Below are 110,987 nucleotides of genomic sequence, written 5' to 3'. Positions count from 1 at the left end.
CGCGTCGCAAAGCCCGGTGCGCTGTTTGCCTGTGGCGTCATCCCGCCGGTCTTTGATGGTGCCGGTTTCGGTTCGCGCCTCGCGCTGATGGTGGCACATGGGCTCATCACCCCGGTCCGCTTTCACGACATTCCGATCTACGAGAACGCCGATCACGACCACGCGCAGGATCGCGGGCTTGTCATGGTGTTCCGCACGCTCTGAGGCTTTTCTTTCTCGACCAATCGCCTAGGTCTGAGCGTAAGGAGGCTTTCTCATGCGTTTGATTCTCGCCCTCGTTCTGACCTTTTGCTCCACGCTTGCACAGGCCGCGATGTCCAATTTCACCTTTCCGTCCATCGACGGGGGCGAAATAGACCTTTCAGACTGGCGCGGCCAGCCGGTTCTGGTGGTCAACACCGCGTCGCGTTGTGGATACACGCCGCAATATGACGGGCTTCAAACGCTCTATGACACGTACCGTGATCGGGGATTGGTCGTGCTTGCCGTGCCCTCCAACGATTTCCGGCAGGAACTGGCGTCCGACGAAGAGGTGAAGGATTTCTGCGAGGTGAATTTCGGTCTCGACTTCCCGATGACCACGATCACGTCGGTCCGCGGGGACACCGCACACCCGTTCTACCAGTGGCTTGCCGCCGACACCGGTTTCAGCCCCAGCTGGAATTTCAACAAGGTTCTGATTGCGCCCGATGGCAGCGTGGCCGCGACGTTCGGATCGAACGCGCGGCCGATGTCGAAACCCGTGATCGACGCGATCACGGCGCTTCTTGACTGATCACTTCTGCAGATAGCTCCAGATCTGGTCCTTCAGCGCGCCGCGCTGCTTGCGAAGCTCGGTTTCGGCCAGGGCGTCCATCGGCTCCACATTGGTTTCAGCGCGGTGAACGCTGCGATTGATCTCGTGATAGCTGTCGAACAGCTTGGCGAAATGCGCATCCGATTGCTTGAGCGCGCTCATCTTTTCAACGTGATCCGGGAATTCCTCGGCCAATTCATGCGGTGTGTGTGACATGGAACCACTCCTCTCCTGATGTCGTTGGAGTGAAATTGTCAGAGATATGCATCTTTCACTTTGACCCGGATCAAACCACCGTCAGTTTCGCGCTTTTCTCCATCCGGCGGCACGGGCTTCGGCCTCGGAGCAGAACCGGCGTTCGCCCTTGGTGGGTGAAATGCGCGTCTTGTCGTAATACTCCTGTCCCGGCACGTGATAGATTTTTTCCCGACCGCCCTGGCTGATATTGCCTTTGATCCTGCAGTTCGGGTTGATCACGTTCGGCAGCCAGCTTTTCCCGGAGGGACTGCCCTTGGTGACGGTGACTGTCTTGGCGCCTGTCGCGCGTGACGGCTCGGGCCGCGCCTGCGCGCGCTGTGCCGAGCGGAACGCCGCAGGCGACATCACACCGGTGGCATGCAGGCCCCGCCCATTCACGGCGGCCCCCTTCTCGGCCAAGTCATAATCCAGTCCGTACTGGCGATAGGCAAAGGCCAGACCGTCACTGACCAGCCGTTCGCCCACATCCCGACCGTCGACAGCGCATTTGGCGACCGTGCGCCCATACTGGTCGGTATCAAGCGCGGTACACCGGGCGGTGCGCCCTTCATACAGAGCGCGGGTTTGCGCACGCACCCACTCTCCACAGGCCCAGGCGGGGCTCGCGGCATCGCCACACATCTGGTCGGTTTCAGGCGCGTCGATGGCGTGCAAACGCACGCGCGTGCCGTCGATGTCGAATGTATCCCCGTCAATCACGCGGATCACGCCATTTGGCTCTGCGGTCACAACGGTCGCCGCGACAATCGCGGTTGCGAAAATGAGAGTTCTGAACATGCCGTTAATTCTGAAGACCAATTATGGCCAGATAACGGTCGATGTTCAGAAAGTTTTAGTTATTCCCCGCGCGGAAAGCGCTGGCTGTCCTCGAGCACGTTCAGATCCATGTGGTTGCGCATGAACCGCTCTGACGCATCGCGCAGCGGCTGGTAGTCCCACGGGTAGTATCCGCCCTGCCGCAGCGCCTCGTAGACCACCCAGCGTTTGGCCTGAGAGGCACGCACCTCCGCATCGAACCGCGCCAGGTCCCACCGTGCCTCGGACTTTGCCCGCAGGGTCTGCACCGTGCCCTGATGGTCGGGGTGATCTGCGAGGTTGGTCAATTCGTGCGGATCGGCTTCAAGATCAAACAGCTGATCGGGGTCGAGCGCACAACGGTTGTATTTCCACTTGCCATAGCGCAGCGACACCAGCGGCGCATAAGACGCCTCGGCCGCGTATTCCATCGCCACGGGGCTGGTCCGTTCGCCGCCCTGCCCCAGAGGCACCAGCGATTCCCCCGTGGTCCAGGGCATCACCTCGTCCATGCTCACACCAGCCAAGGCACAGAGCGTCGGGCAGACATCGATGGTCGAAACCGGATCGGTCACCAGACCCGCCGCTATGTCAGGCGCCGAAATCATCAGCGGCACCCGCGACGATCCTTCGTAGAAGCACATCTTGAACCACAGCCCCCGCTCGCCCAGCATGTCGCCATGGTCCGACACGAACAGGATGATCGCCTCCTGCCGCGTGTCTTCAAGCACCTGCAGGATCTCGCCGATCTTGTCGTCCAGATACGAAATATTCGCGAAATAGGCGCGGCGCGACCGGCGGATGTCGTCCTCGGTGATGTCGAAATTGCGCCAGTCATTGGCATCGAAAATGCGCTTTGCGTGCGGGTCATGATCCTCATAGGCCATCGCGGGGATTTCGGGCAGCAGGTGGTCGCAGTCCTCATAGAGGTCCCAGTACTTGCGCCTTGCGACATAAGGGTCATGCGGATGGGTGAAGCTGACGGTCAGGCACCACGGCCGGTCGTCCTTGCCGCGCGACAGGTCATAAAGCGCAAGCTTGGCCTGATAGGCCACCTCGTCATCATATTCGAGCTGGTTGGTGATCTCGGCCACGCCCGCGCCCGTGACCGAACCCATGTTGTGATACCACCAATCGATGCGTTCGCCCGGTTTGCGGTAATCCGGCGTCCAGCCGAAATCGGCGGGGTAGATGTCCGTGGTCAGACGCGCCTCGAACCCGTGGAGCTGGTCGGGACCGACGAAGTGCATCTTGCCCGACAGCGCCGTGTAATATCCCGCCCGCCGCAGGTGATGCGCGTAGGTCGGGATCGAAGACGGAAATTCGGCCGCGTTGTCATAGACCCCGGTGGCGGAGGGCAACTGCCCGGACATGAACGCCGCCCGCCCCGGCGCGCAGAGCGGGCTGGCGGTGTAGGCGTTCCGAAACCGGGTGGACCGTGCGGCCAGTTTCTTGAGGTTGGGGGCGTGCAACCAGTCGGCGGGACCATCCGGGAAAAGCGTCCCGTTCAGCTGGTCCACCATCAGAATCAGAATGTTCGGCTGCATGATCGCCCCCCCTCGCGCTGGTTTTGGCGCGACATTGGTGGGATCAGGGGATGGCGTCAATCCGGTCCGGGCGAAGATGCGTCGACGCATCTTCCGTTTCCGTTGACGGAAACGATTGAGGGGCCAGCCCCTCAAACTCCCCGGGATATTTTCAGCAAGAAGAAGGGCAGAGGCGTGCCTTCATTCCCATTCCATTTCTTCGAACACCCGGCCCGCATTCTTGGTCGCCAACTCCTCGAACGTATCAAGATGCGCCCAGTTGGACTGGTCCACATAGAAGGCACCTGCGAGATCACCGCCCTCGTCGATATGCGCCCCGATCTTGGCGCGCAGATCCTTGATGTAATCGCTGGTATAGCGCGTCACCTGCGCCATGTTCGTCGGATGGCCATGGCCGGGAATCACATAGGTCGCTCCCAGAGCGGTGAACGGCCCGTCGAAGGTTTCGATCCAGGCATCCGTGTCGGTTTCGGCAAAGATCGGCGGCATGCGCTCGTGGAACGCGATGTCGCCCGCGATGACGATGCCCCATTGCGGGATCCAGACCTGCACATCGCCCGGATCATGCGCCGGACCCAAGTGCAACACTTCCAGCGTTACCTCTCCCATCTCGACCACATGTCTGTCCGAAAAGCTGAGGTTCGGCACGGCGATCGTGGTGCCTTCGGCCTTGTCCTGATTGTAGCGCTGCATGCCCTGCAGGATGAAATCGCCATCCGCCTCGACCACCGCGATGGCATCTTCATGGGCCAGGATGTCGACACCCAACCCGGCCCAGTAGGAATTGCCGAGGATCGCATGACCCTGCCCGTTCTCGTTGATCACCAGCTTCACCGGCTGGTCGGTGATTGCCTTGATCTCGTCATGCAGCGCCTTGGCCAGCCGGGCCGAGGCCCCGCCATTGATCACCACCACGCCATCGCCGGTGATGACGAAACTCAGGTTGTTGTTGTGGCCGGAATTCTCGTAGGTCGGCGGAGCTGTCGCCCCGATGGCGGAAAACACATGCGGGATCACCTCGACCGGTTTGTCGTAAAGCTCGGACTGCGGATACTTGTCCGCAATGTCTTCGCTGGCGGCGGCCGTCTGGGCCAGACAGCCGATGACAAGAATGGGTGTGATACGCATGACGCTCCTCCTGTGGTCACGCACACATTCATGAACGTGAATGAGAAAAGCAAGCCCCCGCAGGTGGGCCATCTTGCCACTGGCGACCAGACCTATACGGTCACGCACAAAGGACATGGGAGGCCACATGACACTCGAAAGCAAACACGCGCTGGTCACGGGCGGCGGTACGGGAATCGGCCTTGCCATCGCCAAGGCCCTGCGCGGCGCAGGCGCAGAGGTGACGATCACAGGCCGCCGCGCCGATGTGCTGGACGCCGCCGCCAGCGCGCATGATCTGCACGCCCTCGTCATGGATGTGCAGGATGAGGCGTCGGTGGTCGACGGCATCGCGAGTGCCGTGGCCCACCGGGGGCCGATCCAGATCTGCGTGCCCAATGCCGGGATCGCAGAAGGCCGCGCGCTGCACAAGATGGACATGGCGTTCTGGCGTAACATGATGGCAACCAATCTTGACGGCACGTTCCTCGCGATCCGCGAAAGCCTCAAGTCGATGCACCAAACCGACTGGGGCCGCGTGATCGCCATCAGCTCCATCGCCGGGTTGCGGGGCCTAAAGGGCGCGCCCTGCTACACCGCGTCGAAACACGCCATGATCGGCCTGATCCGGGGGCTGGCCGCCGACTACCTTGGCAAACCCTACACGTTCAACGCCATCTGCCCGGCCTATGTCGACACCGACATCGTCCCGCAGAACATCGACCGGATCATGGCCCGCACCGGCATGACCGAGGACGAAGCGCGCGCGGTGATGGTCGGCGCAAACCCGCATGGACGTCTGATTGCGCCCGAAGAAGTGGCCGAGGCCGCGCTCTGGCTTTGCGCGCCCAACTCGGGCAGCGTCAACGGCCAGGCGATACAGATCGCCGGAGGTGAGTTTTGAGCGACCCATACGATCCCGCCCGCGACGGCGCGCAGATGTCCTTTGACGGGCGCATGTCCTATACCGACTATCTGGGCCTCGACGCGGTGCTGACCGCCCAGCATCCGCTCAGCAGCGCCCATGACGAATTGCTGTTCATCGTCCAGCACCAGACGTCGGAGTTGTGGATGCGGCTCGCGCTGCACGAATTGCACGCCGCCCGCGCGACGCTGTCCGCCGCCGAGATTCGCCCTGCCTTCAAGATGCTCGCCCGCGTCTCGCGCATCTTCGAACAGCTCAATTCCGCATGGGACGTGCTGCGCACCATGACGCCCAGCGATTACACCACCTTCCGCGAGACCCTTGGTCAAAGCTCGGGCTTTCAGTCGGCGCAATATCGCGAGATCGAATTCCTGCTGGGCAACCGCAATCCGGCGATGCTCAAGCCCCACGCCCACCGGCCCGACCTGACCGCGCGCCTGACCGCCGAAATGGACAAGCCCTCGCTCTATGACTGTGCGCTGATGCGGCTGGCGCAGGTGGTGGCGGTGCCGGACGAGGTTCTGAACCGCGACCGCCATAAACCGCACCAGCCGAACGAGGCGGTACAGGCCGCCTGGGCCGAGGTCTATCGCGATCCAAGCCGGTATTGGGATCTTTATGAACTGGCGGAAAAGCTGGTCGATCTCGAGGACTATTTCCGCCGCTGGCGCTTCAACCATGTCACCACGGTGGAGCGGGTGATCGGGCTCAAGCGCGGCACCGGAGGGACGGGCGGCGTGTCCTATCTCAAGCGCATGCTCGAGGTTGAGCTTTTCCCCGATCTCTGGCACCTGCGGACCAAGCTATGAAAGACCCCATCATGACCGATTTCACCGCCACCCGCGCCGCGTTTCACCTGCCCGAAGGCATGATCTATCTCGACGGCAACTCTTTGGGACCCTTGCCGAAATCCGCCGCTGCCCGCGTGGCGCAGACCGTGACAGACGAATGGGGCGATCACCTGATCACCGGCTGGAACGCCTGCGGCTGGATGGACATGCCCGCGCGTCTGGGGGACCGGATCGGGCGTCTGATCGGGGCCGAGCCGGGGCATGTTGTTGTGGGCGACACGCTGTCGATCAAGGTGTTTCAGGCGCTGGCAGCCGCACTGAAGCTGAACCCGGGCCGGCGCGTGATCCTGTCGGACACCGGCAACTTCCCGTCCGACCTCTACATGGCCGAAGGGCTGATCTCGCTCCTTGGTCCGGACTATGAACTGCGCCTCGTCGCGCCCGAGGAGGTCGAAGCCGCCATCACAGATGAGATCGCCGTGTCGATGATCACCGAGGTGGATTACCGCACCGGGCGCAAACACGATATGGCGACACTCACGGCCAAGGCGCATGAACACGGCGTCGTCACCGTCTGGGATCTGGCCCATTCCGCAGGCGCGATCCCCGTGGACCTTGCCGGTGCCAAGGCCGATTTCGCGGTCGGCTGCACCTATAAATACCTCAACGGCGGCCCCGGTGCGCCTGCCTTCATCTATGTCTCGCCCCGCCATGCCGACATGGCGCTGCCCGCGCTGTCGGGCTGGCTGGGGCATGACAGTCCCTTCGCGTTCGACCTTGGCTACAAACCGGGCGCCGGCATTTCCCGGATGCGCGTCGGCACGCCCCCTATCGTGCAGATGGCGGCCTTGGACGCCGCGCTCGACGTGTGGGACGACGTTAACCTCCAGGACCTGCGCGCGCGGTCCATAGACCTCTCGGAACGGTTCATCGCCGGGGTCGAGGCCTCCTGCCCCGATCTGACCCTCGCCAGCCCGCGAAACGCCCACGAACGCGGATCGCAGGTCAGCTTCAGATTCGACGAAGGCTATGCCGCAATGCAGGCGCTGATCGCGCACAAGGTGATCGGCGATTTCCGCGCGCCAGACATCATGCGCTTCGGCTTCACACCGCTTTATCTGAGCCTTGAGGACGTGGACCAAGCGGTCGAGATCTTTTCGACCATCATGCGCGACCGGCTTTGGGACACACCTGAATTCAAGCAGCGCAAAGCCGTGACCTGAAGCGCGAGAGTCTCCGTCGACGGAGACTTACACCGCGTCGACGCGGTGTCCGCCCACCACGTCTCCCTGTGCCCAGGCCCGCACCGCGTCGCCAAAGGCCTGGAACAGCGGCCGCGACACCGGGTCATTGGCCGCGTCCCATTCCGGGTGCCATTGCACCGACAGGGTAAAACCCGGCGCGTCCTTCACATAGGTCGCCTCGGGCGTGCCATCGGGCGCGTGGCCTTCGATCACGATCCGCGCGCCCGGCGTCTTGATCCCCTGCCCGTGCAGCGTATTCGTCATCACCTCGGTCGATCCGAACAGGCGATGGAACACACCGCCCTCCTGCAGCGTCACCACATGGCGCAGGGCGAACTTTTCCTCCAGCGTACCATCCGGCGGCATCCGGTGGTTCATCCGCCCCGGCAAATCCCGGATCTCGGGGTGCAAGGTGCCACCCATGGCGACGTTCACTTCCTGAAAGCCCCGACAGATGCCCAGAAACGGCTGACCCCGCTCCACGCAGGCCCGCACCAGCGGCAGCGTGATCGCATCGCGCGCCCGGTCGAACGCGCCATGCGCCTCGGTGGCGGTCTCGCCATATTCCTCGGGATGCACATTGGGCCGCCCGCCGGTCAGCAGGAACCCGTCGCACACCTCGAGCAGTTCCTCGACCGACAGAAAGCGCGGATCGGCGGGCACCAGAAGCGGCAGGCACTCGGCCACCTTGGCCACCGCTTCCGAGTTCATCGACCCGCCCGCATGCGCGGGATACTGATCGTTGATCAGATGCTGGTTGCCGATGATGCCGACGACGGGCCGCGCCATGATGCTGTTCCTTATATTTCGGCGGTCAGACCCACCGCTTCGATCCCGGCCTTGGCGGCAGCTGCATCGTTGTCCGAGGTGTCGCCTGTCACGCCCACGGCGGCAAGGATCGCGCCTTTTGCGTCCCGCACCAGAACTCCCCCCGGCACCGGCACCATATGCCCGCCAAGGGCCGCACCGGCAGCGGTGATGAAATAGGACTGTTCCTCCGCGCGTTTTTTCTGCGCGCCGCCCGCCATGCCCAGCATGACCGACCCATAGGCCTTGGCATGGGCGATCTGGAAGCGACCCGGGCTTGCGCCGTCTTCGCGCTCGAACGCCTGCACATTGCCGCCCGCGTCCAGCACGATGACCGACAGCGGTTTCATGTCCGCTGCACGCCCCGCTTCAAGCGTCTTCCGGATGATGGTGCGCGCGCGGCGCAGCGATAGGTTTGCCATTCTCTCCCCCCAGTTCAGGCAAATAGATCATGCGCCAGTTCGAGCGCATCCACCAATATGTCCACTTCTTCTTCCGTGTTGTACATCCCGAACGAGGCGCGGCAGGTGGCGGTCAGGCCCAGATGTTCCATCAGCGGCCCGGTGCAATGCTGCCCCGCCCGCACCGCGACCCCTTTCTTGTCCAGAATGGTCGAGATGTCATGCGCATGCGCGGCGCCATCCAACGTGAAACTGAAGATTGCCGCCTTGTCAGGCGTTGTACCCTGCACTTGCAGCCAATTCAGGCCGTCCAGACGCGCGCGAGCATAGTCGCGCAGCTTTTTCTCGTGGGCCGCGATGTTCTCCATCCCGATCCCCATCATGTAGTCGAGCGCGACACCAAGCCCGATCTGCTGCACGATGCCGGGAGTGCCCGCCTCGAACATCATCGGCGCGTCGTTCCAGGTGATCTCGTCCTTGTGGACCTCGCGGATCATGTCCCCACCGCCAAGGAAAGGCTGCATCTCGGCCATCCGCGCCTTGCGCATGTAAATTGCACCAGACCCCGAAGGACCGTACAGCTTGTGCCCCGTGATGGCGTAGAAATCGCAGCCGATCTCCTCGACATTGACGGGCATGTGCACCGCCGCCTGAGATCCATCGACCAGCGTGGCAATCCCACGCTCCCGCGCGGCCTCGCAGATGGTTTTCACATCGACAACCGTGCCCAGCACGTTGGACAGATGCGTGACCGCGACCAGCTTGGTCTTTGGCCCCATCGCGTCGATCACCGCCTGCGGGTCCAGATAGCCGGTGCTGTCCACATCGACCCACTTGATCACCACACCCTGACGTTCGCGCAGGAAATGCCAGGGCACGATATTGGCGTGATGCTCCATCACCGACAGGATGATCTCGTCCCCCGCCTGCAGGTTCGGCATCCCCCAGCCATAAGCCACGGTGTTGATCCCCATCGTGGTGCCGGTGTTCATGACGATCTCGTCTTCGTCCTTCACACCAAGGAACTTGGCGATCACCCCCCGCGTGCTCTCGTACTTTTCGGTCGCGAGATTCGACAGGTAATGCAGCCCGCGATGGACGTTGGCGTATTCCTCGGCATAGGCGCGGGTGATCGCGTCGATCACCACCTGAGGCTTCTGCGCGCTGGCCCCGTTGTCGAGATAGACCAGCGGCTTGCCATTCACCTCGCGCGACAGGATCGGGAAATCGCGGCGGATCTCGGTGACGTCATACATATCCAGGTATTCCTCCGGTCTGGACGCCAAGAAGGCTGAAGATCAGACTCAGCCCCAGCATCATGCCGACAACGGCCAGCAACAAGACCAAACCTGCGCGCAGCAGGCTGCCGGTCTCATGGGCCACATCAATGAAATTGACGAAGATCCAGATGCCCAGCACCGACGCGGCACTGATCACGACCCCCGACAGGAACAGGCTCACCGGCCCCAGCACGGCCACCACGCCCTGCATCAGGACCCGCAACGCCTGCAGCCAGATCACCAGAATGGCGATCTGCGCAAAGCTTGCCGTACCGCCCAGCGGACGACCGCACAGGGTCACCGCCACGATCAAAGCGCCGACCGAGAGGCCCAACATGGTGCCGAACACGGTCGGGCTGGCGAGCACCGGGCCGAACATATCATCCGCCGGAACCAGCAACAGCGAGACCGAGAACATCAGCGTGTTGAGCACGATCACCAGCGCAAAGGCCAGCCAGAGCGCCTGCGACGGCAGGTTCATCGCCAGAAGCAGCCGGGCGACATCGCGCGGGGCGACAACGGTGTTCACCGCCAGCCGGAAGAACCCCGCAATCGTCACGCAGCGCCTCCGCGATACACGGACAGCATGCCCGCGATCCAGAACCACATGAACACGCAGAACCAGATCAGACCCACGATGGTCAACTGAATGCCCGCGCCGATATAGCCAGCCACCAGCCCGTTCAGCAGGATCAGCGGGGACGAGGCCAAGAGACTCCAGAACAGGGCAATCCGTGCATTGAAGGACGGACCTTTGCCGCCAACCGCCCGCGCGATCAGATGCGCCACAAAGGCCAGCGCGTAGAACAGCAACGGGGCCAGGAACAGCGTCGCCATGAGCGTGCCGCCCAACAGCATGTTCAGTTCAAGCCCTTCCAGATGCGCCTGACGCGCCAAGGCAGGCCATCGGGCAATGAACAGGATCGCACAGGCCCCCATCAGGATGGCCAAGGCCCGGTCCTCGCGCTGTCCGGCATTCACCAGACGGCGCACAACCTTGCCCGGCCCGCGATACGTGGCCGCGATATCCTGCGTGAAGGGCATCTCCGCTCAGCCGCGCCGCCGTGACAGCCACGCCTCGACACGGCCGTTGATCTCGTCCTGCAGGGCTTCGTCCTCGATCTCCATGACGGCTTCGGCAAGGAAGGCGATGGTGAGCAGGTCCGTCGCCGGCCCCTCTTCGATCCCGCGCGAGCGCAGGTAGAAAAGGCCCTCCTCGTCGATCGCACCGGATGTCGAGCCGTGCGAACAGGCCACGTCGTCCGCGTAGATTTCAAGCTCCGGCTTGGCGAGGAACTGGCTGTCCTCGTCCAGCAGCAGCGACTGGCTGATCTGGTAGCCGTCGGTCTTCTGCGCGCCTTCCTTCACAAGGATTTTCCCCTGGAATACGCCCGTTGCACCGTTGCGCAGCACTTTCTTGAACACCTGACGGCTTTCGCAGTTCAGCGCGTCATGGGTGATGAACACCGTGTCGTCATGGTGGAAGTCGCCGTCACCCACACAGGCCCCGGCCACGTGCGCGGTCGCATTGTCGCCGGTCAGCTCGATCACGCATTCGTTCCGCGTCAGCACACCGTTGGCCGTCAGGGTGAAGGACTTGAACACCGATTCCTCACCCAACCGGGTGAAAATGGCCGTCACGGCACGACGTTCATGGTCACGCCCCTGTGCACGGACATGGTGGAACGTACCGCCATCCGCGATCTCGACCTCCATGCACTTGTTGAAGCGCGCCGCAGCCGGGCCGTTCTCCAGCAGCGTCAGTTCGGCACCTGCGTCGATCTTCACGACATGGTGGAGGATCGCATCAGAAACCTCTGATTCATGGCGATAAATCAGGCTGATCGGCTTGGGCGCGGTGCCCGTGACATGGATCAGCAGCCCATCGGTGGCGAACGCCGTGTTCAGCGCCGCCAAGGGGCGCTGCACCGGAGATTGCCCGCGGGCTTCAAGCACGCCATAGACGTCCTTGGCCCAGTGAATGTCCCGCGCATCGGCCAGACGGTCGATGCTGACATGCTCCATCGCGAGATCATCCGACTCCTCGGCGCTGAACACACCGTCGATGAACACGATCTTGAGCCGGTCCACCTCGCCGAAGATCGGCGCTTCGTCGGTTTCGAGAAGGGCTGCCTTGGGGGCCTCGGGCTGCACCAGAGTGTCCGGGCGCGTGTATTTCCAATACTCGTCCCGACCGCTTGGCAGACCCATGCTGCGCACCCGCGCAATCGCGTCTTCGCGCGCCGCCTGCGCCCAGCCGCCCTGGGGCATCTCAAGCGCGGCCAACCGCGCGTCCGTGGCGTCCTGTTTGATCTGCGGCAACGCCATCACACTGCCTCCGCCAGAAGGTCCGCGTAACCGTTGTTTTCCACCTCAAGCGCAAGCTCGGGGCCACCCGTCTTGATGATCCGGCCATCCGCCATGATATGCACCACATCCGGTTTGATGTGATCCAGCAGACGCTGGTAGTGCGTGATGACAAGGAACCCGCGCCCCTCGTCGCGCAGTGCGTTCACGCCATCGGCCACCAGCTTCATCGCGTCCACATCAAGACCCGAGTCGGTCTCGTCAAGGATGCACATCTTCGGCTCGAGCATCGCCATCTGCAGGATCTCGTTGCGCTTCTTCTCACCGCCCGAGAAACCCACATTGACCGGACGCTTCAGCATTTCGGCGTCGATTTTCAGTTCCTTGGCCTTCTCACGCACGACCTTGAGGAATTCGCTCGCCGACATCTCTTCTTCGCCCCGCGCCTTGCGCTGCGCGTTCACCGCCGTCCGCAGGAAGGTCATGTTGCCGACACCGGGGATTTCCACCGGATACTGGAACGCAAGGAACACACCCGCCGCCGCGCGCTCTTCCGGCTCCATGTCGAGGATGTCTTCCCCGTTCAGCGTCGCCGAGCCCTCGGTCACCTCGTAGCCATCCTTGCCGGACAGGACATAAGACAGTGTCGACTTGCCCGAGCCGTTCGGCCCCATGATCGCATGCACCTTGCCGGCCTCGACCGTCAGGTTCACACCTTTGAGGATCTGCTTGTTCTCTTCCTCAAGCTGCACGTGCAGGTTCTTGATTTCCAACATGTTCTTGCCCTTTTCCAGTCACTTGCCCACCCCGGCGGGCTGTATCTCTTCTGTAAACCCGGTCTAGCCGCGATCGGTCAGCACGGCGGTGCCGCTTGCCGACACCATCAGCATCGAATTGCCGACCACTTCGTAATCCAGATCGACGCCCACAACCGCATTGGCCCCAAGCGCCAGCGCCCGCTGTTCCAACTCGCGCATCGCCACATCGCGCGCGTCCTGCAGCTTGGCCTCATAAGCGCCCGACCGGCCTCCGACGATGTCGGTGATCGACGCGAAAACGTCCCGGACCACATTGGCCCCCATGATCGCCTCACCCACCACGATCCCCTTGTATTCAAGGATCTTCTGGCCTTCGATGCTGTTGGTCGTCGTGATGATCATGTCTTCCTCTTCAATACAAGCTGCGCAAACAGCGACCCCAGAAATCCGGACGCAAAAGCCAGTGCAATCGCCATCCACATGGCCAGCGCGTCGGTCACCGCATCCACCACCACTGCAAACACCGCGCAGAACACACCGGTCACAACTGACGTGATCAGGATCGAGGAGATCGGCATGGCATGTCTTGCGGCGCGGACCAGTGTGGTCCGCCCCGGCTCTCCTTAACCCACGGACCCTTCAAGCGAGATCGCCACAAGCTGTTGCGCCTCCATGGCAAACTCCATCGGCAGCGCCTGCAGCACATCGCGGCAGAACCCGTTGACGACAAGCGCCACGGCCTCTTCCTCGTCCATGCCGCGCTGGCGGCAGTAGAACAGCTGATCGTCATCCACCTTGGATGTGGTCGCCTCGTGTTCGACTCGGCTCGAGTTGTTCTTCACCTCGATATAGGGAACCGTATGTGCCCCGCACTTGTCACCGATCAGCAGGCTGTCGCACTGGGTATAGTTCCGGCTGTTCTTGGCCTTCGGGTGCATCGACACCAGACCCCGATAGGTGTTCTGCGCCTTGCCCGCGCTGATGCCTTTCGACACGATCCGGCTCTTGGTGTTCTTGCCCAGATGGATCATCTTCGTGCCGGTATCGGCCTGCTGCATGTTGTTGGCGATGGCGATCGAATAAAACTCGCCCTGGCTGTCATCACCGCGCAGGATGCAGGACGGGTATTTCCACGTCACGGCAGAGCCGGTTTCGACCTGTGTCCACATCACCTTCGCCCGGTCGCCCCGGCAGTCTGCGCGCTTGGTCACGAAATTGTAGATGCCACCCTTGCCGTTCTCGTCACCCGGATACCAGTTCTGGACGGTGGAATATTTCACCTCGGCGTCTTCCTCGACGATGATCTCGACCACCGCCGCATGAAGCTGCGCGGTGTCGCGCTGCGGCGCTGTGCACCCTTCAAGGTAGGACACGTAGGATCCCTTGTCCGCAATGATCAGCGTGCGTTCGAACTGCCCGGTGTTTTCCGCGTTGATCCGGAAATAAGTCGACAGCTCCATCGGGCAGCGCACCCCCGGCGGGACGTAGACGAACGAGCCGTCCGAGAAAACCGCGCTGTTCAGTGTCGCATAGAAGTTGTCCGACACCGGCACCACGGACCCCAGGTACTTCTTGACCAGCTCCGGATGCTCCTTGATCGCCTCCGAGATCGAACAGAAGATCACGCCCGCCTCTTTCAGTTCCTTCTGGAAGGTCGTGCCGACGGAGACGGAGTCGAATACCGCATCGACCGCCACCTTGCGGCCCTCGGCCGGCGCATCCTCGGCCCCCTCGACCCCAGCAAGGATCATCTGCTCCTTGAGCGGAATACCCAGCTTTTCATAGGTCGCCAGCAGCTTGGGATCGACCTCGTCCAGCGACTTGGGCTTGGTCTCCATGCTTTTGGGTCGCGCATAGTAATACTGGTCCTGAAAGTCGATCTCGGGGTATTCAACCATCGCCCACGTCGGCTCTTCCTTCTGGAGCCAGCGCTCATAGGCCTGCAGACGCCACTCGGTCATCCATTCCGGCTCGTCGTTCTTTTCAGAGATCAGACGTACGATGTCCGGGGTCAGCCCCTTCGGCGCGTACTCCATCTCGATATCGGTGTCCCAGCCGTACTTGTACTTGCCACCGACCTGGCGCACCGCTTCGACGGTTTCCTGATCCACGCCTTCCTTGACGGTCACATTATCCAAAGCAGCCATGTTCGTGCCCCCTGATCCTGTTTCTCACGCGGCCCGCGCGCGGTGTTTCTGTCGTTTGGCCTGCCAGGTTTCGGCAAACCGCATCACGTCGTCTTCGGTTGTCTGCGGCCCCAGCGACACGCGGATCGCGCTGCTGGCGGTGGCCGTATCGAACCCCAGCGCCGTCAACACCGCGCTGGCCTTCACCTTGCCGCTCGAACAGGCGGACCCGGCGCTGATCGCAAAACCGGCGAGGTCCATCTGCATCACCTGAGTCTCCCCCTTCCAGCCGGGGGTTGCAAAACAGGTCGTGTTCGGCAGGCGCCTCGCATCTTTCCCGACAAAAATAGTCTCTTTAGCGTCAGCCTCAATAGCCGAATCTAGAATGTTTCTAAGTTTTTCCACCTCATCCCAGATCCCGTGATCCAGATCGCGCGCCGCCGCCTCGGCCGCAGCCCCGAATCCGGCAATCCCGATCACGTTCTCCGTCCCGGACCGGCGGCCCATCTCCTGCCCACCGCCCCGGATCTGCGCCGCAAGATCGGTCCCGCGCTTCATCACCAACGCGCCGACACCCTTGGGTCCCCCAAGCTTGTGCGCCGAAATCAGGGCCATCTCGCAGCCCAGCCAGTTGAAGGCCACGGGCAGCTTGCCAAAGGCCTGCGTCGCATCCACCACGGCCAATCCCGGCGGCAGGTCCTGCACGATCCCGGTCTCGGAATTGGCCAGTTGCAGCGCCGTGTTCTCCGGCGCGGTCACGGACACCTGCCCCGCGGCATCCACCGCCAGCACCGGATCGATCCAGGCCCGCACCGCATCATGCTCGATCTCGGCCCCGACCAGCCCGCGCCCGGCACAGGCCAGCGCCGCCGCCTCGGTGGCCCCCGAGACAAAGACCACATCCGCCCCATCCGCGCCGAACGCCTGCGCCACCTGCGCCCGCGCACGCTCCAAAAGCGCCTTTGCCGCGCGCCCCTCGGCATGGACCGAGGACGGATTGCCCACCACATCCATCGCCGCGATCATTGCCGCACGCGCCTCGGGACGCAGCGGCGTGGTCGCGTTGTGATCCAGATACACCCGCCCCACTCAGACCGCCCCCGGCTTCTCTGGTTCAAAAATACTTCGGGGGTGAATTGGCCGCAGGCCAAGAGGGGGCAGCGCCCCCTGACCATCGTATTGGTGCAGCCAATGCGATCCCATCACTCGTCCACCACGGCAAAGAGGTTCGGCACCGCCGGACAGGGTGCCAGCGAATTGCCCACCACATCCGACAGGCGCGTCTGGTGCAGGAACACATAGACATGCGCCGACAGACCTTCCCACAACCGGTTGGTCATGGATTGCGCCCGGCTGCCCGACAGACCACCCGAGGCCCCCGCCCCCTTGTGCATCGCGTCCACCGTCTCGTCGACAGCGCCCAGAACATCGACCACGCGAATATCGCTGGCCGCCTTGGCCAGCCGGTACCCGCCACCGGGGCCGCGTACCGACGTCACCAATCCGGCGCGCCGCAGCTTGACGAACAACTGCTCGAGATAGGGCAGTGAAATATCCTGCCGCTGGGCAATATCGCCCAGTGTCACCAACGTGCCTTCGGGCTGCAGCGCGATATCGGCGAGAGCGACCATCGCATAGCGTCCTTTGGTACTCAGTTTCATGGCCGTCTCCCAAACGCCCCTGCGACACAATTGACCTTGCATGGCCAATTGCCTATGTGCGGATAACCAATTCGGGGGCAGACCCCCGATTTAGAACCATTCTAAGAAGCCTGAGTGAAGCTGTCAAGATTTACGGACCGCTGCACCCGCGCCCAAGCAGGAGCCACCACCGCCTATGCCCGAGGTGATTTTTCCCGGACCCGAAGGCCGCCTCGAAGGCCGCTATCATCCCCAAAAGGAAAGCGACGCGCCGATTGCCATCATCCTGCACCCGCACCCGCAATTCGGCGGGACGATGAACAACAAGGTGGTCTACAACCTGCATTACGCCTTCTACAACATGGGCTTCACCGTGCTGCGCTTCAACTTCCGCGGCGTCGGGCGCAGCCAGGGCGAATATGACCAGGGGATCGGCGAACTCAGCGATGCGGCCTCCGCGCTCGACTACCTGCAGTCGATGAACAACAATTCCAAACATTGCTGGGTCGCAGGTTTCAGCTTTGGCGCGTGGATCGGCATGCAGCTTCTGATGCGCCGCCCCGAGATCACCGGCTTCATCTCGGTCTCCCCGCCCGCCAACATGTACGATTTCTCGTTCCTCGCGCCCTGCCCGTCCTCCGGCCTGATCATCAACGGCACCGGCGACCGCGTGGCCCCGCCCGCCGACACGAAGTCTCTGGTGAGCAAGCTTTCGGAACAGAAAGGCATCACCGTCACCCATACCGAGATCGAAGGTGCGGACCATTTCTTCAAGGAACCGCATATGGACACGATGATCGACCATGTGTCCGGCTATGTGAAACGCCGCCTGACCGAGAACAGCCGCTGAGGACCCAATCCAATGTCGATGGTCAACGAGATCGCCGAAAAGCTTGCGGATGACACGCTCAAGGCGATGAAGCATCTCGACGATGACCGCTTCTTCATGGAGGTCGCGGCGGAACTGGGCGCGGCCTCGACCACGCTGGAAGAGGCGTTTCTCACGGCGATCCGCGTGCGCCTTGCCGAACGCAAGGCCCGCGCCTTCATCCGTGCCCGGATCGAGGGCCAGAAGAAAGACGCCAATTTCGGGAACTGAGCCTTCGGGTCCCCTAACGAAAGAGGTCCGATGTCCCGGCTCGATCAACAGATGGCGTTCCTGACCGAAGTCGACCGCCTGAAATCCGTGCTGCGCGCCACCACGCTCTGTGATGGCAGCCGCTACGAGAACAGCGCCGAGCATTCCTGGCGCATCGCGCTCTACGCGCTTGTGCTGGCGGAACATTCCGAAACATCGCTCGACATCAACAAGGTGATCCGGATGCTCCTTCTGCATGACCTCGTCGAAATCGACGCGGGCGACGCACCGGTCTTCGGCGACCATGACGCGGACGCAATGGCCCTGCGCGAAGCGGCAGCCGCCGATCGGATTTTCGGCCTTCTGCCTGCCGATCAGGCATCGGCGTTCCGGGCGCTCTGGGACGAATTCGAAGCCAATGAAAGCCCCGAGGCGCAATTCGCGAAATCCATCGACCGAATGCAGCCACCGATGCAGAATCTGGCGTCCGGCGGCGGATCGTGGATCGACTACTCGGTGACCCACGACATGTTCGAAGCCCGGATCGGCCCCAAGATCGCCACAGGCGCGCCGAAGATCTGGGCGTGGCTTCAGCCAAAGGTCGCCGCGTTCTTCGCCGGCCGATCCTGACACGCTTTGCCCCTCGCGCCGAGTGACGACTCGGCCTAGGGTGCCTTCATGTCAGACACCGATCACCCCCGCACCCTTCTGCTCACCGGCGCAAGCCGGGGCATCGGCCACGCCACGGTCAAGAAATTCGCCGCCGAAGGCTGGCGCGTGATCAGCTGTTCGCGGCAGGCGTTTTCGCCCAACTGCCCCTGGCCCGGCGGCGAGCGCAACCACATCCAGGTTGATCTGAGCGATCCGCAGCAGACGATGGAGGCGGTCCGTATCGTCAAGGAACGGCTGGACGGCGGGCGGCTCGATGCGCTGGTGAACAATGCAGGGATCTCGCCAAAGGGGCCTGCGGGAGAACGGCTCAGCACGCTCGACACCGATCTGCGCGACTGGGGCAAGGTGTTTCACGTCAATTTCTTCGCGTCGGTGGTTCTGGGACGCGGGCTGAAAGAGGAGCTCGCAAAGGCGCAGGGTGCCATCGTCAATGTCACGTCGATTGCAGGGTCCCGCGTTCACCCGTTTGCCGGGGCGGCCTATGCGACGTCCAAGGCGGCCCTTGCCGCGCTCACACGGGAAATGGCCCATGATTTCGGGCCTTTGGGGGTGCGCGTGAATGCCATTGCGCCGGGTGAGGTCGAAACCAGCATCCTGAGCGAAGGCACCGACAAGATCGTCGAGAAACTGCCGATGCGGCGGCTTGGTCAGCCGTCGGAGGTGGCGGATGTGATCTATTTCCTGTGCTCGGGTCAGAGCGGCTATGTCACCGGCACCGAGATCGAGGTGAATGGCGGACAGCACGTCTGACCCCTGCCTGCCCACGCCGAGCCAAGCCAAACCGAGCCCCCAGAATTTTATGGGGCGGGCTGAGATTTTTCGTACGAAAAATCTCAAAACACTCCAGAAAATACTTAGGAAGATTCGGTTAACGCCGGATTAAAAGTGAATGGCCCGGCCCCAGGCATCCAGCACCGCTTCGTGCATCATCTCCGACAGGGTTGGATGCGGGAAGACCGTCTGCATCAGGTCTTCCTCGGTGGTCTCAAGCTGCCGCCCGACCACATAGCCCTGGATCAACTCGGTCACTTCGGCACCCACCATATGCGCCCCCAAGAGCGCGCCGGTTTTCGCATCGAACACCGTCTTGATCATGCCCTCGGGTTCCCCCAGCGCGATCGCCTTGCCATTGCCGATGAAGGGGAAGCGCCCGACTTTGACGTCATAGCCCATGTCCTTGGCCTGCGCCTCGGTCAGGCCGACGCTGGCCACCTGCGGTTGGCAATAGGTGCAGCCCGCGATGCTGTCCGGCTCCACCGCATGCGGATGCCCACCGGCGATCAGTTCGGCCACCATCACGCCTTCGTGGCTCGCCTTGTGGGCAAGCCACGGCGCACCGGCGATGTCACCGATGGCATAGACGCCCTCGACCCCGGTGCGGCACATCGGGTCGGTCACCACATGGGTGCGGTCGACCTTCACGCCCAGCGCCTCGAGCCCCAGCCCTTCGGTGTTGCCGACAATGCCAACGGCCGAGATAACGGTGTCGAACACCTCTTTCGTCACCTTTCCGCCCTGTTCGATATGGGCAGTGACCGTGCCCTTGCCGCGATCCAGTTGCTTGACCATCGCCTTTTCGCGGATTTTCATGCCCTGCTTTTCGAACTGTTTCTTTGCGAAACCGCTAATTTCGGCATCCTCGACCGGCAGGATGCGGTCCATCACTTCGACCACCGTCGTGTCGGCACCCAGCGTGTTGTAGAAGCTCGCGAATTCGATGCCGATGGCGCCCGATCCAATCACCAGCAGCTTTTTCGGCATCCGGTTCGGCACCAGCGCGTGTTTGTAGGTCCAGACCAGATCGCCATCCGCCTCAAGCCCCGGCAGTTCCCGCGCACGGGCGCCGGTGGCGATGACCATGTTCTTCGCACTCAGGTCTTCGACGCCCTTGTCCGTCTTGATCTGCACTTTGCCCTTGGCGGGGATCGTGGCCTCGCCCATCACCACGGTGACCTTGTTCTTCTTCAGAAGATGCCCCACCCCGAAATTCAACTGTTTCGCAATCCCGCGCGAGCGTTTGACGACGGCGTCGAGATCATAACCGATGCCCTCGGCCTTCAGCCCGAATTCCTTGGCGCGGTGCATGAGGTGGAACACCTCGGAGGTGCGCAGCATGGCCTTCGTGGGGATACAGCCCCAGTTGAGACAGATGCCGCCGAGATGTTCGCGTTCGACAATGGCCACGCTCAGCCCAAGCTGTGCGCCGCGGATGGCGGCGACATAGCCGCCGGGGCCTGCGCCGATCACGATCATGTCGAAGCTCTTGCTCATCGCCTGCTCTCCTCTCTCAAGGTCAGGTTTGAGGCAAAGCGTAGGCCAAAGCGTCAGGGCTCACAATGGGGCTTGGCGGTTAGGTCCGGAACGGACCCAATGTTTCGCGTGCGAAACAATGGGTCACACCTCCTGACCGTTTAACCTTCTGTTAACGCGTGTGAAATCAGGCTTCCGCCTTCTTTTCCCAGCGCCCGGACTCCTCGGACCAGTATTGCGCCGAACATCCCGAACCGGTCAGGCTGCGCCACTGGCCGCGTGCGACCTCAACGGCTGCGGGGTCATTGCCGTCGAAAAGGATACAGACCCGTTCCAATCGGTTCACTTCGTCCGGGGCCACTTCGGCCCCGTCGACACTCATAAGGCATTGCGGATCGTTTGCCGCCTCATGCGCCACGGTCAGCAGAACCGGCTGCGCCGCGTCATGCGGCCCGCCCGCCAGCCCGTGTGGCAGGAACCCCTCTTCCGGTCCCAGCCACAGTCTCTGATCCAGCCAGTCCATCCGCGCGGCATCGGTTCCCCGCACCGCAACGCGCCATCCCGCACCAAGCGCCTTGCCCAGAAGCATGGGCAAGGTCGCCTCAAGCGGCTTTTGCGTCAGGTGGTAGAAATAGGCCGCGCCCATGAGGTCAGTCCTTGGCCTCGAACCGGTCCGAAATCAGCCGGTCGAGCGCCCGCACCCCCCAGCCCGTGGCCCCTTTGGGCGACAGCTCCTGATCGCTCTTCACATGGGCAACCCCCGCGATGTCGAGGTGAATCCATGGCATGTCGTCCTTGACGAACCGTTTGAGGAACTGCGCCGCCGTGATCGACCCGGCGGGACGGCCGCCGATGTTCTTCATGTCTGCCACCGGAGATTTCAGCATGTCGTCATAGGCCTGCCCAAGTGGCATCCGCCACGCGCCCTCGCGCTCGGTTTCGGCAGCCTTGAGGAATGTGCCGGCAAAGCTGTCGTCATTGGAATAGACGGCGGCGTTCTCGTGACCCAGCGCGATGATGCAGGCCCCCGTCAGGGTGGCGAGGTCGATCATCGCGGCGGGTTTTTCGGTCTCCTGCGCGTGCCACATGACATCACACAGCACCAGACGGCCTTCGGCGTCGGTGTTCACGACTTCGATCGTGTCACCCTTCATCGACGTCACCACGTCACCCGGACGCACGGCGCTGCCCGAGGGCATGTTCTCGACCAGCCCCACAAGTCCCACGACATTGGCCTTGGCCTTGCGTTTGGCGACGGCGTGCATGACACCGGCGACCACACCCGCGCCGCCCATGTCCATGGTCATGTCCTCCATACCAGCCGCGGGTTTGAGCGAGATGCCCCCGGTGTCGAACACCACCCCCTTACCGATCAGCGCCAAAGGCGCGTCGCCCTTGGCCCCGCCCTTCCAGCGCATGATGACCACTTTGGACGGGCTTTCAGACCCTTGCCCCACACAGAGCAAGGCGCGCATGCCCAGCTTTGCCAGCGCCTTTTCCTCGAGCACCTCGACCTCGACCCCAAGATCGCGCAGGCCTTCCAGACGCTTGGCGAATTCGGTGGTGGTCAGGATGTTGGCCGGCTCGTTCACAAGGTTCCGCGTGAAATGGACCCCTTCCGCCACAGCCAGCCGTGGCGCGGCGGCGGCCTCGGCCTCGTCGGGTTTGGTGCACATCAGGGTGGCCGTCCCGAACGGATCGCCTTTTTTCGTTTTGTGATCGTCGAACCCGTAGCCGCGCAGCGCAAGCCCCAGTGCGATTTCCTCGGGGCGCCCGGTGCCCTCCACAAGCACCGTGACTGCGGATGACCCGGCAGACAGCGCCAGCGCCGCCCCGGCCTTGCGCGCGAGATCCGGTGCCGGGCGACGCGGAAGCTTGACCAGATCCACCGCCTGCGCCTGCAGCCCGGCAGGCCAGTTGAGCGACATCGCCTTGCCTTCACCCAGCTTGTCCCATGCCTCCGAGCCGGTTGCCCGGGCTAGCGCGCCCTTGGTCAACCGGTTCAGCCGACGCGCCCCGGCGCTGAGTTTGAGATCGGGCGTGATGAAGACGGCAATCCGTCCCTCCGCCGTGGCCAGAGACTCCAGATCGACCGGCACGAAGGTGAGTGCGCGAAGTTCCGCCATGTTCTGCTCCTCATGTTGGTTTGGATATAGGCCTAGCGCCCGTGCGCCCGGTTGACCAGAGGCGGCTTTTCCCGCAAACCCTAGGGTGTGGGCCATCCCGGCCCACCTCATGTCGTGTGAAGGGGTCCGTAGTGCCAAGATTCGACAGATACATGCTGTCGCAACTCATGGTCCTCTTTGGGTTCTTTTCGCTTGTTCTGGTGGCCGTCTACTGGGTGAACCGCGCGGTGGTGCTGTTTGACCGGCTGATCGCCGACGGTCATTCGGCGGGCGTGTTCCTTGAGTTCACGGCCCTTAGCCTGCCCGGCGTGATCGCATTGGTGCTGCCGATGGCGTCTTTTGCCGCCGCCGTCTATGTCACCAACCGGCTGATGGGGGATTCTGAACTGACCGTGGTGCAGGCCACCGGCTACAGCCCGTGGCGATTGGCGCGACCTGTGGTGATGTTCGGCCTGATCGTGGCACTGATGATGTCGGTCTTGACCCATTTCCTTGTTCCGGCCTCTGTTGCGCAGCTCAAGCAGCGCGAGGTCGAGATCTCGGGGTCGGTGAGCGCACGGCTTCTGCGCGAAGGCACGTTCCTGCATCCGGGGCCCGGGGTGACCTTCTTTATCCGTGAAATCACCCCCGAAGGTGAATTGCGGGACGTCTACCTGTCGGATCGGAGGCAGGCGGACCGTGAAGTGACCTACACGGCCGAGCGCGCCTATGTGGTGCAGGCCGAAGAAGGCCCGCGTCTTGTCATGGTGAGTGGCCTCGCGCAGACGCTCCGGCCCGATACGCGGACATTGTCCACCACGATTTTCCAGGATTTCACGTACGACATCAGCACATTGATCGTGCAGAACCAGAACATGAGCCTGCGGCCCCGGCACCTGGCCACCTGGGACATGCTGACCCGGCCCGAGGAGATGGCGGCGCTAACCGACGTGCCTCTTGCCCGGATCAACGAGGAACTGCACGGGCGTTTCCAGCAGGCGCTGCTGGGGCTGGTGGCAGCGCTGATCGGGTTCGCCACGCTTCTGACCGGAAGCTTCAGCCGCTTTGGTGTGGGCCGCCAGATCGTGATCGCGATTTTCCTGCTGGTGGTCATCAAGCTGGTGGAAAGCGCTGTGACCGATCCGACGCGCAGCAGTGCCGCCCTGTGGCCGCTGATCTATCTTCCCTCCATCGTGGGGCTCGCGATGGCGGGGATCGTGCTGCATCTGGCGGCGCGTCCCTTCCGACAGCCGCGCGGCGCAGCGGCGGAGGTGTCGGCATGACGCTGCATTTTTACTTTGCGCGCCGATTTCTGTGGACCTTTCTGGCGATCTTTGGAATTTTCTTTCTGTTTCAAGTGCTTCTCGACTTGGTCGAGCAGATACGGCGGCTTGATAATTCGGTCAGCTTTGCCGAGGTGATGCGGCTGACGCTGCTCAATACGCCGGAAGGTCTGTACCAGATCCTGCCGCTGGTGATGATCCTGTCCTCCATCGCTCTCTTTGTCGCGCTGGCGCGGTCGTCGGAACTGGTTGTGGCGCGCGCCGCCGGGCGATCCGGGCTCACGGCACTGGTGGGGCCGATCGTCGTGGCGGCGGTGATCGGCGGGCTGACGGTGGCCATGGGCAATCCGATCGTGGCGGCCACGTCGAAAGCCTATTCCGATCTGCGCGAGACCTATCGCAATGGCGGCACCTCGGCCCTGTCCATCGGCGCGGAGGGGCTATGGCTGCGCCAGTCCGACCCGCGCGGTCAGACGGTGATCCGCGCGGCGCGGGCCAATGCCAATGGCACCGTGCTCTATGACGTGATGTTCGTGGCCTATGCCGAAGGGGGCGGTCCGGTGCGCCGGATCGAGGCAGCGGAGGCAGAGCTCGAGGATGGCGCATGGACGTTGCGCGAGGCCAAGGTCTGGCCCCTGGTCGCGGGCGTGAACCCCGAAACGAATTCTGTGCGCCACGAGGTGTTGCGCGTGGCGTCGACCCTGACCGAGGACAGCATCAAGGATCGGTTCGGGCGGCCATCGGCCATTTCCGTGTGGGAGTTGCAGGGCTTCATCACCGATCTCGAAGAGGCGGGCTTTTCGGCGCGGCGGCATGCGGTTTGGTTGCAGATGGAACTGGCGCGGCCGGTGTTCCTGATCTCGATGGTGCTGATCGGGGCGGCCTTTACCATGCGGCACAGCCGGATGGGTGGTACGGGTATTGCTGTACTGTCGGCGGTTCTGCTTGGCTTTTCATTGTATTACGTGCGGAACTTCGCACAGATTCTGGGTGAGAACGGGCAGTTGAATCCGCTGGTGGCTGCCTGGGTCCCACCGCTTGCATCGGTCCTGCTCGCGCTCGGTCTGATCCTGCACCGGGAGGACGGGTGATGCGGCGGGCGCTTCTTGGCATGATGCTGGCCGCACTTCTCGGGTCGGCCCCGGCGCAGGCGCAGACCAGCGACGTGATGCTGCTGGCGGATCAGGTTCTGGTCGAGCGCGGCGGAGAGACGCTTGTCGCGACCGGCAATGTCGAGGCGCTCTACGACGGAACGCGACTGACCGCCTCGACGATCATCTACGATCGCGCGACCGACAGGGTGCGGATTGAGGGCCCGATCCGCATCACCCAGCCGAATGGCGATGTCCTGACAGCCACGGAGGCCGAGCTGGACCAGGGTTTCAGGAATGGATTGCTGGAAAGCGCGCGGTTCGTTCTGGATGACCAGTTGCAGATCGCCTCGGCCCGCGCGGTCAGGGTCGAGGGGCGCTACACGACGATGAGCCAGGTGGCGGCCACGTCCTGCCAGGTCTGTGGCAGCGACCGTCCCCCACTTTGGGCGATCCGGGCCACCCGGGTCGTGCATGATGCCGAAGAACGCCAGATCTATTTCGACAATGCGCAACTGCGTGTTCTGGGTGTGCCCGTCTTCTACATTCCCCGCATGCGCCTTCCCGATCCGACGCTCAAACGGGCGCGCGGGTTTCTGATTCCCGAACTCAAGACTTCGACGCTGCTGGGGTTCGGGATCAAGCTGCCCTACTTCATTCCCATCGGCGATCACGCGGATCTGACGCTTACACCCTACGTGTCGCCCATCACCCGCACGCTTGAGCTAAGATACCGACAGGCGTTTCGGACAGGCAACATCACGGTCAACGGCGCTCTCAGCCAGGACAGCCTGCAAAGCGGCGAGGCGCGCGGGCTGCTCTTTGCCGAAGGGGCGTTCGCCCTGCCCCGCAATTTCCGCCTGTCCTTCGACATCGAGGCGGTCAGCGACGAAGCCTATCTCAACGACTACAACAGCGCGTTCAAGAAGGACCGGCTGGACAGCGCCATCACTCTGTCCCGCACCGACCGGGACCAGTTCTTTTCCCTGGGGCTCATCCATTACGAAAGCCTGACCGACGGCGAAAACAATGCCACCCAGCCGACCATCATCGGTGATCTGCGTTACAACCGCCGCTATTTCCCGCAACGCGTGGGCGGCGAGGTCCGTCTGGGGTTCCAGCTGCACGGGCATTACCGCTATTCGGATCGGGATATCGACGGCAGCGATGCCGACAGCATTGTCGATGGGCGCGACGTGGCGCGGGCCAATCTGGACCTGAGCTGGCGCGACCGCTGGACCCTGCCCGGCGGGCTGCGCGCCGGGGCGGTAACGCAGGTCTGGGTTGACCATTTCATCGTCGAGCAGGATGCCGTGGCCGAGGGCGATTACACCGAGGTCACTCCGGCCGGATCGCTCGAACTGCGCTGGCCGCTCGTCAAGCAGACAACCAATGGCGGCCGGGTTCTTCTTGAACCCATCGCACAGGTGGGATGGATCGGCGGAGACCGGTCGGGCGTACCGAATGATGAAAGCACCCGCGCCGAATTCGACGAGGGCAACCTTCTGTCGCTCTCGCGCTTTCCGGCACCGGATCGGCGGGAACGGGGTCTTGTGGGCGCGGCAGGCTTGCGCTGGATGCGCGAGGACTCCGAAGGCTGGCGCGCATCGCTGGTGTTGGGCCGGGTCTGGCGCGACGAGGAAGACACCGCTTTCTCGCGCTCGTCCGGGCAGGACGACACCGCGTCGGACTGGCTGATCGCGGGCCAGTTTGCGCACAAGAACGGGTTGCAACTGCTCGCCCGCGGCCTGTACGACACGGGGGAAACCCGCTTCAGCAAGGCCGAGATGCGCGCCAACGTCACCCGCGACCGCTATGTCCTTGGCGCGTCCTACATTCTTCTGACCACCGATCCGCTGGAAGAGCGCGACGCCGCGCAATCGCAATGGCGCGTCAACGGGCGCTACAATATCGACCGCAACTGGACCGCGACCGGAAACACCCGATACGACATTGTCGAAGGACAGTTTCTGGAGGCAGGAATTGGTGCGGAATACCGCAACGAATGTGTCGCGGTGGACTTTTCGGTCTCGCGCAGCTTTGCCTCTTCCACTAACCTCGAACCATCTACCGATTTCGGCCTGACCGTCGCGCTGACTGGCTTCAGCACCGGCGGCAGCGGCAAGGAGTACCGCCGTTCATGCAGCTACTGAGCACATCCCTTCGCAACCTGAGTGCCCTGGCCCTTGGGGTGGCGCTGGCATTCGGCCCGGTGACAGCCGGGGCCCAGAACCTTTTTGCGCCAGTCATCAAGATCAATGACAGCGTCGTCACAGCCTACGAATTGGAGCAGCGCGCGCGCATGCTGACCGTGCTGCGGGCGCCGGGCGACACCAACGAGCTGGCCCGGGAGCAGCTGATCAACGACCGGCTGCGCCTGCAGGCCGCCGAAGCCGCCGGGATCGTGCCCTCGACCGAAGAGGTGCTGGACGGGATGGAGGAGTTTGCGCAGCGCGCCAATCTCAGCCGGGATGAGTTTATCCAGGCGCTTGAGGGAGCCGGTGTTTCGGCGCAGACCTTCCGCGATTTCGTGCGCGCCGGTCTGAGCTGGCGGTTGCTGGTGCAGGCCCGTTTTGCCGGTCGGGTGACGCTCTCCGAAGCCGAAGTGGACCGTGCGCTTGGCGCGTCCGGCGGATCGTCGGTTCGGGTCTTGCTGTCGGAGATCATCATGCCGGCACCGCCGCCGCAGGCCGAAGCCGTTCAGGCGCGCGCCCAGCGGATCAGCCAGATCACCTCGGAAGCCGAGTTCTCGGCGCAGGCCCGTCAGTATTCCGCCACCGCCTCACGCGGTGCTGGCGGACGTCTGCCGTGGCAGAACCTCGAAGACCTGCCGCCGGTGCTGCGTCCCCTCGTGCTTGCGCTGGCACCGGGTGAAGTGACCGATCCGATCCCGATCCCGAACGCCGTGGCGCTGTTCCAGCTGCGCGCGGTCGAAGAGACCGGTTTCACCGCACCGACCTATTCCGCCATCGAATATGCCGCGTATTACCTCCCAGGAGGCCGCTCTGAAGCGACCCTGGCCCAGGCGCGCGTGCTGGCCAGCCGGGTGGACCGCTGTGATGACCTCTACGGTGTCGCCAAGGGCCAGCCTGCGGAGGTGCTGGACCGCCAGGCTTTGCCCCCGGCCGAGATCCCGACGGACATCGCGTTCGAACTGGCAAAGCTCGATCCCGGCGAGGTTTCCACGGCGTTGACGCGCTCGAACGGGCAGACGCTGGTGTTCCTGATGCTGTGCGGTCGGACCGCCGAGGTGAATGACGACGTGGATCGGGACCAGTTCGCGATCGGACTGCGCAACCAGCGGCTTCAGTCCTTGTCGGAAAGCTATCTCGCCCAGTTGCGCGCAGACGCCCGCATCGTCACGCAATGACCCCAGCGCCGATTGCCCTGACCATCGGGGAGCCGGCCGGGATCGGACCCGAGCTGGCTGGTATGGCTTGGGCAGCGTTGCGCGGAGAGGTGCCGTTCTTCCTGATCGGAGACCCGGACCATCTGCCCGAGGGCACGGACTGGGTCGAGATTGCGGCACCGGACGAGGTGTCGGCCCTGGGATCCGCCCTGCCCGTTCTGCCGCACCGCTTTGACGGCCCACGCACCCCGGGTGTCGCGCAACCGGCGCAGGCAAAGGGCGTCGTGGCGGTGATCGAACGCGCGGTGGCGCTGGCGGCGTCCGGCAAGGCGGGTGGTATCTGCACGCTGCCGATCCACAAACAGGCGCTGCAGGACGGTGCCGGGTTCGGCTTTCCCGGCCATACGGAATTTCTTGCGCATCTCTGCGACAGGACCGACGTGGTGATGATGCTGGCAGGGCCACAGTTGCGGGTCGTGCCGGTGACGATCCATATCCCGCTGTCTGATGTGCCGCGCAGCCTGACCCGCGATTTGCTGGAGACCCGCATCCGCATCACCCATGACGCGCTGGTGACGCAGTTCGGCATCCCAAAGCCCCGTCTTGCAGTGGCCGGGCTGAACCCCCATGCCGGGGAAGGCGGGAAGATGGGCACCGAGGAACAGACGCTGATCGCGCCCGTGCTGGCCGCGCTGCGCAAGGAGGGCCTGAGCCTCGAAGGCCCGATGAGCGCAGACACGATGTTTCACGCCGCAGCCCGTCAGCGCTATGACGCGGCGATTTGCATGTATCACGATCAGGCGCTGATCCCGATCAAGACGCTCGATTTCGACCGGGGTGTAAACGTGACGCTGGGCCTGCCGATCATCCGCACTTCGCCCGACCATGGCACAGCCTTTGACATTGCGGGCACCGGCACAGCCAACCCAAGCTCGACCATCGAGGCGCTGCGCATGGCGTGGCAGATGGCCTGCGCACGGGTTTGAGTGCTGCGCGAACGAATGGGGCGGACTTTGCATATCTTTGAAAAAACGACGCAGGGATGGTGCTCTGTAAGCGGAGGCTGTCATGGCCGCACTTGACGGATTGCCACCCCTGCGCGAGGTGATCGCGACCCATGGGCTGAGCGCGAAGAAAGCGCTGGGGCAGAACTTTCTTCTCGACCTGAACCTGACCGCCAAGATCGCGAGGCAGGCGGGCGACCTGAGCGGCACGGATGTGCTCGAGGTTGGCCCCGGCCCCGGCGGGCTGACGCGCGGGCTTCTGGCCGAAGGGGCGCGTAAGGTGCTGGCGGTCGAGAAGGATTCGCGCTGCCTGCCTGCCCTGGCCGAGATCGCGGCGGCCTATCCGGGCAGGCTCGAGGTGATCGAGGGGGATGCGCTCGAGGTGGATGCGTTGGCGCATCTGACGCCGCCCATCGCGATCTGTGCCAACCTGCCCTACAATGTCGGCACAGAATTGCTGGTGCGATGGCTGACTCCTGCGGTCTGGCCGCCGGTCTGGTCGAGCCTCACCCTGATGTTCCAGAAAGAGGTGGCACAGCGCATTGTCGCCAAGCCGGGTGACAAGGCGTATGGCCGTCTGGCCGTGCTGGCGCAATGGCGCTGCGATGCGCATATCGCGATGCACCTGCCGCCAGAGGCCTTCAGCCCGCCCCCCAAGGTGAGTTCCGCAGTCGTGCATCTGCGCGCCCTGCCCGCGCCGCGCTTCGAAGCGGATGCCAAAGTGCTGGAGCGGGTTGTGGCCGCTGGCTTCAACCAGCGGCGCAAGATGCTGCGGGCGTCGCTGAAAGGGCTGTCACCGGAGATCGAGGATCATCTGAACGCGGTGGGTATTCCCCCGACCGAGCGGGCTGAACGCGTGTCGCTGGAAGCGTTCTGCGCCCTCGCGCGGCAACTGGCCTGATCCAGACAGCAAAAAGCCGGGGCTGATCCCCGGCTTTCTTGTTATTCCGCTGCGTCCGGTGTGGCCGTTTCTGCCGGGGCGTCTTCGGCCTTGGGTTCCGGCTTCTTGCGCGGCTTGCGGGGCGCGCGCGGTTTCTTGGGTTTTTCCTCGGCCTTGGCTTCGGGCGTTTCGACCAGACCGCTGTCGTTGCTGTCATCGCTGGTGTCGATGACATCGGGCTGGGGCGAGTCCGCCGGATCGTTCGTCGCCTGCGCGCCGTCGTCCTGATCGCCACGTGCGGCGCGATCGGCGTCGCGCTGTGCCTGACGGTCGCGGTTTTCGCGTTCCTGCTGTTCGCGGCGCGCGTCCTGTTCGCGCTGAGCTTCGCTGAGCAGGCGCATGTAATGTTCGGCGTGCTGCTGGAAGTTCTCTGCATTCACCCGATCGTTGCTGAGCTGCGCATCGCGGGCAAGCTGGTTGTACTTGTCAATGATCTGTTGCGGCGTGCCGCGCACCTTGCCCTCGGGGCCGGAGCTGTCGAAGACACGGTTGACGACATTGCCGACGGAATTCGGACGGTTGCGGTTGTTCTTGTTCCGCGAACGTTTGTTTGAAGAACGCATGTGTTACTTATCAGCCTTCTGTCAGCTGTGTTTGCGATTGCTGTGTGCGCTTTGTGCGCGGGTCCTGTGCAATGGCATCCATGTTTGGGCTTACAATCGCGCGAGAGGGGTGCAAACCAGCCTCGACCGCTGCAATATATCCGAGTAACCACGTCCGACCCAAGCTTACAAGTAGAATTTGCGTCGAACTGTTCGGATTTTCGCCGTCAAGGGTCGGTTCGTGGCAGGTTTACGCCGGAAACGACCCGGTCCCTGTAATCTAGGTCGGTATGGACCATGACGGAATCAAGACCCGCGGCGCGAAAGAGGTCGGCCACTGCCGGGCCCTGCGTGGGGCCGATCTCGACGATCAGACGTCCCTGTGGGGTCAGATGCGGCACGGCCTCAGCGGCGATGGCGCGGTAGGCGTCAAGACCATCTGCCCCATCCGTCAGCGCCATGCGCGGCTCGAAGGCGAGCTCGGGTGCGAGATCGGGCATTTCATTCAGCGCGATATACGGGGGATTCGACACGACAAGATCGAATGTCGCATCGCTCGGCACAGCATTGAACCACGCCCCCTGCCGCCATGTCGCGCGGGTGTCGAGGCCCAGTCGGGCCGCATTGTCCTGCGCGACAGCCAGCGCATCGGGGCTGAGATCGGTGCCGGTGCCCTGCGCATCGGGGCGTTCCGCAAGCAGGGTCAGTAGGATGCAGCCCGATCCCGTTCCAAGGTCGAGAATGGATGAGAAATCCGCTGCAAGTGCCTGCTCTATCAGTGTTTCCGTCTCCGGCCGGGGATCGAGAACGGCCGCAGAGACCCGAAAATCGCGACCATAGAAGCTGCGGATGCCCGTCAGGTGCGACACCGGCTCGCGCGCGGCGCGGCGCGCGATCAGGGCATCGAAGCGCTCGGCCTCTACGTCGTTGATCAGGTCCGGCAGCACCAGCGTCAGCCGTCCCGCCGCGACCCCCAGAACATGCGCCAGAAGGCGGCGGGCGTCGCGGGCGGGGTCGTCGATCCCAGCCCCGCGCAATGTGGCGACAGCGCGGACCAAAGCCTCGGTGCCGGTCATGCCCCCATCTCGGCCAGCATCGTGGCCTGGGCATCGGCGGTCAGCGCGTCGATGATTTCGTCCAGATCACCCGCCATCACCGCATCCAGCTTGTAAAGCGTGAGGCCGATGCGATGATCCGTCAGACGGCCCTGCGGGAAGTTGTAGGTGCGGATACGTTCCGACCGGTCCCCGGAGCCCACCTGCGATTTGCGATTGGCCGAGCGTTCGGCATCGACCTTTTGCCGCTCCATATCGAAGAGGCGTGTGCGCAACACCTGCATCGCGATCTCGCGGTTGCGGTGCTGGGATTTCTCGGAACTGGTGACGACGATGCCACTGGGGATGTGGGTGATCCGCACCGCCGAATCGGTGGTGTTGACGTGCTGGCCGCCCGCGCCGGAGCTGCGCATGGTGTCGATGCGCAGATCGTTGGCGTTGATCTGAATGTCCACATCCTCGGCCTCGGGCAGGACGGCGACGGTCGCGGCGGAGGTGTGGATGCGGCCGCCGCTTTCGGTTTCGGGCACGCGCTGGACGCGGTGGACCCCGGATTCGAACTTGAGGCGGGCAAAGACATTGTCGCCCGTGATGTTGGCAACGACTTCCTTGATGCCGCCCAACTCGGTCGCCTGTTCCTCGATGATTTCGAACCGCCAGCCACGTGCTTCGGCATAGCGTTGATACATGCGCAGCAGGTCTCCGGCGAACAGGGCCGCCTCTTCGCCCCCGGTGCCGGGGCGGATCTCCAGCATGGCGGGGCGCGCATCGGCCTTGTCTTTCGGCAAAAGCGCCAGTTGCAGGGCGTGTTCCACCTCGGGCAGGCGCGCCTTGAGCGCGGGAAGTTCCTCCTGCGCCAGTTCCCGCATTTCGGGATCGGACAGCATCGCCTCGGCCTCGGCGATATCGGCCCGGACCTGTTTCCATTCGCTGATCTGGTCGACGACAGGGCGCAGATCGGAATATTCCCGACCAATGGCCGCGATGTCGCCCGACCCCTCGGCCATCTGGGCCTCAAGGTATTCGAAACGCGACAGGATCTGGTGCAGGCGGTCTTCGGGGATCATGCGGTTCTGTCGGGCATCCACGCGGTGTGGTCAAGGTCTATTGACCCAGCCGCTCCAACCAGCCGTCCACACGCGCCTTGTTCACCCCCATGTCGGACTGACCGAAGCGCAGGCGGGCGAAAAGCTCGAGCACGTCTTCGTTCTGCATCACAGTGGTGTAGTCGGGAAAGCCCATCCATTGCGACCGGGTGATGTAGGTGACCTTGCCCTCTTCCACGCTGCCCGCCAGCACTTCGGTGCGGGGGGTCGCGAGGATGATGCGGTCGAGTTGGGCAAAGGTGCCGTCCTCGGCCGGGATACGCCTGCGGACACCTCCGGCCAGATCCTGATCGGCCGTCACCTTGGGGTCGACATGCCAGACCGCCGGATCGGACGGAGCGAGCCGAATCCAGGCCAGTCCTCCCAAAACGATCAAGACCAGCGTCCAGAAAAACACTTTCACGACGTCCTTATCCTTGCCTCGATGGGACACATGCCCCTTGATCACCTGTACTGACATTCAGGCGCGGCGGGTCCACCCCCACAAAGACAGAATCTCTGTCGCGACATGGGCTCCCGCAATCGCCGTGGCCCCCGTAGTATCGAAAGGCGGGCTGACTTCAACCACATCCCCGCCCATCAGTTCGATCCCGGCGATATTTCGCAGGATGACCGCGATGTCCGCGCTGGACGGGCCACCCCAGACAGGCGTGCCGGTGCCGGGAGCGAAGGCCGGGTCGAGACAGTCGATGTCGAAGGTGAGGTATGTCGGATAATCCTTGAGAATCTCGCAGATTTGTTCTGCCACGGCCTCGGGTCCGATGCGGTGCATCTCGCGCGCGTCGATGATGTTGAAGCCGAGCGTGTCGGGTTTGTCGGTGCGGATGCCCACCTGAACCGAGCGCGTCGGGTCCACCAGACCCAGCTTGACCGCCTTGTAGAGGAACGTGCCGTGGTCGATCCGCTCCATGTCGTCATCGGCCCAGGTGTCGGTATGGGCATCGAACTGCAGCAAGCTCAGGGGCCCGTATTTCTCGGCATAGGCCTCGAGGATTGGCAGGGTGATGGAGTGATCGCCCCCCAGCGTGACCGTCGCCGTATCCTGCGCGAGAATGCCGGCGATGTGGTTTTTCAGCGTTTCGGGGAATTCGGACACTTTGGCATAGTCGAAGGCCAGATCGCCGTAATCGGCAATCGCGAAGTCTTCGAGCACGTTGTAATCCCAGCCATAGGGCTTGTCGTAAGGCTGCAGGCTCGACGCCTCGCGGATGGCGCGGGGGCCGAAGCGGGTGCCGGTGCGGTGGGTCACCGCCTGATCGAAGGGCACGCCGGTGATGGCGACGTCCACATCGGTCAGGTCCTTGGTGTAGCGGCGGCGCAGAAAGGACGTGGCCCCGGCGAAAGCGTTCTCGAAACTGGCGCCTTTCAGGTCGTCGCGGGTGAAGGCGTGGTCGATCTGGGTTTTCGCATCTTCAAGCGCCATGGCTCACACTCCGTGCCGGGTTTCGATCAGACGGGCAAAAAAGGACGCGCCGATGGTCGCCACCTCGTCGTTGAAATCGAAGGCCGGGTGGTGGCAGGACGGGCCAATCCCCTGCCCCAGAAACAGGAACGCGCCGGGTCGTGCTTCGAGCATGTAGGAAAAGTCCTCGGCGCCCATTTCCGCGCGCAGGTCGGTGATCGTCTTCGATGCGCCAACGACCTCTTCTGCGATGCGCCCGGCGAATTCAGCCTGCGCCGCGTGATTGACCGTCGCGGGGTAGTTGCGGACATAGTCCACCTCGACCGCAACACCGTAGCTGGCGGCCTGCCCTTCGGCGATCTCGGTGATGCGCCGTTTCACCATGTCGCGCAGATTGGGGTCAAAGCTGCGGACGGTGCCGGACATGCTTATGGTTTCGGGAATGATGTTGGTCGCGGTCCCGCCCGAAATCATCGTCAACGACACCACAAGCGGCAAGAGCGGGTCGGCATTGCGCGACACGATGGTCTGCAAGGCCTGCCCGATGGCCAAGGCGCAGGGCATGGGGTCCTTGCAGGAGGACGGATAGGCCCCGTGCCCCCCGACCCCGCGCACGGTGATGTGGAAGTCATCCACCGCCGCCATGATCGGGCCGGGCGTTGTGCGCAACTGGCCTTCCTCGGCAAAAGGGTCGGTGTGCAGAGCATAGACCTCTTCGATGCCGAACCGGTCCATGATGCCTTCCTCGACCATGATGCGGGCACCACCCACGGTTTCCTCGGCCGGCTGGAAGATCAGCGCGACGGTGCCTTTGAACCGGCGGGTCTCGGCCAGATACCGGGCCGCACCCAGCAGCATCGTCGTATGCCCGTCATGGCCGCAGGCGTGCATCTTGCCGGGGATGGTCGACGTCCAGTCCGCACCGGTCGTTTCCTCGATGGGCAGCGCGTCCATGTCCGCGCGCAGACCGGTGACGGGGCCCTCGCCCTGCCCGTGGATCAGCGCCACGACACCGGATTGCGCGATGCCGTCGTGGATTTCGTCCACCCCGAACTCCCGCAGCCGGTCGACCACGAAGGCTGCCGTCTGATGGCAATCGAGGCTCAGTTCGGGATGCATGTGCAGGTGCCGCCGCCATGTCTTCATGTCCTCGGCGTAATCGCCGATCCGGTTGATGATGGGCATGGGTGGACTCCCTCGCGCTGATGCCGCATCCCTGCATCAGAGCAGCATTTCACGGGGGCCGCAATGAGTGACGATCTGATCCATGACCCAAAGGGCGGGATGCCCCGGTTGCTCGAGATCATGCGCCGTCTGCGCGACCCCGAAACCGGTTGCCCCTGGGACATCGAACAGGATTTCGCGTCAATCGCCCCCTACACGATCGAAGAGGCGTACGAGGTTGCGGACGCCATCGAGCGCGCGGCGTGGGACGAATTGAAGGGTGAATTGGGCGATCTGCTGCTCCAGTCCGTCTATCACACGCAGATGGCCGAAGAGGCCGGGATGTTCAGCTTTGACGACGTGGCCAACGCGATTTCCGACAAGATGGTGGCGCGGCATCCGCATGTGTTCGGTGACGAGAGCCGAGACAAATCCGCCGAGCAGCAAGTGCAGGACTGGGAAAAGATCAAGGCGGCGGAACGCGCGGGCAAGAAGGAGACCGGCGTACTGGACGGGGTGGCCAAGGGGTTGCCCGCCTTGACGCGGGCTTTGAAACTGCAGAACCGCGCGGCGCGGGTCGGGTTCGACTGGCCGTCCACGGACGAGGTCCTCGACAAAATCGTCGAGGAAGCGCAGGAATTGCGCGAGGTGCAGGACGCGGATGAACAGTTCGAGGAGTTCGGCGATCTGCTGTTCGTGATGGTCAATCTAGGGCGCCACATGGGGCTTGATCCCGAGGCGGCCCTGCGCGCCGCCAATGCCAAGTTCACCCGCCGGTTCGAGAGCATCGAGGCGGCGTTGGCGGCAGAGGGGCGCACGCCGAAGGATAGCACCTTGGCCGAGATGGACGCGCTGTGGGATGCGGCCAAGGCGTTGGAGAAGGCGGAAAAGAAAAACGCGCCCTGATCGTAGAGCGCGTTCTTCGAAAATCAGAAAGGTCAGACGGTTACTGCGCGTCTTTGATGAACTTCACCGCATCGCCGAAGGTCTGGATGGTTTCGGCTGCGTCGTCCGGAATCTCGATGCCGAACTCTTCCTCGAAAGCCATGACCAGCTCGACGGTGTCGAGGCTGTCAGCGCCGAGATCGTCGATGAACGACGCGTTCTCAACCACTTTGTCCTCTTCGACACCAAGGTGCTCGACAACAATTTTCTTAACGCGATCTGCGACGTCGCTCATGTTTTCTTCCTCACAGTTTCGTCGGCGCGGAGGCCGGATTAGCCCGCGCCCGGGCGGAATTGATCTTGCCCTTGCGGGCGGCGGTTTGCGTCCCGGTCGAACGCCGAAGACCGTACTGGCCCGCGCGGTGCGGGACTGGTCCGGAACCAGCGCCGCTATAGCACATGGAATCGGGATGGCAAACGCTTTCAACACAAACGCGTGTGGGGAAAAACACATGGGATTTCAGGCATTTCTGCACCTGCACAATCCCCGTTTCCCCTGTGAAATCAGAGCATTGCCATGCCGCCATTCACATGCAGCGTGGTTCCGGTGACATAGGCCGCCTCGGGGCTGGCCAGATAAAGAACCGCTGCGGCGATCTCTGCGGGGGTGCCCATGCGACCCGAGGGAATCTGTCCGAGGATGGCGGATTTCTGATCGTCGGTCAGCTTGTCGGTCATGGCGGTTTCGATGAAACCGGGGGCGACGGCGTTGACGGTGATGCCGCGGCTGGCCACCTCGTAGGCCAATGACTTGGACATGCCGACCATGCCTGCCTTGGCGGCGGCATAGTTGCCCTGCCCCGGATTGCCGGTGGCGCCCACGACGGACGAGATGTTCACGATGCGGCCCCAGCGCGCTTTCATCATGCCGCGCAGCACGCCTTTGCAGAGCTTGAACGTGGCGGTCAGGTTCACGTCGATCACCGACTGCCATTCGTCATCTGACATGCGCATGAAGAGGTTGTCGCGGGTGATGCCGGCGTTGTTCACCAGGATGTCGACACCGCCCATCGCGTCCGCAGCCAGTTTCGGCAAAGCTGCGACCGCCTCGGGATCGCTCAGATTGCAGGGCAGGACATGGGCGCGGTCGCCCAGCTCCGCCGCCAGCGCCTCGAGCGGTTCGGTGCGGGTGCCGGACAAGCCGACGGTGGCCCCGGCGGCGTGCAGCGCGCGGGCAATCTCGCCGCCGATGCCGCCCGATGCGCCGGTGATCAGCGCGGTTTTGCCTGTCAGATCGAACATGTCGTGGTCCTTTTCATCTTGTCTTAACCTCGGGTGGTCAGAATCTTCGTACGAAGATTCTGGGCCCCGCCCATAAAATTCTGGAGGCTGTCAGGCGGGTTGCGTGGCTGCCTGCACATCGCCAGCCGTACCCACCGCGCGGGTGGCCACCGATTTCTCGATCCGCCGCACCATCCCGATCAGGGCCTTGCCCGCACCGATTTCCCAGAAATCGTCCACGCCCTGCGCGACCATCCAGCTCACGGACTCGCGCCAGCGCACCGCGCCGGTGATCTGGTCCACCAGAAGCGCGCGAATGGTTTCCGGATCGCTCACCGCCTCCGCGCGCACATTTGCCACAACCGGCACCACCGGCGTGTTGATCGTCACACGGCCCAGCGCGTCGGCCATCGCCTCGGCCGCCGGAGCCATCAGCGCACAGTGGAACGGGGCGCTGACGGGCAGCAGGACCGCGCGTTTTGCCCCGGCCTCTTTCGCCAAATCCACCGCGCGTTCCACGGCGGCCTTGTGGCCCGAGACCACAACCTGCCCCGGATCGTTGTCATTGGCCGCCGCACAGACCTCACCTTGTGCGGCCGCCTCGGCTACCCGGCGCACATCTTCGAGGCCGAGCCCAAGCACCGCTGCCATTGCGCCAACACCCACCGGAACCGCGTCCTGCATCGCGGTGCCGCGTGCGCGCAACAGCCGCGCCGCGTCGCTGACCGAAAGGGCACCTGCCGCTGTAAGTGCCGAATACTCGCCCAACGAATGCCCGGCGACATAGGCGCCAGAGGTGATTGCCACACCTTCGGCATCCAGCGCCCGAACAGCGGCAAGAGAGGTCGCCATCAAGGCGGGCTGCGCATTGGCGGTCAGGGTCAGGGTCTCGATGTCTCCCTCCCAGATCAGCGCGCTCAGCTTTTCGCCAAGGGCGTCGTCCACTTCTTCGAAAACCGCCCGCGCGCTTGGATACGCCTCGGCGAGATCCTTGCCCATGCCAATGGTTTGCGCCCCCTGTCCGGGAAAAAGAAAAGCTCGGCTCACGGCACCCCTCCTTTTGTGTTGTCCCTGCCCTTACAATCCCGGCCGCAGCGACGCAACGCTGCTGCACTCTTTGTGTGCATTGGCGAAGATTGCACAGCGCGCCCGGTGCAGTAGCTGTGATGCATCGCAGACCGCCGGAGACATCCCATGCCCGCTTCGAACACCCCCGCCCAATACGGTGCCGTTGCCAAGACCTTCCACTGGCTGACCGCCCTCGGGATTCTCGCGGTGATCCCGCTGGGGATCATTGCCAACGACATGCCCTACGACACGGCCGCGCAGCTGGCCGACAAGGCGTGGTTCTTTTCGCTGCACAAGACCGTGGGGGTCACGCTCTTCTTCGTGGCGATTGCGCGCATCCTGTGGGCGATCAGCCAGCCGAAACCGGCGCCGCTTCATCCCGACCGCAAGACCGAAACCCTGCTGGCCGAGATCGTGCACTGGCTTCTTTATGGCTCGCTCGTACTGGTGCCGCTGTCGGGATGGGTGCATCACGCCGCCACCGAGGGTTTTGCCCCGATCTGGTGGCCGTTCGGACAGAACCTGCCTCTGGTGCCCGAAAACCTGGCCCTGTCCGAGACTGCAGCAGGCCTGCATCTCGTGTTCGAGCGAGTGTTGGTGATCTCGCTGGTCCTGCATGTCGCAGGGGCGATGAAACACGCGATCCTTGATAAGGATGGCACGCTGGCGCGGATGTGGCCGGGGGGCGGCACTCCGACCCAGGCGACCCCAAGAGACCGGGCCACCCTCCTGCCCCCCGTGCTGGCGACATTGGTCTGGGCAAGCGCGATCGGGCTGGGTGGCGCGCTGGGGCTCTATCACACCGACAGCGCCGAGGCGGCGCAGGCGCCTGCGCTGGCCGAGGTCGAAAGCGACTGGGATGTGCGCGAGGGCACTTTGGGCCTGTCCATTCGCCAGATGGGCGCCGAGGTTTCGGGCACGTTCGCCGACTGGACCGCGGACATCACTTTCGACGAGAGCGTGACAGAGGGCAATGCAGGCTCGGTCACGGTTGAGATCGGCATCGCCTCCCTGACGCTCGGGTCCGTCACGCAGCAGGCCCTGACCGACGATTTCCTCGCGGCAAACGCTTTTCCGACCGCACGGTTTACAGCGGATATCCGTGCCACGGACGCGGGATATGTCGCGGATGGCACGCTCAGCCTGCGTGGGTTCGAACAGCCAGTCAGCCTGCCCTTCGATCTGACCCTCGACGGTGACACGGCGCAGATGTCCGGCTCAACCACTCTGGACCGCCGCGCCTTCGAGATTGGACAGGGCATGACCGATGAAAGCCAGCTTGGCTTCGAGGTCCGCGTCACGGTTGCCCTGACGGCAGAACGGCAGGCCACAGCAAACACGAACTGAACCGTCGTCACCGTAGCGCAACAAAAAACCCCGGACACATCGTCCGGGGTTTTTCGGTTTCAAGAGACAGCCAACCGATCAGGAGTCGGTGTCAGTCGCCTGCATTGCTTCGATGGAGATGTGCACCTTGACCTCGTCACTGACGAAGGGCGCGAACATGCCCAGTTCGAACTCGCTGCGCACCAGAGTTGTCGTGGCGTCGAACCCGGCCCAGGGCTTGCCCTCCATCGGGTGATCGCCCGCCTGGTTCAGCGTTGCCGCCAATGTCACCGGTTTGGTGATGCCGTTCAGGGTCAGGTCACCGGTGATGTTCGCGGTGGTCTCACCGGTCACTTCGATCGCGGTCGATGTGAAGGTGACCATCTCATCCTCACCCGCTCCGAAAAAATCAGCGGACATGAAGTGCTCGAACCGGCCTTCCCATCCCGTGAACATGGAGCGCACCGGGAACGACACGCTGACCGAGGAATTCGCCGGGTCTTCCTGATCGAACTGGATGTCGCCACCGAAGCCCGAGAACATGCCCCAGGTCGTGGAATAGCCAAGATGGTTGTAGGAGAAGAGGATCTGGCTGTGGCTGTTGTCCAGCGTATAGGCCACCGGTTCGGCCTGCGCGGCCAGCGGCAGGGCGACGAGCGCTGCAGCAAGAAGGGTCTGTTTCATGTGTCTGTCCTGTAAGGCGTTTCGATGCCTCACAAGTTGCCGTTGACGCGGGCAGCGGCAATTCTTCGAAACTCAACAGATCCTGTGTCCGGATGAACAGTCAACGCCCGAGAAAGCAGAGACCCGCCAAGCCCATCACGATCACCGAGAGCCCCAACCCCATGATCCGGGCTTCGGGAAGTGCCCCCTGAACCGCGACCCAAATCCCCGGAACGGCGATCACGCAGGCAAATCCGCAGATCCGTTTCACCAGCTTTCCGACCGAGCCGTTGCCGCGCACGTAGTTTTCGTCGTAGTGGACCATGATGTTTCTCCCCGGCCGCAGGTCGTTCGGCCGACTTACCGTTTACACTCAGGAAACACTGTGTTGCCCAAATGGGTCGAATTCACGGCAAGGGTCGGACGCTCCTTGGGCATCTTGCTGGCGCGCGTGTGACGCCCGGGCGCAGGGGATCGGCGCGGCTTGATCTTGGCACCGATCCGTGTATACGAAGCGCTCCTTTCGCAAGACGATCATGACCGCGCAGACTCTCGTGGACAGGGGCGGAAGGGTGAAACGCCTGTCCTATGAAATGCGCCAGAACAGAAACGGAGTGCACATGCCGCTTTACGAGCATGTTTTTATCTCGCGTCAGGACTTGTCCAACGCGCAGGCTGAAGGCCTCATCGAACATTTCGGCACAGTTCTTTCGGACAACGGCGGCAAGCTCGTTGATCACGAATACTGGGGCGTCAAGACGATGGCCTACAAGATCAACAAGAACCGCAAGGGCCATTATGCCTTTCTGCGCACCGACGCGCCGTCGGAAGCCGTGCAGGAAATGGAGCGCCTGATGCGTCTGCATGACGACGTGATGCGCGTCCTGACCATCAAGGTCGACGCCCACGAAGACGGCCCCTCGGTCCAGATGCAGAAGCGTGACGACCGCGGTGATCGTGGTGACCGCGGCGACCGTGGCGAACGCCGCGAACGTCGCAATTGATCGCCTGAAGAAAGGACGCTAATCCATGGCTACGAAACCATTTTTCCGCCGTCGCAAGGTGTGCCCCTTCTCGGGCGACAACGCACCCAAGATCGACTACAAAGACACCAAGCTGCTGCAGCGCTACATCTCTGAGCGTGGCAAGATCGTGCCGTCGCGCATCACAGCCGTGTCCGCCAAGAAACAGCGCGAGCTGGCCCGTGCGATCAAGCGCGCCCGCTTCCTCGCCCTCCTGCCCTACGCAGTGAAGTAAGGAGAGACTGACATGCAAGTTATCCTTCTGGAACGCGTCGCCAAGCTTGGCCAGATGGGCGATGTCGTCGACGTCAAGCCCGGCTTCGCACGCAACTACCTGCTGCTGCAGGGCAAGGCGCTGACCGCCTCGAAAGAGAACATCGCGTCGTTCGAAAACCAGAAAGCCCAGCTCGAAGCACAGAACCTGGAAACCAAGAAAGAGGCCGAAGCGATGGCCGACCGTCTTGGTGGTCAGCAGTTCGTGGTGATTCGTCAGGCGTCGGACGGCGGCAACCTCTACGGCTCCGTCACCACCCGTGACGCCGCAGATGTGGCAACCGCCGAAGGCTTCACCCTTGACCGCAAGCAGATCATCATCCGCAAGCCGATCAAGGTACTGGGTCTGCACGAGGTCGAAGTGCACCTGCACCCCGAGGTGATGGTCACCATCAGCCTCAACGTCGCGCGTTCGCCCGAAGAGGCCGAACTGCAGGCGTCCGGCAAGTCCATTCAGGAACTGGCAGCCGAAGAAGAAGCACAGGCCGAATTCGAGATTTCGGAACTCTTCGACGACATCGGCGGCGCAGCCTCGGATGACGACGACGCACCGGCGGCCCCTGCGGCCGAGGAAAAGTCGGAAGACTGATCCATCCGATCAACGATCCCGGAAAGGCCCCGCCCCCTCGGCGGGGCTTTTTTCGTTCTGTACCACCCCCGGATCACGACCCGCCTTTCGGATCATCACAGAGAGACCTCGGTCATGGCTTGCCAATGTGCCAATGACCTGCTGTCCTGCCAAGATGTCGATCACCCTCGCCCGCATCCATGTCTCGGCCTATCGCGTGCCGATAGCGTCACCGGTCGCCACGTCCTTTGGCGTCATGCAGAACCGCCCTGCTGTCTTTGTGCGACTGGAAGACAGCGACGGTGCCTTCGGCTGGGGCGAGATTTTCGCCAACTGGCCCGCCGCCGGGGCGGAACACCGCGCCCGGCTGCTGGTCGAGGACATGGCAGATCTGCTGCTGGGACAGCGTTTCGACAGCGCACAAGACCTCTTCACCCAACTCACCGACAAGACCCATATCCGCGCCCTGCAATGTGACGAATGGGGGCCGTTCCGGCAGGTGATCGCGGGCCTCGACACCGCCATGACCGATCTCGAAGCGCGCCGCGCCGGGCTGCCCGTGGCGCGGTTTCTCAACCCGAACGCCGTGCAGACCGTGCCGTGCTACGCCAGCGGCATCGCGATTGCGCAGGCCACGGACCAAGTGGCTGAAAGCCGTTCGCTCGGGTTTTCGGCCTTCAAGGTCAAGGTCGGCTTCGATCACGACCGGGACAGGACGCTGTTGCGCGCCTTGGGCCAAAGCCTTGGCACCGGCGAAACCCTCTGCGCTGACGCCAATCAGGCGTGGACCCTGCCCGAGGCCGAACGCTTTGTCGCTGCCTGCCGTGGTCTGCCCCTCGGCTGGCTCGAGGAACCCCTGCCCGCCGACGCACCGCTGACCCATTGGCAGGCCCTTGCCGCGCAATGCCCGATCCCGCTGGCCGGAGGCGAAAACATCACCGGAACCGGCGGTTTTGCCGATGCCATCGCGACGGGCGTTTTCGGCGTGCTGCAACCCGACATCGCCAAATGGGGCGGCTTCAGCGGCTGCTGGCCCGTGGCACAGGCGATCGGAAGCGCCGGGTTGCGCTACTGCCCTCACTTCCTTGGCGGCGGTATCGGCCTTGTCGCCTCGGCACATCTTCTGGCGGCGGCCGGGGGCGACGGACTTCTGGAAGTCGACGTGAACCCCAATCCGCTGCGCGATGCGTTCGACCCATGGCAGGGGGCCGCGACACGCGGCACGCTGACCCTCCCCGACGCGCCCGGCCTGAACATCACCGACCTGCCCGACGAGATCGCACATTTCGTCAGCTATTCCCGCGATCTGCACATCTGATGCACAGCCCGCCCCGCGCGTCCCTGGCAGGTTCATGCCACTGCCACGAAACCGCTACCCGGTTGTGAGGTTTCCGGCCTAACCTGCTCCCAGACGCACAGATCAGGGGGACACGATCATGGCTCTTCATCTCAACCGACGTGGATTTCTGGCCGGCACCGCCGGCTTTCTGGCACTGCATCCGTTCTCGGTGCGCGCCATGTCCAACCAGGCGCATCTGCGCATCATGGAAACGACCGACCTGCATGTGCATGTCTACCCGTATGATTACTACGGCGACCGCCCGACCGACACCGTCGGCCTGAGCCGCGTTGCCACGATCATCCAGAACATCCGCAGCGAGGCGATGAATTCGATCCTGCTCGACAATGGCGACTTCCTGCAGGGCAACCCGATGGGCGACTACATCGCCTATGAGCGCGGCATGAAAGAGGGCGACATGCACCCGATCATCACCGCGATGAACACGCTGGGCTTTGACGGCTCCACCTTGGGCAATCACGAATTCAACTACGGCCTCGATTTCCTGATGAAGGCGCTGGCGGGCGCGGACTTCCCTGTCGTCTCGGCCAACGTGGTCAAGACAGCCGGCGCCACCCCGCGCGAGGACACGACGCTGGTGCCGCCTTACGTCATCCTCGACCGCGAGATCACGGATGGCGCGGGCAAGACACATCCGATCCGCATCGGCCTGATCGGCTTTGTGCCGCCGCAGATCATGACATGGGATCGCCGTCACCTCGAAGGAAACGTCACCGCCCGCGACATTCTCGAAGCGGCGCGCGCCTATGTGCCCCAGATCCGCGAACAGGGGGCGGACATCGTGATCGCGCTCTCGCATTCCGGCATCGGCGCGCCCGAGGCCGAGGACATGATGGAAAACGCCTCCATTCCGCTGGCCGGGGTCGAGGGCATCGACGTGATCCTCACCGGCCACTCGCACCTCGTCTTCCCCTCGTCCACCTATGAGGGTCTACCGGGTCTCGACAGCGCCAAAGGCACGATCATGGGCAAGCCGGGCGTGATGGCGGGTTTCTGGGGCAGCCATATGGGGCTGGTCGATCTGATGCTCGAACGCGATGGCGATGGCTGGCGCGTGCTCAGCCACCAGTCCGAGGCGCGGCCCATTTCACAGCGCAACGAAGACCGGTCGATTACTGCTCTGGTCGAAGATTATCAGCCAGTGCTGGATGCCACGATGGCGGATCACGAGGAAACACTGGCCTATGTCCGCCGCGCCGTGGGCAAGACAGCCGCCCCTCTGCACAGCTATTTCGCACTGGTGGCCGATGATCCCTCGGTCCAGATCGTGTCCAACGCGCAGACCTGGTACATCGCACAGATGATGCAGGGCACGCCGCATGAGGGCCTGCCGATCCTGTCAGCCGCGGCCCCGTTCAAGGCCGGCGGTCGTGGCGGGCCGGAATACTACACCGATGTCCCGGTGGGCGATGTGGCGATCAAGAACGTGGCCGACCTTTACCTCTACCCCAACACGGTGCGCGCGGTGCGGGTGACGGGCGCGCAGGTCAAGGACTGGCTCGAACGGTCTGCGGGCATGTTCAATCAGGTGGCGCCGGGATCAACGGATGCGCCGCTGCTGAACCCCGACTTCCCCAGCTACAATTTCGACGTGATCGACGGGGTCAGCTACCAGATCGACCTCAGCCAGCCGTCGAAATTCGACCGCGACGGAGCGGTGATCAACCCGGACGCCAACCGCATCGTGAACCTGACCCATGACGGCGCGCCCATCGACCCGGCGGCGGAATTCATCATCGCCACCAACAATTACCGCGCAGGCGGCGGTGGCAGCTTCCCCGGTACCGGCGACACCATCGTCTTCGAAGGCCCCGACACCAACCGCGACGTGATCGTGCGCTATATCGTGGACCAGGGGACCATCGACCCCAAGGCCGATTTCAACTGGCGGTTCGCGCCAATGGAAAACACCAGCGTGATCTTCGAGACCGGCCCCGCCGGTGCGAAATACGCAGGCACTCTCGAAGGCATCTCGCTCGAAGAGGCAGGCACAAACGCCGATGGTTTTGCGCTCTTCCGCATGACGCTCTGAGACGTCCAGGCTTCTCTGGTTCACAAATACTTCGGGGGAGTCCGCCGCAGGCGGACGGGGGCAGCGCCCCCACCCCGGTCGGAGCGGCGCAGCCGATCCGATCCTGAAAAAGAAAAGGCCGCCCCGAAAGGCGGCCTTTGCACGTCTGACCCCGAAAGGTCTTATTCGTCGTCAAGCGCCTCGACGGCCTTTTCCAGCTCGTCCTTGGAGATCTCTTTCTCGGTCACGGTTGCCTGCTCGGCCACGTGATCGACAACCTTGTCTTCAAAGATCGGCGCGCGCAGTTGCTGCTGCATCTGCTGGTTCTGGCGCACGAAATCAAAGAACGCACGTTCCTGACCCGGATACTGACGCGCCTGGTTCATGATCGCCTGCGTCATCTCGGCATCGGTGACGCTGACCTCTGCCTTCTGGCCCAGTTCGGCCAGCAGGAGACCCAGCTTCACGCGGCGCTCGGCCAGCTTGGTGTGCTCTTCGGTCGGCGTGATCTCGGGGTGATCATGGCCATGCACGTCCGGGTTCTCCTCGTGCCAGAGCTGATGCGCGATCTGCTTGGCCTCGGCATCGACAAGCGACGGCGGCAGATCGACCTTCACCTTCTCGTCGAGCTGATCCAGCAGCGCGCGCTTCATCACCTGACGGGCCGCGCCGGCATATTCGACTTCCAGACGCTCGGCGATCTGCGCCTTCAGCGCGGCAAGGTCTTCGGCTCCGAATTTCTTGGCCAGCTCGTCGTCGATCTCGGCCGCAACCGGTTCCTTGACGGCCTTGACGGTGCATTCGAAGACCGCCGCCTTGCCGGCCAGGTTCTCTGCGCCGTATTCCTCGGGGAAGTTCACTTCGACATTCTTCTCGTCACCGGCCTTCACACCGACCAGCTGCTCTTCGAAGCCGGGGATGAACGAACCGGAGCCCAGCACAAGCGGGTAATCCTCGGCCGAGCCGCCGTCGAAGGCTTCGCCATCGATCTTGCCGACGAAGTCGATCACGACCTGATCGCCATCCTTGGATTTGCTGCCCTTCTTGCGATCCTTGAAGTCCTGCGCGGTCTCGGCGAGATTCTTGAGAGCCTCGTCCACCTCGGCGTCGCCCGCCTTGACCACCAGCTTTTCGAGCGTGAGGGACGAGAGGTCGACCTCGGGCATCTCGGGCAGCTTTTCATAGGACATGGAGACTTCGATATCGTCGCCTTCCTTCCAGTCCTCGTTGGTCATCTTGACCTCGGGCTGAAGCGCCGGGCGATCGCCGGACTCCTCGAAATGCTTGGCCATCGCGCCGTCGATGGTTTCCTGCATCGCTTCGCCCAACAGGCGCTGACCGAACTGCTTTTTGAGAAGCGGCATCGGCACTTTGCCTTTGCGGAAGCCCTTCATTTCGATCTCGGGCTGCGCTTCTTTCAGCTTTTCGTTGACTTTTGCGTCCAGTTCGTCCGCCGAAACGGTGATCGAATAGCCGCGCTTGAGGCCCTCGTTGAGGGTTTCTGTGACCTGCATGTCGTCCTTATCCATTGCATAGGGGCCGCGGAGGCGTCCGCGGCGGTCAAAATCCACCGCCTCTTAGAGGCGCCATTGCTGTGGCGCAAGCGGGAAATGTGGCTCTGTCTCGGGCCGAAACGGCGCACCGTCGCTGACAGGAACCTTGCCCGAACCACCAACCCGCCGTAAGCTCTGTGGTGTTGTTTGAAATATTATTGGCAGGCCATGCAGTCCGCCGCAGTCCGTTTGACCGCAAGGATGTCGCGAGGCTCCGTGACTTGCCAGCCCTATTGGAAAGGCTGTGAGCATGTCCAGAATGGCTGCCGGCACGTATGACCATACGAAACCCGTGCAAGGTCAGATGATTGCACCGACCCTGCGCACCCATGCCCCCGATGCCGACCGCGTGATGCGACGCCAGGACCAGCTGGCCTTCGCGTACACCGCGTGGTGGTTTCATGTCTTCATCCTGGTGCGACGGTCCAATCCAGCCTCGATTCGCTTTATCGGACGAACGGGTTTCATTCCCAAAGGTCCGGACACCAAGGCAAAGACGGCACAGAATAATGTCGCGATCGAAGGGACACGCTGGGTGTCGAAGGTGGCGGGTCTGGTCTGCAATCCCACGGCGGCGGCCATGCGCCTCGCCTATGCGACCCCCAAGAAATACGCCTCCGCCATGAAGGAATGGACGAAATTCGTGGCCTCGGGACGTCATTGCGACGATCTCGAATGGGAGGACGCTTCGACCCCTTCCCGGTTCTATCTGCCCATGGGACAACCGTTCTTCACCGACACCCGCCCGGGATCAAAACGGTACGGCGCCCTGATGAAAGACACAGGTCGCGGCGTACTGCACGCCTCCTACATTCACGGGGATTATGACCTCTTCGCAGTGGTGCCCGCCGACAATCCAGGCGTCAACATCGTTGTGTCGGAACAGCACGCCAGCAGCCCGTGGTCGCATCTGCATCGGGCCGGCAAGTCACCGGCCGCCACAAACGACGCCGACAAGACCGACGCTCAGAAAAGAGAGGAAATCCCGAATTTCCGAGGTCAGAAGTTCATCGACGTTCAAAACATGCTCAACCGCCGCATGGGGGTCAACATGGTTCTGCATGGAAGTCAGGAGAAAGCGGTGAATTCCTTCGATGAAGAGGTCGACGTGTTCATGCCCAATGGCATGGACAGCTTTTCCCTTCTGACCGAGGCAGCGCTCCGGTCGTTCTACGACACCGTGCTGCGCGGGCGGAAGCTGCACAATTTCATGGCCGGAGACGCGTCCGAAGCACGACAGGAACATTTCGGTCTGTGGCAGAGCGTCGGTGCCGCCAACGGGCCCGGACTGATCCATATCAGCCCGCGTGACATCGTGGGAGCCAACTTCGCGCACATCGCGCGCTAGGGCACAGTAGTAGGACCGGAGCCGCACCCCAGTCCCAAATGTCTAATCCACGACCTCGACCTGCGTCTCGCCGTCGTCAAGACGCCGGCCGGTCGCAATCGCCGCCTGCGCGACAACGCACAACCCGCGGACATCTTCGCCGCGATCCTTGCGCAAGACGACATCGCGTATGTCGATGGGCGCAAATCCGGCGGTCTGCAGCAACTCGCCGACATAGTCACGCCCATGGGCAAAACGCCGGGTCTCGCGCAGCGTGACGTCGCAGTCCTGACCCTGCTCCACCGTGAACACAAGCGTGCCCCCCGGAGCAAGGCTGGCGGCACACCAGCCGATGATGCGCTCAAGCGCACCCAGATAGTTGAACACATCCGAGGCGACGATCAGTCCAAAGGGCTGTTCCGGAAAGTTGAGCCCCTGAATGTCGCCCTTGTCGAGCCGGTCATAGACTCCCTTTTCCTGAGCCTCGTCCAACATGGCCTGCGAAAGATCGACCCCCTCGAGATAGGCGCAATGCGGGCGCAGCACCGGCCCGATCAAGCCGGTCCCGCAGCCGAGGTCGAGCGCGCGCGCCACCGGCAGGCCCGCCACGGTCGCAAGCGCGTCCGCGATCAAGGCCGGACCCTGATAGTCGAGATGGTCGAGCAGCGAAGACTCGAACCGCGGCGCGTACTGGTCAAAGAGCATCTCGACAAAGGCCGGGGGCATGCTGTCGCTCAGCGGTTGGTCGCGCAGCAGGTCCCGCCGCAGGCCGGCCCCGAAAGGGTCGTCCGGCTGAACCGCAACGCACCGGGCCCAGGCCTCGGCCGCGCCGGTCGGATCGCCCGCGCGCTCCAGGTATTCGCCCAGACGGAACCACCCAGCGCCCCAGTCCGGAACGATGTCGAGCGCACCGCGCAACACGTCCACCGCACCGTCAAGATCGCCCAGATGCGCCAGCGTTTCGGCAAACTCCGCCCGCCTGTCGGCATGCGGATCACCGGACGCAAAAAGCCTTGCCACCATCTTCGTCTGTCCAAAGGGCCCGCTCATTTGTCTGGGGTGACAGACCACGCGACGGGCGACACGCCGCACCGGACACCCGGTGCCAGATCGCGCGTTAGAGCCATTCAGGCCAGTCTGTCAACGGGATTTGCATCGCAGCGGTGTCGCTTGCGCATTTTCAAAGGGTATGGTGCGGGTGAAGGGACTCGAACCCCCACGCCAAAGGCGCCAGAACCTAAATCTGGTGCGTCTACCAATTCCGCCACACCCGCATTGCGCTGGTGAGTAGCAAAGCTCTTGGGCTGATGCGAGCAGAATTTTCGCACGAAAATTTTGCGGCCCGCGTCTGGGGCCAAGTCCTGCGGCCAGTTCTTGTTGTCAATTCGTGCAGCCCGAGAAACTTCGTACGAAGTTTCTCAGGCACCCAAGGTTGAGAAGACGCCAGGAAGTATGTCAGGCAGGTCTTCCGCAATCAGGCCCGGCCCGAAAAGGCGCGCCGCTTCGCAGTGCAGCCAGACCGCGGCTTCGGTGACGCAGAAGAGCTCCGGAGCGGTCTCGGGTGCGGCAAGGCCTGCGATCAGCCCGGCCAACACGTCGCCGGCGCCTGCTGTTGCAAGCCATGGTACAGCGCGGTTCCCGGTGGCGCTGTGCACGCTTGCGCCGCCGCCCGGCTGGGCGATCACCGTGTCTTCCCCCTTGAGCAGCACCACGCAGCCCGCCCGATCCGCCGCAGCCCGCACCACGTCGATCTTGGAGCGGTTTCCCCGTTCGGACTGGGCCAGGTCCGGGAAAAGCCGCGCAAACTCACCCTCATGCGGGGTCAGCACGGTGCGGGGATGGGTCAGCGCAAACAGGCTCTTGGGGTCTTGCGCAAACGAGGTCAGCGCATCCGCATCCAGCACGACGGCCGGGTCGCGCCAGCCGCGGTCACCGCGACGATGGTTCAATGCCTCCGCAACAAGGGCGCGGGTCGCATCGCTGACGCCAAGGCCGGGCCCAAGACAGAGAGCTGTGACGCGATCGTCAACATTCTGTGCAAACGCGTCCGCGTCCCCACAGGCGCGCAGCATCACCGCATCGAGGTGGCAGGCATTCTCTGTCAGCGCCTCTGGCGGACAAAGCACCGTCACCAGTCCGGCCCCGGCGCGCAGGGCGGATCGGGCCGCCATACGTGCGGCTCCGCCTTTGCCCGGCCCTCCGGCGCAGACCATGACATGGCCGTAATCGTATTTGTGCCCCTGCCCGCGCAACTTGGCGATCATGGCGCCCGGCCAGATACGCGGCGGCAGCGCGCTCTGAAGGAAATCGGGCGCGACAAGCCGGGCGCGCTCTGCATCGGGTGTGGTGCCGACCATCGCGCGCTCAGAGGCATCGACGCCGGACAGGCCGATATCGACAACACGCAGCTCTCCGCAGAGGGTTGGCCCAAGTCCAAGCTTGTGCCCCACCTTCAGGCTGTGAAAGGACACTGTCAGATGGGCCGAGGTCATTTTGGGCGGGCTGTCCTCGGACTGCGCAGGGATCAAGCCCGTGTCGAGGTTCAGCCCCGACGGGCAGTCGATGGCCAGCCGACGGATCGCGTGGCCGTCCTTCCAGGTGCTCATCATCCTCGGTTCCAGCGCCTGGGCCAGGTCTTCGGGCAAGGGGCGTGTCAGTCCCGTTCCGAACACGGCATCCACAAAAAGGTCCGGCTGCGCGCCGTTCTGGAGTCGATCAAGGTCAAAGGGCGTCACAGTGCCGATTTCGGACCAAAGGTCGTGGTTGGCCTTTGCGTCGGGTGGCAGCTTGCCCGGATCACCATAGAGAAACACGTCGACAGACCAGCCGCGATCCGCCAGCCGCCGGGCGATGACAAACCCGTCGCCGCCATTGTTGCCGGGTCCGCACAGGATCAGCGCGCGATGTCGCCCCACGGACAGGTCCGGCCAGTGGTCCAGCGCCGCGTCGACCGCACCGCGTCCGGCGCGCTCCATCAGCTGCAGTCCGGTGACGGCACCCGACTCGATTTCTGCCTGTTCGAGAGCCCGCATCTGCGCGGAGGTGAGCAATTCGGTCATGACCGATCCTTGATGCGATTCAATTCTGCACGCTTTTTGTGCAACTTGCATAATTTTTGAGCGGCATATTTCAATCATGCCCATCTCTTCAGCAACAATTAGCCTAGCTGATTGTGGCTCTCAAACAGAAGTGGTCTGACGACCCCAACGCAGGAGCGAGGGACCCGCCATGAAAAAGATTGAAGCCATCATCAAACCCTTCAAACTCGACGAGGTGAAAGAAGCCCTTCAGGACGCCGGCATTCAAGGTCTCAGCGTCGTGGAAGTCAAAGGGTTCGGCCGCCAGAAAGGCCACACCGAGCTTTACCGCGGGGCGGAATATGTCGTCGATTTCCTGCCGAAGGTGAAGATCGAGGTTGTCCTTGATGATGACCAGGTGGACGGCGCCATCGCCGCCATCGTGGAAGCGGCCAAAACCGACAAGATCGGCGATGGCAAGATTTTCGTATCGCCTGTCGAGCAGGCCATCCGTATCCGCACAGGTGAATCCGGATCCGACGCGATCTGATTCTGCGCCCTGTTTTTCGAATAACGACCCAAACTCAGTGAAAGGGAAGAGAGAATGAGCACTGAAGCGCTTCTCAAGATGATCAAGGACGAAGATGTCGCCTATGTCGACATCCGGTTTACCGACCCGCGCGGTAAGCTGCAGCACGTGACCGTGATGTCCGACCAGGTGGACGAAGATTTCCTCGAAGAAGGCTTCATGTTCGACGGCTCCTCGATTGCAGGCTGGAAGTCCATCGAAGCGTCCGACATGAAACTGATGCCGGACACCGAAAGCGCCTATATCGATCCGTTCTACGCCGAGAAAACCGTCTGCGTGCACTGCTCGGTTGTGGAGCCCGATACCGGCGAAGCCTATAACCGCGACCCGCGCGGCACCGCGGCCAAGGCCGAAGCGTTCCTCAAGTCCTCGGGCATCGGCGATGTCGCCTATTTCGGCCCGGAAGCGGAATTCTTCCTGTTCGACGACGTGCGCTATTCGGTCATGCCGAACAAGGTGTCCTACGAAGTCGATGCGGACCACGCCGCGTGGAACACCGACACCGAGTTCGAGATGGGCAACCTTGGCCACCGTCCGACCTACAAGGGCGGCTACTTCCCAGTGAACCCGTCCGATGACGGCCAGGACATCCGTTCCGAGATGCTTTCGACCATGAAGCGCATCGGCATGAAGGTCGACAAGCACCACCACGAAGTGGCGACCAGCCAGCACGAGCTGGGTCTGATCTTCAGCTCGCTGGTCAAGCAGGCGGACGAGCTTCAGAAGTACAAGTACATCATCCACAACGTCGCGCAGTCCTATGGCCGCTCGGCCACCTTCATGCCGAAGCCGCTCAAGGGCGACAACGGTTCGGGCATGCACGTCAACATGTCGATCTGGAAAGACGGCAAGCCGCTCTTTGCCGGCGACAAGTATGCCGACCTCAGCCAGGAAGCGCTTTACTTCATCGGCGGCATCCTCAAGCACGCCAAGGCGCTCAACGCCTTCACCAACCCGTCGACCAACAGCTACAAGCGTCTGGTTCCGGGCTACGAAGCCCCCGTTCTGCGCGCCTATTCCGCACGCAACCGCTCGGGCTGCGTCCGTATTCCGTGGACCGAAAGCCCGAAGGCTAAGCGCGTCGAGGCCCGTTTCCCCGATCCCACCGCAAACCCGTACCTCTGCTTTGCGGCGCTGCTGATGGCCGGTCTTGACGGCATCCTGAACAAGATCGATCCGGGCGAAGCCATGGACAAGAACCTCTATGATCTTCCGGCAGAAGAGCTGGCAGGCATCCCGACCGTCTGCGGCAGCCTCCGCGAAGCGATCACCGAGCTTCAGGCCGACCATGACTTCCTGCTGGCCGGTGACGTGTTCACCAAGGATCAGATCGACGGTTACATCGACCTGAAGATGGAAGAGCTGGAAGCCTACGAAATGACACCGCACCCGGTGGAATTCGCGCTCTACTACAGCAGCTGATCCCTGCGATCAGGCGTGTATTGCGGAAAGGCGTCCTTCGGGGCGCCTTTTTGCTGTCACGTTTCATGACACCTACCGCGACGGCGGATTGCCCAGAAATGGCCCTTCTTCCGTCGCAGGTTGGCCTAACGCAAATGTGATTGACTGGTACGTTCCGGCCGCAAGGCCCAACCCTTGTCACGAGTCCACACGAGGATTGCCCGATGAGTACCGATTTCAATGACCGGATCGCGCGGCTCAATGCCAAGAACGGTGTGCAGCCCACCGAGGCGCCGCCGCCAGACCCCGGCAGGGAAGGTAATGGCCAGGACGCTCCCTGGGACAAGAGCTCAAAAGGCTCATTGGTCAAATACATTGCGATCGGCATTCTGATCCTCGTTGTGATGCCGGTCGGAGCTGCGATGGCCACACTTTTCCTTGGGCAGCACAAACAACAGCTTGCGAATGTCAGCACCGTCGTGAAGGACACGACCGTTGGTCTGTCCCTGTTGAAGACCATGTATATCGACGGAGATGAAGAGGTCCGCGACGCCCGGAAGGGCTTGATGTCAATGGGTTGGCGGGCGGCTGCGGGAAAAATGTCTCAGGAAGAGCGGGAATTTTACGGCACGCTTGAGGGCGAAATGGCGCTGGGTCTTCAGATTCGCAAGGCCTACAATTTCGACGAACTCGAAGAAAAGGCCGCTAAACACTTTGGCAAGTGACCGGCCATACTGACCCATCTTGGCGGAAAACCCTCAGAAAAACCCGAAATCGGCCAAATTTCCAATTTGCGCCGGATTCGCTGCGCATTTCGGACACATTCCGAGACTTAAATCCTTGGCAGGGGAACGCTCTATCAGACCTTGGGAGGTCAAGAATGACAAAAACGGACATAACCGTAATCAGCCTAGTCACTGACACATCACGCGACGCGGTCTGCCAATCCGTCGTGCCCGCCATCAATCACGCCTTGTCACAACAGAAGGTGGCGTACCAACGCCAGCCCATCACCCGCGACTATATCGACTGGACCATCGGCGACAGTGACACACTCACGCTGGCCATCGACCAAGCCGGTGACAGCTCGGTGATGATGGTCGCCGGCCGCGGCAGCGACGCCCGGACAAGTGCCGCGCGACTGGCCAATGTGGCGGCGGACCTGTGCCGCGCATTCGACGCCCACACCGTCTTCTGGAACGGATCGAAAGAACCGATTGCAGCGGCGGATTTCCTTGCGGCGGACAATTACGCGGTTGACCACGCCACAGCGCGGACGCGCATCGTGCCCCGCAAGGTCAGGGCAACCGGCAAGCAGCGCATGGTGCATCGTCGTATGTCCGTGCAGATGGACAATTGGATGATGACAGCCGTGCGCGCCCAGATGAACGCGGTCACTCTCGAAGATGTGGAGCGGATGGAGCTGGAGGAACGGCGCGCCAAAACGGTGCCGACACGGCTTGCAGCTTGGGCGGTGTCCTTCACCACGGCGATCATCGCCGCACCGCTTGCGATCCCGATCATCGTCCACAACCTCGTGCGGGGCGAAGACCTGCGCGCGGGCGCAATGGCGCTCGGTGTGGCGGGGCTGTATGCCGTCTTGGCCCAGTCGGGTATGGCACCGGGATTGCCCCAGGTCCTCTGATCCGAACACGTGGACGTGCGATAAGACCCCTCTTGCCGCGCGTTCCATCTTGCCCATCACGCAGCATTTGTTAACGTCCCAACAACTGTAGAGTGTTGGAGTTAACCAAAATGCGTCGTTTCCTTGCTGCGGCCTGCCTGTCCTTGTGTGCAGCCCTTCCTGCCTATTCGGCCGAATGCATCACCAGCAAAGGCGCGTTCGACCAATACAAGCAGACACTGGCGCGCCAGGCGGCGGCAGCAGGTGTCGGACAGCGCGGGCTGGCCGCACTGCAGAACGCGCGCCTGTCGGACATCACCTGGCGGTTTGAATCGAACCCCGGCAACCAGACCGGAACGCTGCAGGGGGACCCGGCCAGGTTCCTGGCCAAACGCTCGGGCAGCACGGCGGACAGTTTCATCAGCCAGACCCGCAACCGGATCGCCCGCAATCCCAACACCTTCACCTCGATCGAGCGGAATTACGGCGTGCCTGCGGGTATCCTCGCAACGATCTGGGGGCTCGAGACAAGCTGGGGTGGCTATCTGGGCGGCACGTCGGTGGTCGATGGGGCCGTCACGCTGTCCTCCTATTGCCGCCGCCACCCCCGGTTCGAGCCGCATGCGATTGCCGCGCTCGATATGGTGGACAGCGGCATCCTGTCCCCCAGTACAAAGGGAGGTCCGTCCGGTGAACTGGGCCACATGCAGTTTCTGGCTGGAAACTGGCTGAAATATCGGGTTGATGGCAACGGCGATGGCCGCGCCGACCCCTATGATGCGGTGGATGCCTTGGCGACAGCCGCCAACATGCTGCGTCGCAACGGCTGGCGGCCGGGCGAGCCTTTTGGCGAAGGCACACATAATTTCAACGTGCTTTCGGTCTGGAACGACAGCGGCAACTACCTGCGCGCCATCGTCTATTCCGCCCAACGCGCGGGAAGCTAAGCCTGTTCGGCTGCGCTCGGAACGTCGTTCCGGGCCAGAACGAATGTGTGGATTGTGAAGAGCACCGCCTCACTGTCCGGCAACCGCCACAAGACCTGACGTTCGCTGCGCAGGTAAGGCGTCTTGCCTGCTTCGGTCAGCGGGCGCGGCTCGGCTTCGGCCCGTGGCTGGTACAGGCTGGGGTCTTCATACCAGAGCGCGTTGAACCGCCAGATCGGCATCCCGTGGCGCACCCCGTCGAACAGACGCTGCACCCGGCGCGCGATGTCGTCGGTATAGCTTTTGACCGGGGTGTGGATATGGGTCAGCGGATGGCCGATCTTTTCGCGCAGGCGCCAGCTTGCCGGAAAGCAGAGAACCGCGCCGGTGAGCACGTGCTCATCGCCTCGCTTTTCCATCAGGCAGATGTCGTTCTGGAGGATCTGTCCCAAAGTCCCGAACGGATCTGATCTGTCGATCTCGACACTCCGGCCATCGGGACATGTGACCTGATCTCCGGACCGCGTGACCCCCTGCGGCAGGTGATCCAGCACCGCGTCCATCATCTTTGATAGGTTGACGGGATCGGGATCATCGGTGGCGATCACATTGTCCCGCCGCGACGCCATCAAACGCTGCCGTTCGGCCATCTGCGGGGCATAGGCCTCGTCCACCAGAAACCACGGCGCATCGCCCAAGGGAGCGATCCCCGGAAGCGGGCGCGGTGGCATCACGTCGTAAGGCAGGGCGCGTTGCAGGATCATGCCGCAGGACTAGCGCAGCGGCGCGACAGAGAAAAGTCGTGACCGCCCGCCAAGTGCAGGTGCAGCAGGGCGAAAAGCGTCACGCCCCCCGCCGAACAAGGTCGCAAATCGGCGCGTTTGCAGGTCAGCACCGCTTCAGCATCGCGGGCAGGAGGCGCTGCCATGAACACCCATTTCCGCGATACCCGTAAGATCGACCCGACCCGTGGCGCCACCACGGGCGACAACACACCCAACGACCAAAACCGGGTCGAGATCGGCCCGACACAACTGGCCTATGCCGAATGGGCTGCGGCGGGGCTGGAACTGCCCGACCTGCAGGAGATGCGCCGCTACCGCTGGGCGCGGCTGACCCAGCACATCGTGGACCGCGACTATGCTGGTCTGTTGATGTTCGACCCGCTCAACATCCGCTACGCCACCGACAGCACCAACATGCAGCTTTGGAACACGCACAACCCGTTCCGCGCGGTCCTGCTCTGTGCCGATGGCTACATGGTGATCTGGGACTACAAGAACTCGCCCTTCCTGTCGGAATTCAACCCGCTGGTGCGCGAGGCGCGGTCGGGGGCGGACCTCTTCTATTTCGACCGGGGCGACAAGGTGGACGTGGCAGCCGATGTGTTCGCCAACGATGTCCGCGCCCTGCTGGCCGAACACGCCCCCGGCAACAAGCGATTGGCAGTCGACAAGATCATGCTGCACGGCCTGCGCGCGCTCGAGGCGCAGGGATTACAGATCATGGAGGGCGAAGAGGTCACCGAAAAAGCCCGCGCCATCAAGGGACCGGACGAGATCAGGGCGATGCGCTGTTCCGTACATGCCTGCGAGGTGGCGATGGCCGAGATGGAACGCTTTGCCCGCACCCATGTGCCGGGGGGCCGAGTGTCCGAGGATGACATCTGGGCGGTGCTGCATGCCGAGAACATCCGGCGCGGGGGCGAATGGATCGAAACCCGGCTGCTCACCTCCGGCCCGCGCACGAACCCATGGTTTCAGGAATGCGGCGGGCGGATCGTGCAGACCAACGAGATCGTCGCCTTCGATACCGACCTGATCGGCAGCTACGGCATCTGCACCGACATGAGCCGCACCTGGTGGATCGGAGACCGTGCGCCCCGTCCCGACATGATCGAGGCGATGAAACACGCGCATGAGCATATCATGGCCAATATGGAGTTGCTCAAACCTGGCGTCATGATCCCCGAACTGACCGCGCGGACCCACAGATTGCACGACAAGTACCAGACACAGAAATACGGCTGCCTGATGCATGGCGTGGGTCTGTGTGACGAGTGGCCGCTCGTGTCCTACCCCGACCACGCCGTTCCCGGCGCGTTCGATTATCCGCTGGAGCCGGGCATGACGCTCTGCGTCGAGGCGCTGGTCAGCGAGGTTGGTGCCGATTTCTCGATCAAGCTGGAGGATCAGGTGCTGATCACCGAGACGGGCTACGAGAACCTGTCGAAATACCCGTTCGATCCGGCACTGATGGGACTGACCGGTTAGGGCGCGAAGACGAACACCTTGGCCAGAACGCCGCTGTGATCCGACCCCAGCAAGGGGCGCGGCGTGGCCTGCCCGCCCCCCGGTGCATAGACATGGTCGATGGGCAGCGGCGCGCCCATCTTGGTCAGCGTCGGGAACAGAGGGCCGGCCCGTGTCGCGCCGATGCTGCGTTGAATGGACTGCACGGCATAGGACCACGGCACCATGTTGAAATCGCCTGCGATGACCACCGGCTCTTCGAGATCGTCCAGTACGGGCAGAAGCGTGCCGAACTGCTCGGCCTGACCATGCGGCCAGGGCCAGAATGCATGCAGGCTGAACGCCCAGAACGGACCATCCGGCGACATCACCTGAAGACCGACAAGCCCCTGCCCTTCGAGGCAGATTTCACCCTCGACCGGCCAGCGCGAGAGAATCGCGACCCGCGCCCATTCCACCAGCGCGCAGCTGGCCTGATAGGGAAAGTCCGTCCGAAGGTCGCGGACAAGCGCGGCATTGCGTGAGGTCAGTTCCTGCAGCGTCACGATGTCAGGCTGTGTAGAGCGGATATCGGCGGCCAGAGCTTCGACCTGGTCATTCTCGAAGAGCAGGTTTTTCTGGTAGATCGTGATCGGCCCGTCCGGGTGCGAGACATATTTCTGCGCCACGATCTGCGCCATTGCGGCCAGACAGATCATGGACAGGCTCAAGCGCAGCCACGCGAGCCAGGGCGACCAGATCACCCAAAGCGCGAAGGCCACGGCCAGCGGGATGCGAAACACCGCCAGACTGTCGCCCAGCGGATGCAAGGCCCCGGCAAAGCTGCCGAAAAAGGCCGCGCCCAATACACCTGCAACACTGTTCACCAACACCTGTCTGGCTCTCACCATGCTGTGACGCTCCCGACACAATGCTTGCGCATGGGGGACACACCCCACACTCTTGGTTCATACGAAATGCCAAAGGGCTGCCCTGCCCCGGCCCCAAGGACAAAAACCATGACCACCGAACGCATCACCTTTCCCGGCCATTCCGGCGACACCCTGTCAGCGCGGCTTGACCTGCCGGACGGCCCCCATCTGGCCACCGCCCTTTTTGCGCATTGCTTCACCTGTTCCAAGGACATTCCGGCCGCCCGGCGGATCGCCGCGCGCCTCGCCTCGATGGGCATCGCGGTTCTGCGATTCGACTTCACCGGTCTGGGCCATTCCAAGGGCGAATTCGCCAACACGACCTTCACCTCGAATGTCGGTGATCTGCATGCCGCCGCAGCCTATCTGGCCGGGCGCGGCACGGCACCGACTCTGCTGATCGGGCATTCGCTGGGCGGTGCGGCCGTTCTCAAGGCGGCGGGCGACATGGCAGGCATCAAGGCGGTCGTCACCATCGGCGCGCCCTATGACCCCGAGCATGTGACGCATAATTTCTCGGATGCCCTGAAGGACATCGAGTCCGTGGGACGGGCGACGGTCGATCTGGGTGGGCGTCCCTTCACCATCGGCAAAGGCTTTGTCGAGGATGTGAAGGCGCAGGCGCTTGGTCCGGTGATCAAGGGGCTGAAGGCCGCGCTGCTGGTCATGCACGCCCCGCGCGACGCTGTCGTCGGGATCGAGAACGCCACCAACATCTTTGCCGCCGCCCGCCATCCCAAAAGCTTTGTCACGCTGGACGATGCCGACCATCTGATCACCGAGGCGCGGGATGCGGAATATGCAGCCGATGTCATCGCGGCCTGGGCGGGACGGTATATGGCCCTGACACCCCCGGCCCCGCCGATCGGCGCGCCCGAGGGCATCGTGCGCGTCTCCGAGGCCGATTCCGCCGGGTTCCTGCAGGACGTGCAGGCCGGACCCCATCATCTGCTGGCGGACGAACCCCTGGCCTATGGCGGAACCAATCGCGGTCCATCGCCCTACGGCCTGCTGGCCGCCGGTCTGGGCGCATGCACGTCGATGACGCTGCGCATGTATGCGCGCCGCAAGGGTTGGCCGCTGCACCACGTGTCGGTCGATGTGAGCCATGACAAGGTGCATGCGCAGGATGCGGGCACGCCGACAGCGGCGAATATCGACCTCTTCCGCCGCCGGATCACCGTCACCGGCGATCTGAGTGCCGATCAGCGCCAGAAGCTTCTGGAAATTGCGGACAAATGCCCGGTTCACAAGACGCTGGAGGCATCGAGCCGGGTCGAAACGGAACTGGTCTGAGTGCCCGGGAAACGCGTCGACGCGTTTCCCGCGATCCGTCGACGGATCGCAGCGCGCCCCGCTCATAATGGTCTTGAGAATTATGAATTTGTCTCTAGAGCGCAAATGTGACAGGCAGGATCAACCTTACTGACCGATTGGCCTGTCATGACAAACCCGCTGCACGATCTTCTGTCCACCCGCGACTGGCTTCTGGCCGATGGCGCGACCGGAACCAACCTCTTCAACATGGGGCTGGAAAGCGGCGATCCACCCGAGTTCTGGAACGACACCAAACCCGACAACATCCGCGCGCTTTATCGCGGTGCGGTCGAGGCGGGCAGCGATCTGTTTCTGACCAACACCTTCGGGTCGAACGCCTCGCGTCTGAAGCTGCACAATGCCGGGCACCGCGCCCGCGAACTGTCCCGCATCGGGGCCGAACTGGCCCGCGAAGTGGCGGATGCAGCGGGTCGCCCGGTGATCGTGGCCGGGTCCGTTGGCCCGACCGGTGAGATCATGGAACCCGTCGGAACCCTGTCCCACGCCAGTGCCGTGGAGATGTTCCACGAACAGGCCGAGGGCCTCAAGGAAGGCGGCGCCGACGTGATGTGGGTCGAGACCATCAGCGCCCCCGAAGAATTCCGCGCAGCCGCCGAAGCCTTTTCCCTGGCGGATGTGCCGTGGTGCGGCACGATGAGTTTCGACACTGCCGGGCGCACGATGATGGGCATGACCTCCGAAGGCATGGCCGCGATGATCGAGACATTGCCCAACCCGCCGCTGGCTTTCGGGGCCAATTGCGGCACCGGGGCGTCGGACCTGCTGCGCACGGTTCTGGGCTTCACCGCCGCCGGGACCGAGCGTGCGATCATTGCCAAGGGCAATGCGGGCATCCCGAAATATGTCGATGGGCATATCCATTACGACGGTACACCCGACTTGATGGCGCGTTACGCGATCCTGGCCCGCAATGCCGGGGCCAAAATCATCGGCGGCTGCTGCGGCACGATGCCGGTCCACCTGCGCGCCATGCGCGAGGCTTTGGAGACCACGCCCAAAGGGGACGCACCGACGCTGGAGCAGATCGTGGCCGAGATCGGCCCCTTCAGTTCCGACAGCGACGGCACCGGCGACCAGAGTGGCGCACCGAAGCGCGAGCGGCGGGGACGTCGCCGCGCCTGACCGGTTTGCCCTTTACGTCAAATTAACCGCCATTCGAGCAGAAAGGGGGTATGCGTGACATCTTTGCCCCCACCCCGCCCCGTCGACCACCTCCGGCCCTGTCTCCGGATCAGTGGATTGCCCATGTCTTTTCCGCTCAGGCCGCAGCCAAGGGCGGCGTCGTGCGCCGACAGGCCCGCGATATCGAACGGATCCTGGGGTGGGATCGCTTCAGACGCGAATTGCAGCGCCGGGGCTATCGCGCGGTGGTCAATGGCGGGCAGGTCGTCATCTTCTGCAATGTCGAGCCGGTGCATCTTTTCGAATGAGGCGGACCCGTCTTTTCGAAAAGACGGGGCAAAGCCTTCGCAGGCTTTGGCGCGGACCACCGGCGATCTGCGGGGCCCAGTCCTTCGAAGGACTGGGCGAAACCCTTCGAAGGGTTTCCGCAATTGCTCAGAACAGGCTCAACTGTTCCCCGGCCCGGGGCGGCGCACGGAACAGCGTGCCGTCAAGCGGCGGCAGCGCAGCATCGAGGCCCAGCCGTTTGCGGGCCTTCGTGAACCGCTGCGCGATCAGAGAGGCATAGGCCCCCTCCCCCCGCACCCGTTTGAAGAACTGCGCGTCATAGACCTTCCCGCCATGCATCTCGCGCAGCTTGGACATCACCCGGGATTTGCGCGCGGGGTAATGTTCGTCCATCCACGCCTCCCAGAGCGGGGCCACTTCGAGCGGCAGGCGCAGCATCGCCCATGTGGCGGCTTTGGCTCCGGCATCGCGGGCGGCGGTCAGAATCGGTTCGATCTCGGAATCGGTGAGCCCCGGCACAATCGGAGATACCATGACGCGCACAGGGACGCCTGCCTCGGACAGGCGGCGGATCGTGGCCAGCCGCCGCGCCGGGCTGGGCACGCGCGGCTCCATCCGGCGGTTGAGATCCGCATCAAGCGTCGTGATCGTGATCCCGACGCGCACAAGGTTCTGCGCCGCCATGTCGGACAGGATATCGATGTCCCGCTCGATCAAGGCGCCCTTCGTGGCGATCATCACCGGATGGCGAAACGCCTGCAGCACCTCGAGACAGGCGCGCATGATGCCGCGATCCCGTTCGATGGGCTGATAGGGATCGGTGTTGGTGCCGATGGCAATCGGTGCCACGGCGTAGCGTTTGGCCCGCAATTCCCGCGCCAGCACCTCTGCCGCATCCGGTCGTGCCACCAGTCTTGTCTCGAAATCAAGACCGGGCGACAGGCCGAGCCAGGCATGGGTCGGACGGGCAAAGCAGTAGATGCAGCCATGCTCGCACCCCCGGTACGGATTGATCGTGCGATCGAAGGACAGATCGGGCGAGGACACGTAATTGATCAGGCTGCGGGGGCGTTCCTCGGACACCTCGGTCCTCAAGGGCGCGGGGTCCTCCGCGATGTCCCAGCCATCCGACTCGTCGACAAGACGCAGCGCTTCATAACGGCCACTGTCCCGGCTCGGGGCCCCGCGTCCGCGCCGCAGATCGGGCGCGACATATCTGTCGGATTGGGTCATGCTGCGAAAATAGAACGAAAGAAGAACATCCGCAAGCCTGAGGGCAAAACCGGAATCCGGGCTTTCCCGTGCGTCGGTTGCGTTCGCGCGCATGTCGGATTTCACCAAGTGGCTGCGTCGGAAAACGACGATTAGTCGGCAAAGCAATCACTGGCGGGTCCACCGCCAGCGTCTGGAGTGACATACATGGCTGATGAAGACGACGAAATCATCCTCGCGGATCTGAACGACGAGGAACTGGTCGAGCAGATGTTCGACGACCTCTATGACGGTCTCAAGGAAGAGATCGAAGAGGCGGTTCATATCCTGCTCGACCGCGGCTGGGAGCCGTATGACATCCTGACCAAGGCGCTGGTCGGTGGCATGACCGTCGTCGGCAACGACTTCCGTGACGGCATCCTCTTCGTGCCCGAAGTGCTTCTGGCCGCCAACGCGATGAAGGGCGGCATGGCCATCCTCAAGCCGCTGCTGGCGGAAACCGGCGCACCGCGCGTCGGCAAGATGGTGATCGGCACCGTAAAGGGCGACATCCACGACATCGGCAAGAACCTCGTGTCGATGATGATGGAAGGCGCCGGGTTCGAAGTGGTCGATCTTGGCATCAACAACCCGGTCGAAGCCTATCTCGACGCCATCGAGGCCGAACAGCCCGACATCCTGGGCATGTCCGCCCTGCTGACCACAACGATGCCCTATATGAAGGTCGTGATCGACACGATGGTCGAAAAGGGCATCCGCGACGATTACATCGTGCTGGTGGGCGGAGCGCCGCTCAACGAGGAATTCGGCAAGGCCATCGGCGCCGACGCCTATTGCCGCGATGCGGCCGTAGCTGTGGAAACGGCAAAAACCTTCGTCGGCCGCAAGCACAATCAGCTTGCCGCTGGGTAAGATGAGCCAAATCGTCACTTTTTGGGCCTCGCCATGCGGCGGGGCCTTTTCATATGGATCAATCTGTCCCATATTTTCAGGACAAGGAGATCGACATGCCAGTGACCACATTCGCTTCGATGATCTTGGCCGTTCTTGCGGCATCCGGGCTGACCGTCTGGGCCATGGCCCAATTCGGCATCCTCAAGGTTCTTCCCGCCCTGATCGCCGTCGCGCTGCTGGCCCGTTGGGGTCTGGCCCATGTGCCCGGCGATGACGAGCCCGCCTGACGATAGAACACTCAGAGACACGGGACTGGCGGCGCGCGGCACCGGACGTGTGCTGATGATCGGCTGTGGTGCCCTCGCCCGCGAAATCCTTGATCTGCGCGATGCCAATGGATGGACCCATCTGGACCTGACCTGTCTTCCCGCGATCTATCACAACCACCCCGAAAAGATCGTGGACGCGGTCCGCGCTGCGGTCGCCGAGCATCGGGACAGCTATTCCGAGATCTTCATCGCCTATGCCGATTGCGGCACCGGTGGCTTGCTGCAAGCCGCCTGTCGCGAGCTTGGGGTGGAGATGATCGCCGGGCCGCATTGCTACAGCTTTTTCGAAGGCAACGACACCTTTGCCGCCCGCGACGAGATCACCGCTTTCTACCTGACGGATTTTCTGGTCCGCCAATTCGACGCCTTTGTCTGGAAGCCACTCGGGCTCGACCGTCATCCGGAGTTGCGGGACATGTATTTCGGCAATTACGACACGTTGGTGTATCAGGCTCAGACGGACGATCCGGCCCTGACCGCGCTGGCGGAAACATGTGCCGCAAAGCTGGGCCTTCGGTTCGAGCGACGGTTGACCGGTTATGGCGATCTGGCCACCCATCTGCGGGACTGGGCCCGAACCTGACCGTCTGCGCCGGTTTCCGTCGACGGAAACCGCGGACGCGTCGACGCGTCCGCCCGCACCCCAACCCTACTGGTCGAGCAAGAGGGTCGAGACCGGCACCATTGCCACGCTCGACGCGCGGTCCTGCAGGCTCCAGAGGACCAGTGCGGACAGCGTGTCCGGCGTCAACCGCCCCAGCATCGCAACCGCCCCATCCTGCCGCGCCCTGAACGCGGCACCATCCAGGAAGCGGCGCTTGGTTCGGGCGTCCTGTCCGTCGCCATCGAAATCGCGCAGAATGCTGAGGGCAGGCACTGCCTCGCGCTGTGCAATCGCTTGCGCGGTGTTGAGCCCGTTGGGCAGGAACACAAGCCCGTGCCCGCTTTCGGCAACGAACTCCGCCGCCTGTTCCGTGATGGTGCGATCCGACTGGAGCGCGCTGCCCGGTGCCTCGATCAGCGCCACGGCCTCGGGCACGGCCGCCAAGGCACCGGCAAGGATCTGCTCGACATCGCTGGGCTGGGCGGCCTGCGGCAGGGAGACCAGAACAGCCACTTCATACCCCAGAGTACGATAGGCGGCCATGCGGTCCGCAGCGCCCTCCTGCGCGGGGTCGAGTGCGAATGTGACAGGGAACGGGAAGCCGTCAAGCGTATCGGGGCCAAGCGGACCTGCCCCGTCGTCGATCATCACGATCGACATCTTGGGCAGCGACGGGTCGCTGCTGACCTCTGCCGCAAAACGCTGCAGGGGAGGCAGGCTGCTGTCGGCTTCAGGCGCGGCGGCCGGCGTGTCAGACGCGTCATCTGCGGCGCCACCGATGGAGGGCAGCCGTGCGGAGTTGCCCGGATTGCGGTCCGTCAGCGACGCTGCAGGCGTCCCGATGGAGGGGCGCAAAGCGGCGGTGGTGCTTTGCCCGGCATCCCCTTCGGCATCTGCGCCCTCCGAAGGCACAAGCCGCCGGACGGTTGGACGCTCGGACTGTTCCGGCGCCGCTGCGGGATCAGGTGTGTCGGTCGCGGCGGTCGTGGCGTCGTCTGTGCCCGGTTCGGACTCCGTCTCCGGCGCGGGCGCGGTGTCTGGTTCGGGCTCCGGATCGGGGACAAGCGGGGTCTCCACCACCGGGACGTCTGGCTGTGGCGGCTGCGCGGGTTCTGTCGACACCGAAAGCCCCGCCTCGCTCTGCGGGGCATTCAGGGACGGGGCGGCCTGCAAACCCGGCGCAGTGTCGGTGCCCGGTACGGCTTGCGGTGCAGGACCGTCACCCGGTGTCGGCGCGTCGAGCGCGGCAATCTCATCGCCGGTATCGGGCGTCGGCACAGGAGCCGCCATCGTGTCGGTCTCGGCCGGAGGCACACCTTCCGCGACCTCGGGCGTTTCCAGCACAGGCGCATCGTCCGGCGGCGCGACCGGGGCCACATCGGCGGGCCGACGCGCGGGGTCCTCGACCGCGTCAACCAAGGATGCGCTGCCGTCAGACGCGACGCTTTCGGTGGCCCGATCCTCGGGCGCGGTCGTCGCGATGTCCATCGGCGTCTCGGAGGGCTCTTCGGAGACCGCCGGCGCAGATGGCGCGTCCGCTTCGGGCATCTCTGTCGCTGTTGCGCTCTCTGTCTCGGCCACCGGCGCAGTCGGTTCCGTCTCGGTGTCCGCCGTGGCAACGGGTTCGCCGACCGGCGCAGGATCAGCCGCTTCCATCACCGGCCGAGGTGCGGGGGTCTGCGTCGGCAACAGCACAGAGGCGACGCCCAAACCACCGACAGACAGCACCGTGCCCCAGATGGCCCCTGACAAAAACCCTCGTGCCATGTTCCTCGCCCTCGTCTTGCCTCACACCTGCGTCCCCGGCATCTCATCCGCGCCGGTGGACCCACCCGCGCCCTTGACGCGCCTTGGTCTGCCTGCGCATGTATACCGCGATTGGCCCCCACCCCGCCAGCCCTGACGACGAAGAAAGACCCATGCTGCTGCTCATCGACAATTACGACAGTTTTACCTACAACCTCGTGCATTATCTGGGCGAGCTGGGCACCGAGGTGAAGGTGGTGCGCAATGACGCGCTGACTGTGCAGGACGCGATGGGCATGAACCCGGCGGGAATCCTGCTGTCGCCCGGGCCCTGCGATCCCGATCAGGCGGGCATCTGCCTGCCGCTCACGCTGGCGGCAGCGGAAACCGGCACGCCGCTGATGGGGGTCTGCCTCGGGCATCAGACGCTGGGACAGGCCTTTGGCGGGTCGGTGGTGCGCCATTCCGAGATCGTGCATGGCAAGATGGGGGTGATGCACCACGCAGGCAAAGGGGTGTTTGCCGGACTGCCCTCGCCTTTCGAGGCCACGCGCTATCACTCTCTGGTGGTGGACAAGGACACGATCCCGGACTGCCTCGAGGTGACCGCATGGCTGGAGGACGGCACGGTCATGGGCCTCAGCCACCGCGAATTGCCAATGCATGGCGTGCAGTTCCATCCCGAAAGCATCGCGTCGGAACATGGTCACGCGCTTTTGCAGAATTTCGTCAACGACTTGAAGGTGCCCGCATGAGCGACGCGATGAAGCCCCTGATCTATGCCGCCTCTGAAGGCCCGCTGAGCCGGTCGCAGGCCGAACAGGCGTTCGAACTGTTGTTCGACGGCGAAGCGACCCCAGCCCAGATGGGCGGATTGCTGATGGCGTTGCGGGCGCGTGGCGAGGCGGTGTCGGAATACGCGGCCGCCGCAGGGGTGATGCGCGCCAAATGTACAGCCGTCAAAGCGCCCGAAGGTGCCATGGACATCGTCGGCACCGGCGGGGACGGCATGGGCACGCTCAACATCTCGACCGCGACCGCCTTTGTGGTGGCGGGCGCTGGCGTGCCGGTGGCCAAACACGGCAACCGCAACCTGTCGTCCAAGTCCGGATCCGCGGACGCGCTGACCGAGATGGGGATCAACGTGATGGTGTCGCCCGAGGTGGTGGAACGCGCCATTGCCGAGGCCGGGATCGGCTTCATGATGGCCCCGATGCACCACCCGGCAATGAAACATGTCATGCCGGTGCGGCAGGAACTGGGGTCGAAAACCATCTTCAACATCCTTGGCCCGCTCACCAATCCGGCGGGGGTGAAGCGACAATTGACCGGTGCCTTTGCCATCGACCTGATTTTCCCGATGGCGGAAACGCTGAAGGAACTGGGGTCGGAAAAGGCCTGGCTGGTGCATGGTGGCGACGGAACGGACGAGATTTCTATCTCGGCCCCCACGCAGGTGGCGGTGCTCGAGGATGGCAAGATCCGCGGCCGCGAGGTGCATCCCGAGGATGCGGGCCTTCCGGTGCATCCCTTCCGCGACATTCTGGGTGGGACACCTGCCGAAAACGCACAGGCCTTCCGCGATCTGCTGGACGGGGCGAAAAGCGCCTATCGCGATGCGGTTCTGCTGAACGCGGCGGCGGCGCTGGTGGTGGCGGACAAGGTGGCCGACCTCAAGGCTGGCGTGGAGATGGCTGCCGAGAGCATCGACAGCGGGTCCGCCAAGGCGCGGGTCGAGGCTCTGGCGCGCATCACTCAGGCGGCGTGAGGTCCGTCTGGCGGGCGGGCGATGCGTCGCCGCATCGCGGCGTTTCCATCGATGGAAACGCCTGGGGCGCTGCCCCAGACCCCGAAGTATTTCTGAACCAGAGAAGATGCGGACCTGCGCCATGTTGACCCCGCCGGGTGCATGGCGGCATTTGTCGTTTTTTTCAGAGACATTGCCGGGCATCGCGTCTGTTGTCGCAAAAGAAGAGCGTTGTGTCCTGCCGCCTGCGCCGCAGGTCTTTGCAGCGCTTGAGGCGTGTGCGCCCGAGGACGTACGCGTGGTCATCTTGGGGCAGGATCCCTATCCCACGCCCGGGCACGCGCATGGGTTTGCCTTTTCCGTGGAACCGGGCGTGCAGCCCCTGCCCCGATCCTTGGGAAATATTTTCAGGGAGTTGCAAGAGGACATCGGGGATGTGCCACCCAATGGCGATCTGCGGTTCTGGGCGGATCAGGGCGTGCTCCTGCTGAACGATGTGCTGACGGTTCCTGCAGGCGCAGCGCGCGGGCATCGGCGGCTGGGTTGGCAGAAACTGGTGCCGCAGGTGCTGGAGGCACTTTCGGGACGTCCGCGCGCCTTTGTGCTGTGGGGCAATGATGCGCGGGCCCATGCGCCGCGTCTTGTGGGGCACGGTCATCTGGTGCTGGAAAGCGCCCATCCCTCCCCGCTGTCGGCACGGCGTGGCTTTTTCGGCTCGCGCCCCTTTTCCCGCGTGAACGCCTGGCTTAAAGAACAGGGACACGCCCCGATCAACTGGACGACCCCATGAGCGCATCCATTCTCGACAAGATCAAGGCCTACAAGCTCGAGGAAGTGGCCGCCGACAAGGCACGCGTTCCGCTGTCGGTCCTCGAAGACGCGGCCCGTGCGGCAGATCCCGTGCGCCCCTTCGGCGCGGCCTTGCGGCTGGCGCAGGTCGAAGGCTATGGGTTGATCGCAGAGGTGAAGAAGGCCTCGCCCTCCAAAGGCTTGATCCGCGCGGATTTCGAACCGGCGAGCCTTGCCCAGGCCTATCAGGCCGGGGGCGCAACCTGTCTGTCCGTGCTGACGGACACTCCCAGCTTTCATGGCGACAAGTCCTATCTGGTAGCCGCGCGTCAGGCGACCTCGCTTCCGGCGCTGCGCAAGGATTTCATGTATGACACCTACCAGGTGGCCGAGGCGCGCAGCCTGCAGGCGGATTGCATCCTGATCATCATGGCCAGCGTCTCGGACGCGCAGGCGGCGGAACTGGAAGACGCGGCCTTTGCCTGGGGCATGGACGCGCTGATCGAGGTGCATGACCGCGCCGAACTGGATCGGGCATTGGCACTGAAGTCACCTCTGATCGGCGTAAACAACCGCAATCTCAAGACCTTCGAGACCACTCTTGAGACAACACGTGAACTTTCGAAACATGTGCCTGCCGATCGGATGCTGATCTCGGAATCGGGATTGTTCACCCCGGCGGATCTGGCCGATATGGCCGCCCACGGCGCGCGCAGTTTCCTCATCGGCGAAAGCCTGATGCGTCAGGCGGATGTGACCGCGGCCACCCGCGCGCTGCTGGCCGATCCGGTGGCCGCATGAGCGAGCTCACCCATTTCGACGCCAAGGGCGATGCGCATATGGTCGATGTGTCCGACAAGGCCGTCACCTCGCGGGTTGCCGTGGCCGAGGGCTACATCAAGATGGCACGCGAAACCTTTGAGATCATTACGGAAGGTCGCGCAAAGAAAGGCGATGTGATCGGTGTGGCGCGGCTTGCGGGGATCATGGGGGCGAAGAAGACGCCCGACCTGATCCCGCTCTGCCATCCGCTTCCGGTGACGAAAGTTGCAGTGGAACTGACACCCGCGCCCGATCTGCCGGGCCTGCGGATCGAGGCGACGGTCAAGACCACGGGTCAGACCGGGGTCGAGATGGAGGCGCTGACCGCGGTGTCGACGGCGGCGCTGACCGTCTACGACATGGCCAAGGCGGTGGACAAGGCGATGGAGATCACCGGCATCCGGGTGATGCTGAAAGATGGCGGAAAATCAGGCCGCTACGAGGCGACATGATTTCTGTTGCCGAGGCGCTTGACCAGCTTTTCGTCCTGGCGCAACCGCTGGGACCGGAAGTGGTGCCGCTTCTTGAGGCACATCGCCGTGTGCTGGCGCAGGATGTGGCCGCGACGCGGGACCAGCCGCCCTTCGACGGGTCGGCAATGGACGGCTACGCGGTGGCTGAGGTTGCGCCGGGGCTGCGGTTGCGGGTGATCGGCGAAAGCGCCGCCGGTCACGGATTTTACCATCCGGTAAAATCCGGCGAAGCGGTGCGCATTTTCACCGGAGCGCCGGTGCCCGAGGGCGCAAAAGCCGTTGTGATTCAGGAAGATGTCAGCCGGGACGGTGACTGGATCACCATTGGGGATTCCCCCGAAGACAACTCGCATATCCGCCCGGCGGGTGGTGACTTCAGGGTCGGGGATCGGATCGCCGCGGGGCGCATCCTCGGGCCGAACGACATCGCCCTCATGGCCTCGATGAACATCGCGCAGGTTTCGGTCGCGCGGCGCCCCGGTGTGGCGCTGATCTCCACCGGCGATGAGCTGGTGATGCCCGGCGAAATACCCGGTCCGGACCAGATCATCGCGTCCAACACGCTTGGCCTGCATGCCCTGATGCGCGATCTTGGGGCGGAACCTCGGCTTCTGCCCATCGCACGGGACAATGAGGCCTCGCTCAAGACCGCGTTCGAGCTTGCGCGGGGCGCAGACCTAATTGTCACCATCGGTGGGGCCTCGGTGGGTGACCATGACGTGGTGGCCAATCTTGCGCCGCAGCTGGGCTTCGAGCAGAGCTTTTACAAGGTTGCCATGCGGCCCGGCAAACCCCTGATGGCGGGGCGGTTTGGCGACGCGATGATGATCGGTCTTCCCGGCAATCCTGTGTCGGCGATGGTATGTGGACATGTTTTCATCGCACCGGTCATTCGCGCGATGCTGGGACTGCCCGCAGAACCCGCTCCGCGTCGGACGGGTGTGCTGGCCGAGGCCCTGCCCGCCAATGGCCCCCGCGAACATTACATGCGGGCACGCACAACCGCGGACGGGCTTGTGGCCTTTGGTGCGCAGGACAGCTCGCTTCTGAGCATTCTCGGACAGGCCGACGCCCTGATCATCCGACCCCGAAAGGACGGGCCCCGCGCTGCCGGTGAGACCGTGGAGTATCTTCCTCTTCGCTGAAATCTCGCGTTTGTTTACGGATTCTTGACACAAAACAAGAACAACAGTAGAACAAAGAGTGAGGATCATGCGAGCGGAGGCAGAAAATGCTGACCAAGAAACAACTCGACCTGCTGGACTTCATCAGCAAACGCGTGGCGCGCGACGGCGTCCCACCAAGCTTTGACGAAATGAAGGAAGCGCTTGATTTGCGGTCCAAATCAGGTATCCATCGCCTGATTACCGCGCTGGAGGAACGGGGCTTCATCCGGCGCCTTGCGCATCGGGCGCGGGCGATCGAGATCGTCAAGCTTCCTGAGACGCTTGCGAACAAGCAGCCGGGCTTCACTCCCACTGTCATCGATGGCGACCTTCCGGATGCACCGCCCCCCGCGCAGTCCCGCGCGGTTGATACGGTGCATGCGTTGGACCTGCCCTTGATGGGGCGCATTGCCGCCGGTGTGCCGATCGAGTCGATCAACGACGTGCCACCGTCGGTGGCTGTGCCCGGGGCGATGCTGTCGGGCAATGGCCGGCACTACGCGCTTGAAGTCAAAGGCGATTCCATGATCGAGGCGGGGATCAACGATGGCGATATCGTGGTGATCCGGGAAACGCAGAGTGCCGACAACGGTGACATCGTCGTGGCACAGGTCGAAGGGTATGAAGCCACGCTGAAGCGCTACAAGCGCAAGGGCGAAAGCATCATCCTCGAAGCGGCAAATCCCGCCTATGAGCCGCGCATCCTGCCGGTAGGGGCGGTCAAGGTACAGGGACGTCTGGTCGGGCTGATCCGCACTTATTGAGCGTTGCGGATGGCCGCATCGTTCCACAGGCGCGCGCCGGATCTGTCGCGCGCCTTTTCGATGTTCCAACTGCCATCGCCGTGCCACCTGATGGCCAGGCTGCCCCAGCCTTGCAATTTTGACGCATCGAGGACTGTGCAATCAGCAGTCTGAGGCTTGTCCGGCAGGTCTGTGTCCGCGATGATCAGCGCACCGTCGCGACAGCCCTCATACGCGGCAGCATCGCGTTTGCCGCGGATATGTCTGACCGGCGGAAGGCCCGCCTCCCAAAGCGCGGCAGCGGAGGCCTGATCCAGCCCCTGCCTGTCGTTCTCCAACCAGACGTCCGCGACAAAGCCGGCACCTGTGGCGCGCGACAGGGCACGGCCCGCTGGAGTCATGACGCCGACCAACGCTCCTCCTTCGGCGACGAGGATCGGCGGGCGCTCTGCACCGAGCCAAAGAGCTCCGGCAAGAAGGATAGGCGCAAGTCCGAATAGACGCATGTGGCCCTGCCACAGGATGAGGAACACGCCACCCAACGTGACCAATGGCAGGATGGCGGGACCCGGCGTCATGACCGGACGCACCGCGCCGGGCCAATCCGCCATGGTCTTGGCCACCCGGAGAATCCAGTCCAACCCGACGCCCATCGGGACCAAGCCTGCGGATTCCAGACCAAACGGCATCAACAGGATACCCAAGACAGCCGCCGGGATCACCAGCACGCCCATCAAGGGCACGGTCATCAGATTGGCCAGAAGTCCCAACTGCGCGATCTGGTTGAAATGGGCCATGGCAAAGGGCGCGGTCGCAGCCCCCGCCACGGCCGAGGACAGAACAACCGACGCGACGCCGTGCAGGACCTTGTGACGTGGCAAATCCAAGCGGCTGTCACGGATGGCAGAAAACACCGCGACCAGCGCGGTGGTCGCGGCAAAGGACATCTGGAAACCGGGGCCGATCAACGCTTCGGGCCGGAGCACCAGAACGATCAGCGCCGCAAGCGCAACCGCGCGCAAAGAGATGGCGCGCCGGTCGACCATAATGGCCAGCAGCATCACCGCGACCATCACGAAGGCCCGTTCGGTGGCAACATTGCCGCCGGAGAGCGCGAGGTACACGGCACCAACCGCCAGAGCGCCCGCCGCAGCGATCTTCTTGACCGGCCAGCGCAGCCCAACCGGTGTCAGAAGCAGCGCAAGACGCAGAAGACCGAAGGCGAAGGCGGTGACCAATCCCATGTGCAGGCCTGAAATCGCCAGCAGATGCGCAAGATTGGTGTCGCGCAGCGCGTCGAGCACAGGCTGCGGAATGGCGCTGCGGTCCCCGGTGATGATGGCCGTGGCAAAGGCTCCGGTCTCGCCAGGCAGAGCCGCCTGCACACGGGCGGAAATCGCCATGCGGGTCTGGAAGATGGCCCGCTCCTGCCCGGCGTCCTCCCACAGGACAAGGGGAACACGGGTGTAGCCAACCGCGCCAAGGCGCAGGAACCACGCGTGACGTCGGAAGTCGAAACCACCCGGCTCGACCGCGCCGCCGGGTGGGCCGAGATGCGCGGTCGTGCTGATCGTCTGACCCGGTTCCGGCAGATGTCCGGTCACCTTTGAATGCAGCGACAGACGCACCCGTACCGGTGTCTCGGACAGCGGAACATCGGTCAGCCAGACGTGATCGAGCGTGATCCGCAGCGCATCCGACGCAGAGCGGTCGATATCGACCACCCGCCCCGTCACGGGCCCATAGTAGCGCCAGTCGATCACGGGACCGGCCACCAGATGCGCCCGCGCACCCGCCAAAGCCACGCCGAGGGACACCATGGCAAGCGCGCAGATCAGCGGGGCAAGGCTGGATCGACACCACAGGTGCCAGACCATCAGCAGCGCGCCCGATGTTGCCAGCACGCCCAAGGACATGACCGAGGGTTCGAACTTTGATGCAAAGTAATAGCCGATCCCGATCCCGAGAAACACCGGAACCCAGGGAAACAGCGCGCCGCGCTGCGCCTGAAGCATGTCGGGGACGAGGTCCCGGACCCGCGCCATACTTGCCCCCGTGAATGGTGCTGGTTAAGAGAGCCGTAAGCTATCCCCAAGACCGTTATCGAAAGGTAAACGCGCCCAATGTCCGGCCAGATCGTCACCCGTTTCGCCCCTTCTCCCACCGGCTACCTGCATATCGGTGGGGCGCGCACGGCGCTGTTCAACTGGCTTTATGCGCGGGGTCGCGGTGGGAAATTCCTGCTGCGGATCGAGGACACCGACCGCGCCCGGTCGACGCCCGAGGCGACGGCGGCGATTCTCAAGGGGCTGGACTGGCTTGGTCTGGACCATGATGGCGACGTGGTGAGCCAGTTCGAGCGGGCAGAGCGTCATGCCGAGGTGGCGTATGAGCTTTTGGCCAAAGGTGCGGCGTACAAGTGTTTCTCGACCCAGGAAGAGATCGAAGCCTTCCGCGAGGCGGCACGTGCAGAAGGCAAGTCGACGCTGTTTCAGAGCCCGTGGCGCGATGCCGATCCGTCGACGCACCCGGATGGCCCTTTCGTCATCCGTCTGCGGACGCCTCAGGACGGCACCACGGTGATCCGCGATCAGGTGCAGGGCGATGTAACTATCCGCAACGATCAGCTGGATGACATGGTTCTGTTACGCTCGGACGGCACACCGGTCTACATGCTGGCGGTTGTTGTCGATGACCATGACATGGGTGTGACCCATGTGATCCGGGGGGATGACCACCTCAACAATGCCGCACGTCAGATGGGGATCTACACGGCGATGGGCTGGGACATCCCGGTCTGGGCGCATATCCCGCTGATTCACGGTCCCGATGGCAAGAAACTGTCCAAACGGCACGGCGCGCTGGGGGTCGAGGAATACCAGGCAATGGGCTACCCGGCAGCGGGCATGCGCAATTACCTGGCGCGGCTGGGCTGGAGCCATGGCGACGACGAGTTTTTCACCGATGCGCAGGCACAGGAGTGGTTCGATCTGTCCGGGATCGGCAAATCCCCTGCCCGGTTCGACTTCAAGAAGCTCGAGAATCTGAGCGGCCAGCACATTGCCGTGGCCGACGATGCTGCACTGCTGCATGAATTGTCAGCATATCTTGACGCGGCGGGGAAACCTGCCCTGACGGAAGCACAGTCTGATGGGATGCATCGTGCGATGTATTGCCTCAAGGAACGGGCGCGCACCTTTCCGGAACTGATTGAAAAGGCGCACTTTATTCTGACATTCCGCCCGTTGGAGATGGAACCGAAGGCCGCCGGACAGCTGGACACGGTATCCCGTGGTATACTGCAATCGTTGACGCCGCACTTGCAAAATGCTAGCTGGACGCGCGACGAGCTTGAAGCCGTCACATCCCGAATTGCAGAAGAGCACGGGACCAAATTCGGCAAGTTGGCAGGCCCGATGCGGGCAGCGCTGGCAGGCCGGGCCGTGACGCCGAGTGTGTTCGATATGATGCTGGTTCTGGGGCGTGACGAAACCGTCGCCCGCCTGACAGAAGCAGCTGCCTCGGGGACCGACTGACGCCGAACCGGCGCGCGGTTCTCAGGCTTGGGATAGCTGGCTCTGGGCGCCATGTTCAGAGCAAATGACGAAGGGACCACGTATGTCTGACACCTCCAAAACAGCGACTCTGACCATTGGCGACAGCTCTTACGAGCTGCCGATCTACACTCCGACAGCCGGACCGGATGTGATCGACATTCGCAAGCTCTACGGTCAGGCAGGTGTGTTCACCTATGACCCCGGCTTCACCTCGACTGCCGCCTGCGACAGCACCATCACCTTCATTGATGGCGACAAGGGCGAATTGCTGCATCGCGGCTATCCGATCGACCAGCTGGCGGCAAAATCGCACTATCTCGAAGTGTGCTACCTGCTTCTCTACGGTGAACTGCCGTCGGCGGCCGAGCTCGAGAAGTTCGAAAGCACGATCACCCGTCACACGATGATCCACGAGCAGATGCACAACTTCTTCCGTGGGTTCCGTCGCGATGCGCACCCGATGGCCACGATGGTGGGTGTGGTCGGCGCGATGTCGGCTTTCTATCACGATTCGACCGACATTTCCGACCCGCTCCAGCGTGAGATCGCATCGCATCGCCTGATCGCCAAGATGCCGACGATTGCAGCGATGGCCTACAAGTATTCCATCGGCCAGCCCTTCGTGTATCCGCGCAACGATCTGGATTACGCGGCGAACTTCCTGCACATGTGTTTTGCCGTCCCGGCCGAGGAATACGTGGTTGATCCGATCCTCGCCCGCGCGATGGACCGCATCTTCACCCTGCACGCCGATCACGAACAGAACGCCTCGACCTCGACCGTGCGTCTGGCGTCGTCTTCGGGCGCCAACCCGTTCGCCTGTATCGCGGCGGGCATCGCCTGCCTCTGGGGTCCGGCACATGGTGGTGCAAACCAGGCCTGCCTCGAGATGCTCAAGGAGATCGGCACACCCGACCGCATCCCGGAATACATCGCCCGCGCCAAGGACAAGAACGACCCGTTCCGCTTGATGGGTTTTGGCCACCGCGTCTACAAGAACTTCGACCCGCGCGCGACGGTGATGAAGCAGTCGGCGGACGAGGTGCTGGACCTGCTGGGTGTCGAGGACAACCCGATCCTCGCCACGGCCAAGGAACTGGAGAAAGCCGCTCTGGCGGATGATTACTTTGCCGAGAAGAAGCTGTTCCCGAACGTGGACTTCTATTCCGGCGTCATCCTCGAGGCGATGGGCTTCCCGACGTCGATGTTCACCCCGATCTTCGCGCTGAGCCGGACTGTGGGTTGGATTTCCCAGTGGAAAGAACAGCTCGCCGATCCGCAGATGAAGATCGGTCGCCCGCGCCAGCTTTACCAGGGCGAGACTTTGCGCGACTATGTGGATATCGAGAAGCGCTGATTTCAGGAAAGGCCGCCTTCGGGCGGCCTTTTTCATATGACCCATTTGGTGACCAAACGGCTGGTGTTGCGGAAGGCCCGGATCGCGGATCTGGAGGATCTGCACGCGGTCTACAGCGACCCTCTTGTGATGCGCTACTGGTCCACGCCGCCGCATGACGACATCGCAATCACGCGCCGCCATCTGGAGCGTCTGATCGCCTCGTCAGAGCCCGTCGTGACCTATTTCGTTATCGAGCGTGCGGGCCACGCCATCGGCTGCGCAGGCGTCCATATGGGCGATGAGGTCGGGTTCCTGCTGCGGTCGGACCATTGGCAGCAGGGGCTGATGTCCGAGGCGCTAGCGGCGCTGATCCCCTATTTCTTCGAAGAGTTGAGATACCCGCAGCTCACGGCGGGTGCCGACCCGATGAATGCCGCTTCGGTGGCAACGCTCCGCTCCGCCGGGTTTGTGAAGACCGGCGAGGCGAAGAACACATTCTGCGTCGATGGGGTGTGGTCGGACAGCGTCTATTTCACGCTGAAGCCCGAGTTTGGGGCGGCCTAGGCCAAAACCGTTTGCCGGGCCTGCCCCATAGCGTCAGCGGCCTTCGTAATGTGCCGGGCGCTTTTCCAGGAAGGCGATCACACCCTCCTTGAAGTCACGGGTCTGTCCGCACTGGCCTTGCAGCCTGGCTTCCAGCGCCAACTGGTCTTCGAGGTCATTGTCAAACGACGCACGGATCGACTGCTTGACGCGCTGGTAGGCGGCGGTCGGTCCCTTGGCGAGATGCAACGCGCGAGATCTCCAGTGCTCGGCAAAGCGGGCATCCGACACGGCCTCGTAGATCATGCCCCAGTCATCCGCCTGACGGGCGGTGATCTTGTCGGCAAAAAGGGCTGCCCCCATCGCCTTGGCCAGACCGATCTGGCGCGGCAAGTAGTACGTGCCGCCCGCATCCGGGATCAGGCCGATCCGGGTAAAGGCCTGCAGGAAGAAGGCGGATTCGGTGGCGATCACCACGTCTGCCGCCAACGCGAGGTTTGCCCCTGCCCCGGCGGCGGCCCCGTTCACGGCGCTGATGGTGGGCACCGGGCAGTCGTAGATCGCGCGCAGCATCGGCACGTATTCGTCGCGCAGCGTGCGCTCCAGATCGAGATTAGCCGCATTGGCGCGGTCGCCAAGGTCCTGCCCCGAGCAGAAGGACTTGCCCGCTCCGGTCAGCACCACAACGCGCGCCGACTTGCCGCCTTCGCGCACGGCATCCGTGATTTCCGCCCGCATCTGGGTATTGAGCGCGTTCATGACATCCGGCCGGTTCAGCGTCACCGTGGCGATGTCATCCGTAATGTCGAAGGTGATGGTTTCGTAGTTCATGCGCGCTCTCCAAATGGGTCTTGCGCGCATCAAACACGGAACAGCTGCCGTTGGCAAAGCCGAACGCGGCGTCACGACTGCTTGAGCAGTTCCTCAAGCCGGGCTTTCTCTTCCTCGGAAAGGCCCGCTTCCGTCGGCGCCGCCGCCGAAGCGCGACCGCGCACATAGGCCACGCCAATACCGAGCGCCAGCAGGAACAAGGCAGGCCCAGACAGCCAGAGGATCATGTTCCAGCCATCGGTGCGCGGGCGCAGCAGCACGAATTCGCCGTAGCGTTCCACGAGGTAATCGAGAACCTCTTCATCGCTGTCCCCCGCAACAAGACGCTCCCGAACGACCAGTCGCAATTCACGGGCGAGGTCGGCATGGGATTCGTCGATGCTTTCATTCTGGCACACCAGACAGCGCAGGCCTTTCGACAGCTCCCGCGCCCGGTTTTCGAGCACGGGATCATCCAGCACCTCGTCGGGCAGAACGGCATAGGCCGGGCCCGCCACCGGCAGCGCCACCGCAAGGCAAAGTACAAGAACCAGCAGGCGTAGAGGGGTCAGCACCACAGTCATTCCGCAGGAACCCCTTGCGGCGTCGCCTGGCGCTTGGCCCCTGCCGCCACACGGTAGCGGCGGTCTGACAGCGACAGCACGCCGCCCAGAGCCATGATAATCGCCCCTGCCCAAATCCAGTTGGCAAGCGGCTTGATATAGGTGCGCATGACCCAGCCGCCGTCATCCTGGGGATCCCCGATCACCACATAGACATCGCGCAGGAAGCGGTAGTCGATGGCGGCTTCGGTTGTGGGCATCTGCGCCACGGGATAGTTGCGTTTCTCGGGTTGCAGGAACGCGATCTGTTCACCATCCCGGCGCACGATCACATCGCCCATCGTCGAGAAATAGTTCGGCCCACGCACCTCGTTGACGGCCGTCAGCTCGAGTTCGAAATCGCCGACCTGGAACGGTTCACCGATCTGGGCCACGCGGATGTCTTCCTCCTGCCAGGCCATCAGTCCGGCAATGCCCACCATGGTGATCCCAAGCCCGATATGCGCCGTGGCCTTGCCCCAATCGGCGCGCGGCAGACGGAACAGGCGCGACAGATCGCGGGACCGGCCGGTGCGGTTGATCAGGTCAAGCAGCGCGCCGGACAGGATCCAGGCCCCCAGGAACATCCCCACCGGGCCAAGAAGGCTGTTGCCCGTCTGGATGGTCCAGAAAAGCCCGAGGATCAGAAGGCTGAAGAGGAACAGCGGCAAAAGCTGTTTGAGCGCGCGGTCCACCTTGGCACGCTTCCAGCTGAGCATGGAGCCCAGCGGCAAGAGAAGACCCAACACCACCATGAAAGGCGTGAACGCCATGTTGAAGAACGGCGCGCCAACGCTCAGCTTGGTGTCGAAGAACATCTCGGCCACGACAGGCCACATGGTGCCGACAAACACGACGAAGCAGCTTACGGCGAGAATCACGTTGTTCGCCACAAGCGCGCTTTCCCGGCTGGCCACGCCGAAGACGCCCTTGGCCTCCATCGCGGTGGCGCGCATCGCGAACAGCGTTAGCGCCCCGCCGGTGAAAAAGACCATGATCATCAGGATGAAGACGCCGCGTTCGGGATCATTGGCGAAGGCATGCACCGAGGTCAGAAGGCCCGAGCGCACAATGAACGTACCGATCAGCGAGAAACCAAAGGCCAGAATGGCCAGAAGGATGGTCCAGCTTTTCAGCGCCTCGCGCTTTTCCACCACGATGGCCGAGTGCAGCAGCGCAGCCGCCAGAAGCCAGGGCATGAAGGACGCGTTCTCGACCGGGTCCCAGAACCAGAAGCCGCCCCAGCCCAGCTCGTAATAGGCCCACCACGATCCCAGTGCGATGCCGATGGTCAGGAACACCCAGGCGGCCAGGGTCCAAGGCCGCACCCAACGGCCCCAGGCCGCATCGACCCGACCTTCGATCAGGGCGGCGACGGCAAAGCTGAAGCAGATGCTGAGGCCCACATAGCCGAGATAGAGGAACGGCGGGTGGAAGGCCAAGCCGGGGTCCTGCAGCAGCGGGTTGAGGTCCTGCCCGTCAAAGGGCGGCACCACGAGGCGCAGGAACGGGTTGGAGGTGAAGATGATGAAGGCGAAAAAGGCGACGGCCACGGCGGATTGAACCGCCAGAACGCGTGCGCGGAGCGTTGGCGGAAGATTGCCGCCGAACCAGGCCGCCATTGCGCCGAAGAGCGTCAGGATCAACACCCACAGCAGCATGGAACCCTCGTGGTTCCCCCAGACGCCGCTGATTTTGTACAGCATCGGCTTGGCCGAGTGGCTGTTCAGCCAGACAAGGCGCAGCGAGAAATCGGAAGTGACAAAGGCATAGGTCAGCGCCGCAAAGGCAAAGGCCGTCAGCAGGAACTGCACGGTCGCCGCAGGTTCCGCCACGGCCATCCAGCCGGGCCAGCGCTTGTGCGCACCGACAAGCGGGACGATGGATTGCACGATCGCGACAAGAAACGCGAGGATGAGGGCGAAGTGACCGAGCTCTGTAATCATGGGCCTGAGTATAGGCGCTGCGTGCGCCACGGCCAATGCGTTTCAATGCTTTGCGCGGTTCACATTGTCGCAAGCGGTTTCCGTCGACGGAAACCGCCGGACGCGTCGACGCGTCCGGTCCCGTTCTAGCGGCGCTGACGCATCCACGCCTCAAGCGCTGCGTTGTCCTCGGCCTGTGGCGTGGACGGCAAATCCTGCGGGTCCGGCTCGGATGGGCGTTCTGGTCCCGCGCGGTGCATCCGTTCCAGCAGATCGCGTTGAAACTCCTGCCCTTTTGCCTGATGCCGGGCCCCGAAATAAAAGCTGACAATGGCCCCAAGCAGCCACCAGAGCGGTTCGGGCACCAAAGCCAATCCAACCATCCGGTCGGCGAACCACTCGGGATCGACCATCGCCGACACGAAGAGCCCCAACGTGCCCAGCGCCATCGCCGGGCGCGGCACGCGGTTGAGCGCGTCCATCACGCGGTCGAACCACCCGCGCTGCGCGGCGTGGAATTCGGCCGCGAATTGCTCAAGTGCTGCGCTGTGGCGATCGTGGTCCCGCCCAGCCTGGGCCTCGGCATTGGGGCGGAACACCTCGGCCGTGTCGCGCAGCACATTGCGCCCCGAGCCGAAAAGAAGCGAGAACACCTGTTCGATCAATCCCATGCGGCAACTCTCCGTTGGAACGCCTCGGCGCTCAGGTGATAGCGGGGCGCAATGAACTCTTCGGCCCGGGTGATCCAGCCGCCCTTCCCGCCCGACCGGCTGCGCGCGTATTTGCGGCTGGCGGGACGCCGGTCCGCCAAGGCAAAGTAATAGTTGCGCCGATCGATTCCGTAGGCATCGACGATGTGATCCGGCGCCGCCGCATGGGCACGGGCAACTGCGGCGATGGTCTTGGGGCCGATGACGCCGTCCACGGCAACGGCAAAACCCATTTTCCGCACCAGCTGCTGCAGAAGCCTGACCGCATTGCCCCCTGCGTTGACATACATATCGAACACAGTCGGCTGCAGCGGTTCGGGAAGATCGACAACGCGCGGACGCAGAAAGTAGTGATCGACAAAGATCGTCACCGCCTGATCTTCGGTCAGCCGGTGCAAATCCGCCAGCGTCACCCGGCCATCCCCCGTCAGGTCAAGCCCGAGGCGGCGCAGAGTGTGAAGCGTCACACCATGCTTGGTCGCGCCGCCCGGATCGTCGGGGTCGTCCACAAAGCCGCCCTCCCGCGCCACGATCTCCTTTGCGATGCTGCGCACATCCCGCTCCTGCCGTTCCATCCTCTGCCCCCGATTGCCCTGCGGCGGAAAGACTGCAAAGCTATGGTTAACCAAGTCGAAAGGCACCGCGCGATGCGAGAGGTATGGCATGCAACCGACTGATTTCGCGGCACGAACAGCCCAAGAGATCATCCGTCATCTTGATCTGACCCCACATCCCGAGGGCGGCCATTACCGCCAGACCTGGATTGCGGACGAGGAGGGTCGCCCCTCCGGAACCTGCATCTATTTTCTTCTGGCCGCCGGGGAGCACAGCCACTGGCACAAGGTCGATGCCACCGAGATCTGGCATCACTATGCCGGCGCGCCACTGGTGCTGTCGATGTCGGCCACGGATCAGGGTCCGGCGGCCGATCATCTGCTTGGGCCGGACCTTTTCGCAGGTCAAGCGCCTCAGCTGATCGTGCCCCCGCATCATTGGCAATCCGCGCGCAGCACCGGCGACTGGACGCTGGTCGGCTGCACGGTCAGCCCGGCGTTCCAATTCGATGGGTTCACCCTGGCCATGCCGGAGTTTGACATTCCCCGCGCCGATTGACAGGGAGCCTGCATGACGCTGACCTATCACACCCCGCTTTCCCCCGACCAGCAGCGCGCCTTTGGCCTACCCGAGACCTGGCCGCTGGCCTTGGCCGACCGCGTGCGCTTTTCCGAGCTTGATCCGCTCAACCATGTGAACAACGTGGCCTATCTCGTGTGGTTCGAAGGGGCGCGCGTGACCTATTTCAAGCATGTGGGCCTCTCGACCTACAAAAACGGAGAGGCCGAACCCCGTATCGTCATCCGACGGGGCGAGATCGACTGGTTGCAGGAAATGCGGGCGGACGAAGACTACGTGGTCGGGACAAGGACGGTAGACTATCGCACCACCAGTTTCACGCTGCGGCAGGAAATCTGGTCCGGTGGGACAGTGCGGGCGACCTTTACCTGCGTGATCGTGCTGCTCATGCCGGATGGCAGCGCTCGGATGCCGATCCCCGAATACGTGCGGGAGCGGTTTCATGCGGTAGATGGGGTGGAACGGCGCGTCGACGCGCCGTGATCAAGCGCGTTCGAACGCGCTTGCCCGCCTCACGAATAGCGTTTCACGTAGCCCAAGAGCGCCTGTGTGCTGCCGTCCTTGTCGTCTGCAGACGCGTCGCCCGAAACCAGCGGCCCCAGTGATGTGGCCAGTTCCTTGCCCAATTCGACGCCCCATTGATCGAACGAGTTGATGCCGAGGATCACCCCTTCGACAAACACGCGGTGCTCATAAAGCGCGATGATCTGGCCCAGAACCTCGGGCGTCAGTTTCGGCATCATCAGCGTGGTGGACGGGCGGTTGCCCGGGAACACCCGGTGCCGCGCCTGTCGCTCCAGTTCTTCACCGGTCAGGCCCTTCTTCGCCATGATCGCCCGCGCCTCGTCAAGCGAGCGCCCGCGCAGCAGCGCTTCGGACTGCGCAAGGCAGTTGGCGATGAGCAACTCGTGGTGGTGGCGCAGGTCGGGTTCGTGCCCTTCGGCGGCGACCATGAATTCGCAGGGAATCACCCGCGTGCCCTGATGGATCAACTGGTAGAACGCGTGCTGACCGTTGGTGCCCGGCTCGCCCCAGACCACCGGGCCGGAATTGACCGGCAGGGTCGATCCGTCCATCGCCACGGACTTGCCGTTGCTCTCCATCTCAAGCTGCTGAAGATAGGCCGGCAGGCGCGACAGGCGGTTGTCATAGGGCAGAACCGCGCGGGTGGCGTGGCCCAGCCCCTGATTGTGCCAGATGCCCACAAGCGCCAGCATCACCGGCATGTTCTCGTGCAGCGCCGCCGCGCGGAAATGCCGGTCCATCGCCTGCCCGCCGCGCAGGAACGCCTTGAACGCATCTGGGCCGATGGCGATCATCAGCGACAGGCCAATCGGCCCCCACATGGAATAACGCCCGCCGACCCAATCCTCGAACCCCAGAACGCGCTCGGATGGGATACCCCATTCGGCGGCGGCTTCGGCATTGGACGACAAAGCGATGAACCGACCATCGGTCGAGACGCCGTGGTCCTGCAACCAGGCCCGCGCGGTGCGGGCGTTGGTCATGGTCTCGATCGTTGTGAAGGTCTTGGAGGCGACGATGAACAGCGTCTTTTCCGGATCACAGCCCCGCAACGTATCGGCGATGTCGGCAGCATCCACGTTCGACACGAAATGGCAGCGCGGCCCGTCGCAGTATGGCGACAGCGCCAGATAGGCCATGGCAGGGCCAAGGTCGGACCCGCCAATCCCGATATTCACCACATCGGTGACCTGCGACGCGCGGACCTCCTCAGCCACGGTCTCCATCCGGGCCAGTGTGTCGAGCACACCGGGCATCACATCCTGCCCGTCGACCAGCACCGGATCGCCATCCAGATTGCGCAGCGCCGTGTGCAGCACTGCACGGCCCTCGGTGTCGTTGATTTTGTCCCCCGCGAACATCCCGTCGCGCTTGGCTTCGACCCCAGCCGCCTGCGCCAGCCGGATCAGCACATCCCGCGTGTCGGCGTCGATCTGGGTCTTGGAGTAGTCGAAAAGCAGGTCCAGAGCGGCCACGCTGAACGCCGCCGCCCGGTCGGCATCTGCATCGAACAGGCTCAGGATCGAGCGATCCCGCCCAGCCTCGGCTGCGGATTTCAGGTCATCCCACATCGCTGTCACTCCGCCCAATGAACCGTTGCACCATCCAGCACCGCATTGATGGGCGCGTCCTCCGGCAGCTTGCCGCGCGCATTCTCCAGCGCGTCGCGTTTGTCCTGCCCGAAGATCAGAACATGCTTGCGCATCGCTTCGTTGAGCACGCGGGCGCTCAGCGTAATGCGCGGCTCTGGCGCGCCGGGTGCCCGCATGGGCACAAGGATCGGCGCATTGGGGTCAAGCGCCGTGTCGAGTTGATCCGCCCCCGGAAAGATCGACGCGCAATGCATGTCGGTTCCCATACCCAGAAGAACAACCGCGAGCGGCAATTCGTCGATGATCTGCGATTCCAGTTCCGCCAGAACCTCTTCCGGCTCATGCGCCGGAATGTAGAGCGGCAGCAACCGCGCCGCCGATGCGCGCTCGACGAGCAATCGTTCGCGGATCAGACGGGTGTTCGACCGGTCGCTGTCCTCGGGCACCCAGCGTTCATCCGTCAGCATGACATCGACACGACTCCAGTCGAGATCGGCCGCGCAAAGATCGTCGAAGACCGGCCCGGGCGACGTGCCCCCCGGCACGGCCAGCACGACGCGGTCCTCATGCGTCAGGATGGTCCGCAAATCGCCCGCCAGCTTGTTGGCCAGATCCATCGCAAGCATCTCGCGGTCGGGATAGGTTAGAAAGTCATAGCTCATGCCTTCACCTCGCGCCATTTGCGTCCGTCCCGATGCATCAGCATCAAGGCATCTTCGGGGCCGGAACTTCCGGGATCGTATGTCTTGGGCACATCGTTGCGGGCGGTCCAGCCGTCGATCAAGGGGTCGGTCCAGGCCCAGGCCGCCTCGACCTCGTCTCCGCGCATGAAGAGCGTCTGGTTCCCCCGGATCACGTCCATGATCAGACGCTCATAGGCGTCCGGCGCTTCCTCGGCATCCGGACCCAGCGCCTCGGCAAAGCTCATGTCCAAGGGGACATCCAGAAGACGCATGCCCCCCGGCCCCGGTTCCTTGATCGTCACATCCAGCGTCATGCCCTCGTTCGGCTGCAACCGGATCGCCAGAACGTTGCGGTGCCGCCCGGCATCCGCGCCGAAGATCGAATGTGGCGCATCCTTGAAAACAACCGCGATTTCCGAAGCCCGCGCCCTGAGCCGTTTGCCGGTGCGCAGATAGAACGGCGTGCCGGCCCAACGCCAGTTGGAGATATGGCATTTCATGGCAATGAAGCTTTCGGTGCGCGACTTCGGATCTTCCACGTCATCGCGGTAGCTTGGGCCGTTTTCGTCCGCCCCGTACTGCCCACGCACGATATGATGCCAATCCACCGGTTCCAGCGCCCGGATCACCTTGAGCTTTTCATCCCGCACCGCATCGGGTTCGAACTTCGCCGGCGGCTCCATCGCGATCAGGCACAGAAGCTGCATCAGGTGGTTCTGCACCATGTCCCGCATCGCGCCCGACTTGTCATAGTAGCCGCCGCGCCCGCCGACACCCACGGTTTCGGCCACGGTGATCTGGATGTGATCAACATATTGCGCATTCCAGAGCGGCTCGAAAAGCATGTTGCCAAAGCGCACGGCCATCAGATTCTGGACCGTTTCCTTGCCCAGATAATGGTCGATCCGGTAGATCTGCGTTTCGTGAAAATGCTGCGCCAGTGTCGCGTTCAGGGCCTTGGCGGAGTGAAGATCATGACCGAAGGGTTTTTCCACGACGACGCGGCTCTCCGGCGTCGCAAGCCCGAACCGGTGCAAACGCTCGGCAAGATCGCCGAACAGCGACGGCCCGACCGAAAAGTAGAACGCCCGCACCGCATCCGAGCGCAGCTTTGCATTGAGATCGGTCCATCCCGCATCGCCTTTGGCATCGGTTGTCACGTAATCGACCGTGGCAATGAACGCGTCGAGCGTTCCGGCTTCGCAGGCACGGCCGCCGCCGAATTCGGCCACCGCATCCGCCACCATCTGCCTGTACTCATCTGTGCTCATCTCGGACCGCGCGGCGCCGATGATCTGTGAGTTGTCGGGCATCTGACCCGCGCAGAAGCGTCTGAAAAGACCCGGCAGGATCTTCCGCCGCGCGAGATCGCCTGTTCCGCCGAAGATCACAAGGTCGAACGGGTCGACGGGAATGACGCGGGACACCATGGCGCGATCCTTTCGATTCTGCTTCGCTCAGCGTCTTGTTAGCGCTAACGAGGCAGATGTAAACTCATTTCGCATCGTTCTCGCCCAGTCTAACATCCCGAGACCGTGCTGCAATCGGGTTGCCGAAAGAACGGGCAAAGGGCCGCTCGCAGACATCAACACGCTTGATCCTCGTGGTCCTGCATGTCACCACCGCCGCAACCAAGGAGTCTTAGATGGCACCCCGCAAAATCATCATCGACACCGACCCCGGACAGGACGACGCCGTTGCGATCCTGCTGGCCCTTGCCTCCCCCGAGGATCTCGAGGTTCTGGGCATCACCGCCGTGGCGGGCAACGTGCCGCTTCCCCTGACCCAGAAAAACGCCCGCATCGTGTGCGAACTGGCGGGCAAGCCGGACATACCCGTCTTTGCGGGCTGCGAGGCTCCTCTCGCGCGCAAGCTGGTTACGGCGGAACACGTGCACGGCAAGACGGGGCTCGATGGCCCGACCCTGCCCGACCCCACCATGCCCCTGCAAGACCAGCACGCGGTCGACTTCCTCATCGAGACCCTTCGCGCAGAAGACGAGGGAACGGTGACGCTCTGCCCTCTTGGCCCGCTCACCAATATCGCAACCGCCCTGAAACGCGCGCCGGACATCGCGGACCGCATTCAGGAAATCGTGCTGATGGGGGGCGCCTATTTCGAGGTGGGCAACATCACACCGGCGGCCGAGTTCAACATCTATGTCGATCCCGAAGCGGCGAAAATCGTGTTCGCCTGCGGCGCACCGATCACCGTCATGCCGCTCGATGTCACGCACAAGGCGCTGGTCACGAGCGAGCGCAACACCGCCTTTCGCGCATTGGGAACACCGGTCGGTGTCGCCGTCGCCGAAATGACCGATTTCTTCGAACGCTTCGACAAGGAAAAATACGGCAGCGCCGGTGCCCCGTTGCATGACCCCTGCGTGACCGCCTACCTGATCGAACCCGCGCTCTTCACCGGCCGTCACATCAATGTGGAGATCGAAACCACGTCCGACCTGACCCTGGGCATGACCGTGGCGGACTGGTGGGGTGTCACAGACCGCGCACCGAATGCCACCTTCATCGGCGACATCGACGCGGATGGGTTTTTCGCGCTTTTGACCGAGCGATTGGCGCGTCTATGAAATCCCTGCACCTTGCCATGCCCGAGGATCTGCCAAAGCTCCTCCCACTTGTGGCGGCGTTCCACGAACATCAGGGATTTGCCACCTCGCCCGAACATCAGCAGGACGCGATTGTCCCGTTGCTCGAAGGCATTCCACACGGCGCGATCTGGCTGATCGGCCCGCGCCGCGCTCCGGTGGGCTATGTTGTCGTGTCCTTCGGCTGGTCCGTTGAATATGGCGGCATGGACGCGATCGTGGACGAGATTTTTGTCCGCAGCGCCGTGCGCAAGCGCGGCATGGGATCGGACGCGCTCAACGGTCTGGCCAAGGCGATCAAGGAAGGCGGGATCAAGGCACTTCATCTCGAAGCGGATCAGGGCGACGACCAGCTGCTCCGCTTCTACCAGCGCGCAAAGTTCGAAACGCGCACCGGTTATGCCTACATGTCGCGCGTGCTCTGAAGGTCAACCGATCGACGAGACAACGATGATCATCAGGATCGAATAGAGCATGATGCCCCCGCCGATCAGCCAGACCGGATAATTGCGTCCGACACTGGCCTTGGCGAGTTCCTTGGCCTGATAGATCAGGTCCGGCCACGTGTAGCTGACGAAATCGCCTTGGGTGAAGATCACCTGAATGCGTCCCGCTTCGTCGACAACGGGCAACCGCCGAAACCGTTCATTCGACATGATGCGCAGCCAGTCCACGACATCATCTGCCTCGCGGGCGAGACGCGGATCGCGGGTCATGATCTCGGAAAGCTTGGTCGTGGCCGCATCCTTGCCGGCATGCACCAGCTTTTTCATGACGTCGCGCTCTGTCGCAATGCCCACCACCTTCTGATCGGAATCGACAACGACGACCGAGCCGAAATTCTTTTCGGTCATCTGCGCCACCGCTTCGGAGACGCTGGCGTCGGGCGGGAAACAGAGCGGTTTGGGTTTGGATTTGAATTCAGGGCGATCCTTCAGCGTCATGCCATAGGTGTCGGTGGCAACCATGTGGGTCCTCCTTCTTCAGCCTCCTAATGACCCTAGCGCCGATCCGGCAAAGGCAAGCCACTGGTGGCCGGACCTTGCCTCCCCTATATCAAGGGCATGACCTTGCAGATCCCATTCGACAACAGCTATGCCGCTCTGCCCGACGGGTTTTTCGCCCGCGTGAAACCGGAGCCCGTGCGTGCGCCGTCCCTCATCGCCTTCAACGAAGCGCTCGCACGGGACCTCGGCATCGACGGGCTTGATGATCCCGATCTCGCCGCGCTCTTCGCGGGCAATGCCCTTCCCGACGGTGCGGCCCCTTTGGCACAGCTTTATGCAGGCCACCAATTCGGCCAGTACAACCCCCAATTGGGCGATGGCCGCGCGATCCTGCTGGGTGAAACCATCGGCACGGATGGCATCCGCCGCGACATCCAGCTCAAGGGGTCGGGCCGCACGCCGTTTTCCCGGATGGGTGACGGGCGCGCCTGGCTGGGTCCGGTGCTGCGCGAATACGTGGTCAGCGAAGCGATGCACGCGCTTGGCGTGCCCACAACCCGTGCCTTGGCGGCCGTGCGCACCGGCGAAACCGTCGTCCGCGAACGCCCCCTGCCCGGCGCCGTGCTGACCCGCGTCGCCCAAAGCCATCTGCGTGTCGGCACCTTTCAGATCTTTGCCGCACGGGGCGACATTCCGGCCCTGCAGACGCTCTTCGACTATGCGGTCGCACGCCATTATCCAGACGCAACGGAACCGGCCGCGTTTCTTGATGCCGTGATGCGCCGTCAGGCGGCGCTGGTCGCCCAGTGGATGAGCCTCGGCTTCATCCATGGCGTGATGAACACCGACAATTGCAGCATCTCTGGCGAGACCATCGACTACGGCCCCTGCGCCTTCATGGACAGCTACCACCCGGAAACGGTCTATTCCTCGATCGACCGGTTCGGACGCTACAGCTATGCCGCGCAGGCCGACATCATCGTCTGGAACATGGCCCAACTGGCCACCGCGCTTTTGTCGCTGATGCCCGATCCCGAAGCGGCCATCGAACCCTTCACCGCGCAGGTGCACGCCATGCCGAACCTGATCCGCGCCGAATGGTTGCGGCGCTTCGGCGCCAAGATCGGCCTGTCGGACCCCACGCCGGACGATGCCACGCTGATCGCAGAACTGCTGACGCTGATGCAAACTGACGAAGCCGATTTCACCAACACGTTCCGGGGGCTTGTGGACGGCACCGCGCGCGACCAGTTCACCGAGACTGCAGGTTTCGATGATTGGCATGCGCGCTGGCAGAGCCGCATCAGCGGCGAAGAAGACCCGAAGGGGCTGATGAGCGCGGCAAACCCGGTTCTGATCCCGCGCAATCACCGGATCGAAGAGATGATCGCGGCAGCGGTTGCGGGTGACGATGCGCCGTTCCATCGCCTGATGGCCGCTTATGCGACGCCCTTTGCCGACGATCCGGCCTATGCCGATCTGCGCCGTCCACCAGCGCCCGAGGAGGTGGTTCAGGCGACGTTCTGCGGCACCTGAACCGCGCGCTTGCGCCTGCCGTTGATCAGGACGATCCCCACCGCCACAAGGCACATAGCGCCAAGAAATCCAGGTCCCACCGGTTCATCGAGCAGCAGCCAGCCCATCCCCACCGCAAGAACCGGCGACAGAAAGCTGAACGCCGCCACGTCCGACGCCGGATAGATCGCCATCAGCCGCAGCCAGAACAGAAAACCGAGGCTCGCCACGAAGATCGCCTGGAACGCCAGCCCTGCAACATGAATCGCGGCCGGATCGCGCAGGAACTCGCCAAAAAGCGGCGCTGCCGCCAGCAGACCTACCGTCGAGACCGACAACTGCCAGAACAGCTGCCCCTCGGGTGACAGCTCTGACACCCGCGTCAAGCGCACGGTCAATGCAATCCCCGCCCAGGCAAAGGCGGCAAGAAGCGCGAGGATATCGCCCATGAGGCTCCCCGCCAGCCGGGATTCGGGGTCGAACAAGGCCCAGATCACCCCTGCCATGGCCAGCGCCAATCCCAGCGTCCGGCGCCAGGACAGGGTTTCGCCCGGCAAGGCGAAATGCGCAATGACAGCAAGCCAGACCGGCATCGAGTAGAACAGGATCGACACGCGCGACACCGTGGTGAGATCCAGGGCGATGAAGAGAAAGATGAACTCGACGGTGAAGAGACCGCCCAGAAGCAGACCGGACCAGAAGGTCCGCCCAATCCCTTCAAGCCTGCGCCGACGCACCAGCAGCCATATGCCGAGCACGCCCAACGCGAGGGCCGAACGCAGCCCGGCGGCAAAGACCGGGCCGAAGCCGGCATTGGTCACCTTGATCACCACCTGGTTGAAGGCAAGCATCGTGGCGAACACCACGAGCCCGGTTGCGCCAGCCAAATCAATTGCGTCTTTGCGGTCCATGTCCGTCAGGGACACCCAAGCGCGTCCGGGGTCAAGCCGAAAACCGGGGCGCACCATCCCGCCAAATCCGCGCAGGACACAGGTTTTTCCACATCTCGGTCGCGAATCGGGCATCCTGCCAACAACTGAAAGACCCTGACCGCCGGGAGGTAAACGTATGAGTCTCATGGGAACATTGGCCAAGGTGGCCATCGGATATGCCGCAGCGCGCGGTGTCGACCACCTGTCGGGCGGCAAGGGCCTAGGTGGCCTGATGGGCGGCGCACAGGTGTCGGGGGACAATCCGCTCGCACAGATCCAGGCGCAGGTCGGCCAGATGATGGGCGGTGCCGGGGGGGCCAATCCGCTGGCAGGCATGATGGAGAAACTACAGTCCGGCGGTCTCGACCTGTCATCCATGATGGGCGGCGGGACCGCGCAGGCCTCCGGTGACAAGGGGGGCCTTCTGTCACAGCTAGGCGGCAGCGGCGGCGCAGGTCTGGCCGGACTGCTGGCTGCCGCCGGAGGCATGGCCGCGATGGGCGGCAAGAACATGGGCGGCATGCTCGACCAGTTCGCCAAATCCGGCGCGGCCGCCCCGCAGGCCGAGGAAACCGCCGCCCTGATGCTGCGCGCGATGATTCAGGCCGCCAAATGCGACGGCGGCATCGACGAGGCCGAACGTGCCAAGATCCTCGACACGGTCGGTGAAGACGCCGATGCCGAAGACATCGCCTTCGTGCAGGCGCAACTGGCGGCCCCCGTCGATCCCGAAAGCCTCGCGGCAGACACCCCTGCCCCGCTGCGCAGCCAGGTCTATTCGGCATCGCTGATGGCCATCCGGCTCGATACCCAGCCCGAGGCAGAATACCTCGATGCGCTGGCACGCGCGATGGACCTGGACCAGCCCACGGTCAATGCGCTTCACATGCAGATGGGGGTTCAGCCGCTTTACAGCTGATCCAGACGCAACTTTATGAAAGGCATTCTGCTGGCGTGTCTCGGCGTGCTCATCCTGACGCCGGACGCTCTTCTCATCCGCCTGTCGGGGCTCGAAGCCGCACCTCTGGTGGCGTGGCGCGGGCTGGCAATGGGCACGGTCTTTCTGGTCGCTGCGACACTGACCGGACAGGTCCGCCTGTTCCCGCGGCTGGCCTCAGGGGTCGGAGTGGCTCTGGTGCTGGCGCAATGGGCCAATGCCTCGCTCTTTGCGCCTGCCATCTCGCTGGCACCGGTCGCGCTCGTCCTGATCGCCGTGGCAACGGTGCCGATCTGGGCCGCAATCCTGTCCCGCGTGCTTTATGGACAGCCAACGCGCCCGGCGACATGGGCCACCATCGCGGTGGTGGGCGGCGGCATCGTTCTGGCCATGACCGGCAAGGGGGATCTCGCCATCACCAAAAGCGCGCTGGTTGGTGTGGCCTGTGGGCTAGGGGTTGCCCTGAGCCTCGCGCTCAGTTTCACGCTGCTGCGCCACAATCCGGACATGCCACTTCTGACCGCCGTCGGCACCGGGTCTGCTCTGGCCGGCCTGACGGCCTTTTCGCTGACCTCTCCGCAAGAGATGGCGTCTGGCACAACCTGGGCCATCGCGACAGCCAGTTGGATCGTGCTGCCCGCCTCGTTCTACCTGATGTCCGAAGCCTCGCGTCACACCGCCTCGGTCAATGTCAGTCTGGTTCTCCTGCTCGAGACCGTGCTCGGGCCAGTCTGGGTCTGGATGGTGATCGGGGAAACCCCCTCCGTCCGCCTGTTGACCGGCGGCACCATTGTCGTCGCGGCACTGGCCACCTATCTCTGGCACCTCCGCCGCAGGGCATAAAAAAACGGCCTGCGCATTCTGGCATTGACCTGCGCAGTTCGGTAAACCGGAGCGCACCAAAGACACGAGGCCCGGCGATGTCCGAAACCATCATCTCCCGCTGCGAAGCGCAGGGCCTGCGCCTGACCGAACAACGGCGCACCATCGCGCAGGTTCTCGAAGAGGCCAACGACCATCCGCATGTCGAAGAGCTCTATGCCCGCGCCGCCGGGCGCGATCCGAATATCTCGATCGCAACGGTTTACCGGACCGTGAAACTCTTCGAAGAAGCGGGAATTCTCGAGAAAGTGGATTTTGGCGACGGCCGTGCCCGCTATGAGGATGCGGAACGCGACCACCACGACCACCTGATCGACCTGACCACCGGCAAGGTGATCGAATTCGTCGACCCCGAAATCGAGGCCCTTCAGGAAAAGATCGCAGCCAAGCTGGGCTATCGGCTCAAGGGCCACAAGCTCGAACTCTACGGTGTGCCGATCAAGAAGTGACTGCCGGGGTCAAGGCCTCTGGTGTCTTGCGGGAAACAGGCGTAACTGCATCCCATGCAAGTCGTTCGCGCCATCCTCTTGATGATCCTCGCCATGGCGCTTCTGGCACTGAGCGATGCGTTCATCAAACTGTCGTCGCTCGTTCTGTCCCCCGGTCACGTCATGTTCTATCTCAGCCTTGGCGGGACGCTGTGCTTTATGCTCATCGCAAAGTGGCAGAGGGCGAACCTGCTGAGCCGCGACGCCCTGCATCCGTGGGTTCTCGCCCGCAGCTGGCTCGAGATCATCGGCGGGCTTGGTCTTGTGCTGTCCATCGGCGCGATCCCGCTCTCGCTCTTTGCCGCGATCATGCAGATGGCCCCGCTTGTCGTCACGCTGAGTGCCGCGATCTTCCTGAAGGAACCAGTCGGACTGCGGCGCTGGCTCGCGATTCTTGCGGGCCTCATCGGTATGCTGCTGGTGATCCGGCCCGGTGCGGAAGGCTTTCAACCGGCCGCCCTCTTTGCGGTGATGGGCGTCTGCGGGTTGGGTTTGCGTGACCTCATCACACGCCTGTCCCCCGCGCATATCCCGTCGATTTCACTGGCCACATGGGGGTTTGCAGCCACCATTCCGATCGGCTTCGGTCTGAGTCTGGTCTCGGATGCGCCAACCTCTGTCCCGGCACTCACCATGTGGCACATGGGCGCCGGGATCATCGTGACCGCTCTGGGCTACTATGCCGTCACGCAGGCCATGCGCATGGCCCCGGCTGCCATCGTGTCCCCGTTCCGCTACACCCGTCTGGTCTTCACGATGAGCCTCGGCATTCTTGTCTTCGGCGAACGCCCTGATGCGCTGACCCTTCTGGGCGCGGCCATCATCCTGACCGCCGGGCTTTATGCGCTGTACCGCGAACGCAAGCTCGCGCTGGACCAGGAGCGCCAGAGGATCGCAGCCGCCCGTTAGCGCTATCAGACGCGGTTTACTTTGCGTCGGTCCCTGCTATACCGGCGCCGACTGCCAGTTTCATCAGGACCCACGGAAATGAGCACCATCATCGACATCCACGCCCGCGAAATCCTCGACAGCCGGGGCAACCCGACCGTCGAAGTCGACGTCACCTTGGAAGACGGCACCATCGGCCGCGCGGCGGTTCCATCGGGAGCCTCCACCGGTGCCTATGAGGCCGTTGAAAAACGGGACGGCGACAAAAGCCGCTACATGGGCAAAGGCGTTCTTGAGGCCGTGGCGGCAGTGAATGGTGAGATCGCGGACGAGATCGTCGGCCTCGACGTCACCGAGCAGGTGGGCATCGACATGACCATGATCGAGCTGGACGGCACCGACAACAAGGGCCGCCTTGGGGCCAACGCCATCCTCGGCGTCAGCCTCGCCGTTGCCAAGGCCGCCGCTGATTTCACCACACAGCCGCTCTTCCGCTATGTCGGCGGCACCTCTGCGCGTGTTCTTCCGGTGCCGATGATGAACATCATCAATGGCGGCGAACATGCGGACAACCCGATCGACATCCAGGAATTCATGATCATGCCGGTCGCTGCGGACAACATCCGCGACGCGGTGCGCATGGGATCCGAAGTGTTCCACACGCTGAAGAAAGAATTGTCCGCGGCGGGCATGTCCACCGGCCTGGGCGATGAGGGCGGCTTTGCCCCCGAACTTGGCTCCACCCGCGAAGCCCTTGATTTTATTCTGAAGTCCATTGAGAAAGCGGGCTATACGCCCGGCGACGACATGATGCTCGCCCTCGATTGCGCCGCCACCGAGTACTACAGGGACGGCAAATACGAACTCAAGGGCGAAGGCAAATCGCTGACCTCGGATGAGAACGTGGCCTACCTGCAGGCGCTGGTGAACGACTATCCGATCATCTCGATCGAAGACGGCATGTCCGAAGACGACTGGGACGGCTGGGCCATGCTGACCGAAGTGCTGGGCGAAAAAGTGCAACTGGTGGGCGACGATCTTTTCGTGACCAACCCCGCGCGACTGGCCGATGGCATCGCCCGCGGCTGCGCGAATTCCATGCTGGTCAAGGTCAACCAGATCGGCACCCTGACCGAAACGCTCAAGGCGGTCGATATGGCCCACCGCGCGCGCTACACCAACGTGATGTCGCACCGCTCGGGCGAGACCGAGGACGCGACGATTGCCGATCTCGCGGTGGCCACAAATTGCGGTCAGATCAAGACCGGCTCGCTGGCGCGCTCCGACCGGTTGGCCAAGTACAACCAGCTGATCCGCATTGAGGAAATGCTGGGTGAGACCGCGGAATTCGCGGGTCGGTCGATTCTCCGGGGATAATCGGACTGACGGACCATGCAAAAAATGACAAGGCCGGGTGCTGTGCGCCCGGCCTGTTTTGTGTGAGGTGCGGAAAGACGCGCATACGCGCTCAACTGCCCGCGTTCGGGTCCTTGTAGATGCCCTGTTCCTTCAGTGCATCGACCACCTCGGCGGGCATGTACTCTTCGTCGTGTTTCGCAAGAATTTCAGAGGCTTCAAACACGCCATTGATGAAGCGCCCTGTGCCCACCATCCCTTCGTTCTCGGAAAAGAGATCGGGCAGCACACCGGTATAGACCACCGGCACAGTGGCCCCGCCGTCCGTCACGCGGAAAGACACCGACGACCCCTGTCCCCGGATGATCGACCCTTCCTCGACCAGGCCACCGATGCGGAACACCTCATTCGGTGCTGGCGGTTCGGCCACGACCTGACTGGGAGAGCGGAAGAAGTTGATGCCGTCCCGCATGCCGTAGCCGATCAGCGCCGTCGACAGGATCAGGGCGACCGTCGCCAGGGCGATCACTTGGATGCGGCGTTGTTTCTTCAACGATTTCAGGGCCATCACGTCCTCCCGACGATGTTCGGTTCAATATAGACACGAAAACATGTTTCGGGAACTGCGCCTGATCAATTTGACGCAGCCCCTGATCCGTTTTTCGCGCCTCCCCAACCCAAGGTCGGGGCAGCGCACTCGAGTTAACTCTTTTTCAACCCGTCTGGATCAGATTCTTCGTACGAAGAATCTGGGGCCCGCCCATAAAATTCTGGGGGCGCCGGCTCAGGGGAAACACGGCGCCAGCATCAGACCCGACGTCTCTGCCAGACCCAGCATCAGGTTTGCGTTCTGCAACGCCTGCCCGGACGAACCCTTGGTCAGGTTGTCCAGCGCCGCCACGATGATCGCCCGCCCCTCGATCCGATCCCCTGTAACTCCAATATGGCAGAAATTCGATCCGCGCACGTGATGCGTCGACGGCGTCTCGCCAAAGGGCAGCACTTCAATGAACGGCTCATCGGCATAGGCCTTGATCAGCGCGTCATGCACTGCCTGAGCCTCACCGCTGACGTAACAAGTCGCAAGAATCCCCCGGTTCGCCGGGATCAGATGCGGCGTGAACTGCACGCGCACCTCTTCCCCCGCCAAAGCGCTGAATTCCTGATCGAATTCCCCCAAATGCCGGTGCGTGCCGCCCACGGAATAGGCGTTGTACCCCTCAGACAGCTCTGCATGGAGCAGGTTTTCCTTGAGCGACCGCCCCGCCCCGGACACCGCGCATTTGAGGTCGAGGATGATGTCCTTGAGCCCGATCACCCGGTCCGCGATCAACGGCCGCAGAATATACTGCCCGGTTGCCGCGTTGCAGCCCGTGCCGGCCACCAGCCGCGCCTCGCGGATCGCATCGCGGTAGAACTCGGTCAGGCCGTAAACCGCCTCTTTCTGCATCTCGACCGCTGCATGCGGGTTGCCGTACCATTTCTGGTAGTCCGCCGGGTCCCGCAGCCGGAAATCAGCGGACAGATCCACGATTTTCAGATCGGTCGGCAGTTTGGAGATCACCTCCTGGCTGGTCTTGTGCGGCAAGGCACAGAAACAGAGATCAATGCCGGAAAAGTCGATCTCTTCCCATGTCACCAGCTTTGGCAAGTCGAGATGGCGCAGGAATGGAAACACCTGTGCGATGGTCTGGCCCGCCTTGGAATTCGCGGCAAGTGCTGCGATCTCCATGTCGGGATGGGTGGCGATGAGGCGCAGCAATTCGGCTCCGGTATAGCCGCTGGCACCGATGATGGCGATTTTACAGGTCATGTGGTCACTCCCGGTGACGATATGTGATGGCAAAGGATCGGTGACAGGCTCAGGCGGCCCTGAACTCGATCCGTCGTCGCAGGAATTGCGTGGCATGGTCCGAAACCCTTTTCGGATCACCGGTGGTCAGAAACATCGACTCCGCGCCCGGCCCCAGCATGTCGGGATGGCGCACAAGGTAGTCCGCGAGCGACTCGGCCACCAGATTGGCTTGGCTGTAGACGGCCACCTCCGGCCCCAGCGCATCCTGAAAGATCTCCTGCATCAGCGGGTAATGCGTGCAGCCCAGAATGGCCGCCTGCGGGTTGGGCATCTTGCGCTTGAGCGCATCCACATGCGACCGGACCAGCGCTTCGGCGAGGATCATGTCGCCCTCTTCGATCGCATCCACCAAACCGCCGCAGGCCTGCGCTTCGACATCCACACCAATGGCCCGGAAGGCCAATTCGCGCTGGAAGGCGCGGCTGCGCACGGTGGCCGGGGTTGCAAACAGGGCCACATGCTGCACCGCCACTTCGCGCGGCGGGGAATTGTCGCCCCATTGCCGTTCGGTCAGCGCCTCGATCAGCGGCACGAACACGCCCAGCACCCGCTTGTCGCGGGGAATCCAGCTTTCCTGCATCCGCCGGAGCGCCGCCGCAGACGCCGTGTTGCAGGCCAGAATCACCAGATCACAGCCCGCCTCCCACAGCCGTTCGGTTGCCGAACAGGTCAGGGTGTAGACGTCATCGGCATCGCGCACGCCGTAGGGCGCGTGCTTGTTGTCGCCCAGATAGACGAAGGGGACGTCGGGCAAACGCCTGGACACCGCATCCAGCACCGTCAGCCCACCCAGACCGCTGTCAAATACGCCTACCGCCATACTGTCCTCGCGCAATCGGCACGAGGCGGCGTTCAGTTGCGCGCCCGGTGCCGCTCTTCAAACTCGAAGCCGTAGTCATAGGACGCATACGGCGTTGGTGACAGCTCATACGTGGCTTTGCGCAGAAAATCCATCAGCTCTCGCGCGTCTTTTTTGCGGCTGTCGATTTCCTGCGCGGGGATCGGCGCACCGATCACGATCCGCACCGGAGTGTCGACCCGCTTGCGGAATTCCTGGATCAAGAGCCCCATGCGCAGCGTGTAATGCAGATGGCTGGCCAGCTGGAACAGACGGCTGGTGTGGCCGTCGAAATAGATCGGCACCACGGTGGCATTGGATTTTGCGATCATGCGGGCGGTAAAGCCCCGCCAGCCGGGATCCATCGGTTTGGCAAAGGGGGTGACGGCGGTGGACACGGTCCCCCCGGGGAACACGCCAACGCAGCCCCCCTCGCGCAGGTAGTCCAGCGCCACCTTGCGGGTTTCAATGTTCTGCGCGATGGCGTCCTTGGTTTCGTCGAAATTGACCGGCAGGATGATGCGGTCGAGGTCTTCAGCCTTGCGGAAAACCTTGTGCGCCAGAATGCGGAAATCGCCGCGCGTGACCGACAGGATATGGCCAAGGATCAGCCCATCCAGAATGCCATAGGGATGGTTGGCGATCACGATCAGCGGACCGGTGCTCGGGATATTGTCGAGCGAGCCACCAACCACGTCGAGGCTGAGGCCGTAGCGGTCGACCATGACCTCCCAGAAATCGCGGCCTTGCGCGACCTCGTCCTGATACCCGGCAGCGCGTTTGATCAGCGTCAGACGGCCCGTGGCGTTTTCCATCAGGCGGATCATGGCCCGGCCCGGTTTGGACCGTGCGGAATAGGAGTAGGAAATGTCACGGGCGGCGGAAGACGTCACCAATCAGGCTCCAGAGATGTTGGATCGCGCCCAGCTAGCGCGCTCTGATTTATCCGCAAAGATGTAACAGTTCCTTAACGGCCATATGACGCATCACTCCGCCGCCTGCTTCAACCCGGCCCCACCGGACCGCAGCACCGCCAGCAGCTCTTCCCGCCGTTTCTCGGCCTTGGCGGCATTGGCGTGTTTGACCGGACCGAAACCTCTGATCTGCAACGGCAATTCCGCCAGGGCCACCAGCGCATCCATCGTTTCCGGCTTGGCCTTGGGCAGCCATTCACGCATGTCCGCCTCGTATTGCTTGATCAACGCACGCTCCATGCGGCGTTCGTCGATGCTGCCAAACGGGTCGAACACCGTACCCCGCAGCCATTTGAGTTTCGCCAAAACACCAAAGCCACGGAGCATCCCCTCGCCATACTGCTTTTTCACCGGACGCCCATCCGGCCCGGTCTTGGACAGCATCGGAGGGGCAAGGTGAAAGGACATCCTGAAGTCACCGCCGAACTGTTCTTCCGCCTTGGCGCGGGTTTCCAGATGCAGGCGGGACACCTCGTATTCGTCCTTGTAGGCCAAGAGCTTGTGATAGCCCTTCGCCACTGCCTCTTTCAAACGGGGGTCCGAGACACCGTCCACCAGCTTACGGTAGCGTTTGGCGTAGCGCGTGCTTTGATATTTTACCAAATGGTCAAATCTGTAAGCGATCTTCTCGTCCAGCGTCTTGGGCAGCGGGATCACCTTGGGTTCGGCCACCCGCGCCGCGTCCTCGGGATGCAGCACCGCCCAGCGGCCGATCTCGAAGGCGCGGATGTTTTTCTCGGCCGCCGCCCCGTTCAACTCGATGGCCTGCACGATGGCGTCATAGGTCAGCGGCACCAGTCCGCGCTGCCATGCGGCACCGAGGATCATCATGTTGGAAAAGATCGAATCCCCCAGCGTCGCCTTCGCCAGATCGGAGGCATCGAACAGATCGAGCCTGTCCCGCAACCGCGCCTGAAGCGACACCGTCAGACGGTCGGTCGGCAGAGCGAACTCGGTGTTGCGGGTGAAATCGCCCGTGATGATCTCGTGGCTGTTGACCACCCCTCCCGTGCGGCCCGTGCGCATGAGACCCAGCGTCTTGGCCCCGGCGCTGACCACCAGATCGCCGCCAATGAGAGCATCCGCCTCGCCGGTCGCCACGCGAATGGCGCTGATGTCGGCGGGGGTGTTGGCCAGCCGCAGATGGATATGCACCGCACCACCCTTCTGGGCGAGGCCCGCCATTTCCATCATGCCGGCCCCCTTTCCGTCGATCTGCGCCGCCTGCGCCAGCACCGCGCCGATGGTGACGACGCCGGTCCCGCCAACGCCCGTCACAACGACGTTCCACGTGCCGTCAATTGTAGGCAATTCCGGCGCAGGCAGGTCCGGCAGGTCGAGCGATGTGGTCGCCGCCTTCTTCGCCTGCGCGCCTTCCAGCGTCACGAAGGACGGGCAGAACCCCTTGAGGCACGAGAAATCCTTGTTGCAGGAAGACTGATCAATCGCCCGCTTCCGGCCCAGTTCGGTTTCCTTGGGCACGATGGACACGCAGTTCGACTGCACCCCACAATCGCCGCAGCCTTCGCAGACATCCGTGTTGATGAACACGCGCTTGTCCGGGTCCGGAAACTGGCCCCGCTTGCGGCGGCGGCGTTTCTCGGCAGCGCAGGTCTGGATGTAGACGATGGCGCTGACACCTTCCGTCTTTGCAAACTTCGCCTGCACGGTTTGCAAATCGGCGCGTTCCGCAAATTCAATGCCTTGCGGGAAGGACTTCAGGTCCACATCCTCCTTCTCGTCATAGACGACAGCAAGGTGCTTGACCCCCATCGCGGTCAGTTCCGCCGCGATCTGCTGCGGTGACAACCCGCCATCGTTTTTCTGGCCGCCGGTCATGGCAACGGCATCGTTGTAGAGGATCTTGTAGGTGATTGTCGTCCCCGCCGCGATGGCGGCACGAATGGCCTGTACGCCGGAGTGGTTGTAGGTGCCGTCACCAAGGTTCTGGAAAACATGCGGCGTTTTTGAGAACAGCGACTCCCCAATCCAGTTCGCGCCCTCGGCCCCCATATGGGTAAAGCCCAAGGTCTCGCGGTCCATCCACTGCACCATGTAATGACAACCGATCCCGGCATAGGCGCGGCTGCCCTCGGGCACCTTGGTCGAGCTGTTATGCGGACAGCCGGAACAGAAATACGGCAGACGCGCCGCGATCTCTTCCGCGTTGTCGGCTTTCCTGGCTTCGTCAATCGCTTGCATCCCGGCCTTGATGCGATCTGTGTCGCGGCCTTCCTCGATCAGGATTTGCCCTAGCTTCTCCGCGATCAGGATGGGGTCCAGCGCCCCACGGGTCGGGAAGAGTTCCGGCCCGTGCATCGACCCTGCCCCGCCGCCCTTGTGCCAACCCCAGACACGCCGTCCGCGCCGGTCGTCAAAGATGGCTTCCTTGATCTGCACCTCGATCAGCTTGCGCTTTTCTTCGACCACGACGATCAGGTCGAGCCCCTCGGCCCAGTCGTGGAACCCACGCATGTCCAGCGGCCATGTCTGCCCCACCTTGTAGGTGGTGATGCCAAGACGCTCGGCCTCGGCCGCGTCGATGCCCAGAAGCGACAGCGCATGCACGAGGTCGAGCCAGTTCTTGCCCGCCGCCACAAAGCCGATCTTGGCACCCGGCTTGCCCCAGATGCGTTTATCCATCTTGTTGGCATGGGAAAACGCCTCGGCGGCGAAGCGTTTGTGGTCGATCATCCGCGCTTCCTGCGCGTGGGGCGTGTCAGCAAGACGGATGTTCAGCCCGCCTTCGGGCATGTCGACCTCGGGCAGCACAAAAGACATCCGGTCCGGACGGCCATCGACCACAGAGGTCACCTCGACCGTGTCCTTCATCGTCTTGAGGCCGACCCAAAGCCCGGAAAAGCGAGACAGAGCAAAGCCATAGAGGCCGTAGTCGAGAATTTCCTGCACCCCCGCAGGCGACACCACGGGCATATAGGCGTCGATCATCGCCCATTCGGACTGGTGCAGCACGGTCGAGGATTCGCCTGTATGGTCATCCCCCATTGCCATCAGCACCCCGCCATGGGGTGACGTGCCCGCCATGTTGGCATGCTTCATCGCGTCGCCCGACCGGTCCACCCCCGGCCCCTTGCCGTACCAGAGACCGAAGACACCGTCATACCGACCTTCGCCGCGCAACTCGGCCTGCTGGCTGCCCCAGAGCGCAGTCACGGCCAGATCTTCGTTCAGCCCTTCCTTGAAGGTCACGTCCGCCGCCTTGAGGAACCGCTCGGCCCGGTGCATCTGCATGTCGACCGCGCCCAGGGGCGATCCGCGATAGCCCGTGACATAGCCTGCCGTATTCAGACCCGCCGCGATGTCCCGTGCCTTCTGCATCAGCATGAGGCGCACCAGAGCCTGAGTGCCATTCAGCAGCACCGGTGATTTCGTCAGGTCGAAGCGATCGTTCAGCGTGATCTCGGCTTTGGTCATTTGACGCCTCCCTGCGTGAAATGTGCCCATATATTAGCATAAATTTAGGTCACAATTGCTGACCTTACCACAAAATTCTTTTGAAATTTCAGTGTTACGTGAAGTTGTCATTCATATAACGACTTATGTCATGTAAACCGTTTTTAACGATTGAAAGTGTATGTCATGGACTGGGACAAGCTCAGAATATTTCACGCGGTGGCCGATGCCGGCAGCCTCACCCATGCGGGGGATGCCCTGCATCTGTCGCAATCGGCGGTCTCCCGCCAGATCAGGGCGCTTGAAGAATCGCTGAACACGGTGCTGTTCCACCGCCATGCGCGGGGGCTGATTCTCACCGAACAGGGCGAATTGCTGTTCGATGCCACACGGTCCATGAACAAACGCATCGACGCCGCCACCGCCCGCATCCGCGACAGCGAGGAAGAGGTGTTCGGCGAATTGCGCGTCACCACCACCATCGGGTTCGGATCGCTCTGGCTCGCGCCGCGCCTGCCCAAGCTTTATGAGAAATACCCTGATCTGAACATCGACCTGATGCTGGAAGAACGGGTGCTCGACCTGCCCATGCGCGAGGCGGATGTGGCGGTGCGCATGAAGGAACCCAGCCAGGCCGACCTGATCCGCAAGAAACTGATGTCGATCCGCATGCGGCTTTATGCGTCGCCGGAGTACCTGGCCCAGAACGGCACGCCCGAGACCATGGAGGACATGGCAAACCACAGGCTCATCTGCCAGAATCCGCGCGCGGCGCAGGTCAGCGCAGGGATGATGCTGGTTCAGGAACTGCTGACCTATGACATCAAGTCGACCCTGACGGTGAACAATTATTTCGGCGTTCTGCAATCCGTGCTGTCCGGCCTCGGGATCGGGGTTCTGCCCGACTACATCATCGAGGATTTCCCCACGATCCGACGCGTTCTGACGGATGTGGAATCAGGAGAAGTGCCGGTTTTCCTTGCCTATCCGGAAGAGCTGCGCCAGTCGAAACGGATCGCGGCGTTCCGGGATTTCGTGCAGGAAGAGATCTTCACCCACCGCCAGACACGCAAAGCGTTAGAGGGCGAATAGGCAAGCAAGTGTGACCCATGCGCCTCACGCATAGCGGGAATGACACAGGGACTGGGCTCTCCCTCTTGCCATGTCACAGAGCGCTGACATATTTAGCACATATGAGATGGATCGCTGAATTGCGCATCATCTTCATACCTCCCTGTTGGACTTCGGCCGAGCTTTTGCTCGGCCTTTTTTTTGCACATTTTCCGAGAGGTGGATCGTATGGCATGTGACCGAACACACAGCTGTATCTGCGGACAGATGCGCTGGCACATCGCGCGGAACGCTCCGGGCACGCATCTGGTGTGCTACTGTGAAGATTGCCAGACTGCCGCCCGGTTTCTCAAACACCAGACCACCCGCCTTGATTCCGATGGTGGCAGCGAGATCTTTCAGACCCTGCCGGCGTTTTTTGAATTCCTTGACGGGCGGGACCACCTTGCCGTGCTTCGGCTTGGGCCCAAAGGCCTGCTGCGCTGGCATGCCGGATGCTGCGGTACGCCGATTGCCAACACGCTTCCAACGCCGACCCTGCCTTTTGTGGGGGCGATCCTGCCGCCCGGCGCAGACGGGTATGGGCCGATCAGGGCGCTGGTGAACACCGTTGGCACCGCCAGCCACATCAAGGAAACGGGTGTACTCGCAGCCCATCTGTCGATCATGGGGCGCATCCTGCGCGCCCGCCTGCCCGGCGGCAAGCGCAGTTCTCCGTTCTTTGACAGGACCGGCGCGCCGGTCGCGGTACCCCGTATCCTGAGCCAGCAGGAGCGCAACGCGGCCCGCCCTGGCTGAGGCGCGACGGAGCAGCCTTGCCCAAAGCCTGCGCTGCGCCCGGCCAAATCCGCGCCGGGTCTTTTCACCACCGCCTGTTTCGCCTAAACCGCCGCAATCTGCGCAACCCACGGGGACATCCGGATGCAAGACCCAGCCATCACCGAAGAGATCATCGCGGCCCACGGCATCAATGCCGACGAATACGCCGAGATCCTGCGGATCATGAACCGCGAACCCACGTTCACCGAACTGGGCATCTTTTCCGCGATGTGGAACGAACACTGTTCCTACAAGTCGTCCAAGAAATGGCTCCGTACCCTGCCCACCACCGGCCCGCAGGTCATCTGCGGCCCCGGTGAAAATGCCGGTGTGGTCGACATCGGCGACGGTCAGGCGGTGGTCTTCAAGATGGAGAGCCACAACCACCCGTCCTATATCGAACCCTATCAGGGCGCGGCCACCGGTGTCGGCGGCATCCTGCGCGACGTGTTCACCATGGGCGCACGGCCGATTGCTGCGATGAACGCGCTCAGCTTCGGCGAAAAAGACCACCCCAAGACGCGCCGCCTCGTGCATGGCGTGGTCGAAGGCATCGGCGGCTACGGCAATTGTTTCGGCGTGCCCACCGTGGGCGGCGAAGTGCGGTTCCACCGCGCCTATAACGGCAACTGCCTCGTGAACGCCTTTGCCGCCGGTCTCGCGGATGCAGACAAGATTTTCTACTCGGCCGCCAGTGGCGTGGGCCGCCCGGTTGTGTATCTCGGCGCCAAGACCGGCCGCGACGGCGTCGGCGGCGCGACCATGGCCTCGGCCGAGTTCGACGACACGATCGAGGAAAAGCGCCCCACCGTTCAGGTCGGTGACCCGTTCACCGAAAAGCGCCTGATGGAAGCCTGCCTTGAGCTGATGCAGACCGGGGCCGTGATCTCGATTCAGGACATGGGCGCGGCGGGCCTCACCTGTTCCGCGGTTGAGATGGGCGACAAGGGCAAGCTGGGCATCCGGCTTGACCTCGAAAAGGTGCCGCAGCGCGAGGCGAACATGACCGCCTACGAGATGATGCTGTCGGAATCTCAGGAACGGATGCTGATGGTTCTGGACCCCGCCAAGGAGCCCGAAGCCCGCGCCGTGTTTGAGAAATGGGATCTCGATTTCGCCATCGTGGGCGAAACAATCGCCGAAGACCGTTTCCTGATCATGCACAACGGCGCGGTGAAAGCCGACCTTCCGCTGTCGCGCCTGTCGTCGTCCGCCCCGGAATACGACCGCCCGTGGGTGCCGTCCGAAGCCCCGGCCCAGATGGACGACGTGCCGTCTGTCGATCCCATCGACGCGCTGAAAGCGCTGATCGGCAGCCCGAACTACTGCGCCCGCAACTGGGTGTTCGAACAATATGACACGATGGTCATGGCGGACACGGTCGAAGGCCCGGGCTGGGGTGCGGGTGTGATCCGCGTGCATGGCACCGACAAGATGCTGGCCTTCACGTCGGACGTGACGCCGCGCTACGTCAAGGCGAACCCGGTCGAAGGTGGCAAACAGGCCGTGGCCGAAGCGTTCCGCAACCTGTGCGCTGTCGGGGCCAAGCCGCTTGCAACCACCGACAACCTGAACTTCGGCAACCCCGAAAAGCCCGAGATCATGGGCCAGTTCGTCGGCGCCCTGCAGGGCATCGGCCGCGCCTGCGAGGCGCTGGACATGCCCATCGTGTCCGGCAACGTGTCGCTTTACAACGAAACCGACGGTCAGGCGATCCTGCCCACTCCGACAATTGGTGCTGTGGGTCTGATCGCAGCCGGTGAAGAGCCGATCCTCGGCCGTGCCCGCGACGGCCATGTGGCGCTGGTTGTCGGCGAGGCGCAGGGCCATCTGGGCCAATCCGCGCTGCTCTATGAGGTGTTCAACCGCGAAGACGGCGACGCGCCTGCGGTCGATCTGATTGCCGAGCGCCGCAACGGCGATTTCATCCGCGACAATCGCGATCTGATCAAGGCCTGCACCGATCTGTCGGATGGCGGTTTAGCGCTTGCCGCGTTCGAGATGGCCAGCGGGTCGGGTGTCGGCGTGGTCATCGACGTGACCGATCAGGCGATGCTGTTCGGCGAGGACCAGGGGCGCTACCTTGTCGCGTGCAACTTCGATCAGGCCGAGGCGCTGGTCGTGGCTGCTGGTCAGGCGGGCGTCCCGATTGCCACGGTGGGCCGTTTCACCGGCGATGTGGTCAAATTGGGTGGATCGGACGCGCCGTTGGCCGACCTGCAGGCGGTGCACCAGGGCGCGTTTGCCGGGCATTTCGGCTGACGGGAACCCCGGGCCGGGAGGGACCCATGAAGCTCGAATTTCATCACGTCAATTACGTCTCGAAAGATGTGGACAGGATGCATGACTTCTACACCCGTGTGCTTGGTCTGGGAGATGTGCCGCAGGAGAACTTCCCCCGCACCGAAGCAACCGGAGATCGCGGATTTGACGGCAAGATCCGCTTTGCCACGGATGGTCAGGTTCAGATGCACCTGGCCGAACGGGACCTGACGGTTGCGTTCCGGAACGGTCAGGTCATCAATCCGGTGGACCGAGGCCATATCGCGTTTCGCACCGACGATCTTGCGGCGTTTCTGGCCATTCTCGACGAACAGGGCATCCCCTATTCCGATTACGGCACTACCTTTGCCAAGGAGTGGCATCAGGTGTTCTTTCAGGACCCCGAAGGCAACGTGATCGAAGTGCACCAGCAGGTGGGCTAGGCGGCACACGCGTGGACGCGTGTGGGCTTTCCGTTGACGGAAAGCCGCCCCGGCCCCTAAAGCAGCGCCGTCAACCGGGCCTTTTCGCCCAGATCGTCGGGGCGCGAAATCGCCGACGCCAGTTCTTCCAGCGACTGGATCGAATGACCCGCGCGGAAGCTGTCCACATGCGGCAGCATCGCGCGAATACCGGTTGCCTTGGGTGCGAACCCGTCCCAGCGCAGCAGCGGGTTCAGCCAGATGAGACGGCGCGAGGACAGGTGCAGCCGCTCCATCTCTTTCTCAAGCGCCCCCGCATCGTCGCGGTCCAGCCCGTCGGTGATCAGAAGCACGACGGCACCCTGCCCCATCACTCGGCGTGACCAGTCGCGGTTGAAGGCGTGCAGGCATTGCCCGATCCGTGTGCCTCCTTCCCAATCCTGCGCCTCGGCGCCGGCTGCCTTGAGCGCGGCATCCACATCACGGGTCGCCAGATGGCGGGTGATGTTGGTCAAGCGCGTGCCGAAGGTGAAGGCATGCACCTTGGCCCAGCCCGCGCCTTTCTCGTTGGCGACGGCATGCAGGAAATGCAGCACCATGCGGGAATACTGGCTCATGGAACCCGAGATGTCGCAGAGCACCACCAGATTGGGCCAGCGCGGGCGCGGCGTCTTGCGGGCGATGCTGCGGATCTCACCGCCCTGCCGCATGGATTTCATCAGCGTGCGCCGGTAATCCGCCTGTTTGCCCAGCACCGACGCCTTGCCCCGCCGCGACGGGATCGGTTTGACCGGCAGCTTCAACCGCGCCAGCATGCGCTTGGCCTCGGCCACTTCGGCGGTGCTCATCTGTTCGAAATCGAGTGTGCGCAGCTTTTCCTCGGCCGACATGGTCAGGGTCGAGGTGATCTCGATCTCGGTGCCCTCTTCGGACTGTTCGTTCTCGGGGACCTCGGGAAGATGATCGTCCAGCAGCGCCTGCGCGGCACGCTTTTCACCGGAGGCCGCGGATTTCTCTTCCTGCACGCCGCGGATCGCGGGCAGCATGAAGGACATCATGTGTTCCAGATAGCGCGGATCCCGCCAGTAGAGCCGGAACACCTGCGCAAAGATCACCCGGTGTTCGGGGCGGTTCACGAAACAGGCGTGCAGCGTCCAGAAGAAATCCATCCGTTCGGTGAACCCAGCCGCCTCGACCGCGCGGATGGCGTCGATCACCCGGCCCGGCCCGATGGGCAGACCGGCGCGGCGCAGGGCGCGGGCGAAATGGATGATGTTCTGCGCCAGACGCGGGTTGTCGGGCAGTTCGAGGGGGATGTATTCGGCCATTACAGGGCCGACCGGGGGCGCTGCCCCCGAATCCCCAAGGTATTTTCAGCCCAAAGAAGCATCATACCGGTTCGAGCGTTGCCTTGGCTTCGTCCAGCAGGCGCTTCGCCTCGGAGCCCTGCAGTTTCTGGATGTCGTCCTGGTATTTCAGGATCGCGCCCAGCGTGTCGGAAATAACTTCAGGCGAGAGGTCGATCACGTCGAGCGCCAGCAGGCATTTCGCCCAGTCGATGGTTTCGGCCACACCCGGTTTCTTGAAGATGTCCTCGGTGCGCAGGCGCTGCACGAAGGCGACGATTTCGCGGCTCAGCGTTTCCGAGGCCTCCGGCGCGCGGGTGTTCAGGATCTCCACCTCGCGGGCGAAATCGGGGTAATCGACCCAATGATAAAGGCAACGGCGCTTAAGCGCATCGTGCACCTCGCGCGTGCGGTTCGAGGTCAGGATGACGATGGGCGGCTCGGGTGCGGTGATGGTGCCCATCTCGGGGATCGTCACCTGGAAGTCGCTGAGGGCTTCCAGCAGGAACGCCTCGAATGGCTCGTCGGTGCGGTCCAGCTCGTCGATCAGCAGCACCGGCGCGCCATTGGCATCGGGGCGCATCGCCTCAAGCAGTGGGCGCTCCACAAGGAAGTCGGGGCCGAAGAGTTCGCGCTGCAGCATCTCGCGGTCGGCATTGCCCGCCGCCTCGGCCGTGCGGATGGCGATCATCTGCGCGGGGAAGTTCCATTCGTAGACGGCACTGGACGCGTCCAGCCCTTCGTAGCATTGCAACCGGATCAGCTTGCGGCCCAGCGATGCCGCCAGCGCCTTGGCGATCTCGGTCTTGCCGACGCCCGCCTCGCCTTCAAGGAACAACGGCCGGCCCAATCTGAGCGACAGG

Annotated in this window: 114 protein-coding genes and 1 tRNA gene (2 of these 115 only partly in view); 59 read left to right on the top strand and 56 right to left on the bottom strand. The window is 63.2% G+C overall.

Annotated elements, in window-relative coordinates:
• Together MRY75_RS11500 and MRY75_RS11495 are read left to right on the top strand one after the other, a co-directional pair.
• Positions 1-204: the 3' end of a class I SAM-dependent methyltransferase gene (locus MRY75_RS11500; protein ID WP_292307904.1), read on the top strand. 417 nt of this gene lie to the left of the window's left edge; only the last 204 of its 621 coding nucleotides appear in the window; the start codon falls outside the window, past its left edge; the stop codon is at positions 202-204.
• 52 nt (positions 205-256) lie between these two features.
• Positions 257-775, top strand: a complete 519-nt coding sequence (locus MRY75_RS11495; RefSeq protein WP_292307902.1) for a glutathione peroxidase — start codon at positions 257-259, stop codon at positions 773-775.
• On the opposite strand, the gene MRY75_RS11490 is transcribed toward MRY75_RS11495, so the two are convergent.
• From MRY75_RS11490 to MRY75_RS11475, 4 genes are all read right to left on the bottom strand, one after another.
• The gene (locus MRY75_RS11490) at positions 776-1,012 is read right to left on the bottom strand and encodes a YdcH family protein (protein ID WP_292307899.1); all 237 of its coding nucleotides are present in this window, start codon (positions 1,010-1,012) and stop codon (positions 776-778) included. It lies immediately after the preceding gene.
• Between the two features lie 81 nt (positions 1,013-1,093).
• Positions 1,094-1,831, bottom strand: a complete 738-nt coding sequence (locus MRY75_RS11485) for a thermonuclease family protein (RefSeq protein ID WP_292307897.1) — start codon at positions 1,829-1,831, stop codon at positions 1,094-1,096.
• Positions 1,832-1,890: 59 nt separating this feature from the next.
• Positions 1,891-3,399, bottom strand: coding sequence for a choline-sulfatase (betC, locus tag MRY75_RS11480; protein WP_292307961.1), 1,509 nt, complete (start codon positions 3,397-3,399; stop codon positions 1,891-1,893).
• Positions 3,400-3,576: 177 nt separating this feature from the next.
• Complete coding sequence (locus tag MRY75_RS11475; protein ID WP_292307895.1) at positions 3,577-4,524, bottom strand: MBL fold metallo-hydrolase; 948 nt, start codon at positions 4,522-4,524, stop codon at positions 3,577-3,579.
• Positions 4,525-4,651: 127 nt separating this feature from the next.
• On the opposite strand from MRY75_RS11475, the gene MRY75_RS11470 reads away from it, so the two are divergent.
• Genes MRY75_RS11470 through kynU form a run of 3 tightly spaced genes read left to right on the top strand, consistent with a single transcriptional unit; the run spans position 4,652 to position 7,442 of the window.
• Positions 4,652-5,407 (top strand): SDR family oxidoreductase, encoded by a 756-nt coding sequence (locus MRY75_RS11470; RefSeq protein WP_292307893.1) that lies wholly within the window; start codon positions 4,652-4,654, stop codon positions 5,405-5,407.
• Complete coding sequence (gene kynA, locus MRY75_RS11465; protein WP_292307892.1) at positions 5,404-6,237, top strand: tryptophan 2,3-dioxygenase; 834 nt, start codon at positions 5,404-5,406, stop codon at positions 6,235-6,237. The genes MRY75_RS11470 and kynA overlap by 4 nt, the downstream gene beginning before the upstream one ends.
• A gap of 11 nt (positions 6,238-6,248) precedes the next feature.
• Positions 6,249-7,442: a kynureninase gene (gene kynU / locus MRY75_RS11460; RefSeq protein ID WP_292307890.1), complete on the top strand. Its 1,194-nt coding sequence runs from the start codon at positions 6,249-6,251 to the stop codon at positions 7,440-7,442.
• A 27-nt stretch (positions 7,443-7,469) separates the two neighbouring features.
• On the opposite strand, the gene MRY75_RS11455 is transcribed toward kynU, so the two are convergent.
• The 12 genes from MRY75_RS11455 to MRY75_RS11400 all read right to left on the bottom strand — a co-directional run bounded on the left by MRY75_RS11455 (position 7,470) and on the right by MRY75_RS11400 (position 16,803).
• A complete protein-coding gene (locus tag MRY75_RS11455) occupies positions 7,470-8,252 on the bottom strand; it encodes a gamma-glutamyl-gamma-aminobutyrate hydrolase family protein (RefSeq protein ID WP_292307888.1) in 783 nt (260 codons plus the stop codon).
• Positions 8,253-8,263: 11 nt separating this feature from the next.
• Positions 8,264-8,692, bottom strand: coding sequence for a heme-binding protein (locus MRY75_RS11450; protein ID WP_292307886.1), 429 nt, complete (start codon positions 8,690-8,692; stop codon positions 8,264-8,266).
• 14 nt (positions 8,693-8,706) lie between these two features.
• Entirely contained in the window at positions 8,707-9,927 is a 1,221-nt protein-coding gene (locus MRY75_RS11445) for a cysteine desulfurase (protein ID WP_292307885.1), read from the bottom strand.
• Positions 9,920-10,510: a YIP1 family protein gene (locus tag MRY75_RS11440; RefSeq protein WP_292307883.1), complete on the bottom strand. Its 591-nt coding sequence runs from the start codon at positions 10,508-10,510 to the stop codon at positions 9,920-9,922. Before MRY75_RS11440 ends, MRY75_RS11445 begins: the two co-directional genes overlap by 8 nt.
• On the bottom strand, positions 10,507-10,995 hold the full coding sequence (locus MRY75_RS11435) for a YIP1 family protein (protein ID WP_292307881.1): 489 nt from the start codon (positions 10,993-10,995) through the stop codon (positions 10,507-10,509). Before MRY75_RS11435 ends, MRY75_RS11440 begins: the two co-directional genes overlap by 4 nt.
• A 6-nt stretch (positions 10,996-11,001) precedes the next feature.
• Positions 11,002-12,279: a SufD family Fe-S cluster assembly protein gene (locus MRY75_RS11430; protein ID WP_292307879.1), complete on the bottom strand. Its 1,278-nt coding sequence runs from the start codon at positions 12,277-12,279 to the stop codon at positions 11,002-11,004.
• Entirely contained in the window at positions 12,279-13,034 is a 756-nt protein-coding gene (gene sufC, locus MRY75_RS11425; protein WP_292307877.1) for a Fe-S cluster assembly ATPase SufC, read from the bottom strand. The genes MRY75_RS11430 and sufC overlap by 1 nt, the downstream gene beginning before the upstream one ends.
• A 63-nt stretch (positions 13,035-13,097) precedes the next feature.
• Positions 13,098-13,418: a heavy metal-binding domain-containing protein gene (locus MRY75_RS11420; RefSeq protein WP_292307875.1), complete on the bottom strand. Its 321-nt coding sequence runs from the start codon at positions 13,416-13,418 to the stop codon at positions 13,098-13,100.
• On the bottom strand, positions 13,415-13,594 hold the full coding sequence (locus MRY75_RS11415) for a hypothetical protein (protein ID WP_292307873.1): 180 nt from the start codon (positions 13,592-13,594) through the stop codon (positions 13,415-13,417). Before MRY75_RS11415 ends, MRY75_RS11420 begins: the two co-directional genes overlap by 4 nt.
• A gap of 45 nt (positions 13,595-13,639) precedes the next feature.
• Entirely contained in the window at positions 13,640-15,163 is a 1,524-nt protein-coding gene (gene sufB / locus MRY75_RS11410; protein WP_292307871.1) for a Fe-S cluster assembly protein SufB, read from the bottom strand.
• Between the two features lie 24 nt (positions 15,164-15,187).
• Positions 15,188-16,231 (bottom strand): cysteine desulfurase family protein, encoded by a 1,044-nt coding sequence (locus MRY75_RS11405; protein ID WP_292307869.1) that lies wholly within the window; start codon positions 16,229-16,231, stop codon positions 15,188-15,190.
• Positions 16,232-16,344: 113 nt separating this feature from the next.
• On the bottom strand, positions 16,345-16,803 hold the full coding sequence (locus MRY75_RS11400; protein ID WP_292307868.1) for an Rrf2 family transcriptional regulator: 459 nt from the start codon (positions 16,801-16,803) through the stop codon (positions 16,345-16,347).
• Between the two features lie 175 nt (positions 16,804-16,978).
• Between MRY75_RS11400 and MRY75_RS11395 the strand changes: the two genes are divergently transcribed.
• From MRY75_RS11395 to MRY75_RS11380, 4 genes are read left to right on the top strand one after another with little or no spacing between them, the layout of a single operon-like run.
• The gene (locus MRY75_RS11395) at positions 16,979-17,632 is read left to right on the top strand and encodes an alpha/beta hydrolase (protein ID WP_292307866.1); all 654 of its coding nucleotides are present in this window, start codon (positions 16,979-16,981) and stop codon (positions 17,630-17,632) included.
• A 12-nt stretch (positions 17,633-17,644) separates the two neighbouring features.
• A complete protein-coding gene (locus MRY75_RS11390; protein ID WP_292307864.1) occupies positions 17,645-17,881 on the top strand; it encodes a hypothetical protein in 237 nt (78 codons plus the stop codon).
• A gap of 30 nt (positions 17,882-17,911) precedes the next feature.
• Complete coding sequence (locus MRY75_RS11385) at positions 17,912-18,490, top strand: HD family hydrolase (RefSeq protein WP_292307862.1); 579 nt, start codon at positions 17,912-17,914, stop codon at positions 18,488-18,490.
• A 48-nt stretch (positions 18,491-18,538) separates the two neighbouring features.
• A complete protein-coding gene (locus tag MRY75_RS11380; protein ID WP_292307860.1) occupies positions 18,539-19,282 on the top strand; it encodes an SDR family oxidoreductase in 744 nt (247 codons plus the stop codon).
• 129 nt (positions 19,283-19,411) lie between these two features.
• Here the strand turns inward: MRY75_RS11380 and lpdA are convergent, their stop codons facing one another.
• From lpdA to MRY75_RS11365, 3 genes are all read right to left on the bottom strand, one after another.
• Positions 19,412-20,803, bottom strand: coding sequence for a dihydrolipoyl dehydrogenase (gene lpdA / locus MRY75_RS11375; RefSeq protein ID WP_292307858.1), 1,392 nt, complete (start codon positions 20,801-20,803; stop codon positions 19,412-19,414).
• Between the two features lie 166 nt (positions 20,804-20,969).
• Entirely contained in the window at positions 20,970-21,428 is a 459-nt protein-coding gene (locus MRY75_RS11370; protein ID WP_292307857.1) for a DNA polymerase III subunit chi, read from the bottom strand.
• Between the two features lie 4 nt (positions 21,429-21,432).
• Positions 21,433-22,908, bottom strand: a complete 1,476-nt coding sequence (locus MRY75_RS11365) for a leucyl aminopeptidase (RefSeq protein ID WP_292307855.1) — start codon at positions 22,906-22,908, stop codon at positions 21,433-21,435.
• Between the two features lie 152 nt (positions 22,909-23,060).
• Here MRY75_RS11365 and lptF point away from each other — a divergent pair, with 152 nt between their 5' ends.
• From lptF to rsmA, 6 genes are all read left to right on the top strand, one after another.
• The gene (gene lptF, locus MRY75_RS11360) at positions 23,061-24,170 is read left to right on the top strand and encodes an LPS export ABC transporter permease LptF (RefSeq protein WP_292307853.1); all 1,110 of its coding nucleotides are present in this window, start codon (positions 23,061-23,063) and stop codon (positions 24,168-24,170) included.
• Positions 24,167-25,261, top strand: coding sequence for an LPS export ABC transporter permease LptG (lptG, locus tag MRY75_RS11355; RefSeq protein ID WP_292307851.1), 1,095 nt, complete (start codon positions 24,167-24,169; stop codon positions 25,259-25,261). The genes lptF and lptG overlap by 4 nt, the downstream gene beginning before the upstream one ends.
• Entirely contained in the window at positions 25,261-27,414 is a 2,154-nt protein-coding gene (gene lptD / locus MRY75_RS11350; protein ID WP_292307849.1) for an LPS assembly protein LptD, read from the top strand. The genes lptG and lptD overlap by 1 nt, the downstream gene beginning before the upstream one ends.
• On the top strand, positions 27,402-28,631 hold the full coding sequence (locus tag MRY75_RS11345; RefSeq protein ID WP_292307847.1) for a peptidylprolyl isomerase: 1,230 nt from the start codon (positions 27,402-27,404) through the stop codon (positions 28,629-28,631). The genes lptD and MRY75_RS11345 overlap by 13 nt, the downstream gene beginning before the upstream one ends.
• Positions 28,628-29,596 carry a 4-hydroxythreonine-4-phosphate dehydrogenase PdxA gene (pdxA, locus tag MRY75_RS11340; RefSeq protein WP_292307845.1) on the top strand — a complete coding sequence of 323 codons (969 nt, stop codon included), beginning with the start codon at positions 28,628-28,630 and terminating at the stop codon, positions 29,594-29,596. The genes MRY75_RS11345 and pdxA overlap by 4 nt, the downstream gene beginning before the upstream one ends.
• Before the next feature lie 82 nt (positions 29,597-29,678).
• On the top strand, positions 29,679-30,515 hold the full coding sequence (gene rsmA, locus MRY75_RS11335; RefSeq protein ID WP_292307843.1) for a 16S rRNA (adenine(1518)-N(6)/adenine(1519)-N(6))-dimethyltransferase RsmA: 837 nt from the start codon (positions 29,679-29,681) through the stop codon (positions 30,513-30,515).
• A gap of 41 nt (positions 30,516-30,556) precedes the next feature.
• Here the strand turns inward: rsmA and MRY75_RS11330 are convergent, their stop codons facing one another.
• The 6 genes from MRY75_RS11330 to MRY75_RS11305 form a co-directional block, all read right to left on the bottom strand.
• The gene (locus tag MRY75_RS11330) at positions 30,557-31,117 is read right to left on the bottom strand and encodes a DUF4167 domain-containing protein (protein ID WP_292307841.1); all 561 of its coding nucleotides are present in this window, start codon (positions 31,115-31,117) and stop codon (positions 30,557-30,559) included.
• A 206-nt stretch (positions 31,118-31,323) separates the two neighbouring features.
• Positions 31,324-32,172: a peptide chain release factor N(5)-glutamine methyltransferase gene (gene prmC, locus MRY75_RS11325; protein WP_292307839.1), complete on the bottom strand. Its 849-nt coding sequence runs from the start codon at positions 32,170-32,172 to the stop codon at positions 31,324-31,326.
• Positions 32,169-33,218, bottom strand: coding sequence for a peptide chain release factor 1 (prfA, locus tag MRY75_RS11320; RefSeq protein ID WP_292307837.1), 1,050 nt, complete (start codon positions 33,216-33,218; stop codon positions 32,169-32,171). The genes prmC and prfA overlap by 4 nt, the downstream gene beginning before the upstream one ends.
• Positions 33,219-33,255: 37 nt before the next feature.
• Positions 33,256-33,660 (bottom strand): DUF1499 domain-containing protein, encoded by a 405-nt coding sequence (locus tag MRY75_RS11315; protein ID WP_292307836.1) that lies wholly within the window; start codon positions 33,658-33,660, stop codon positions 33,256-33,258.
• 57 nt (positions 33,661-33,717) lie between these two features.
• On the bottom strand, positions 33,718-34,680 hold the full coding sequence (gene speB, locus MRY75_RS11310) for an agmatinase (RefSeq protein WP_292307834.1): 963 nt from the start codon (positions 34,678-34,680) through the stop codon (positions 33,718-33,720).
• Between the two features lie 3 nt (positions 34,681-34,683).
• On the bottom strand, positions 34,684-35,844 hold the full coding sequence (locus tag MRY75_RS11305) for a M20 aminoacylase family protein (RefSeq protein ID WP_292307832.1): 1,161 nt from the start codon (positions 35,842-35,844) through the stop codon (positions 34,684-34,686).
• Between the two features lie 63 nt (positions 35,845-35,907).
• On the opposite strand from MRY75_RS11305, the gene mazG reads away from it, so the two are divergent.
• Entirely contained in the window at positions 35,908-36,729 is an 822-nt protein-coding gene (gene mazG, locus MRY75_RS11300) for a nucleoside triphosphate pyrophosphohydrolase (RefSeq protein WP_292307830.1), read from the top strand.
• Positions 36,730-36,769: 40 nt separating this feature from the next.
• Here the strand turns inward: mazG and MRY75_RS11295 are convergent, their stop codons facing one another.
• The 3 genes from MRY75_RS11295 to fabD all read right to left on the bottom strand — a co-directional run bounded on the left by MRY75_RS11295 (position 36,770) and on the right by fabD (position 39,036).
• Positions 36,770-37,003, bottom strand: coding sequence for an acyl carrier protein (locus tag MRY75_RS11295; RefSeq protein WP_072778752.1), 234 nt, complete (start codon positions 37,001-37,003; stop codon positions 36,770-36,772).
• A 269-nt stretch (positions 37,004-37,272) separates the two neighbouring features.
• The gene (gene fabG, locus MRY75_RS11290) at positions 37,273-38,010 is read right to left on the bottom strand and encodes a 3-oxoacyl-ACP reductase FabG (protein ID WP_292307828.1); all 738 of its coding nucleotides are present in this window, start codon (positions 38,008-38,010) and stop codon (positions 37,273-37,275) included.
• Positions 38,011-38,100: 90 nt separating this feature from the next.
• Complete coding sequence (fabD, locus tag MRY75_RS11285) at positions 38,101-39,036, bottom strand: ACP S-malonyltransferase (protein ID WP_292307826.1); 936 nt, start codon at positions 39,034-39,036, stop codon at positions 38,101-38,103.
• 147 nt (positions 39,037-39,183) lie between these two features.
• On the opposite strand from fabD, the gene MRY75_RS11280 reads away from it, so the two are divergent.
• Positions 39,184-40,404 (top strand): cytochrome b/b6 domain-containing protein, encoded by a 1,221-nt coding sequence (locus MRY75_RS11280; RefSeq protein ID WP_292307824.1) that lies wholly within the window; start codon positions 39,184-39,186, stop codon positions 40,402-40,404.
• Positions 40,405-40,482: 78 nt separating this feature from the next.
• Here MRY75_RS11280 and MRY75_RS11275 read toward each other — a convergent pair whose 3' ends face one another.
• A complete protein-coding gene (locus tag MRY75_RS11275) occupies positions 40,483-41,067 on the bottom strand; it encodes a YceI family protein (protein ID WP_292307822.1) in 585 nt (194 codons plus the stop codon).
• Positions 41,068-41,167: 100 nt separating this feature from the next.
• Positions 41,168-41,371, bottom strand: a complete 204-nt coding sequence (locus MRY75_RS11270) for a hypothetical protein (protein WP_292307820.1) — start codon at positions 41,369-41,371, stop codon at positions 41,168-41,170.
• A 295-nt stretch (positions 41,372-41,666) separates the two neighbouring features.
• On the opposite strand from MRY75_RS11270, the gene rpsF reads away from it, so the two are divergent.
• From rpsF to MRY75_RS11245, 5 genes are all read left to right on the top strand, one after another.
• Positions 41,667-42,050: a 30S ribosomal protein S6 gene (gene rpsF / locus MRY75_RS11265; RefSeq protein WP_292307819.1), complete on the top strand. Its 384-nt coding sequence runs from the start codon at positions 41,667-41,669 to the stop codon at positions 42,048-42,050.
• 25 nt (positions 42,051-42,075) lie between these two features.
• Positions 42,076-42,303 (top strand): 30S ribosomal protein S18, encoded by a 228-nt coding sequence (gene rpsR / locus MRY75_RS11260; RefSeq protein WP_026756163.1) that lies wholly within the window; start codon positions 42,076-42,078, stop codon positions 42,301-42,303.
• 12 nt (positions 42,304-42,315) lie between these two features.
• Positions 42,316-42,930, top strand: a complete 615-nt coding sequence (rplI, locus tag MRY75_RS11255; protein ID WP_292307817.1) for a 50S ribosomal protein L9 — start codon at positions 42,316-42,318, stop codon at positions 42,928-42,930.
• Positions 42,931-43,084: 154 nt separating this feature from the next.
• Positions 43,085-44,227 carry a mandelate racemase/muconate lactonizing enzyme family protein gene (locus MRY75_RS11250; RefSeq protein ID WP_292307815.1) on the top strand — a complete coding sequence of 381 codons (1,143 nt, stop codon included), beginning with the start codon at positions 43,085-43,087 and terminating at the stop codon, positions 44,225-44,227.
• A 118-nt stretch (positions 44,228-44,345) separates the two neighbouring features.
• Positions 44,346-46,301, top strand: coding sequence for a bifunctional 2',3'-cyclic-nucleotide 2'-phosphodiesterase/3'-nucleotidase (locus MRY75_RS11245; RefSeq protein ID WP_292307813.1), 1,956 nt, complete (start codon positions 44,346-44,348; stop codon positions 46,299-46,301).
• 161 nt (positions 46,302-46,462) lie between these two features.
• Here the strand turns inward: MRY75_RS11245 and tig are convergent, their stop codons facing one another.
• Positions 46,463-47,794, bottom strand: a complete 1,332-nt coding sequence (gene tig / locus MRY75_RS11240; RefSeq protein WP_292307959.1) for a trigger factor — start codon at positions 47,792-47,794, stop codon at positions 46,463-46,465.
• A 289-nt stretch (positions 47,795-48,083) separates the two neighbouring features.
• Here tig and MRY75_RS11235 point away from each other — a divergent pair, with 289 nt between their 5' ends.
• Positions 48,084-49,181, top strand: a complete 1,098-nt coding sequence (locus MRY75_RS11235; RefSeq protein ID WP_292307811.1) for a hypothetical protein — start codon at positions 48,084-48,086, stop codon at positions 49,179-49,181.
• A gap of 42 nt (positions 49,182-49,223) precedes the next feature.
• Here MRY75_RS11235 and MRY75_RS11230 read toward each other — a convergent pair whose 3' ends face one another.
• From MRY75_RS11230 to MRY75_RS11220, 3 genes are all read right to left on the bottom strand, one after another.
• Complete coding sequence (locus tag MRY75_RS11230) at positions 49,224-50,183, bottom strand: methyltransferase domain-containing protein (protein ID WP_292307810.1); 960 nt, start codon at positions 50,181-50,183, stop codon at positions 49,224-49,226.
• Between the two features lie 167 nt (positions 50,184-50,350).
• Positions 50,351-50,434 (bottom strand) — tRNA-Leu (locus MRY75_RS11225).
• Between the two features lie 144 nt (positions 50,435-50,578).
• Positions 50,579-52,219 carry an NAD(P)H-hydrate dehydratase gene (locus tag MRY75_RS11220; RefSeq protein ID WP_292307809.1) on the bottom strand — a complete coding sequence of 547 codons (1,641 nt, stop codon included), beginning with the start codon at positions 52,217-52,219 and terminating at the stop codon, positions 50,579-50,581.
• Between the two features lie 169 nt (positions 52,220-52,388).
• Here MRY75_RS11220 and MRY75_RS11215 point away from each other — a divergent pair, with 169 nt between their 5' ends.
• The 5 genes from MRY75_RS11215 (at position 52,389) to MRY75_RS11195 (ending at position 56,738) form a co-directional block, all read left to right on the top strand.
• Positions 52,389-52,727, top strand: coding sequence for a P-II family nitrogen regulator (locus MRY75_RS11215; protein ID WP_292307808.1), 339 nt, complete (start codon positions 52,389-52,391; stop codon positions 52,725-52,727).
• A 54-nt stretch (positions 52,728-52,781) separates the two neighbouring features.
• Positions 52,782-54,188, top strand: coding sequence for a type I glutamate--ammonia ligase (gene glnA, locus MRY75_RS11210; protein ID WP_292307807.1), 1,407 nt, complete (start codon positions 52,782-52,784; stop codon positions 54,186-54,188).
• Between the two features lie 203 nt (positions 54,189-54,391).
• On the top strand, positions 54,392-54,892 hold the full coding sequence (locus MRY75_RS11205) for a hypothetical protein (protein ID WP_292307806.1): 501 nt from the start codon (positions 54,392-54,394) through the stop codon (positions 54,890-54,892).
• 155 nt (positions 54,893-55,047) lie between these two features.
• On the top strand, positions 55,048-55,812 hold the full coding sequence (locus tag MRY75_RS11200; protein ID WP_292307805.1) for a hypothetical protein: 765 nt from the start codon (positions 55,048-55,050) through the stop codon (positions 55,810-55,812).
• A gap of 110 nt (positions 55,813-55,922) precedes the next feature.
• Positions 55,923-56,738 carry a lytic transglycosylase domain-containing protein gene (locus MRY75_RS11195; RefSeq protein WP_292307803.1) on the top strand — a complete coding sequence of 272 codons (816 nt, stop codon included), beginning with the start codon at positions 55,923-55,925 and terminating at the stop codon, positions 56,736-56,738.
• Here the strand turns inward: MRY75_RS11195 and MRY75_RS11190 are convergent.
• Positions 56,735-57,481, bottom strand: coding sequence for a DUF3445 domain-containing protein (locus MRY75_RS11190; protein WP_292307802.1), 747 nt, complete (start codon positions 57,479-57,481; stop codon positions 56,735-56,737). The genes MRY75_RS11195 and MRY75_RS11190 overlap by 4 nt on opposite strands.
• Before the next feature lie 162 nt (positions 57,482-57,643).
• On the opposite strand from MRY75_RS11190, the gene dddP reads away from it, so the two are divergent.
• Positions 57,644-58,990, top strand: coding sequence for a dimethylsulfonioproprionate lyase DddP (dddP, locus tag MRY75_RS11185; protein ID WP_292307800.1), 1,347 nt, complete (start codon positions 57,644-57,646; stop codon positions 58,988-58,990).
• Here the strand turns inward: dddP and MRY75_RS11180 are convergent.
• Entirely contained in the window at positions 58,987-59,859 is an 873-nt protein-coding gene (locus MRY75_RS11180) for an endonuclease/exonuclease/phosphatase family protein (protein ID WP_292307799.1), read from the bottom strand. The genes dddP and MRY75_RS11180 overlap by 4 nt on opposite strands.
• A gap of 108 nt (positions 59,860-59,967) precedes the next feature.
• Here MRY75_RS11180 and MRY75_RS11175 point away from each other — a divergent pair, with 108 nt between their 5' ends.
• From MRY75_RS11175 to MRY75_RS11165, 3 genes are all read left to right on the top strand, one after another.
• Positions 59,968-61,176: a bifunctional alpha/beta hydrolase/OsmC family protein gene (locus MRY75_RS11175; RefSeq protein WP_292307798.1), complete on the top strand. Its 1,209-nt coding sequence runs from the start codon at positions 59,968-59,970 to the stop codon at positions 61,174-61,176.
• 147 nt (positions 61,177-61,323) lie between these two features.
• The gene (bmt, locus tag MRY75_RS11170; protein ID WP_292307796.1) at positions 61,324-62,340 is read left to right on the top strand and encodes a betaine--homocysteine S-methyltransferase; all 1,017 of its coding nucleotides are present in this window, start codon (positions 61,324-61,326) and stop codon (positions 62,338-62,340) included.
• A 50-nt stretch (positions 62,341-62,390) separates the two neighbouring features.
• Positions 62,391-62,648, top strand: coding sequence for an N-(5'-phosphoribosyl)anthranilate isomerase (locus MRY75_RS11165; RefSeq protein WP_292307795.1), 258 nt, complete (start codon positions 62,391-62,393; stop codon positions 62,646-62,648).
• A gap of 127 nt (positions 62,649-62,775) precedes the next feature.
• On the opposite strand, the gene MRY75_RS11160 is transcribed toward MRY75_RS11165, so the two are convergent.
• Positions 62,776-63,861: a PA0069 family radical SAM protein gene (locus MRY75_RS11160; protein ID WP_292307793.1), complete on the bottom strand. Its 1,086-nt coding sequence runs from the start codon at positions 63,859-63,861 to the stop codon at positions 62,776-62,778.
• Positions 63,862-64,047: 186 nt separating this feature from the next.
• On the opposite strand from MRY75_RS11160, the gene MRY75_RS11155 reads away from it, so the two are divergent.
• From MRY75_RS11155 to MRY75_RS11145, 3 genes are all read left to right on the top strand, one after another.
• Positions 64,048-64,752, top strand: coding sequence for a B12-binding domain-containing protein (locus tag MRY75_RS11155; RefSeq protein ID WP_292307792.1), 705 nt, complete (start codon positions 64,048-64,050; stop codon positions 64,750-64,752).
• A 95-nt stretch (positions 64,753-64,847) separates the two neighbouring features.
• Positions 64,848-65,021, top strand: a complete 174-nt coding sequence (locus MRY75_RS11150; protein WP_292307790.1) for a hypothetical protein — start codon at positions 64,848-64,850, stop codon at positions 65,019-65,021.
• Positions 65,005-65,646, top strand: a complete 642-nt coding sequence (locus MRY75_RS11145; protein WP_292307789.1) for a DUF1638 domain-containing protein — start codon at positions 65,005-65,007, stop codon at positions 65,644-65,646. Before MRY75_RS11150 ends, MRY75_RS11145 begins: the two co-directional genes overlap by 17 nt.
• A 66-nt stretch (positions 65,647-65,712) precedes the next feature.
• Here MRY75_RS11145 and MRY75_RS11140 read toward each other — a convergent pair whose 3' ends face one another.
• Positions 65,713-67,434, bottom strand: a complete 1,722-nt coding sequence (locus MRY75_RS11140) for a divergent polysaccharide deacetylase family protein (RefSeq protein WP_292307787.1) — start codon at positions 67,432-67,434, stop codon at positions 65,713-65,715.
• A 152-nt stretch (positions 67,435-67,586) separates the two neighbouring features.
• Here MRY75_RS11140 and MRY75_RS11135 point away from each other — a divergent pair, with 152 nt between their 5' ends.
• The 7 genes from MRY75_RS11135 (at position 67,587) to lexA (ending at position 73,174) form a co-directional block, all read left to right on the top strand.
• Positions 67,587-68,168, top strand: a complete 582-nt coding sequence (locus MRY75_RS11135) for an aminodeoxychorismate/anthranilate synthase component II (protein WP_292307785.1) — start codon at positions 67,587-67,589, stop codon at positions 68,166-68,168.
• The gene (trpD, locus tag MRY75_RS11130) at positions 68,165-69,181 is read left to right on the top strand and encodes an anthranilate phosphoribosyltransferase (protein WP_292307784.1); all 1,017 of its coding nucleotides are present in this window, start codon (positions 68,165-68,167) and stop codon (positions 69,179-69,181) included. The genes MRY75_RS11135 and trpD overlap by 4 nt, the downstream gene beginning before the upstream one ends.
• A 121-nt stretch (positions 69,182-69,302) precedes the next feature.
• A complete protein-coding gene (locus MRY75_RS11125; protein ID WP_292307782.1) occupies positions 69,303-69,950 on the top strand; it encodes a uracil-DNA glycosylase in 648 nt (215 codons plus the stop codon).
• Positions 69,947-70,750 carry an indole-3-glycerol phosphate synthase TrpC gene (gene trpC / locus MRY75_RS11120; RefSeq protein ID WP_292307780.1) on the top strand — a complete coding sequence of 268 codons (804 nt, stop codon included), beginning with the start codon at positions 69,947-69,949 and terminating at the stop codon, positions 70,748-70,750. The genes MRY75_RS11125 and trpC overlap by 4 nt, the downstream gene beginning before the upstream one ends.
• On the top strand, positions 70,747-71,223 hold the full coding sequence (gene moaC, locus MRY75_RS11115) for a cyclic pyranopterin monophosphate synthase MoaC (RefSeq protein WP_292307779.1): 477 nt from the start codon (positions 70,747-70,749) through the stop codon (positions 71,221-71,223). Before trpC ends, moaC begins: the two co-directional genes overlap by 4 nt.
• A complete protein-coding gene (glp, locus tag MRY75_RS11110; RefSeq protein ID WP_292307778.1) occupies positions 71,220-72,389 on the top strand; it encodes a gephyrin-like molybdotransferase Glp in 1,170 nt (389 codons plus the stop codon). The genes moaC and glp overlap by 4 nt, the downstream gene beginning before the upstream one ends.
• Before the next feature lie 86 nt (positions 72,390-72,475).
• Positions 72,476-73,174, top strand: a complete 699-nt coding sequence (gene lexA, locus MRY75_RS11105; protein WP_292307776.1) for a transcriptional repressor LexA — start codon at positions 72,476-72,478, stop codon at positions 73,172-73,174.
• Here the strand turns inward: lexA and MRY75_RS11100 are convergent.
• Positions 73,168-75,198, bottom strand: coding sequence for a ComEC/Rec2 family competence protein (locus MRY75_RS11100; protein ID WP_292307774.1), 2,031 nt, complete (start codon positions 75,196-75,198; stop codon positions 73,168-73,170). The two genes, lexA and MRY75_RS11100, sit on opposite strands and share 7 nt — an antisense overlap.
• A gap of 78 nt (positions 75,199-75,276) precedes the next feature.
• On the opposite strand from MRY75_RS11100, the gene gltX reads away from it, so the two are divergent.
• The 3 genes from gltX (at position 75,277) to MRY75_RS11085 (ending at position 78,613) form a co-directional block, all read left to right on the top strand.
• On the top strand, positions 75,277-76,689 hold the full coding sequence (gene gltX / locus MRY75_RS11095; RefSeq protein ID WP_292307772.1) for a glutamate--tRNA ligase: 1,413 nt from the start codon (positions 75,277-75,279) through the stop codon (positions 76,687-76,689).
• An 82-nt stretch (positions 76,690-76,771) separates the two neighbouring features.
• Positions 76,772-78,067, top strand: a complete 1,296-nt coding sequence (gene gltA, locus MRY75_RS11090; RefSeq protein ID WP_292307771.1) for a citrate synthase — start codon at positions 76,772-76,774, stop codon at positions 78,065-78,067.
• 36 nt (positions 78,068-78,103) lie between these two features.
• On the top strand, positions 78,104-78,613 hold the full coding sequence (locus MRY75_RS11085; RefSeq protein WP_292307769.1) for a GNAT family N-acetyltransferase: 510 nt from the start codon (positions 78,104-78,106) through the stop codon (positions 78,611-78,613).
• Between the two features lie 33 nt (positions 78,614-78,646).
• On the opposite strand, the gene MRY75_RS11080 is transcribed toward MRY75_RS11085, so the two are convergent.
• The 5 genes from MRY75_RS11080 to MRY75_RS11060 form a co-directional block, all read right to left on the bottom strand.
• Positions 78,647-79,423: an enoyl-CoA hydratase-related protein gene (locus tag MRY75_RS11080; RefSeq protein WP_292307768.1), complete on the bottom strand. Its 777-nt coding sequence runs from the start codon at positions 79,421-79,423 to the stop codon at positions 78,647-78,649.
• A 71-nt stretch (positions 79,424-79,494) separates the two neighbouring features.
• A complete protein-coding gene (locus MRY75_RS11075; RefSeq protein WP_292307767.1) occupies positions 79,495-79,986 on the bottom strand; it encodes a cytochrome c-type biogenesis protein in 492 nt (163 codons plus the stop codon).
• Complete coding sequence (locus MRY75_RS11070; protein WP_292307765.1) at positions 79,983-81,950, bottom strand: heme lyase CcmF/NrfE family subunit; 1,968 nt, start codon at positions 81,948-81,950, stop codon at positions 79,983-79,985. Before MRY75_RS11070 ends, MRY75_RS11075 begins: the two co-directional genes overlap by 4 nt.
• A 125-nt stretch (positions 81,951-82,075) precedes the next feature.
• Positions 82,076-82,600, bottom strand: a complete 525-nt coding sequence (locus MRY75_RS11065) for a holin family protein (RefSeq protein WP_292307764.1) — start codon at positions 82,598-82,600, stop codon at positions 82,076-82,078.
• A complete protein-coding gene (locus tag MRY75_RS11060) occupies positions 82,591-83,214 on the bottom strand; it encodes a holin-associated N-acetylmuramidase (protein WP_292307762.1) in 624 nt (207 codons plus the stop codon). Before MRY75_RS11060 ends, MRY75_RS11065 begins: the two co-directional genes overlap by 10 nt.
• Before the next feature lie 88 nt (positions 83,215-83,302).
• Here MRY75_RS11060 and MRY75_RS11055 point away from each other — a divergent pair, with 88 nt between their 5' ends.
• On the top strand, positions 83,303-83,752 hold the full coding sequence (locus MRY75_RS11055) for a cupin domain-containing protein (protein ID WP_292307760.1): 450 nt from the start codon (positions 83,303-83,305) through the stop codon (positions 83,750-83,752).
• 12 nt (positions 83,753-83,764) lie between these two features.
• Positions 83,765-84,256 carry a thioesterase family protein gene (locus tag MRY75_RS11050; protein ID WP_292307758.1) on the top strand — a complete coding sequence of 164 codons (492 nt, stop codon included), beginning with the start codon at positions 83,765-83,767 and terminating at the stop codon, positions 84,254-84,256.
• A gap of 29 nt (positions 84,257-84,285) precedes the next feature.
• Here the strand turns inward: MRY75_RS11050 and pgi are convergent, their stop codons facing one another.
• From pgi to zwf, 3 genes are read right to left on the bottom strand one after another with little or no spacing between them, the layout of a single operon-like run.
• Positions 84,286-85,869 (bottom strand): glucose-6-phosphate isomerase, encoded by a 1,584-nt coding sequence (gene pgi, locus MRY75_RS11045; protein ID WP_292307757.1) that lies wholly within the window; start codon positions 85,867-85,869, stop codon positions 84,286-84,288.
• A gap of 5 nt (positions 85,870-85,874) precedes the next feature.
• Positions 85,875-86,552, bottom strand: coding sequence for a 6-phosphogluconolactonase (pgl, locus tag MRY75_RS11040; RefSeq protein ID WP_292307755.1), 678 nt, complete (start codon positions 86,550-86,552; stop codon positions 85,875-85,877).
• Complete coding sequence (gene zwf, locus MRY75_RS11035) at positions 86,549-88,003, bottom strand: glucose-6-phosphate dehydrogenase (RefSeq protein WP_292307754.1); 1,455 nt, start codon at positions 88,001-88,003, stop codon at positions 86,549-86,551. The genes pgl and zwf overlap by 4 nt, the downstream gene beginning before the upstream one ends.
• A 215-nt stretch (positions 88,004-88,218) precedes the next feature.
• Here zwf and MRY75_RS11030 point away from each other — a divergent pair, with 215 nt between their 5' ends.
• Positions 88,219-89,160, top strand: a complete 942-nt coding sequence (locus MRY75_RS11030; RefSeq protein ID WP_292307752.1) for a nucleoside hydrolase — start codon at positions 88,219-88,221, stop codon at positions 89,158-89,160.
• Entirely contained in the window at positions 89,157-89,603 is a 447-nt protein-coding gene (locus MRY75_RS11025; protein ID WP_292307750.1) for an N-acetyltransferase, read from the top strand. Before MRY75_RS11030 ends, MRY75_RS11025 begins: the two co-directional genes overlap by 4 nt.
• A 3-nt stretch (positions 89,604-89,606) precedes the next feature.
• Here the strand turns inward: MRY75_RS11025 and MRY75_RS11020 are convergent, their stop codons facing one another.
• The gene (locus MRY75_RS11020; RefSeq protein ID WP_292307748.1) at positions 89,607-90,146 is read right to left on the bottom strand and encodes a CBS domain-containing protein; all 540 of its coding nucleotides are present in this window, start codon (positions 90,144-90,146) and stop codon (positions 89,607-89,609) included.
• Positions 90,147-90,242: 96 nt separating this feature from the next.
• On the opposite strand from MRY75_RS11020, the gene MRY75_RS11015 reads away from it, so the two are divergent.
• A complete protein-coding gene (locus MRY75_RS11015) occupies positions 90,243-91,661 on the top strand; it encodes a YdiU family protein (RefSeq protein ID WP_292307747.1) in 1,419 nt (472 codons plus the stop codon).
• Here MRY75_RS11015 and MRY75_RS11010 read toward each other — a convergent pair.
• Complete coding sequence (locus MRY75_RS11010; protein WP_292307746.1) at positions 91,637-92,551, bottom strand: DMT family transporter; 915 nt, start codon at positions 92,549-92,551, stop codon at positions 91,637-91,639. The genes MRY75_RS11015 and MRY75_RS11010 overlap by 25 nt on opposite strands.
• Positions 92,552-92,708: 157 nt before the next feature.
• Between MRY75_RS11010 and MRY75_RS11005 the strand changes: the two genes are divergently transcribed.
• The 5 genes from MRY75_RS11005 to eno all read left to right on the top strand — a co-directional run bounded on the left by MRY75_RS11005 (position 92,709) and on the right by eno (position 97,144).
• Entirely contained in the window at positions 92,709-93,491 is a 783-nt protein-coding gene (locus MRY75_RS11005; protein ID WP_292307745.1) for a DUF533 domain-containing protein, read from the top strand.
• 15 nt (positions 93,492-93,506) lie between these two features.
• Positions 93,507-94,352, top strand: coding sequence for a DMT family transporter (locus MRY75_RS11000; RefSeq protein WP_292307743.1), 846 nt, complete (start codon positions 93,507-93,509; stop codon positions 94,350-94,352).
• Positions 94,353-94,429: 77 nt separating this feature from the next.
• On the top strand, positions 94,430-94,840 hold the full coding sequence (locus tag MRY75_RS10995) for a Fur family transcriptional regulator (protein WP_292307742.1): 411 nt from the start codon (positions 94,430-94,432) through the stop codon (positions 94,838-94,840).
• Between the two features lie 54 nt (positions 94,841-94,894).
• A complete protein-coding gene (locus tag MRY75_RS10990) occupies positions 94,895-95,788 on the top strand; it encodes a DMT family transporter (protein WP_292307741.1) in 894 nt (297 codons plus the stop codon).
• A 78-nt stretch (positions 95,789-95,866) separates the two neighbouring features.
• Entirely contained in the window at positions 95,867-97,144 is a 1,278-nt protein-coding gene (gene eno / locus MRY75_RS10985; protein WP_292307739.1) for a phosphopyruvate hydratase, read from the top strand.
• 91 nt (positions 97,145-97,235) lie between these two features.
• On the opposite strand, the gene ccmE is transcribed toward eno, so the two are convergent.
• The 5 genes from ccmE to MRY75_RS10960 form a co-directional block, all read right to left on the bottom strand.
• Entirely contained in the window at positions 97,236-97,691 is a 456-nt protein-coding gene (gene ccmE, locus MRY75_RS10980; protein ID WP_292307737.1) for a cytochrome c maturation protein CcmE, read from the bottom strand.
• A gap of 216 nt (positions 97,692-97,907) precedes the next feature.
• Positions 97,908-98,936 (bottom strand): N-acetyl-gamma-glutamyl-phosphate reductase, encoded by a 1,029-nt coding sequence (gene argC, locus MRY75_RS10975; protein WP_292307736.1) that lies wholly within the window; start codon positions 98,934-98,936, stop codon positions 97,908-97,910.
• Positions 98,937-98,985: 49 nt separating this feature from the next.
• Positions 98,986-99,798 (bottom strand): aspartate/glutamate racemase family protein, encoded by an 813-nt coding sequence (locus tag MRY75_RS10970; RefSeq protein WP_292307735.1) that lies wholly within the window; start codon positions 99,796-99,798, stop codon positions 98,986-98,988.
• A gap of 32 nt (positions 99,799-99,830) precedes the next feature.
• Positions 99,831-100,643 (bottom strand): lysophospholipid acyltransferase family protein, encoded by an 813-nt coding sequence (locus tag MRY75_RS10965; RefSeq protein WP_292307957.1) that lies wholly within the window; start codon positions 100,641-100,643, stop codon positions 99,831-99,833.
• A gap of 159 nt (positions 100,644-100,802) precedes the next feature.
• The gene (locus MRY75_RS10960; RefSeq protein WP_292307733.1) at positions 100,803-104,225 is read right to left on the bottom strand and encodes an indolepyruvate ferredoxin oxidoreductase family protein; all 3,423 of its coding nucleotides are present in this window, start codon (positions 104,223-104,225) and stop codon (positions 100,803-100,805) included.
• Positions 104,226-104,390: 165 nt separating this feature from the next.
• On the opposite strand from MRY75_RS10960, the gene MRY75_RS10955 reads away from it, so the two are divergent.
• The 4 genes from MRY75_RS10955 (at position 104,391) to MRY75_RS10940 (ending at position 108,799) form a co-directional block, all read left to right on the top strand.
• Positions 104,391-105,296, top strand: a complete 906-nt coding sequence (locus MRY75_RS10955; RefSeq protein ID WP_292307732.1) for a LysR family transcriptional regulator — start codon at positions 104,391-104,393, stop codon at positions 105,294-105,296.
• 207 nt (positions 105,297-105,503) lie between these two features.
• Positions 105,504-106,073 (top strand): DUF6151 family protein, encoded by a 570-nt coding sequence (locus tag MRY75_RS10950; protein ID WP_292307730.1) that lies wholly within the window; start codon positions 105,504-105,506, stop codon positions 106,071-106,073.
• 123 nt (positions 106,074-106,196) lie between these two features.
• Entirely contained in the window at positions 106,197-108,356 is a 2,160-nt protein-coding gene (purL, locus tag MRY75_RS10945) for a phosphoribosylformylglycinamidine synthase subunit PurL (RefSeq protein ID WP_292307729.1), read from the top strand.
• 26 nt (positions 108,357-108,382) lie between these two features.
• Complete coding sequence (locus tag MRY75_RS10940; protein WP_292307728.1) at positions 108,383-108,799, top strand: VOC family protein; 417 nt, start codon at positions 108,383-108,385, stop codon at positions 108,797-108,799.
• Between the two features lie 56 nt (positions 108,800-108,855).
• Here MRY75_RS10940 and MRY75_RS10935 read toward each other — a convergent pair whose 3' ends face one another.
• Both MRY75_RS10935 and MRY75_RS10930 read right to left on the bottom strand, forming a co-directional pair.
• Positions 108,856-110,106 (bottom strand): VWA domain-containing protein, encoded by a 1,251-nt coding sequence (locus tag MRY75_RS10935; RefSeq protein WP_292307726.1) that lies wholly within the window; start codon positions 110,104-110,106, stop codon positions 108,856-108,858.
• Between the two features lie 61 nt (positions 110,107-110,167).
• Positions 110,168-110,987, bottom strand: the 3' portion of a protein-coding gene (locus MRY75_RS10930; protein ID WP_292307725.1) for a MoxR family ATPase. 89 nt of this gene lie beyond the right edge of the window; the window shows 820 of its 909 coding nt (coding positions 90-909); its start codon lies beyond the right edge, outside the window — the gene reads right to left on this strand; it ends in the stop codon at positions 110,168-110,170.

The sequence above is a fragment of the Marivita sp. genome (assembly GCF_022763305.1).
GTDB lineage: Bacteria > Pseudomonadota > Alphaproteobacteria > Rhodobacterales > Rhodobacteraceae > Marivita.
This window is presented reverse-complemented; position numbering and strand designations above follow the sequence as displayed.

Excerpts from the sequence above, each read along its gene's own strand:
- MRY75_RS11495 (WP_292307902.1), top strand. The coding sequence starts at position 257 with ATGCGTTTGATTCTCGCCCTCGTTCTGACCTTTTGCTCCACGCTTGCA.
- MRY75_RS11490 (WP_292307899.1), bottom strand. The coding sequence starts at position 1,012 with ATGTCACACACACCGCATGAATTGGCCGAGGAATTCCCGGATCACGTT.
- MRY75_RS11485 (WP_292307897.1), bottom strand. The coding sequence starts at position 1,831 with ATGTTCAGAACTCTCATTTTCGCAACCGCGATTGTCGCGGCGACCGTT.
- MRY75_RS11475 (WP_292307895.1), bottom strand. The coding sequence starts at position 4,524 with ATGCGTATCACACCCATTCTTGTCATCGGCTGTCTGGCCCAGACGGCC.
- MRY75_RS11470 (WP_292307893.1), top strand. The coding sequence starts at position 4,652 with ATGACACTCGAAAGCAAACACGCGCTGGTCACGGGCGGCGGTACGGGA.
- kynU (WP_292307890.1), top strand. The coding sequence starts at position 6,249 with ATGACCGATTTCACCGCCACCCGCGCCGCGTTTCACCTGCCCGAAGGC.
- MRY75_RS11455 (WP_292307888.1), bottom strand. The coding sequence starts at position 8,252 with ATGGCGCGGCCCGTCGTCGGCATCATCGGCAACCAGCATCTGATCAAC.
- MRY75_RS11450 (WP_292307886.1), bottom strand. The coding sequence starts at position 8,692 with ATGGCAAACCTATCGCTGCGCCGCGCGCGCACCATCATCCGGAAGACG.
- MRY75_RS11445 (WP_292307885.1), bottom strand. The coding sequence starts at position 9,927 with ATGTATGACGTCACCGAGATCCGCCGCGATTTCCCGATCCTGTCGCGC.
- MRY75_RS11435 (WP_292307881.1), bottom strand. The coding sequence starts at position 10,995 with ATGCCCTTCACGCAGGATATCGCGGCCACGTATCGCGGGCCGGGCAAG.
- MRY75_RS11430 (WP_292307879.1), bottom strand. The coding sequence starts at position 12,279 with ATGGCGTTGCCGCAGATCAAACAGGACGCCACGGACGCGCGGTTGGCC.
- sufC (WP_292307877.1), bottom strand. The coding sequence starts at position 13,034 with ATGTTGGAAATCAAGAACCTGCACGTGCAGCTTGAGGAAGAGAACAAG.
- MRY75_RS11420 (WP_292307875.1), bottom strand. The coding sequence starts at position 13,418 with ATGATCATCACGACGACCAACAGCATCGAAGGCCAGAAGATCCTTGAA.
- MRY75_RS11415 (WP_292307873.1), bottom strand. The coding sequence starts at position 13,594 with ATGCCGATCTCCTCGATCCTGATCACGTCAGTTGTGACCGGTGTGTTC.
- sufB (WP_292307871.1), bottom strand. The coding sequence starts at position 15,163 with ATGGCTGCTTTGGATAATGTGACCGTCAAGGAAGGCGTGGATCAGGAA.
- MRY75_RS11400 (WP_292307868.1), bottom strand. The coding sequence starts at position 16,803 with ATGAAACTGAGTACCAAAGGACGCTATGCGATGGTCGCTCTCGCCGAT.
- MRY75_RS11395 (WP_292307866.1), top strand. The coding sequence starts at position 16,979 with ATGCCCGAGGTGATTTTTCCCGGACCCGAAGGCCGCCTCGAAGGCCGC.
- MRY75_RS11390 (WP_292307864.1), top strand. The coding sequence starts at position 17,645 with ATGTCGATGGTCAACGAGATCGCCGAAAAGCTTGCGGATGACACGCTC.
- MRY75_RS11385 (WP_292307862.1), top strand. The coding sequence starts at position 17,912 with ATGTCCCGGCTCGATCAACAGATGGCGTTCCTGACCGAAGTCGACCGC.
- MRY75_RS11380 (WP_292307860.1), top strand. The coding sequence starts at position 18,539 with ATGTCAGACACCGATCACCCCCGCACCCTTCTGCTCACCGGCGCAAGC.
- lpdA (WP_292307858.1), bottom strand. The coding sequence starts at position 20,803 with ATGAGCAAGAGCTTCGACATGATCGTGATCGGCGCAGGCCCCGGCGGC.
- MRY75_RS11370 (WP_292307857.1), bottom strand. The coding sequence starts at position 21,428 with ATGGGCGCGGCCTATTTCTACCACCTGACGCAAAAGCCGCTTGAGGCG.
- MRY75_RS11365 (WP_292307855.1), bottom strand. The coding sequence starts at position 22,908 with ATGGCGGAACTTCGCGCACTCACCTTCGTGCCGGTCGATCTGGAGTCT.
- lptF (WP_292307853.1), top strand. The coding sequence starts at position 23,061 with ATGCTGTCGCAACTCATGGTCCTCTTTGGGTTCTTTTCGCTTGTTCTG.
- lptG (WP_292307851.1), top strand. The coding sequence starts at position 24,167 with ATGACGCTGCATTTTTACTTTGCGCGCCGATTTCTGTGGACCTTTCTG.
- lptD (WP_292307849.1), top strand. The coding sequence starts at position 25,261 with ATGCGGCGGGCGCTTCTTGGCATGATGCTGGCCGCACTTCTCGGGTCG.
- MRY75_RS11345 (WP_292307847.1), top strand. The coding sequence starts at position 27,402 with ATGCAGCTACTGAGCACATCCCTTCGCAACCTGAGTGCCCTGGCCCTT.
- pdxA (WP_292307845.1), top strand. The coding sequence starts at position 28,628 with ATGACCCCAGCGCCGATTGCCCTGACCATCGGGGAGCCGGCCGGGATC.
- rsmA (WP_292307843.1), top strand. The coding sequence starts at position 29,679 with ATGGCCGCACTTGACGGATTGCCACCCCTGCGCGAGGTGATCGCGACC.
- MRY75_RS11330 (WP_292307841.1), bottom strand. The coding sequence starts at position 31,117 with ATGCGTTCTTCAAACAAACGTTCGCGGAACAAGAACAACCGCAACCGT.
- prmC (WP_292307839.1), bottom strand. The coding sequence starts at position 32,172 with ATGACCGGCACCGAGGCTTTGGTCCGCGCTGTCGCCACATTGCGCGGG.
- prfA (WP_292307837.1), bottom strand. The coding sequence starts at position 33,218 with ATGATCCCCGAAGACCGCCTGCACCAGATCCTGTCGCGTTTCGAATAC.
- speB (WP_292307834.1), bottom strand. The coding sequence starts at position 34,680 with ATGGCGCTTGAAGATGCGAAAACCCAGATCGACCACGCCTTCACCCGC.
- MRY75_RS11305 (WP_292307832.1), bottom strand. The coding sequence starts at position 35,844 with ATGCCCATCATCAACCGGATCGGCGATTACGCCGAGGACATGAAGACA.
- mazG (WP_292307830.1), top strand. The coding sequence starts at position 35,908 with ATGAGTGACGATCTGATCCATGACCCAAAGGGCGGGATGCCCCGGTTG.
- MRY75_RS11295 (WP_072778752.1), bottom strand. The coding sequence starts at position 37,003 with ATGAGCGACGTCGCAGATCGCGTTAAGAAAATTGTTGTCGAGCACCTT.
- fabG (WP_292307828.1), bottom strand. The coding sequence starts at position 38,010 with ATGTTCGATCTGACAGGCAAAACCGCGCTGATCACCGGCGCATCGGGC.
- MRY75_RS11280 (WP_292307824.1), top strand. The coding sequence starts at position 39,184 with ATGCCCGCTTCGAACACCCCCGCCCAATACGGTGCCGTTGCCAAGACC.
- MRY75_RS11275 (WP_292307822.1), bottom strand. The coding sequence starts at position 41,067 with ATGAAACAGACCCTTCTTGCTGCAGCGCTCGTCGCCCTGCCGCTGGCC.
- MRY75_RS11270 (WP_292307820.1), bottom strand. The coding sequence starts at position 41,371 with ATGGTCCACTACGACGAAAACTACGTGCGCGGCAACGGCTCGGTCGGA.
- rpsF (WP_292307819.1), top strand. The coding sequence starts at position 41,667 with ATGCCGCTTTACGAGCATGTTTTTATCTCGCGTCAGGACTTGTCCAAC.
- rpsR (WP_026756163.1), top strand. The coding sequence starts at position 42,076 with ATGGCTACGAAACCATTTTTCCGCCGTCGCAAGGTGTGCCCCTTCTCG.
- rplI (WP_292307817.1), top strand. The coding sequence starts at position 42,316 with ATGCAAGTTATCCTTCTGGAACGCGTCGCCAAGCTTGGCCAGATGGGC.
- MRY75_RS11250 (WP_292307815.1), top strand. The coding sequence starts at position 43,085 with ATGTCGATCACCCTCGCCCGCATCCATGTCTCGGCCTATCGCGTGCCG.
- MRY75_RS11245 (WP_292307813.1), top strand. The coding sequence starts at position 44,346 with ATGGCTCTTCATCTCAACCGACGTGGATTTCTGGCCGGCACCGCCGGC.
- tig (WP_292307959.1), bottom strand. The coding sequence starts at position 47,794 with ATGCAGGTCACAGAAACCCTCAACGAGGGCCTCAAGCGCGGCTATTCG.
- MRY75_RS11235 (WP_292307811.1), top strand. The coding sequence starts at position 48,084 with ATGTCCAGAATGGCTGCCGGCACGTATGACCATACGAAACCCGTGCAA.
- MRY75_RS11230 (WP_292307810.1), bottom strand. The coding sequence starts at position 50,183 with ATGGTGGCAAGGCTTTTTGCGTCCGGTGATCCGCATGCCGACAGGCGG.
- MRY75_RS11220 (WP_292307809.1), bottom strand. The coding sequence starts at position 52,219 with ATGACCGAATTGCTCACCTCCGCGCAGATGCGGGCTCTCGAACAGGCA.
- MRY75_RS11215 (WP_292307808.1), top strand. The coding sequence starts at position 52,389 with ATGAAAAAGATTGAAGCCATCATCAAACCCTTCAAACTCGACGAGGTG.
- glnA (WP_292307807.1), top strand. The coding sequence starts at position 52,782 with ATGAGCACTGAAGCGCTTCTCAAGATGATCAAGGACGAAGATGTCGCC.
- MRY75_RS11205 (WP_292307806.1), top strand. The coding sequence starts at position 54,392 with ATGAGTACCGATTTCAATGACCGGATCGCGCGGCTCAATGCCAAGAAC.
- MRY75_RS11200 (WP_292307805.1), top strand. The coding sequence starts at position 55,048 with ATGACAAAAACGGACATAACCGTAATCAGCCTAGTCACTGACACATCA.
- MRY75_RS11195 (WP_292307803.1), top strand. The coding sequence starts at position 55,923 with ATGCGTCGTTTCCTTGCTGCGGCCTGCCTGTCCTTGTGTGCAGCCCTT.
- MRY75_RS11190 (WP_292307802.1), bottom strand. The coding sequence starts at position 57,481 with ATGATCCTGCAACGCGCCCTGCCTTACGACGTGATGCCACCGCGCCCG.
- dddP (WP_292307800.1), top strand. The coding sequence starts at position 57,644 with ATGAACACCCATTTCCGCGATACCCGTAAGATCGACCCGACCCGTGGC.
- MRY75_RS11180 (WP_292307799.1), bottom strand. The coding sequence starts at position 59,859 with ATGGTGAGAGCCAGACAGGTGTTGGTGAACAGTGTTGCAGGTGTATTG.
- MRY75_RS11175 (WP_292307798.1), top strand. The coding sequence starts at position 59,968 with ATGACCACCGAACGCATCACCTTTCCCGGCCATTCCGGCGACACCCTG.
- bmt (WP_292307796.1), top strand. The coding sequence starts at position 61,324 with ATGACAAACCCGCTGCACGATCTTCTGTCCACCCGCGACTGGCTTCTG.
- MRY75_RS11165 (WP_292307795.1), top strand. The coding sequence starts at position 62,391 with ATGCGTGACATCTTTGCCCCCACCCCGCCCCGTCGACCACCTCCGGCC.
- MRY75_RS11160 (WP_292307793.1), bottom strand. The coding sequence starts at position 63,861 with ATGACCCAATCCGACAGATATGTCGCGCCCGATCTGCGGCGCGGACGC.
- MRY75_RS11155 (WP_292307792.1), top strand. The coding sequence starts at position 64,048 with ATGGCTGATGAAGACGACGAAATCATCCTCGCGGATCTGAACGACGAG.
- MRY75_RS11150 (WP_292307790.1), top strand. The coding sequence starts at position 64,848 with ATGCCAGTGACCACATTCGCTTCGATGATCTTGGCCGTTCTTGCGGCA.
- MRY75_RS11145 (WP_292307789.1), top strand. The coding sequence starts at position 65,005 with ATGACGAGCCCGCCTGACGATAGAACACTCAGAGACACGGGACTGGCG.
- MRY75_RS11140 (WP_292307787.1), bottom strand. The coding sequence starts at position 67,434 with ATGGCACGAGGGTTTTTGTCAGGGGCCATCTGGGGCACGGTGCTGTCT.
- MRY75_RS11135 (WP_292307785.1), top strand. The coding sequence starts at position 67,587 with ATGCTGCTGCTCATCGACAATTACGACAGTTTTACCTACAACCTCGTG.
- trpD (WP_292307784.1), top strand. The coding sequence starts at position 68,165 with ATGAGCGACGCGATGAAGCCCCTGATCTATGCCGCCTCTGAAGGCCCG.
- MRY75_RS11125 (WP_292307782.1), top strand. The coding sequence starts at position 69,303 with ATGTTGACCCCGCCGGGTGCATGGCGGCATTTGTCGTTTTTTTCAGAG.
- trpC (WP_292307780.1), top strand. The coding sequence starts at position 69,947 with ATGAGCGCATCCATTCTCGACAAGATCAAGGCCTACAAGCTCGAGGAA.
- moaC (WP_292307779.1), top strand. The coding sequence starts at position 70,747 with ATGAGCGAGCTCACCCATTTCGACGCCAAGGGCGATGCGCATATGGTC.
- glp (WP_292307778.1), top strand. The coding sequence starts at position 71,220 with ATGATTTCTGTTGCCGAGGCGCTTGACCAGCTTTTCGTCCTGGCGCAA.
- lexA (WP_292307776.1), top strand. The coding sequence starts at position 72,476 with ATGCTGACCAAGAAACAACTCGACCTGCTGGACTTCATCAGCAAACGC.
- MRY75_RS11100 (WP_292307774.1), bottom strand. The coding sequence starts at position 75,198 with ATGGCGCGGGTCCGGGACCTCGTCCCCGACATGCTTCAGGCGCAGCGC.
- gltX (WP_292307772.1), top strand. The coding sequence starts at position 75,277 with ATGTCCGGCCAGATCGTCACCCGTTTCGCCCCTTCTCCCACCGGCTAC.
- gltA (WP_292307771.1), top strand. The coding sequence starts at position 76,772 with ATGTCTGACACCTCCAAAACAGCGACTCTGACCATTGGCGACAGCTCT.
- MRY75_RS11085 (WP_292307769.1), top strand. The coding sequence starts at position 78,104 with ATGACCCATTTGGTGACCAAACGGCTGGTGTTGCGGAAGGCCCGGATC.
- MRY75_RS11080 (WP_292307768.1), bottom strand. The coding sequence starts at position 79,423 with ATGAACTACGAAACCATCACCTTCGACATTACGGATGACATCGCCACG.
- MRY75_RS11075 (WP_292307767.1), bottom strand. The coding sequence starts at position 79,986 with ATGACTGTGGTGCTGACCCCTCTACGCCTGCTGGTTCTTGTACTTTGC.
- MRY75_RS11070 (WP_292307765.1), bottom strand. The coding sequence starts at position 81,950 with ATGATTACAGAGCTCGGTCACTTCGCCCTCATCCTCGCGTTTCTTGTC.
- MRY75_RS11065 (WP_292307764.1), bottom strand. The coding sequence starts at position 82,600 with ATGGGATTGATCGAACAGGTGTTCTCGCTTCTTTTCGGCTCGGGGCGC.
- MRY75_RS11060 (WP_292307762.1), bottom strand. The coding sequence starts at position 83,214 with ATGGAACGGCAGGAGCGGGATGTGCGCAGCATCGCAAAGGAGATCGTG.
- MRY75_RS11055 (WP_292307760.1), top strand. The coding sequence starts at position 83,303 with ATGCAACCGACTGATTTCGCGGCACGAACAGCCCAAGAGATCATCCGT.
- MRY75_RS11050 (WP_292307758.1), top strand. The coding sequence starts at position 83,765 with ATGACGCTGACCTATCACACCCCGCTTTCCCCCGACCAGCAGCGCGCC.
- pgi (WP_292307757.1), bottom strand. The coding sequence starts at position 85,869 with ATGTGGGATGACCTGAAATCCGCAGCCGAGGCTGGGCGGGATCGCTCG.
- pgl (WP_292307755.1), bottom strand. The coding sequence starts at position 86,552 with ATGAGCTATGACTTTCTAACCTATCCCGACCGCGAGATGCTTGCGATG.
- zwf (WP_292307754.1), bottom strand. The coding sequence starts at position 88,003 with ATGGTGTCCCGCGTCATTCCCGTCGACCCGTTCGACCTTGTGATCTTC.
- MRY75_RS11030 (WP_292307752.1), top strand. The coding sequence starts at position 88,219 with ATGGCACCCCGCAAAATCATCATCGACACCGACCCCGGACAGGACGAC.
- MRY75_RS11025 (WP_292307750.1), top strand. The coding sequence starts at position 89,157 with ATGAAATCCCTGCACCTTGCCATGCCCGAGGATCTGCCAAAGCTCCTC.
- MRY75_RS11020 (WP_292307748.1), bottom strand. The coding sequence starts at position 90,146 with ATGGTTGCCACCGACACCTATGGCATGACGCTGAAGGATCGCCCTGAA.
- MRY75_RS11015 (WP_292307747.1), top strand. The coding sequence starts at position 90,243 with ATGACCTTGCAGATCCCATTCGACAACAGCTATGCCGCTCTGCCCGAC.
- MRY75_RS11010 (WP_292307746.1), bottom strand. The coding sequence starts at position 92,551 with ATGGACCGCAAAGACGCAATTGATTTGGCTGGCGCAACCGGGCTCGTG.
- MRY75_RS11005 (WP_292307745.1), top strand. The coding sequence starts at position 92,709 with ATGAGTCTCATGGGAACATTGGCCAAGGTGGCCATCGGATATGCCGCA.
- MRY75_RS11000 (WP_292307743.1), top strand. The coding sequence starts at position 93,507 with ATGAAAGGCATTCTGCTGGCGTGTCTCGGCGTGCTCATCCTGACGCCG.
- MRY75_RS10995 (WP_292307742.1), top strand. The coding sequence starts at position 94,430 with ATGTCCGAAACCATCATCTCCCGCTGCGAAGCGCAGGGCCTGCGCCTG.
- MRY75_RS10990 (WP_292307741.1), top strand. The coding sequence starts at position 94,895 with ATGCAAGTCGTTCGCGCCATCCTCTTGATGATCCTCGCCATGGCGCTT.
- eno (WP_292307739.1), top strand. The coding sequence starts at position 95,867 with ATGAGCACCATCATCGACATCCACGCCCGCGAAATCCTCGACAGCCGG.
- ccmE (WP_292307737.1), bottom strand. The coding sequence starts at position 97,691 with ATGGCCCTGAAATCGTTGAAGAAACAACGCCGCATCCAAGTGATCGCC.
- argC (WP_292307736.1), bottom strand. The coding sequence starts at position 98,936 with ATGACCTGTAAAATCGCCATCATCGGTGCCAGCGGCTATACCGGAGCC.
- MRY75_RS10970 (WP_292307735.1), bottom strand. The coding sequence starts at position 99,798 with ATGGCGGTAGGCGTATTTGACAGCGGTCTGGGTGGGCTGACGGTGCTG.
- MRY75_RS10965 (WP_292307957.1), bottom strand. The coding sequence starts at position 100,643 with ATGATCCGCCTGATGGAAAACGCCACGGGCCGTCTGACGCTGATCAAA.
- MRY75_RS10960 (WP_292307733.1), bottom strand. The coding sequence starts at position 104,225 with ATGACCAAAGCCGAGATCACGCTGAACGATCGCTTCGACCTGACGAAA.
- MRY75_RS10955 (WP_292307732.1), top strand. The coding sequence starts at position 104,391 with ATGGACTGGGACAAGCTCAGAATATTTCACGCGGTGGCCGATGCCGGC.
- MRY75_RS10950 (WP_292307730.1), top strand. The coding sequence starts at position 105,504 with ATGGCATGTGACCGAACACACAGCTGTATCTGCGGACAGATGCGCTGG.
- purL (WP_292307729.1), top strand. The coding sequence starts at position 106,197 with ATGCAAGACCCAGCCATCACCGAAGAGATCATCGCGGCCCACGGCATC.
- MRY75_RS10940 (WP_292307728.1), top strand. The coding sequence starts at position 108,383 with ATGAAGCTCGAATTTCATCACGTCAATTACGTCTCGAAAGATGTGGAC.
- MRY75_RS10935 (WP_292307726.1), bottom strand. The coding sequence starts at position 110,106 with ATGGCCGAATACATCCCCCTCGAACTGCCCGACAACCCGCGTCTGGCG.